At 48.1% G+C, this 115,343-nt stretch carries 88 protein-coding genes and 1 other RNA gene (2 of these 89 running past the window's edge); 40 read left to right on the top strand and 49 right to left on the bottom strand.

What is annotated here, in order from left to right:
- On the top strand, nt 1-1,251 hold the 3' portion of the coding sequence (locus AC1XTG_RS12155; RefSeq protein ID WP_484842186.1) for a cache domain-containing protein. It extends 2,709 nt beyond the left edge of the window; the window shows 1,251 of its 3,960 coding nt (coding positions 2,710-3,960); its start codon lies beyond the left edge, outside the window; it ends in the stop codon at nt 1,249-1,251.
- A 168-nt stretch (nt 1,252-1,419) separates the two neighbouring features.
- On the opposite strand, the gene AC1XTG_RS12150 is transcribed toward AC1XTG_RS12155, so the two are convergent.
- The 3 genes from AC1XTG_RS12150 to AC1XTG_RS12140 are packed head-to-tail and all read right to left on the bottom strand — an operon-like array spanning nt 1,420 to nt 8,407.
- Entirely contained in the window at nt 1,420-3,747 is a 2,328-nt protein-coding gene (locus AC1XTG_RS12150; RefSeq protein WP_484842185.1) for a glucuronyl esterase domain-containing protein, read from the bottom strand.
- A 25-nt stretch (nt 3,748-3,772) separates the two neighbouring features.
- Nucleotides 3,773-5,293 carry a RagB/SusD family nutrient uptake outer membrane protein gene (locus AC1XTG_RS12145; RefSeq protein WP_056282012.1) on the bottom strand — a complete coding sequence of 507 codons (1,521 nt, stop codon included), beginning with the start codon at nt 5,291-5,293 and terminating at the stop codon, nt 3,773-3,775.
- An 18-nt stretch (nt 5,294-5,311) separates the two neighbouring features.
- The gene (locus AC1XTG_RS12140) at nt 5,312-8,407 is read right to left on the bottom strand and encodes a SusC/RagA family TonB-linked outer membrane protein (protein WP_484842184.1); all 3,096 of its coding nucleotides are present in this window, start codon (nt 8,405-8,407) and stop codon (nt 5,312-5,314) included.
- A gap of 653 nt (nt 8,408-9,060) precedes the next feature.
- Between AC1XTG_RS12140 and AC1XTG_RS12135 the strand changes: the two genes are divergently transcribed.
- Nucleotides 9,061-9,513 carry a hypothetical protein gene (locus tag AC1XTG_RS12135; protein ID WP_484842183.1) on the top strand — a complete coding sequence of 151 codons (453 nt, stop codon included), beginning with the start codon at nt 9,061-9,063 and terminating at the stop codon, nt 9,511-9,513.
- A 153-nt stretch (nt 9,514-9,666) separates the two neighbouring features.
- Complete coding sequence (locus AC1XTG_RS12130; protein WP_484842182.1) at nt 9,667-12,087, top strand: TonB-dependent siderophore receptor; 2,421 nt, start codon at nt 9,667-9,669, stop codon at nt 12,085-12,087.
- 82 nt (nt 12,088-12,169) lie between these two features.
- On the opposite strand, the gene AC1XTG_RS12125 is transcribed toward AC1XTG_RS12130, so the two are convergent.
- On the bottom strand, nt 12,170-14,263 hold the full coding sequence (locus AC1XTG_RS12125; RefSeq protein ID WP_484842181.1) for a CehA/McbA family metallohydrolase domain-containing protein: 2,094 nt from the start codon (nt 14,261-14,263) through the stop codon (nt 12,170-12,172).
- Between the two features lie 203 nt (nt 14,264-14,466).
- Between AC1XTG_RS12125 and AC1XTG_RS12120 the strand changes: the two genes are divergently transcribed.
- From AC1XTG_RS12120 to AC1XTG_RS12100, 5 genes are all read left to right on the top strand, one after another.
- Nucleotides 14,467-14,805, top strand: a complete 339-nt coding sequence (locus tag AC1XTG_RS12120) for a PadR family transcriptional regulator (protein WP_484842180.1) — start codon at nt 14,467-14,469, stop codon at nt 14,803-14,805.
- On the top strand, nt 14,806-17,439 hold the full coding sequence (locus tag AC1XTG_RS12115) for an ABC transporter permease (RefSeq protein WP_484842179.1): 2,634 nt from the start codon (nt 14,806-14,808) through the stop codon (nt 17,437-17,439). It begins immediately after the preceding gene.
- A 94-nt stretch (nt 17,440-17,533) separates the two neighbouring features.
- On the top strand, nt 17,534-18,754 hold the full coding sequence (locus AC1XTG_RS12110; protein ID WP_484842178.1) for a PQQ-dependent sugar dehydrogenase: 1,221 nt from the start codon (nt 17,534-17,536) through the stop codon (nt 18,752-18,754).
- A complete protein-coding gene (locus AC1XTG_RS12105) occupies nt 18,640-18,996 on the top strand; it encodes a PQQ-dependent sugar dehydrogenase (RefSeq protein WP_484842325.1) in 357 nt (118 codons plus the stop codon). Before AC1XTG_RS12110 ends, AC1XTG_RS12105 begins: the two co-directional genes overlap by 115 nt.
- Before the next feature lie 101 nt (nt 18,997-19,097).
- A complete protein-coding gene (locus AC1XTG_RS12100) occupies nt 19,098-19,490 on the top strand; it encodes an energy transducer TonB family protein (RefSeq protein ID WP_056282029.1) in 393 nt (130 codons plus the stop codon).
- Between the two features lie 17 nt (nt 19,491-19,507).
- On the opposite strand, the gene AC1XTG_RS12095 is transcribed toward AC1XTG_RS12100, so the two are convergent.
- From AC1XTG_RS12095 to AC1XTG_RS12050, 10 genes are all read right to left on the bottom strand, one after another.
- The gene (locus AC1XTG_RS12095; protein ID WP_056282033.1) at nt 19,508-20,797 is read right to left on the bottom strand and encodes a YihY/virulence factor BrkB family protein; all 1,290 of its coding nucleotides are present in this window, start codon (nt 20,795-20,797) and stop codon (nt 19,508-19,510) included.
- A 203-nt stretch (nt 20,798-21,000) separates the two neighbouring features.
- A complete protein-coding gene (locus AC1XTG_RS12090; RefSeq protein ID WP_484842177.1) occupies nt 21,001-22,242 on the bottom strand; it encodes a hypothetical protein in 1,242 nt (413 codons plus the stop codon).
- Between the two features lie 210 nt (nt 22,243-22,452).
- A complete protein-coding gene (locus AC1XTG_RS12085) occupies nt 22,453-22,767 on the bottom strand; it encodes a hypothetical protein (RefSeq protein WP_056282039.1) in 315 nt (104 codons plus the stop codon).
- Between the two features lie 111 nt (nt 22,768-22,878).
- Nucleotides 22,879-23,556 carry a hypothetical protein gene (locus AC1XTG_RS12080; RefSeq protein WP_484842176.1) on the bottom strand — a complete coding sequence of 226 codons (678 nt, stop codon included), beginning with the start codon at nt 23,554-23,556 and terminating at the stop codon, nt 22,879-22,881.
- 90 nt (nt 23,557-23,646) lie between these two features.
- Nucleotides 23,647-24,486, bottom strand: coding sequence for an endonuclease/exonuclease/phosphatase family protein (locus AC1XTG_RS12075; RefSeq protein WP_484842175.1), 840 nt, complete (start codon nt 24,484-24,486; stop codon nt 23,647-23,649).
- 252 nt (nt 24,487-24,738) lie between these two features.
- Entirely contained in the window at nt 24,739-25,968 is a 1,230-nt protein-coding gene (locus tag AC1XTG_RS12070) for a purple acid phosphatase family protein (RefSeq protein WP_484842174.1), read from the bottom strand.
- A 36-nt stretch (nt 25,969-26,004) separates the two neighbouring features.
- A complete protein-coding gene (locus AC1XTG_RS12065; protein ID WP_484842173.1) occupies nt 26,005-27,741 on the bottom strand; it encodes a RagB/SusD family nutrient uptake outer membrane protein in 1,737 nt (578 codons plus the stop codon).
- Between the two features lie 28 nt (nt 27,742-27,769).
- Nucleotides 27,770-31,369 (bottom strand): TonB-dependent receptor, encoded by a 3,600-nt coding sequence (locus AC1XTG_RS12060; RefSeq protein ID WP_484842172.1) that lies wholly within the window; start codon nt 31,367-31,369, stop codon nt 27,770-27,772.
- A gap of 149 nt (nt 31,370-31,518) precedes the next feature.
- Nucleotides 31,519-32,535, bottom strand: coding sequence for a FecR family protein (locus AC1XTG_RS12055; RefSeq protein ID WP_484842171.1), 1,017 nt, complete (start codon nt 32,533-32,535; stop codon nt 31,519-31,521).
- A 72-nt stretch (nt 32,536-32,607) separates the two neighbouring features.
- Nucleotides 32,608-33,192, bottom strand: a complete 585-nt coding sequence (locus AC1XTG_RS12050) for a sigma-70 family RNA polymerase sigma factor (RefSeq protein WP_484842170.1) — start codon at nt 33,190-33,192, stop codon at nt 32,608-32,610.
- Nucleotides 33,193-33,408: 216 nt separating this feature from the next.
- Here AC1XTG_RS12050 and AC1XTG_RS12045 point away from each other — a divergent pair, with 216 nt between their 5' ends.
- The 4 genes from AC1XTG_RS12045 to AC1XTG_RS12030 all read left to right on the top strand — a co-directional run bounded on the left by AC1XTG_RS12045 (nt 33,409) and on the right by AC1XTG_RS12030 (nt 38,206).
- A complete protein-coding gene (locus tag AC1XTG_RS12045; protein WP_484842169.1) occupies nt 33,409-34,119 on the top strand; it encodes an NUDIX hydrolase in 711 nt (236 codons plus the stop codon).
- Between the two features lie 185 nt (nt 34,120-34,304).
- Entirely contained in the window at nt 34,305-35,972 is a 1,668-nt protein-coding gene (locus AC1XTG_RS12040) for a ribulokinase (protein WP_484842168.1), read from the top strand.
- A gap of 35 nt (nt 35,973-36,007) precedes the next feature.
- A complete protein-coding gene (gene araA, locus AC1XTG_RS12035; RefSeq protein ID WP_484842167.1) occupies nt 36,008-37,498 on the top strand; it encodes an L-arabinose isomerase in 1,491 nt (496 codons plus the stop codon).
- A gap of 6 nt (nt 37,499-37,504) precedes the next feature.
- Complete coding sequence (locus tag AC1XTG_RS12030; RefSeq protein WP_056282075.1) at nt 37,505-38,206, top strand: L-ribulose-5-phosphate 4-epimerase; 702 nt, start codon at nt 37,505-37,507, stop codon at nt 38,204-38,206.
- Here the strand turns inward: AC1XTG_RS12030 and AC1XTG_RS12025 are convergent, their stop codons facing one another.
- The 7 genes from AC1XTG_RS12025 to AC1XTG_RS11995 all read right to left on the bottom strand — a co-directional run bounded on the left by AC1XTG_RS12025 (nt 38,207) and on the right by AC1XTG_RS11995 (nt 45,659).
- Nucleotides 38,207-38,356: a hypothetical protein gene (locus AC1XTG_RS12025; RefSeq protein WP_200942727.1), complete on the bottom strand. Its 150-nt coding sequence runs from the start codon at nt 38,354-38,356 to the stop codon at nt 38,207-38,209.
- A gap of 146 nt (nt 38,357-38,502) precedes the next feature.
- Complete coding sequence (locus tag AC1XTG_RS12020; RefSeq protein WP_031529254.1) at nt 38,503-38,691, bottom strand: hypothetical protein; 189 nt, start codon at nt 38,689-38,691, stop codon at nt 38,503-38,505.
- Nucleotides 38,692-39,025: 334 nt separating this feature from the next.
- Entirely contained in the window at nt 39,026-39,415 is a 390-nt protein-coding gene (locus AC1XTG_RS12015; protein ID WP_056282078.1) for a response regulator, read from the bottom strand.
- Between the two features lie 9 nt (nt 39,416-39,424).
- The gene (locus AC1XTG_RS12010; protein WP_056282081.1) at nt 39,425-40,516 is read right to left on the bottom strand and encodes a sensor histidine kinase; all 1,092 of its coding nucleotides are present in this window, start codon (nt 40,514-40,516) and stop codon (nt 39,425-39,427) included.
- A complete protein-coding gene (locus tag AC1XTG_RS12005; protein ID WP_484842166.1) occupies nt 40,513-42,681 on the bottom strand; it encodes a sensor histidine kinase in 2,169 nt (722 codons plus the stop codon). The genes AC1XTG_RS12010 and AC1XTG_RS12005 overlap by 4 nt, the downstream gene beginning before the upstream one ends.
- Nucleotides 42,682-42,684: 3 nt before the next feature.
- Nucleotides 42,685-43,377: a hypothetical protein gene (locus AC1XTG_RS12000; RefSeq protein ID WP_056282086.1), complete on the bottom strand. Its 693-nt coding sequence runs from the start codon at nt 43,375-43,377 to the stop codon at nt 42,685-42,687.
- The gene (locus AC1XTG_RS11995) at nt 43,377-45,659 is read right to left on the bottom strand and encodes an Rv1355c family protein (protein ID WP_484842165.1); all 2,283 of its coding nucleotides are present in this window, start codon (nt 45,657-45,659) and stop codon (nt 43,377-43,379) included. Before AC1XTG_RS11995 ends, AC1XTG_RS12000 begins: the two co-directional genes overlap by 1 nt.
- 278 nt (nt 45,660-45,937) lie before the next feature.
- Here AC1XTG_RS11995 and AC1XTG_RS11990 point away from each other — a divergent pair, with 278 nt between their 5' ends.
- Entirely contained in the window at nt 45,938-46,405 is a 468-nt protein-coding gene (locus AC1XTG_RS11990) for a response regulator (protein ID WP_056282089.1), read from the top strand.
- Nucleotides 46,406-46,903: 498 nt separating this feature from the next.
- Nucleotides 46,904-48,034 (top strand): alpha/beta hydrolase, encoded by a 1,131-nt coding sequence (locus tag AC1XTG_RS11985; RefSeq protein WP_484842164.1) that lies wholly within the window; start codon nt 46,904-46,906, stop codon nt 48,032-48,034.
- Here the strand turns inward: AC1XTG_RS11985 and AC1XTG_RS11980 are convergent, their stop codons facing one another.
- Nucleotides 48,035-49,192 carry an acyltransferase family protein gene (locus AC1XTG_RS11980; RefSeq protein ID WP_484842163.1) on the bottom strand — a complete coding sequence of 386 codons (1,158 nt, stop codon included), beginning with the start codon at nt 49,190-49,192 and terminating at the stop codon, nt 48,035-48,037.
- Nucleotides 49,193-49,364: 172 nt separating this feature from the next.
- On the opposite strand from AC1XTG_RS11980, the gene AC1XTG_RS11975 reads away from it, so the two are divergent.
- The 3 genes from AC1XTG_RS11975 to AC1XTG_RS11965 are packed head-to-tail and all read left to right on the top strand — an operon-like array spanning nt 49,365 to nt 51,395.
- Complete coding sequence (locus tag AC1XTG_RS11975) at nt 49,365-49,793, top strand: SRPBCC family protein (RefSeq protein WP_484842162.1); 429 nt, start codon at nt 49,365-49,367, stop codon at nt 49,791-49,793.
- Nucleotides 49,794-49,835: 42 nt separating this feature from the next.
- Nucleotides 49,836-50,147 carry a MerR family transcriptional regulator gene (locus tag AC1XTG_RS11970; RefSeq protein ID WP_056282098.1) on the top strand — a complete coding sequence of 104 codons (312 nt, stop codon included), beginning with the start codon at nt 49,836-49,838 and terminating at the stop codon, nt 50,145-50,147.
- A gap of 27 nt (nt 50,148-50,174) precedes the next feature.
- A complete protein-coding gene (locus AC1XTG_RS11965) occupies nt 50,175-51,395 on the top strand; it encodes a M20/M25/M40 family metallo-hydrolase (protein WP_484842161.1) in 1,221 nt (406 codons plus the stop codon).
- Between the two features lie 3 nt (nt 51,396-51,398).
- Here the strand turns inward: AC1XTG_RS11965 and AC1XTG_RS11960 are convergent, their stop codons facing one another.
- Nucleotides 51,399-51,908, bottom strand: coding sequence for a metallophosphoesterase family protein (locus AC1XTG_RS11960; RefSeq protein WP_056282105.1), 510 nt, complete (start codon nt 51,906-51,908; stop codon nt 51,399-51,401).
- A 273-nt stretch (nt 51,909-52,181) separates the two neighbouring features.
- Here AC1XTG_RS11960 and AC1XTG_RS11955 point away from each other — a divergent pair, with 273 nt between their 5' ends.
- The 5 genes from AC1XTG_RS11955 (at nt 52,182) to AC1XTG_RS11935 (ending at nt 58,515) form a co-directional block, all read left to right on the top strand.
- Entirely contained in the window at nt 52,182-55,022 is a 2,841-nt protein-coding gene (locus AC1XTG_RS11955) for a TonB-dependent receptor domain-containing protein (protein WP_484842160.1), read from the top strand.
- Between the two features lie 21 nt (nt 55,023-55,043).
- Nucleotides 55,044-55,784: a GLPGLI family protein gene (locus tag AC1XTG_RS11950; RefSeq protein WP_056282111.1), complete on the top strand. Its 741-nt coding sequence runs from the start codon at nt 55,044-55,046 to the stop codon at nt 55,782-55,784.
- A 197-nt stretch (nt 55,785-55,981) separates the two neighbouring features.
- The gene (locus tag AC1XTG_RS11945; protein ID WP_056283446.1) at nt 55,982-56,869 is read left to right on the top strand and encodes an OmpA family protein; all 888 of its coding nucleotides are present in this window, start codon (nt 55,982-55,984) and stop codon (nt 56,867-56,869) included.
- Nucleotides 56,870-56,949: 80 nt separating this feature from the next.
- On the top strand, nt 56,950-57,903 hold the full coding sequence (locus AC1XTG_RS11940; RefSeq protein ID WP_484842159.1) for a threonine ammonia-lyase: 954 nt from the start codon (nt 56,950-56,952) through the stop codon (nt 57,901-57,903).
- Nucleotides 57,904-58,038: 135 nt separating this feature from the next.
- Nucleotides 58,039-58,515, top strand: a complete 477-nt coding sequence (locus AC1XTG_RS11935) for a hypothetical protein (protein WP_484842158.1) — start codon at nt 58,039-58,041, stop codon at nt 58,513-58,515.
- Between the two features lie 288 nt (nt 58,516-58,803).
- Here the strand turns inward: AC1XTG_RS11935 and AC1XTG_RS11930 are convergent, their stop codons facing one another.
- From AC1XTG_RS11930 to lpxK, 3 genes are read right to left on the bottom strand one after another with little or no spacing between them, the layout of a single operon-like run.
- A complete protein-coding gene (locus tag AC1XTG_RS11930; protein ID WP_484842157.1) occupies nt 58,804-61,710 on the bottom strand; it encodes a PD-(D/E)XK nuclease family protein in 2,907 nt (968 codons plus the stop codon).
- A gap of 58 nt (nt 61,711-61,768) precedes the next feature.
- Nucleotides 61,769-63,754, bottom strand: a complete 1,986-nt coding sequence (locus AC1XTG_RS11925; RefSeq protein WP_082489107.1) for a putative porin — start codon at nt 63,752-63,754, stop codon at nt 61,769-61,771.
- 8 nt (nt 63,755-63,762) lie between these two features.
- Nucleotides 63,763-64,821, bottom strand: a complete 1,059-nt coding sequence (gene lpxK, locus AC1XTG_RS11920; RefSeq protein ID WP_484842156.1) for a tetraacyldisaccharide 4'-kinase — start codon at nt 64,819-64,821, stop codon at nt 63,763-63,765.
- Nucleotides 64,822-64,889: 68 nt separating this feature from the next.
- Between lpxK and AC1XTG_RS11915 the strand changes: the two genes are divergently transcribed.
- A complete protein-coding gene (locus AC1XTG_RS11915; protein WP_484842155.1) occupies nt 64,890-65,984 on the top strand; it encodes an o-succinylbenzoate synthase in 1,095 nt (364 codons plus the stop codon).
- Here the strand turns inward: AC1XTG_RS11915 and hemF are convergent.
- A complete protein-coding gene (hemF, locus tag AC1XTG_RS11910) occupies nt 65,981-66,898 on the bottom strand; it encodes an oxygen-dependent coproporphyrinogen oxidase (protein ID WP_484842154.1) in 918 nt (305 codons plus the stop codon). The two genes, AC1XTG_RS11915 and hemF, sit on opposite strands and share 4 nt — an antisense overlap.
- Before the next feature lie 107 nt (nt 66,899-67,005).
- Here hemF and AC1XTG_RS11905 point away from each other — a divergent pair, with 107 nt between their 5' ends.
- Together AC1XTG_RS11905 and AC1XTG_RS11900 are read left to right on the top strand one after the other, a co-directional pair.
- Nucleotides 67,006-67,284 (top strand): type II toxin-antitoxin system RelE/ParE family toxin, encoded by a 279-nt coding sequence (locus tag AC1XTG_RS11905; protein ID WP_056282133.1) that lies wholly within the window; start codon nt 67,006-67,008, stop codon nt 67,282-67,284.
- 11 nt (nt 67,285-67,295) lie between these two features.
- Entirely contained in the window at nt 67,296-67,631 is a 336-nt protein-coding gene (locus tag AC1XTG_RS11900; protein ID WP_484842153.1) for a HigA family addiction module antitoxin, read from the top strand.
- Between the two features lie 85 nt (nt 67,632-67,716).
- Here AC1XTG_RS11900 and AC1XTG_RS11895 read toward each other — a convergent pair whose 3' ends face one another.
- The 3 genes from AC1XTG_RS11895 to AC1XTG_RS11885 form a co-directional block, all read right to left on the bottom strand.
- Nucleotides 67,717-68,154, bottom strand: coding sequence for a PepSY-like domain-containing protein (locus AC1XTG_RS11895; protein ID WP_484842152.1), 438 nt, complete (start codon nt 68,152-68,154; stop codon nt 67,717-67,719).
- 77 nt (nt 68,155-68,231) lie between these two features.
- On the bottom strand, nt 68,232-69,767 hold the full coding sequence (locus tag AC1XTG_RS11890; protein WP_484842151.1) for a M56 family metallopeptidase: 1,536 nt from the start codon (nt 69,765-69,767) through the stop codon (nt 68,232-68,234).
- A complete protein-coding gene (locus tag AC1XTG_RS11885) occupies nt 69,760-70,134 on the bottom strand; it encodes a BlaI/MecI/CopY family transcriptional regulator (RefSeq protein WP_056282138.1) in 375 nt (124 codons plus the stop codon). The genes AC1XTG_RS11890 and AC1XTG_RS11885 overlap by 8 nt, the downstream gene beginning before the upstream one ends.
- A 161-nt stretch (nt 70,135-70,295) precedes the next feature.
- Between AC1XTG_RS11885 and AC1XTG_RS11880 the strand changes: the two genes are divergently transcribed.
- Together AC1XTG_RS11880 and ssrA are read left to right on the top strand one after the other, a co-directional pair.
- Nucleotides 70,296-72,596, top strand: a complete 2,301-nt coding sequence (locus AC1XTG_RS11880) for a TonB-dependent receptor (protein WP_484842150.1) — start codon at nt 70,296-70,298, stop codon at nt 72,594-72,596.
- Between the two features lie 340 nt (nt 72,597-72,936).
- Nucleotides 72,937-73,308, top strand: a transfer-messenger RNA (tmRNA) gene (gene ssrA / locus AC1XTG_RS11875).
- Between the two features lie 154 nt (nt 73,309-73,462).
- Here the strand turns inward: ssrA and AC1XTG_RS11870 are convergent.
- Nucleotides 73,463-77,581: a hybrid sensor histidine kinase/response regulator transcription factor gene (locus AC1XTG_RS11870; RefSeq protein ID WP_484842149.1), complete on the bottom strand. Its 4,119-nt coding sequence runs from the start codon at nt 77,579-77,581 to the stop codon at nt 73,463-73,465.
- Between the two features lie 339 nt (nt 77,582-77,920).
- Here AC1XTG_RS11870 and AC1XTG_RS11865 point away from each other — a divergent pair, with 339 nt between their 5' ends.
- The 5 genes from AC1XTG_RS11865 to AC1XTG_RS11845 all read left to right on the top strand — a co-directional run bounded on the left by AC1XTG_RS11865 (nt 77,921) and on the right by AC1XTG_RS11845 (nt 89,013).
- Nucleotides 77,921-81,073, top strand: a complete 3,153-nt coding sequence (locus tag AC1XTG_RS11865) for a SusC/RagA family TonB-linked outer membrane protein (RefSeq protein ID WP_484842148.1) — start codon at nt 77,921-77,923, stop codon at nt 81,071-81,073.
- A gap of 11 nt (nt 81,074-81,084) precedes the next feature.
- Nucleotides 81,085-83,040, top strand: coding sequence for a RagB/SusD family nutrient uptake outer membrane protein (locus AC1XTG_RS11860; RefSeq protein WP_484842147.1), 1,956 nt, complete (start codon nt 81,085-81,087; stop codon nt 83,038-83,040).
- 231 nt (nt 83,041-83,271) lie between these two features.
- Nucleotides 83,272-85,215: a sialate O-acetylesterase gene (locus AC1XTG_RS11855; RefSeq protein ID WP_484842146.1), complete on the top strand. Its 1,944-nt coding sequence runs from the start codon at nt 83,272-83,274 to the stop codon at nt 85,213-85,215.
- 9 nt (nt 85,216-85,224) lie between these two features.
- Complete coding sequence (locus AC1XTG_RS11850) at nt 85,225-87,357, top strand: alpha-glucuronidase family glycosyl hydrolase (RefSeq protein WP_484842324.1); 2,133 nt, start codon at nt 85,225-85,227, stop codon at nt 87,355-87,357.
- 39 nt (nt 87,358-87,396) lie between these two features.
- Nucleotides 87,397-89,013, top strand: coding sequence for a sodium:solute symporter family transporter (locus AC1XTG_RS11845; protein ID WP_056282155.1), 1,617 nt, complete (start codon nt 87,397-87,399; stop codon nt 89,011-89,013).
- Between the two features lie 71 nt (nt 89,014-89,084).
- Here the strand turns inward: AC1XTG_RS11845 and AC1XTG_RS11840 are convergent, their stop codons facing one another.
- From AC1XTG_RS11840 to AC1XTG_RS11815, 6 genes are all read right to left on the bottom strand, one after another.
- Nucleotides 89,085-89,723: a hypothetical protein gene (locus AC1XTG_RS11840; protein ID WP_056282158.1), complete on the bottom strand. Its 639-nt coding sequence runs from the start codon at nt 89,721-89,723 to the stop codon at nt 89,085-89,087.
- Between the two features lie 57 nt (nt 89,724-89,780).
- Nucleotides 89,781-92,117 (bottom strand): TonB-dependent receptor, encoded by a 2,337-nt coding sequence (locus AC1XTG_RS11835; RefSeq protein ID WP_056282160.1) that lies wholly within the window; start codon nt 92,115-92,117, stop codon nt 89,781-89,783.
- Nucleotides 92,114-93,052: a DUF4249 domain-containing protein gene (locus AC1XTG_RS11830; RefSeq protein WP_484842145.1), complete on the bottom strand. Its 939-nt coding sequence runs from the start codon at nt 93,050-93,052 to the stop codon at nt 92,114-92,116. Before AC1XTG_RS11830 ends, AC1XTG_RS11835 begins: the two co-directional genes overlap by 4 nt.
- Before the next feature lie 123 nt (nt 93,053-93,175).
- On the bottom strand, nt 93,176-94,114 hold the full coding sequence (locus tag AC1XTG_RS11825) for a hypothetical protein (protein ID WP_056282165.1): 939 nt from the start codon (nt 94,112-94,114) through the stop codon (nt 93,176-93,178).
- 348 nt (nt 94,115-94,462) lie between these two features.
- Nucleotides 94,463-94,990, bottom strand: coding sequence for a glycosyl-4,4'-diaponeurosporenoate acyltransferase CrtO family protein (locus tag AC1XTG_RS11820; RefSeq protein WP_056282169.1), 528 nt, complete (start codon nt 94,988-94,990; stop codon nt 94,463-94,465).
- A 42-nt stretch (nt 94,991-95,032) separates the two neighbouring features.
- A complete protein-coding gene (locus tag AC1XTG_RS11815) occupies nt 95,033-95,335 on the bottom strand; it encodes an LPXTG cell wall anchor domain-containing protein (RefSeq protein WP_484842144.1) in 303 nt (100 codons plus the stop codon).
- 84 nt (nt 95,336-95,419) lie between these two features.
- On the opposite strand from AC1XTG_RS11815, the gene AC1XTG_RS11810 reads away from it, so the two are divergent.
- Nucleotides 95,420-96,097: a DUF421 domain-containing protein gene (locus tag AC1XTG_RS11810; protein ID WP_484842143.1), complete on the top strand. Its 678-nt coding sequence runs from the start codon at nt 95,420-95,422 to the stop codon at nt 96,095-96,097.
- 51 nt (nt 96,098-96,148) lie between these two features.
- On the opposite strand, the gene AC1XTG_RS11805 is transcribed toward AC1XTG_RS11810, so the two are convergent.
- The 7 genes from AC1XTG_RS11805 to AC1XTG_RS11775 all read right to left on the bottom strand — a co-directional run bounded on the left by AC1XTG_RS11805 (nt 96,149) and on the right by AC1XTG_RS11775 (nt 101,821).
- On the bottom strand, nt 96,149-96,985 hold the full coding sequence (locus tag AC1XTG_RS11805; protein ID WP_484842142.1) for a phytoene/squalene synthase family protein: 837 nt from the start codon (nt 96,983-96,985) through the stop codon (nt 96,149-96,151).
- Nucleotides 96,986-97,019: 34 nt separating this feature from the next.
- Nucleotides 97,020-97,733 (bottom strand): LSm family protein, encoded by a 714-nt coding sequence (locus AC1XTG_RS11800; protein WP_229238591.1) that lies wholly within the window; start codon nt 97,731-97,733, stop codon nt 97,020-97,022.
- Nucleotides 97,734-97,751: 18 nt separating this feature from the next.
- Nucleotides 97,752-98,516, bottom strand: a complete 765-nt coding sequence (locus tag AC1XTG_RS11795; protein ID WP_056282179.1) for a LytR/AlgR family response regulator transcription factor — start codon at nt 98,514-98,516, stop codon at nt 97,752-97,754.
- Between the two features lie 45 nt (nt 98,517-98,561).
- Nucleotides 98,562-99,605, bottom strand: coding sequence for a sensor histidine kinase (locus AC1XTG_RS11790; RefSeq protein ID WP_484842141.1), 1,044 nt, complete (start codon nt 99,603-99,605; stop codon nt 98,562-98,564).
- A gap of 81 nt (nt 99,606-99,686) precedes the next feature.
- Nucleotides 99,687-100,637 (bottom strand): fasciclin domain-containing protein, encoded by a 951-nt coding sequence (locus AC1XTG_RS11785; protein ID WP_056282185.1) that lies wholly within the window; start codon nt 100,635-100,637, stop codon nt 99,687-99,689.
- 214 nt (nt 100,638-100,851) lie between these two features.
- Entirely contained in the window at nt 100,852-101,376 is a 525-nt protein-coding gene (locus AC1XTG_RS11780; RefSeq protein WP_056282188.1) for a hypothetical protein, read from the bottom strand.
- 91 nt (nt 101,377-101,467) lie between these two features.
- Nucleotides 101,468-101,821: a cupin domain-containing protein gene (locus AC1XTG_RS11775; protein WP_157474602.1), complete on the bottom strand. Its 354-nt coding sequence runs from the start codon at nt 101,819-101,821 to the stop codon at nt 101,468-101,470.
- A 263-nt stretch (nt 101,822-102,084) separates the two neighbouring features.
- Between AC1XTG_RS11775 and AC1XTG_RS11770 the strand changes: the two genes are divergently transcribed.
- The 3 genes from AC1XTG_RS11770 to AC1XTG_RS11760 all read left to right on the top strand — a co-directional run bounded on the left by AC1XTG_RS11770 (nt 102,085) and on the right by AC1XTG_RS11760 (nt 107,141).
- Complete coding sequence (locus tag AC1XTG_RS11770; RefSeq protein ID WP_484842140.1) at nt 102,085-103,296, top strand: S41 family peptidase; 1,212 nt, start codon at nt 102,085-102,087, stop codon at nt 103,294-103,296.
- A gap of 59 nt (nt 103,297-103,355) precedes the next feature.
- On the top strand, nt 103,356-105,374 hold the full coding sequence (locus AC1XTG_RS11765; RefSeq protein ID WP_484842139.1) for a M13 family metallopeptidase: 2,019 nt from the start codon (nt 103,356-103,358) through the stop codon (nt 105,372-105,374).
- Between the two features lie 63 nt (nt 105,375-105,437).
- Entirely contained in the window at nt 105,438-107,141 is a 1,704-nt protein-coding gene (locus AC1XTG_RS11760) for a GH39 family glycosyl hydrolase (RefSeq protein WP_484842138.1), read from the top strand.
- 1 nt (nt 107,142) lies between these two features.
- Here the strand turns inward: AC1XTG_RS11760 and AC1XTG_RS11755 are convergent, their stop codons facing one another.
- The 4 genes from AC1XTG_RS11755 to AC1XTG_RS11740 all read right to left on the bottom strand — a co-directional run bounded on the left by AC1XTG_RS11755 (nt 107,143) and on the right by AC1XTG_RS11740 (nt 111,817).
- Nucleotides 107,143-107,847, bottom strand: coding sequence for a porin family protein (locus tag AC1XTG_RS11755; protein WP_484842137.1), 705 nt, complete (start codon nt 107,845-107,847; stop codon nt 107,143-107,145).
- 190 nt (nt 107,848-108,037) lie between these two features.
- Nucleotides 108,038-110,485: an ABC transporter permease gene (locus tag AC1XTG_RS11750; RefSeq protein ID WP_484842136.1), complete on the bottom strand. Its 2,448-nt coding sequence runs from the start codon at nt 110,483-110,485 to the stop codon at nt 108,038-108,040.
- A 194-nt stretch (nt 110,486-110,679) separates the two neighbouring features.
- Nucleotides 110,680-111,135 carry a hypothetical protein gene (locus AC1XTG_RS11745; protein WP_157474606.1) on the bottom strand — a complete coding sequence of 152 codons (456 nt, stop codon included), beginning with the start codon at nt 111,133-111,135 and terminating at the stop codon, nt 110,680-110,682.
- Between the two features lie 133 nt (nt 111,136-111,268).
- Nucleotides 111,269-111,817, bottom strand: a complete 549-nt coding sequence (locus tag AC1XTG_RS11740; protein WP_484842135.1) for a 2'-5' RNA ligase family protein — start codon at nt 111,815-111,817, stop codon at nt 111,269-111,271.
- Between the two features lie 33 nt (nt 111,818-111,850).
- Here AC1XTG_RS11740 and AC1XTG_RS11735 point away from each other — a divergent pair, with 33 nt between their 5' ends.
- The gene (locus AC1XTG_RS11735) at nt 111,851-112,303 is read left to right on the top strand and encodes a barstar family protein (RefSeq protein ID WP_484842134.1); all 453 of its coding nucleotides are present in this window, start codon (nt 111,851-111,853) and stop codon (nt 112,301-112,303) included.
- 23 nt (nt 112,304-112,326) lie between these two features.
- Here the strand turns inward: AC1XTG_RS11735 and AC1XTG_RS11730 are convergent, their stop codons facing one another.
- Entirely contained in the window at nt 112,327-112,452 is a 126-nt protein-coding gene (locus AC1XTG_RS11730) for a hypothetical protein (RefSeq protein WP_484842133.1), read from the bottom strand.
- Between AC1XTG_RS11730 and AC1XTG_RS11725 the strand changes: the two genes are divergently transcribed.
- The 3 genes from AC1XTG_RS11725 to AC1XTG_RS11715 all read left to right on the top strand — a co-directional run.
- Nucleotides 112,451-113,017 carry a hypothetical protein gene (locus tag AC1XTG_RS11725; RefSeq protein ID WP_484842132.1) on the top strand — a complete coding sequence of 189 codons (567 nt, stop codon included), beginning with the start codon at nt 112,451-112,453 and terminating at the stop codon, nt 113,015-113,017. The genes AC1XTG_RS11730 and AC1XTG_RS11725 overlap by 2 nt on opposite strands.
- Entirely contained in the window at nt 113,014-114,018 is a 1,005-nt protein-coding gene (locus AC1XTG_RS11720) for an alpha/beta fold hydrolase (RefSeq protein ID WP_484842131.1), read from the top strand. Before AC1XTG_RS11725 ends, AC1XTG_RS11720 begins: the two co-directional genes overlap by 4 nt.
- Before the next feature lie 189 nt (nt 114,019-114,207).
- A protein-coding gene (locus AC1XTG_RS11715) for a hypothetical protein (RefSeq protein ID WP_484842130.1) crosses the window boundary here: on the top strand, nt 114,208-115,343 show its 5' portion. 112 nt of this gene lie beyond the right edge of the window; only the first 1,136 of its 1,248 coding nucleotides appear in the window; it begins with the start codon at nt 114,208-114,210; the stop codon falls past the right edge of the window.

Raw genomic sequence — 115,343 nt, 5'->3', positions numbered from 1 at the left:
ATTTCTTACTGGCTCATTTTTGCAGGTGCGCTAATACTGTTTGTATTTCTTCTGCACCGCGTGATCAGAAAGCTGTTTGCACTCAATTTGCCAAAACAAACAGGCTGGGACGAGATTGATGAGCAGCTACTGGTGTACAATGATCAAAATGCGCATTTGTTCATGATCGGTCCTCCTGGCGCTTCTGTAATTGACCTCATTAGAAAAGAGGTTAAAAGTTTGAGGTATTTAGGGCTAGGGGGGCTCTTTCTAAAATTTGGGTTGCCGGGCAATGTTTACATCGCTGATATGTTGATGATACCCGATAATGAAAAAGAGGCTTCGACGAACAGGCCGTGGCTTAAAATCCAGAGAAATGCAGCCAATAAAAAGTACAAGCTTATCATTGTCAACCATTTTGAATATGACCTTCAAAATGCAAATACAAACCGTATCAAACTGAATTTTCTGGAAGAACTGACACAGCGGAGTAATTGCAAGATTATCATTGTTTCAACTGTTCACCCCATTAATTTTCTCGATTCTCTCAACCAACTGGAAAACAGAAAACCCGTTGGACAGAGGCAGCCTGCGCACGATCTCGAAAGATGGCATGTAGTCCTCTGTCATTTCAAGATTATTATCAGGGGGATTAAGGATATGAAACCGGGGAGCAGTTTCAGGAAGCCGGTCTGGGAAAGGGAGTTGAAAGCAGAGCTACAATCCGGACAATTTCTGAGCAGCATGCAAAATCCAACCCTTTTAGCTTTGAATCCACTTCCGCAAAGTACAAAGGCCAGCATACACAGCGATTCCCTCGCTTTCAAGATGGAAATCACATCGCACTATTACTATATGGGATTATGGCAGTCCCTGACCAAGGAAGAGAAGTTCATTCTGTACGACTTGGCCGAGGACGGACTTGTGAATCCATTTGACGATTATAACCTGACTTTGCTGATCCGTAAAGGCCTTATTTTGCAGACAGATGCGGGATTAAGTATTTTCAATGTCGGTTTCAGGCACTTTATTCTCACTTCCATCGGTACAACCGAAGTGATGAAAATACGCAGCCAGATCAGTGATAACGGTACCTGGAACAGTTTCCGCATTCCGCTCACTATCCTGATCGTAGCCGTTTTCGCATTCCTGTTTGCCTCACAGCAGGAAGCTTATGAAACGCTTTTGAAGTACCTGTCTGTACTCACCATCTCCGTTCCCACCGCATTGAAATTCTTCGCCATGTTTGAAAAAACACCGAAAAGCAGTTGAAGGAGCCACCAGTGGCTTTCGCTTCTCCCGTTATCCGGCGAGGGTGTACATTGAGGAATGTTTTGTGCGTTTGGAATGCACATTTTTTAATTCACAAACGTGAAAAACACATAGTCCTGTCATGAATAAAATCGGTTTTGAAGGGAGCTGCCATTAAAGGCAGCTCCTTCAAGGTTTCACTTTCGCAAAGAATTCAGCGATTTGTGCGGACATTTCAGGTGTGATCCTGTTAATCTCCTCGGGATAACTCACGATTAAATTAGCGCTTGCACTACCTGTAGCATACGAGGATTCCGCTTTTTTCATCGTTGTGCGAACTGCCGGAATGTTGCTGTACCTGTCAAGCGTAGGCGCAATAATCAGCAGTGGTTTGGGCGCAATGCACGAAATGATTTCGGCCATATCAACCGGAGTGTCGTGCGGCTTTTTGGCGAAGTATCCCAGCTTTGGCATCAGTCCGTGCCAGTCAGCGATACTCCGGATCGATTCGTAAGTACTGTCCGATTCGCGCCAGGGCGAGAATGCGGCGACTGTTGCCAGGCCCGCCACGCGGGTATCCTGCGCGGCAGTGAGGATTGCAGCCATTCCGCCTACGGTATTACCCAGCAGGAAAATTCTGGTGGAATCAATTTCAGGAAAGGTGCTCAATGCATCCATGCAGGCTTTCGTATCGCTCACGATCTTACCCATTTTAGACCATTCCGGGAAGCGCTCATAGAAGTAGCGGGCTTCCTCCATTCTTGTTCCAAAACCAAAAAGATCGAGTGCCAACACTGCAAATCCCTGGTCGGTAAATGCCTGGAACAACCTGCTGTTTCCCTGCCTCTCCGTACTGTACCCATGCGCATAACCGTGGGCATAAGCGTATTCGTGCAGATAAATCACGACCGGTATTTTGCCATTTGCAGGTACCTTTTTCTTGCCGGTCGCGTCAGCCGGATAGTAAACCGTAGCTGCCACATGGTCGCCCAAAGCGGTATATGGTCCTAAATGTTCGGCAACAGCACCTTTCACAACCGGCCTGCCGGTGATCCTGTCAATCCAGTCTATACGGGACGATTCTGTTACCGCAACCTTGTCCGGGCGTACTCCGGACGGTTCCTCGCCCAACAACCATTGAAGGTTTTTCAGGATAGCGGCTTTCTGGTTCCGGGCTTTGGCAGGATCTAAATGCACCGGCTTCAACTGTGCAGCTTCGGAAGCTTGCCCGGCGTGTGCTGCGGCCCATTTGTCGTATACAAAATCAAACTGCAGTTCGGTCTGCCAGGGGATGTTTTTTCTTCCAAATTGCTTGTCAAGGAAATCAATGCACCTGGCTACGTCACGCGCCGCCACGGCGTGTTCGCCCATGCGCGGGGCCAGCGCAATGTGATCGGGTACCCCCAGGAAATTGAACACTTTTCGTGCCGAATGGTAGCTCTGCTCGCTTGCCCAGGGATTCAGCTGCTGCTCTACCACGGAATATTGAAACACCACACTGCGGGGCGCAATGAGTGAAATCAGCAGGTTTTGGTCAATGGGAAGCTTGTCCTCCCGCCCGAAGAAAAACCGCAGCCGGGGATGAAACCAATGCGCTGCATTGGAAGCAATGTCGTCAAGCGTCTGGTTTACATACTGCGGATCACTCATGCGAAATGGCGTTATACCGCCGGTACCGCAACTGCTGGAAACCACTGCGGCAATGCGCTCGTCAAATGCGCCGGCCCAGAGCGCCTGCTTTCCATTACGGGAGTGACCGGCAATGGCGATTTTCTTCACGTCCACTTCCTTTCGCGTCACCAGGTAATCGATCACGCGGGATGCTCCCCAGGCACGTCGCATTAATGCCGTGAAATCGTATTCGGGGTAAAGTGCCTGGTAAGCCTGCGTATCGTCTTTTGTATCCGCGCCAGCATAAACGCAGCCAATGTAACCTCGCTTCACAGCCAGCTGCGCCCAGTTACGGTGCGTCCATGGCGTCATATACACGGGAAACGGTCCCTTACCCGCCGGTATCATCAGCTCGAAGGTCATTTTGGCTGCATTGTTTTTACCAAAGCTGACCTCAACCATTTCAATGCGGGTACCGCCGTCGGTTTTCTCTGAAAGTACTTTTACTTCAAATGTTTTCGGTGCGGGCGGGATCTTGCCGGAAACCCAGTGCTGATATTCTTTTTTAATCCATTCCCGCCGGGTTTCCCACTCTGCCCTGGTGCGGACAGGATAGGATTTTCCATTACTGACGGTAACCAGCGGCTCAGGCAAATACGGCGCAGAGGGCATTGCTGAAAAGTCGGGCGGCAGCTCGCCGGTGCGGTGCAGCCAACCAAGCCAGGTGCTGTCCTGTGCCGTTATCCGGCGACTGATCGCGTGCCGATGGTCCTTTGGCTCGTTGATTTTGAGGCTTTCCTGCAGATACTGCCTGCGTCTTTGCAGGTCGGGCTGGGCAGCTGCTTCGCTACCCAGCCACCCCGCAGCCAGCAGGCAAGCAATTATAGAAATCGCGCTAACCTTCATGGGACAGATTTAAGAGTTGACAGTCCTAAAACGAGTAATGCGGATTTTGTTCAAGGGATTTGTTCTTGTCCCAGGCTTCTCTCGGAATTGGAAACAGGATCGGAACCGTGGACAGCCAGGGTTTTTTGTCGATTTCCAGCGTTGCAAAATTAGGTCTGTTGGCTTTAATGAACGAGATAAACCGGCCGCGGCGGTTCAGGTCGGAGAATGCGCCCACCGGCTCCCAGATGAACTCCATCCGGCGCTCATAGAAAATAGCATCCAGTACCGCATCCTTTCCAAGCGTAGTAGCCTTGGGTTCGAGTCCTGCACGTGTGCGGATTTTGTTGACAAGCTGCATTGCTTCGGCCGATTTCCCTGTTTCATTCAAGGCTTCGGCATAGTTGAGCAACACTTCGGCAAAGCGCAAAATGGGCGTATTTACGCCGGAGTTGGTGGGTGCGGGAGCTTCCCAGTATTTGGTCACGATAAAGCCCGTGCGCGACCAGCCCGCCGGTACCTGCGCAGGCATCACGAAGTCTTTAATATCCTGGTGCGCCTCGCCCGGGCCGATAATTACATCCCAGTAACGCTTGTCCTTGATCTTGCCGGCAGCATCTTTTTCAAATGCATTTACCCAGTGTTGTTGCGGTACAAAATTACTCCACGCGGCGCTGCCGGTATATATAGAAGGCGCACCTCTCGGGGCAGTTCTTTTAACGAGGTTGTTACCTTCTGCATCCACCGACGTACGGAACTGCGTTGAAAACAGGATCTCCTTGTTGTTCTCATTGCTCTCACGGAATACATCCCTGAATTTTGGAAGCAGGTCGTGGGTATTACTTGCGATGATTTCTTCACTGTATTTCACCGCATCCGCCCATTTTTGCTGCCATAGCGAAGCTTTTACAAGGTAACCCAATGCGGCTGTGCTGGTAGCGCGTCCCACGTTTGCACCTGTCCAGGTTGCGGGTAATGTAGCAGCCGCTTCTTTCAGGTCAGATTCGATCAGTGCCCATACTTCTGCTGCTGACGCGCGCGGAATGTCCAGTTTGGAAGTCGCATTCAATTCTTCCGTAACCAATGGAACGCCGCCCCAGTAACTTACCAGACGGTAGTAAAACAAACTTCTCAGGAATTTGGCCTGAGCTACAATGCTGGCCTGTTTTGCCGGGTCGAGGTTAGTCATTGCAGACACGCGGCCGATCACGATATTAGCCCGGCCAATGCCCTGATAAGCGCCCTGGTACACGTCGCGCAAAATGGTATTGTTGGAAGGAAGGCTTAGTGAATGCAGCTCGATCCGGTTGGCGCTGCCGTCCATTTCGTACATATCACCCGCCATCGCCCATTCAATGTCAGCTGCGTCACGCACATTGCTGAATGTTTCCTCCCGCTGTAAGATGGCATAGATACCGGTCAGGGAAGCTTGTGCATCTGATTCTGTGATAAAGAAGTTGGCGTCGGTGAGTACATCCTTTGGGGTAAGTGTTAAAAACTGATCACCGCAGGAAGCCAGCGTAGTGGCAACCAGAAATGTGCCGATGTATTTGATATACTTATTCATGTTGTTCAGGATTAAAGATTAGAAACCAAAGCTCACGCCGACCATAAATGTTCTCGGCTGCGGATAAACGCCGTTGTCCACTCCCGACTGCAATGGGTCAATGCTGCCTATCTCGGGATCAAACCCGGAATATTTGGTGAATGTGAACAGGTTCTGCGCGCTCACATATATCCGCGCGCTCTGGAATGCGCGGGTTTTGGCAAGAAGGTCCTGAGGGATCCTGTATCCGAGTGTAACGTTCCTGATCCGCATGTAATCACCATCTTCGACATAGAATGAAGAACTGTTGGCGTAGTTTCCATTGGCATCCACGTAGGCAAGACGGGGGATTTCATTCTTTCCGCTGCCGGGTGTCCACCGGTCAAGTACTTCCCGTGATCCGTTAACCACACCCGAGCCGCCGAAATATTTAAGGGGATAAATCGCGAATTTGTTGGAATGAAAAACCTCGCTTCCCGCAATTCCCTGCAGCATGATATTCAGGTCAAAACCTTTGTAACCCAGGTCTACATTCATTCCGTACGTCAGGGTAGGCCAGGGGCTTCCCAGGTTCACGCGGTCCGCATCGGTAAGCTGGCTGTCGCCATTCACATCCCGGTATTTAAAATCTCCCGCTACTGCATTAGGCTGGAGCCTTTTATTTACTTCATCATTGGTCTGGTAAATACCTTCCACCACATACCCGCGGAAATAACCGATCGACTGACCTACCTGGGTGAACGACGGGCTGATGCTCGTAAATGGAAGGGTAGGGCCGGTAATCGGTTGTCCCACGCCAAGACTAAGCACTTCGTTTTTAAGCGTAGCCATATTGGCGCTCACATCATAGGTAAATGCACCTGCTTCTCCCCGGTAACCCAGCAAAAGCTCAACACCACTGTTGCGCACCTTTCCGCCGTTGACCGAAGGAGCTGCCTGAAAACCTGCTTCAATGGAAACAGGCAAGCTCACGAGCATGTCTTTGGTTGTTTTGATGTAATAATCCGCAGTCAGGTAAAGCCGCTCGTTCAGGAATGTAGCGTCGATACCAAAGTTGGTTTGCTCGCTGGTTTCCCATTTCAGGTCGGGGTTGCCGGGGCGGGACATGGATGCGCCGATTTCAAGCGCCTGGCCTGCACCGAGTACGTAGTTGTCATTCACGGTGCCAAGCCGAATGCTGCTCAGGTAACCGAATGAACCGATCGCGTCATTTCCAAGTCTTCCCCAGCTGGCGCGCAGTTTCAGCGAGCTTACCGGCGATACATTTTTCATGAATGCTTCTTCGGAGATATTCCAGCCCGCTGACACGGACGGGAAATTACCCCATTTGTGACTTGGCCCGAAGTTGGATGAACCGTCACGGCGAACGCTGGCGGATAGCAGGTACTTGTCTTTAAATGCATAGTTGACCCGCGCCAGGTACGAAGCCAATGTATATTCGGATCCGGTACCGCTTGCACGCCGCTCGGTATCCTTGCTGCCATTTACAACCTGTAATTGTTCATTTTGAAAATCGCGCGCAGTCACGCCGATCCAGTTGACAGTATTTTTCTGTGCTGTCTGACCGGCCACGGCAGAAATCTTGTGGCTGCCCAGGGAGACTGAGTAGGATAATGTATTTTCAAGGAGCCAGTTGAGGCCCTGAGAATAATTTTCGCCCAGAATGGCCTGCAAATTACGGTAATGCCCTCTTTCAGCTTTTGGCTCCCAGGTGCTTGTGCGGTTGTTATCCGTATCTAAACCTACATTGGTTTTCCAGCGGAGACCTGGCAGGATTTCGTATTCACCAAAAATATTACCGAACATCCGCATGTTTCTCAGTTGGTTATCAATCGATTTCGCTCTGAGCAGCGGGTTGTCGCCTTGCGTGGTGTAATAGGCAGAAGAGCCATTTACCACATCATTGGGGCCGAGTGTGGGATAGAATTGCTGCGCAAGGTTGAAGATCCCGATCCGCAGTTCCTGGTTCTGCTGACCTTTTGCGCGTGACAGTGCAAAGGCGAGTGAGCTTCCGAAACGCAGCTTGTCGTTCACTTTCAAATCGCCCGTAATGCGGCCTGTAAAGCGTTTGTACCAGGTTTCGATCAAAGTACCTTGCTGGTCGCGGTAGCCAAGCGACAATGCGCCCGAAATTTTCTTACTGCCGCCTGAGATCCTGAGATCGTAATTCTGGACCGGCGCGGTGCGGAACACCTGGTTGATCCAGTTGGTACCATTGCCGAAAGAGCCGGGATTGGCCCATTCAGGGTTAGGTGTCATGCCTGAATTGGTGTACAGTTCGTTGGCCAGTGTTGCAAATTCGGTTGCATTCAAAAAGTCGGGTTTGCGCCAGAGCTCCTGCATGCCGGTATATGCATCGAGGTTGATTCTGGTAGAACCGTCTTTACCTCGTTTGGTGGTAATCAATATAACTCCATTGGCAGCCCGCGCTCCATATATAGAAGCAGCAGCGGCATCTTTCAACACTTCAATGGACTCAATGTCATTGGGATTGACGATCGAAAGTCCGTCAATACGATCGGAGCTTCCGGAAACACCCATACCTCCGCCACCGAGCGGAAATCCGTCCACCACATACAAAGGCTGGTTACCTCCGGTAGTCCCGACCCCCCGTATACGTACCGAAGCTGCTCCGCCCGGCGCCCCGCTGGTCTGGTTGATATAAACACCCGGGATTTTACCTTGAAGCGAGCTCGTAAAGCTGCTGGTAGGTACCTTCTGGATCTCATCGGCTTTCACGGAAGTCACCGAGCCGGTGAGTTCACTGCGTTTTTGTGTTCCGTAACCAACCACCACCAGCTCGTCGAGCATGGTCTGACTGGCGGCGAGCACTACCTCAATCTCTGATCTTGCGCCGGTTACAATTTCTTTCTTTTCATAACCAATGAATGAAACGACAACGATCTCATCGCCTGCCAGCTGGATTTTCAGTCTGCCGTCGGCGTCAGTTGCGCCGCCGCGGGTAGTGCCTTTGATCGCAACGTTGACACCCGGCAGTGTAGTCTTGGAGGCACTGTCATACACCGTGATTTGAACATTTCGCATTTCCTGGGCGAAGGTCTGCCGCCCGGCGAACATGCAGATTGCTACTGTCAGCAGCACAACCGTGATCTTTGAATAAAGTTTTGGAAACATACATTAAGGGTTAAGGAACATTAAATAATTGGCACTGAATACAGAATTCCGGTAGCGTACCCGGAACTTAACACCACTACCTCTGATTTTTAGACTTAACAAAAGGCAAACAAAATTTTCAAGTATCGGGTACGTACCCGAAAAGTAGTAAAATTCTTTATCAGCGCAATGTCAAGTAGAATATTTTATTTAAGGAAGGCTTGGCCGTTTAAAAGAATGGTAAAAGAAGTCATTCGCCTATGATCCTTTTCCGATGGCCGATTCCCTATTGGGTTGAGGTTGTTGATAAATCGGTGTGAAGCCTAATTCGCTGGATGAACAAGAGGCAAAACAGTTGTGACAGTTAACGGAAGAACTAACGGGTACCACGTTTATGGACATTTGAGAACGTCAAAAAATTTACGTCGGCCAGCATTGATAAATTGCGGGTCAACATTTAGCTTAGTGTAACTACTAGCCGACAATTGATAATGAAAAATTTTCTACTTCTATGTGCTGTCCTGCTTACGACAATTTTAAGCTGCAAAAAAAGCAATGACCCTGTTGTTGACGCCGAAGCTCAGGAGGCGCGAAGATTAGTAAAGTTGCAAGAGCAATTTCATGGCAAATACAGGATCGTTAGCGCAATCGCCGATCAGGAACTGGACATAAACATGGATGGACTCACTTCAACTGATCTGCTGAAAGAGATCCCGGTATTTCAATTCGAAAACCATACGCACATTGTAGAGCTACGCATTTACGGGAAGTCAAATATGCTGGCCAACTCATCTTTTACCATATCTCAGTCGTGGCCTGAACAGTATATTTCCATCGGTGCAAAGCAATGGGATGGCGGTCCTGGCCTGGGTTACAATGCCGACCTGGCAATTAATTATGTGAATCAGGGTAGCGTGCGTAGGTTCAGGTTTTCTGATGATTTGAAAGAAATCATTGTTGAGCCCTCGGAAAATGAGCGCCCCTTTCGCTGGGTTGCACCCGAATCCGTGATGATCGACGAATCGGACAGATTACATTTTATAAATAGGCGGTACTTGTATACGAAAGATGGCGTGAAGCAGGTAAAGATCACTTCTGTTTACGAACGTTTTACAAAGGAGACTTAGTCTTTGTAAATTCTTGTCCGGTCCGAGGCCGACTTTTACAAGGAGATTGATGAAGTATACCATGGCCCAGGCTCTGATAATTATTACAAATAGCTTGGAAGTGCGCATTTGGCAAAATACATTTGTGATTTATATTTTGTCTAAATAAGATTAATGAAACTTCTTCTATCACTATCCATTTGCTTTTTCCTGTCATCTCCCTGTTTTGCCCAGTCCGGCAAGGTGAAAGGTACGGTGGCGGACATTTCGAAAAACGGGCTTCCCGGTGTTAACGTGGTTATCAAAAATACCAGTACCGGAACGCAGACGAATGAATCGGGTTATTTTGAAATAGCCAATATCAACGACGGCAGCTACGTGCTTTCCGTTTCTTCCGTAGGCTTTAAAACCAAGGAAATCAGCTTTACCATTGCTCAGAACGAGGTGGACCTTGAAACCGTGACATTGTATGCCGGCGACGAGATCCTCCGTGAAGTAGTCGTGGAAGGGGAGCGTGAAAACAAATTTTCAAGAAGCAAAACGGCTTACGTTTCCAAGTTACCGTTACGCGATTTTGAGAATACCCAGGTTTACAGCACCATTACCAACTACCTGCTGAAATCCCAGATCGTCACCAATTTTGATGACGCTTTGAAGAATGCAACTGGCGTCGAAAATCTGTGGACCTCTACCGGTCGCGGCGGTGACGGGGCGGGGTACTTTTCGTTGCGCGGGTTTTCTGTTCAGCCCAAGCTGGTGAACGGTCTGCCCGGACTTACGAACGGAACGATCAATCCGGCCAACATCGAGCGCATTGAAGTGCTGAAAGGACCTTCTGCCACTTTGTTTGGAAATGCAGTGAGCTCCTATGGCGGGCTGATCAATGTGGTTACCAAAAAACCATTCGTGGGAACAGGCGGTGAGCTGTCGTTTACAACTGGCTCTTACGGTCTCAACCAGATCACAGGCGATTTCAACACTGCATTGAGCAAAGAAAAAAACCTGTATTTCAGGCTGAATACCTCTTATGCGACCGAGCGCAGCTTTCAGGATGCAGGTTTCAGAAAATCATTTTTTGTAGCTCCCTCCCTTTCTTATAAAGTCAACAACAAGTTGTCATTCTCTTTCTACGGAGAGATTACGCAGGCTGAGCAAACAAACCCGATGTTCCTTTTCCTGAACAGAAGTGCGCCCACAGCAGCCAGAAACGTCAAAGAGCTTGGCTATAACAACAAGCTTTCATTCACAAGCAATGATCTGACACTACAAAATCCGACGCAGAATTACCGCGTTGAAATGGATTACAAACTGTCGGATCAATGGGAATCGCAAACGCTGATCTCGAAAAGTGCTACCTCAACAAAAGGCTACTATTCCTACCTTTTTGATTTCGGTGTGTTGGGAGATAATGTATATACCCGGTATTTGAATAAACAAAATGAGTACACCGGAACCTCGGATATCCAGCAGAACTTCATCGGGGATTTTCGTCTGGGCTCCATGCGGAACCGCGTTGTTGTCGGCCTGGACTATTTCTCAGCCATTTCCACAAGCAATGGAACAGGCTATGCATTCTACGGAAATGTAACTCCTGACGGCGGCACCAGCGGTGATAATCCGCTGACCGAAAAGGTGGAAACCACTGCTTATCCGCTTTCTACCGCTGCTGTGGATGCTGTATTGGCGACACAACCAGTAGCGAATGCAAAATCCCGTTACAACATTTACAGCGCCTATGCTTCGGATGTTTTGAACCTGACGAATACGCTTTCATTGATGTTAGGACTTCGTCTGGACCATTTTGATAATGTAGGAAGTGTATCAACCTCCGAGGACGATTACAATCAGACCACGCTTTCACCAAAGTTCGGTATCCTGTTCCAGCCGGTTGCGGATAAGGTTTCAGTTTTTGCCAATTATCAAAACGGCTTCACGAATGTGGCGCCATCCCTGGTTGGAAATCCCGAAGACGGACCGCAGACGATCAAAACTTTCAGACCGGAGCAGGCTAATCAGATTGAGTTTGGTATCAAAACCAACATCATCAAGAACAGGCTGAATGCGACGATCAGCTACTACGATATCCGCGTAACAGATATGGTTATCACAGATCCTGCATCGCCATTCAACAAAATCCAGGGTGGCGAGATTTACAGCAAAGGATTTGAAATTGAATTGAATGCAAATCCTGCGAACGGATTGAACATCAGGGCAGGTTACAGCAACAATGACAGCAAAACCACAAAATCGGATAATTCTGAAATCCTGAATAAAAGACCACTTGACGCGGGCTCGAAGCATACCTACAATGCGTGGGCGAACTACGAGGTACCGGGCGGAAAACTGGCGGGATTTGGTATCGGAGCGGGAATCAATGGCGCGAGTGAGCGATTTGCGATCAACTATGTTTCAACCGGCGACTTTATGCTCCCGGCATATACCGTAGCAAATGCGTCGCTCTTTTACCAGGCCGAGAACTACCGGATCGGATTGAAGCTGAACAATGCATTTAATAAGGAGTACTATAAAGGATGGTCTACCATCGCGCCGCAAACACCGCGCGCTTTGCTTGCAAACATCACTTACAACTTCTGATAGTTTGTTTTAGAAGAAAGTACCTGTGCAAAAGGCCGGAGGATTTGCTCTTCCGGCCTTTTTCTGTTTGTGTAAATCCAGGCTATTTGTTTGCCGGCGTCAGGTAAAAAGTTTGGCTGAAAGCGCCATTTACTGCGCTGTCCCAGGCTTCGACCCGCATCCACTTTCTTCCTTTAAGACTGGGCCGCAACTGGAATTGCTGTTCGCCGAAAGCTTTGGTCTTTGAAAGGTCTGTTTTCTCGCGGTATACATTTTCACCGTCACCCGAAATGATCTCCACGAAGTTCATCGGGAAAGTCCAGCTCAGCTTCAAGCTTACACTGGCAGTCCCGTCTGCATTCAGCGCGAGCGTTTCTCCGGACAGCTTTCCATTTACCTTTAATTCATGCATCAATACCTCGCCGGTCGAACTGAAAAATTTGCCGCCCCGCATTGCCTCTGTGACGGATTTCCAGCCTCCTTCGTATTTCGGCAGCTGGTCGAGCATGAGGTAGTTGACATTCATGTGCGCGTACATTTCGTTTTCCTGTGTGATGGTAAATAGGTCGGCCTCGGCGATGACCGTTTTTTTCTCACCCCAGTTGTTCATGTCATCCAGCAAGTCGAGCACGCGGTTTCCGAGGCGGGGCTGGGAGAGATCGGCGGGCATTGCTTTCCAGGCTGCGCCCATGAAGCGGTCGGATTTAAAGAATGCTTCGTGGTTGTAAATGTCGGGCGTGTTCACCGAGCCTTTGGTCCTGGCATGCGCGGTCCAGGCCAGTCCCTGTTCTTCCTGCAACAATCTCAGCATATCCTCTTTATCACCCACGTGGTACACCTTGCCAAAACCAGGTTTGTCTTCTACAAAAGCCTGGTCCTTCTTACGCGACATGATCCAGTAAACAGGTTTTGGGAAGAGCTGCATCCAGTGCCCGCCAAAGAATTCGTTGGGCTCTTCGCCCGGCATGAGCAGGAATTCATCGTCCGAGAGTCTTTTACATTGCGTAAAAAGCGCCTGCAATTCCTTCAACCTGACCGAATCGGGACCTTTTGGGTGAGCGGTATAATGGAACTCGCCGAGATGTACCATATCCACACCGAGGCTTTTGAATACTTCCACGAACTCGGGCTTTTCGGGCACAGGCTTGCCAGCCAGCACCACATTCATGATAAACTCATTGTGAAAATGACTTGACATGGTTTTGAAGCCGGGCAGTTTTACATATTGATCTGCATTGGTGAATTTCTTTACCGCCCCGATCGCTTCACTACCGCCCGCGTCACTGAGCAGGCAGAAGAAATTCAGTCGCTGCGCTGTTCCCGGCGGCGCATTGAACCAGGGAACAAAGCGGCGGTCGCCTTCCAGTTCCTGCCGGATCCCGATCCCATATCCGTCCGGCATGTTCCGGTAACCTTTCCCGTGCCAGATGAATTTGAGATTAAAAGCTTCATCCAGCGGATAAAAATACTGGTGCGGCGCGGGGAAGATAGCCAAAGCCCCGCCTTCGCCCTGCGCGGCGATCGTGCGGTATTTTACGGCAAGATTCCGGGCCGAATCACTGAACTGAACCGCTGCGGTTTCAATCTGATTGCCGGTATTAGTCCAAAAGAGCTTTTTCCATTTGTCCGTTCTGCTGATCAGTCCGGCATCGTAGACAATAGCCGAAGCTTTTGCGCTGGTGGACATGACAGCTGCGACATTGAAGAGCGGACTTCCATTGTAAAAAGTCACTTCCAAAACACCCGCAAACCGGTCGGCAGAAAGATTTCCGATGGTTACTACGGTGCGGCTACCTATACTTTTAACCGAGATACCTGACTTTTTAAGTACGACCGGAAAAGTTTGAAATGGCCGGGAGGGTACTTTGTCGAAAAAGATATTCCATCCGTTCTGCGACATCAGATCCCGCTTTCCGACAGTCAGCAGAAATGCGGCGTCAAGATCTTCCGATACTATTACTGGCGCAGCTTTGGTGCCCAGTGCAATGCGTTTGAAAAGCGGACGGCCAGCCGAAAGGTCGAACTGCACCGTTCCGTATTTTCCTTCGCCAGTCGGCCAGGTGATCTCAACCAGCTCTTTGTTGGAAGTAATTGTGGCTTCTCCTTTTTGGTCAAAATGCCGGGTATCGGGTTTAATCTGTGCCTGTACAATCCCCATGGATAAGTGCACAAGCAGAAGAATGGCTTTTAATTTCATAGTTGGTTTTGGCTGTTGCATTCATATCAGTATAGCCACACTTGAATATAATCTACCGACCATTTTGTTATTTTCGTTCGAAATCGAACACACTGCTACCTGGGATTTCGTTTTCATTAAGTTGTAAAACAGGTATTTATGGAAAATAGCTGCTCCGGTACAGTTATTTAACCGACATTATCGGAATAAATCAAATTGCGTTTATGAAGCGTGTGTTTCTGGGAGAATTTGAAGAGGTAGTGTTGCTGACCGTCGCCATACTGGGCGAGAATGCCTATGCAGTAACCGTGACTCAGGAGCTCGAACGTAAAACGGGCAGACTGGTCGGATTCAGTTCCGTCCACACAACCTTGCAGCGCATGGAGCAAAAGGGTTACCTGACTTCTGTCATGGGCGGGGCTACTGCTGAGCGGGGCGGACGCCGCAAGCGCTTTTTTGTAGTTACGGCACTTGGGCAAAAAGTACTGCAAGAAGTAAAGCAAGTTCGTGACGATCTGTGGAATGCATTGCCGCAATCCGGATTCCAATTATCAAAAGGGTAGATGAAAAAGATGAACCCGCCACATTGGGCCGCCAGGCTTCTGGCCCGCTTCGCTGACCCGAACACTTCCGAGGAAGTACAGGGCGATTTGCTCGAAATGTATGATCACTGGGTGCAAACCGTGGGTGTAGCACGTGCCAGGCGACACTACATTTTGAATGTATTTAAACTGCTGCGCCCTTTTGCAAGGGACAAGAAGTCGCGCGAATATTCCAAAACCTATTTAGCCAGTCCAGCCATGATCCGTAACTACTTCAAAGTCGCATTAAGAAACCTCACCAAAAACAAAGGATATTCTTTCATCAACATCGGCGGGCTCGCTGCCGGAATGGCTGTTGCCATGCTGATCGGGCTCTGGATCCATGATGAATTTTCATTCAATAAATACCATCAAAACTATGACAGGGTAGCCAAGGTCATGCAGACAGTAACGGCAGATGGTACCAAACACTACGGTGAATACATGCCTGCTCCACTGGGGAACGAACTTCGTACGCACTATGGCGCCGACTTCAGATACATTGTTATGTCGTCATTTTCCGGGGAGCATATCGTCGCGAATGGGGAAAAGAAATTCACCAGAAAAGGCACTTATATGAGCGAGGAAGCGCCTGAATTATTCTCACTGAAAATGCTCAGCGGAACGAGGTCGGGCCTGGATGAACCTTACTCGATCATGTTGTCGGAGAGTGTGGCAAAGGTTCTTTTCGGGAATGCAAATCCAGTGGGTAAAATCGTGAGACTTGATAATGCGATGAACCTGAAAGTGACGGGTGTTTATGAAGATCTTCCTTATAATACAGAATTTCGCGACCTGACTTTCATTGCACCCTGGGACTTGTATGTGGCAACGCAAAGCTGGGTTAAATCTGCGCTGGACAATGCGGAATGGGATAATAATTCGTGGCAGATACTGGCGCAGCTCAGCCCCAAGGCCGATATGGCTCAGGTATCTGAAAAGATCAGGCACATCAAGCTCAAACACTCGCCGCAGACGGCTTACCTCAAACCGGAGGTGTTCCTGCATCCGATGGAAAAGTGGCACCTGTATTCCGGCTGGGATTCATCGGGCAATATCAATGCACGCATTCAGTACGTATGGTTATTTGGTATAATCGGAACATTTGTACTGCTGCTGGCTTCCATTAATTTTATGAATCTGAGTACAGCCCGGTCCGAAAAGCGGGCGAAGGAAGTGGGTATCCGCAAAGCAATCGGTTCTCTGCGCGGCCAGCTTATCGGTCAGTTCCTAAGTGAGTCTTTGCTTGTGGTCGCCTGTGCATTCGTGCTTTCCATTGCACTGGTTGTGCTGCTGCTTCCCGCATTCAATGTACTGGCAGACAAGCAAATTGCCTTCCTGTGGACAAACCCATTGTTCTGGTTTGCCGGCATTGCGTTTTGTCTCATCACCGGTGTGATATCCGGGAGTTATCCCGCCCTTTACCTCTCGTCTTTTCAGCCCGTAAAAGTATTGAAGGGCACCTTCTCCCTGGGACGTTTTGCCGCTGTTCCCCGTAAGGTGCTGGTTGTCCTGCAATTCACTGTATCGGTTACCCTGATTATCGGTACGATCATCGTATACAGACAAATCCAGCATGCTAAAAACCGTCCGATCGGCTATGACCGTAACGGTCTGATCACGGTCAGTATCAATACCCCAGAACTTTACAATCAGTACAATGTATTAAGAGGGAGTTTGCTGGAAACAGGGGCCGCTGTGGAAATGTCCACATCATCCACGGCACCCACTCAAAACAGCTCCAATAATGGCGGATTTGAATGGGAAGGTAAAGACCCGAATTTCAAAGACAACTTTTGCACGGTAGGCGTGACGCACGATTTTGGTAAAACAGTCGGCTGGCAGTTTGTCGGGGGACGGGATTTTTCCAGATCATTTTCAACGGACTCAACAGGCATGGTCATGAATGAAGCCGCATTGAAATATATGGGCTACAAGCAACCTGCGGAGATGATCGGGAAGTATATGAAATGGAATGGAGTAACCTACACTGTCGTCGGTGTGATTAAAGATATGTTGATGGATTCTCCCTTTGAACCGGTGAGGCCCGCGCTTTTTATGGTTAACTATGGCTGGGCGAATGTGATCAACATCAAGCTTAATCCGGCTATGTCAGCGCGGGAGTCGCTGGACAAGATCGAAAGTGTTTTTCAGAAGCTTAGTCCGGGAAGTCCGTTCGATTTCAAGTTTGCAGACCAGCAATTCGCCACCAAGTTTTCCACAGAAGAACGCATTGCCAGACTTGCTTCCGTATTTGCTGCACTGGCCGTAATGATCAGTTGCCTGGGCTTATTTGGACTTGCCTCCTTTACTGCCGAGCAGCGTACCAAGGAGATCGGCATCCGGAAAGTATTAGGCGCTACGGTACCGAACCTGTGGGCTCTTTTATCAAAAGATTTTGTGTTGCTGGTGATTGTTTCCTGTGCGATCTCGATTCCGCTTGCCTGGTATTTTCTGAATAACTGGCTGCTTTCTTACCAGTACCGCACCGAAATCTCCTGGTGGATTTTTGCAGTGTCCACGTTGGGCGCATTGGTGATTACGCTGCTTACCGTCAGCTACCAGGCAATCCGCGCCGCATTGCTGGATCCGGTGAAGTCTTTAAAAACGGAGTAGGGGTTTACGAGCCAACTTTGGCATGATTTTACTTAGCTGACGCATCGTTCAAATCACTTTGTATCTGCTATCGATTATGTTGTTTTTAAGGAGTTTGCGATTAAATGTACTGGTATCCTGCTTTTTCATTCCGGTTGCGGCCTGCATTGCCCAGGAAGCGGGGCAGGAGCAGTTCGACAAAAAGATTATCGCCAAAGGCACTTCCGATCCGTGGGAAATCGTGTTCGGTCCCGACCAGCATCTTTGGATTACCGAATCAAAAGATTACAGGGTGCTCCGGATTGATCCTGCAAGCGGGAACAAGGAGGTACTGATCGACCTCAGCACCGCGAAGACTTTCCCCAACTACGATAAGCTGAATGATTCCATTGACGGCGGAAAACCGCTGCCGCAGGGGGGCTTAATGGGAATGGCGCTGCATCCGATGCTTTTGAAAGGCAAGCCGTTCGTTTACCTCGCGTTTGTTTATGATTTTGAGGGTAAAGACAGGCCCGGCGATGGCCACGACCCGAAAGACCACGGCTATCATTATAAAACAAAAATCGTCCGCTGCACTTACGATCCGCAAACCCAGAAGCTTCAAAATCCGGAGACCATTTGCGATGTGATCCCGGGTAGCAATGACCATAACGGAGGCAGGTTGCTGATTTCGGCTGTAAATGGAAAGAGCTACCTCTTTTATTCTGTCGGGGATATGGGCGCCGGACAGTTTAAGAATGCAGAACGGACCAATCACGCTCAGGATCCGGATGTTTATGAGGGTAAAATGCTGCGTTTCAACACAGAACCCGATCAGGATAGCAAAAAGGATGAAGCCTGGATCCCAAACGACAATCCGTTTAACCGCAAGAGCAGACAGAATGCAGTTTGGTCGATAGGGCACCGGAACCCGCAGGGCCTGGATATGATGGAAATCAATGGGCAGCCGGTAATTTATTCCTCCGAGCACGGGCCGTTTTCTGACGATGAGATCAATATCATCAAAGGCGGCAGAAATTACGGGCACCCGCTGGTGATTGGTTATGCCGATGGAAACTACAACGGACTTTCTGCGGGTGTTACCGATAAGGACAACCTGCCTGGCAAATGGAACACTACTTACCCGTACATCGAAAATGAGCAGGTGAATGCCGGAAAGCTCAAAAACTTCGAACCGCCTGTTAAAAGCTTTTTTGCAACTGAAAACAAGCAGCTGCTTGCATTTGCGGATACGATCCGGGCAGGCAAAAAGAGCCCCGACTGGCGTCGCTGGCACCCTCGGGAATTGCCGCCTACACTTCCGGCGCTATTCCGGGCTGGAAGAACTCGCTCCTGATTACCTCACTTAAAAAAGGCAAAATCGTGCGTTTGAAGCTGAATGCGGCAGGTACCGGAGTTGAAGAAGAAAGGGAGTATTTTATGAATAAAGTAAGATACCGCGACGTGGCGGTTTCAGCAGACGGAACGAAAATCTATGTAGTAACGGACAAGTCCGCGGTAACCTCGGGCCCGTCAGGAGAGAATCCCGAAGAATCGGCGGAGCAGGGAGCGATTATTGAATTTACCTATAAGCCGTAAACGCCGGAATTCGGTTTTGCACTATTTCGGATTGTTATTAAGTGGCTTGCTATTTGCCTGACGATGAGATAGCATTGCGCAGTCAACAATTTGATATCGTTATGAAGCACTTCATTTTTTTATTCCTGATCATTCTTTCGGGTTCGGTATACGCGCAGCAGGAATCTTTCCAACCGCCAAGGCGCGTTTTTACAGTTGCGGAACATCCAGCCCAATTCCCGGGCGGAGAGGAGGCGCTTCAAAAGTATTTCTCGGAAAATTTGATACAGCCCCAAACGCGCAAAGAACAAACCGTGGTGACTACTTTTATTGTCAACGAAACCGGTGTTATCCAGGATGTGCAGGTATTGAAACCCCGCAAGAAGGCATTTAATGACGAAGCTGTCCGGGTAATTAAAAATATGCCCGCCTGGACACCTGCATTGCAGAGTGGCCACGTGGTTGCATATAAAGTCGAGCTTCCTGTGGTATTCCATGCGCAGAAGCAGCAATAACCACAGGGAAGCTGCTCTCAGTTTTCCTTGCTGACCTTGAAAAGCAGTTTGCCGATCAGGTCGCGTATCTTGTTTTTTAATGCCAGATGCAGCACCAGCAGCAGGATCACAAATCCGAGCAATATCAGGTAGCCGAGATAATCGCTTTCCAGCCACCGGTTGAGTAACTGACCGGCTACGAGCAAAATGGTGATCATAATGCAGAGTCCGATAATCGCCGCCAGCAGGTAGTATACAGCGGGAGACGCCATTTTCGATACGCGTCCATACACTTCGGCGCGTATCGCATTGAGCTTATCATCAATAAAGTTTGTCACTGTGTCAAAAAGCTTGTTTTTGGCAGCAACGGGGTCAATATGAATGCCTGATTTCTCCTTTTGTGCGCCGGCGACTGGCTGGCCAGGTGCTTCCTGCTGGAATTCCTGCCTTACCAGGAGCACAGCATGTTCGTTCGGCCGGATTTCATGACCGTCAGATTTGGCAAAAACCTTGGTAAACTCAGCCCCGAAGTAGAGGATAATGGAAGAGTAGTAGATCCAGGAAAGTAAAATAACAATGGAAGCAGACGCTCCGTAGGTTGCGCCCAGGTCAGAGCTGCCGAGGTAAAAGCTGATCGCAAACTTACCAATTGCGAAAAGTATGGAGGTAAATCCCGCTCCGATGAGACATTCTTTCCAGCGTACGTGCCCGTCGGGCAACACTTTGAAGACTACGGCAAACAGCGCCGCTATGATCACGAGCACCAGTCCAACATTCAGGACTGAGAAAATAACGACGGAAACATCAGAAAAGTAGCGTTCAAGCCGGGCACTCAGCAGATCAACCGCAGTATTCACGCCGAGCGTAACAACCAGCAGGAAGCCCAGTGTTACAATGAGTGAAAATGACAACAGCCTGTTTTTTAGGTATTGCAGCCAGCCTTTCTTCGGCTTGGACTTGATCGCCCAGATGTAATTGATGGAATCCTGTATCTCCGCAAAAACCCCGGTGGCACCTATCAGCAGCGTCACGCCCCCGATTATTGCCGCGGTGGTCGACTTGTCGGTGATCGCCGCATTTTTGATCAGCTCCTGGATCTGAACGGCGGCTTCTTTCCCCAACAAACCCTGCAGTTGTCCATAAAGCTCACCCTCAAAAGCCTCCCGGCCAAAGAAGAAGCTCACAATGGAAATGATCAGCAGGAGCATTGGCGCCAGCGAAAAGACTGTATAGTATGATAATGCGGCGCTCAGTTTGAGTACATTATCGTTAGAAAACTCTGAAAAGGTTTCCTTCAACAGCGAGATGGTATACTTGATTTTTTTCATACGTAGCAATTTATATTCAACATACCTGACCGACGGGCAAGTGTATTCCGGGTTTCTACCGGTTACATAATCCCGAAACGCGTATGTTGTATACAAAGACCTTACCAGCGCTGAATGCGCGGCTGTACTTCCCGGAATTTCATCTGTGAGAGGCGAAATACGGGCAGAGCAGGAGAGAAGAATGTCAGGTATCCCGGTTTTTATCAGAAAGTAAACCCGACCGCCATTTTAGACCAGAGATATGGCCGGTTGCCGCCGTTAATGCGGTTGCCGCTCTGATAGGGTTTTACGTAGAATATGGAAGCATTGAAATACATCCGTTTGAATAGCCGCTGCTGGTAACCCAGCGCCAGTCCGGCGGTCGTCGCGCGTTGCGTAAACTTGTTCTGGGGCACAAATGGATAGTTGGTTGCAGCTTTGAAAATTTCGTATCCACCCTTCAAGGCAGTGTAAGGACCGGAAAGGTTATTGCCCGCCCTGCCTTTTCTCATCATCATTTTTTGCAGAAAATAATACCGGAATTCAGCGCTGGTGCTGACGGAGGAATAACGTTGCTCGTAGCTGTCGGAACCCCGCATATTAAACAGAGATCCATTCAGGCTGCCTTGTACCGAAAGGGGCGCATTACCAATTCTTCTCTCATAGGCAATGCCGCCACGGAGCGATTGCTGCAGCCAGCCTATGGATATATTCGGCATTTCGATCTTCCACTGGCTTTTCACCGACTCGTCACACAGGATCACGTCACAGGCAGGACCCGTTGAAGTTCTTTTCCAATCACCAAATGCAACCCCGATGTTAGCCTGCGTACCCAAAACGAAGTTTTTGACATCGAACCGATTTTGATACTCATAAAACCTGATGTGGGAATAGGGATTTTGGAAGAGTCCCAATGCAAAATCAATGTACCCATTATTGAGGAAGCGGCTCTGGAATCCGTATAACAAACCCATTCTGCTGACACTTTGCCGGTATGGGGCGGCTTTGTAAATGGATTGTTCGTAGCTGAAACCAATGTAAGTCCCGCTGAAATTGTTGGCATGAAGTCCGCTCGCAATCCGCTTGTTCATATTGTAAAACCACCGCGCTTTTACATTGCCGTAGATGTTTACAAAGTCGGTGTTGAAATGCACCAGCCTCTCGGCAAAGCTCGCATTGTCCTGGCTAAGCTGGGCATAAACAGAAGCTTCAAGCGACAAAGAGGGGAGGAGCTTGTATTCGTAGCCAATGTTAATTCCCGTTCCCTGAATATCCGAACTGGTAATCGCAGCTTTGAACAAGTGCCGGGTTGGTACTTTGGTCATGAAAACGTTTTCATACCGGTCTATAAAAAGCTGTTTTCGCAGAGTATCCGTTTCCTGGTAGATTTCTGTGCGGACATTATCCTGCCCGTTCACAGAGACGTTGGCAAACAAAAATGCCAGGAAGGCAAGTGACTTTCTCATTGTTGCGGATTGAAAGGTTGGTTGGTGTGGGCACACCAGGCGGATTGTTCATATACATTCCGAGTCAAAGAGGTGCCGAAGTATATGAAAGGTTGTACCTCCCTTTTCTTTGCTTGAAATTATTTTAAGCAAACAGCCACCAATAAAAACGGGCAGCTGGAATAACAGCAGCCCGCCCTTTTTTCAGATAACCCGGTAGCGTAAAGCATGTTAATTCGATTGGTTGTGGTCGAACTGCATTACCCACATGCAGTTACCGGGCCAGTAAGTGCCGATTGCTTCGTGGCTGACGAGCTCGTCGTCAACAACCTCGTAGCCGGTAATGCAGCCGCCTGAACTTTCGAGATCAGCTTTCGCGCGGTTATATAACTTGATCCAGGTATCGGGGGAAATGAGCTCCTGAGAGACGTGGAAAAGCTTACGCCAGGGCTCATCAGAGTTAGCACCATACCTTTGGATGAGATAATGTTTGAAGCTTTCATTACTCAATGTAATTACCGGCCGCCTTTCGCTTTCAAGTTTCATAGTATGATAGAATTAGTTGTACAAACAGAATGTATGTGACCGAGGTATTACTAAAAACATACCAGGGTAAAATCCTGTTAAAAGCGAGGGGATTTTAGCTGAATAGCCAATCTATCTGGCTCCTGAATATTCCTGCTTTTTGGCTCTCAGGAGCGCGTAGTTGCGGTGTGTGGAAAGGGAGTTGTCCAGTAGCTCGAAAAGGCCCAGGTTTTTGAGTGCATACCAATTGATTTTCAATAGATAAAGGCTCACATAGGAGTGTGGATTTCTGCGGATAAATGCAGCAGTTTCCGCAAGTAGTTCCTCTCTTTCTGTACGCTGTTTTTCAAGCCAGTACCGGGTACTGTCCTGTTGATTTTTCTTCCTGGCGCGGGCTTCTTCTACAACCCATTTATTGGCCCGTAAATCGGAGGGTTTTTGAATGCTGTCGTTGAAAAGCTGCCATTCCGAATTGCTGCGCGAGTTGGTAACAATTGATTTCGAAACATTTCCGGTATCCAGCCTGATCACCGTTCCCGATTCAAAGAAAAAAGTAAGTGAACCTTTCAATTGGGACACCTGCAACTGGTACAGGTCAGGCAAGAGATTTTTGTCCATTTTAAGGTGCGTTGTGTCAAAGCCAAGCTGAATGGAATGTACCACGGCCGCAAATCCTTTTTCACGCGTCAGCAAAATAGCGCGGCGGTCGTTCAGAACGCGCGGCGACACGATACTGATTTTTACATTCTGTGAAAAAGAAACAAGCTGGGCGGCCACAATGAAAAGAAGAGGCAGTAAGCTTTTGAGCATGGATCCGGGCTGACATTTGGCTTCAATGTAACGAAAAAAAGTTGGGCGCAGTTTGTCACCAAACCCAACTTTCACAAAGACTTCCATTCACTATTTAATATGCGCTTTGATCACGACAGGCTGGTGATCAGAAGGATAGCGTTGTTCCCTGGCGTCTGTAAGAACGCCGTATTTCAGAACATCCACATTTTTACTTACAAAAATATAGTCAATGCGCTTATCCATTTTCGCGTCGAATTTGAAGCTGTTGAAAGTACCCTCAGGTCCGTAAGGAGGCTGTTTGGTCACTTCATGCGCGTCGCTCAAAATCCCCTGTATAGCCCTGATCTGTTCTGTTTCAGGTGTTGAGTTGAAATCCCCTGTCAGGAATACGGTCGATTTGCCTGCGATTTCATTGATCTTTTTTACCATCAATTGTCCCGACTGTTTCCGCGCTTCCACGCCTTGGTGGTCAAAATGCACATTGAAAAAGAAGAACTCCTTTTTCGTGTCGCGGTCCTGGAACTTGGCCCAGGAGCAGATCCGGTTGCAGCAGGTTGCATCCCAGCCTTTGCCAGGTTTATCAGGCGTTTCGCTCAGCCAGAAATCGCCCGATTTCAACAGTTTGAAACGGTCTTTTTTGTAAAAGATAGCCGAGTGCTCGCCACCCTCTTTGCCATCGTCGCGCCCTTTTCCGTAGAATGCAAATTCCGGCAATTCAGCCACATCTTTCAGCTGACCGATCAATGCTTCCTGTACACCAAAAATGTCGAATTCATGGAAGCGGATCAACGCTTTTACATTCTCTTTCCGGTTTGGCCACGCATTAATGCCATCGTTGGAAGTATTGTACCGGAGATTGTAGCTCGCCACGTTAATGGTACCCTTTTGGGCAAAGACGGCGGTCGATAAAGCAAGGAGCAGAAGGAAAGGAAAGATTAATCGTTTCATGATGTGGATTTTATGATGACTATATACTAATTGTTTTGAGCGAATACCTTTGTTACCCTGAGCTCACTTTTGTCACCGTGAGCGGAGCTTTTTTGTCACCCTGAGCGGAGCTTTTTTGTCACCCTGAGCGGAGTCGAAGGGAGTAGCGTGGTCGCCCGCCCTTCGACTCCGCTCAGGGTGACAAAGGTACTTTCAGGGTGACAAAGCACTGTACTTTCACGGTGACAAAGCTTTGGCAAGGCGACAAAGGTGTTAACTTTTCCCTTTTCTCGCAATCAAAAACTTCCCTACAACCTCGCCGTCGTCTCGGATCATTTTCAAGTCTAACTGCTTTTTCGTGGCGTGCAACTTGATTAATGTGCGCTTGCCTTCCAATGGGCCGCCGCCTATGACGATCGGGAAATTGTGGTCGGCGTCTGGCTCGTGCGTCATGTAGCGGTGTGTGTGACCGGATATTTGTAAATCGATTTTGGCTTTGTTCAAAACCGGCCCAAAAACCTGGCGACAATGCAGCGTACCATGCCACTCCCCGGAATGGTAAGGTGAAATGTGGATCAGTACAACGCGGAAATCAGCCTTTTTAAATTCCGCAGATTCCACTTCTTTTTCCAGCCACTTCTTCTGCGTTTCGCGGTAGCGGTCAAATGCGATCAATCCGCCATAATCCACTGCATCGTCAGCCTTATCTTCCCCTGAATCGAGTACGACAAACCGCACCGGTCCGCGGGTGAATGCGTAATAGTATTTGTTTTCGGGATAAGCATAATAGTCAGGAATGTGACGCGAAAAACTGCCGCGGCATTCGTGGTTACCCTGTGTCAAAATAAAAGGCAGTTCGGTAGCAAAGATATCCACGCAGGGTTTGATCAGGTGATCTATCATTTGCTGCTCTTCGGAAACCCAGTCGAAGCAGTCGCCATTGAAAACCACAAAATCATAGTCACGCGTGTTGCCCGTGTAGCCGTGACGATAAAGCAGCTGAGGGATGATTTGGGGACGGTCGTGAATGTCGTTGAAAATAACCATCTTGAATTCTTCCTCATTCTCGGCCGGCGTTTTAAAGCTCAGCAGCGCACTCGAAATTGTCTCGCCAAATTCCACCTTTGAACCTTTGTAGCCCGTTATCTCCGTGGATACAATCTTGTACTTATGTTCGGTCCCGGGTTTGAGATTCCTGAGTGTAATCTTGTTGATGCGGTTGTTAGCTTCTATTAACCCATTGGTGTAGCCAAATTCGCGCATGCTGGTGTAGGTGCCCGCACCGTACTCCACCCAGCTGAAACAATTTTTGTGCGTGATCCACATGATCGTCAATTCGTCGGTGCCCATATTTTGCAGGTACGGGCCCGCAACAAAATGGTTCTTTTCTTCTGCCGCATTGTCGCCTGCCGCCATTGCTGCCTGTGAAGCACTGAGCGGAAGTAAGCTCAATGCGCCGATCCGGGACATTTTCTCAAGGAAGGATCTTCTGTCTGAAAGCATAAATGTTAAAAGTTTAGGAATAGTCGTTTTGGTATCTTACTCCCAGTTCGGGTTTTGCGTCAGGTTGGTATTCAGTAGCCGCTCCTGTTTCGGGATCGGGTAAAGATAGTCCCTGCTTTCATTAAACTTCTTGGTAATATGTCCGTTTACAACGATGTTACCACCCTTGTTCCCGTTTTCGAGCAGGATCTCGCTGCCTAGTTTCAGCAGCTGCGCCCCTGGAACTACGGGTTTTGTACCTTCATAAATCACGAGATCTACCTTTCCGTTTTTGTCAAGATCATAGTTGCCGGGACCAGGGAAGTACATTCCCTTGAATTGTTCGGTCAAAAGCTGACCTTCTTTCCAGCGGACAATATCGTCCCAGCGAAGGAAGTTCTCCATCACCAGTTCTACTCTTCTCTCCCGACGAATTTCCAGGAGCACACCCGCATTTTTACCGCTCAGATTGGTGTACATCTGTGCCTGGTAAGGGTCCGGTTTTGCATTTGCATTCACCATATTAATGTTCGGCATGCCCACGCGTTCCCGGGTAAGCCTGGTAGACATTTCAAGATCTTCCTGCGTCAGCGTACCTTTTTCCGCCTTTGCTTCGGCATAGTTCAACAGCACTTCGGCATACCTGAAAATCGGCATATCTGTAATATCCTTGTTGAATGTGTCCCATTTAGGTTCCGATACGAACTTGATCAGCTGGTAACCCGTGACAGTAGCGCCAAACTCGGGAACAAGCCTGGCAGTTTCACCAATGCGCGTGTAACCCGGCGTGCGGATCGTCTGCGACAGGCGCGGATCACGGTTTTGGGTTTCTTCAAAAAACTGCATGGTCTCGTAACCTTTGATGTCGGTAAATCGCGATCCGTCTTTCATCAGGTAGCTGTTGACCAGCTTTTTCTCCAAACCCGGCTTGCCGTAAGAAGCCGTCATTGTGTAGTAGTTCAGGTTGTGGTACACCTGCAATTCATCACTAAAATCACGGGCAAGGATTATTTCATCGGCAATCGCATTATCGGCTGAGAACAGTTTAAGGTAGGCAGTCTCGGGCGTGGCCTTGTAAATAGAATATCCGCTGTTGGTCATCAATTCCTGTGAAGCAGCAATGCTGGCGTCAAGGAATTTGTCCGAATCAGGCAGGTTGAACTCGGTGTGGTACTTTCTGAATGTGCCTTCATAAAGGCCAATGCGCGATTTCAATGCAAGTACCGTCCACTTGGTAATCGTATTCACCTGCCTGGTCGTAGTGCCGCCAAGGGCAAGGGTAGCATATTCGAGGTCGGCCATTACCGAGTCCATGACCAAGGTGCGCGGGTCACGTGCTTTGGTGAGCATTTCTTCGTCTTCCACCTCGATCGTGGCTGAATACCAGGGTACATCGCCAAACCTTTTTACCATATTGAAGTAAAAATAAGCACGGAAAAAACGGGCGATCCCATTGTATTTGGCTACCGCATTCTTGTCCTGACATTTACCGGAGTTGGCCAGGAAGTAGTTGATATTTCTCAAACTTCCCCAAGACCACCCGCCGCCGCTCGTAGGCACAATGCGCGTACCTTGTAACTCGTCGCGCAGGTTATTTTTCACCACGTTGTCTACATCCTCATTGTACACATCCTCTGCGCCGGGCAGCATATTGTAAAAGGAGTTGGTGTAAAGCAAAACGTCATTTTCGGTGTTAAAGAAAGTCTCGGGAGAAATGGCATCCATGGGAAGCCGGTTCAGGTCACAAGAAGCCAGCCCGATACTGAGGACTATAATGGCGATTAACTTTTTCATATCAGTATTTTGAATTTTTTGGACCGCGTTAGAAATTGATGCTCAAACCAGCAGAATACGTTTTTGCAAGCGGGTAAGTCCGCCCGTTGGTACTGTCGCCGTCAAATTGTTCCGGGTCGATGTACTTTGTTCTGAGTGGCGTGTAGGTCAGCAGGTTCTCACCGCTGATATAGATCCGGGCATTCGGAATGCGCACTTTCCTGGTAATGCTGGCAGGAATGGTGTAGCCGATCACCACGTTTTTCAACCTGAGGTAACCCACATTCTGCACGTACCGGTCATTTCTCGCATTCAGGTCGCCGCCGCCATTCAATGCAGTATAGCCGCGCAGGATAGGGAAGTAAGCATCCTGGTTTTCAGGTGTCCAGACATCCTTTTCAAATTCTCTTGGAATAAAAGAATAGTACGGGCGGGAGTAAGGTCCCCAGAACTTATCCGCATTCGCACCCGGGTACCAGTTTTTACGAATTATACCCTGCGCCAATGCAGAGAAGTCGAAACCGCCCCAGGATGCGCCTAAGTTGATTCCGTAACGGAATCTCGGACTTGTATTTCCAATGATTTTCAAATCACCGTGATCAGCCAATGTATTCGCTCCTTCTGAAATTTTGCCGTCGCCATTTACGTCGATGAATTTCAGATCGCCCGCTTGCAGCTTGCTCCATTCGCCCGGCGCGCTCAAACGCTGCTTGTTTACGAGAGTCTGATCGACGGTATAGGCTTGCGCTTCCTCATTTGTTTTGAAAAAACCATCAATCGAGTATCCCCACATTTCACCGATTGTCTGACCGACGTAGCGGTTTGACAGGATTTTATTCGGGTTATCAAATTTGGTAATCTTGGCTTTGTAGTCAGACAAAATAAAGGACGCATTATAAGAAAACGATTTCCCGGCCAGCTTAAACTGGTCGCGCCAGTTGATCGACAGTTCAAATCCCCGCGTTTCCAGGTCGCCTGCATTCTGGGTCGGAACCGTGGCTCCGTAAACCGCCGGAAGTACTTTTCCCGGGATCAGCATATCCGTCGTTTTCCTGATGTAAGCGTCAAATGACAGGTTCAGCTTGTTCTGCCAGAGATCGGCATCGATACCAATGTTAGACGTAGTTGCCTTTTCCCAGGTCAGGTTGGACGAGATCGGATTTGGATTGTTTACGTAGTTCAGTTTCTGTCCGTTTGTCATCCACGACGACAAAGAAGTGGGCATTGTAGAAATGTAGGGATAGTAGCTAGAAGAGTTATTGTTTGAAGGAAGCTGATTACCCAATGTTCCGTAAGAAGCCCTGATCTTTAAGTTCGTAACTACGTCCCGCACAGGCTCAAAGAACTTTTCTTCACTGATCCTCCAACCTGCTGAAAAAGAAGGAAAGAATCCGTAACGCCGTCCTTCTCCAAAACGCGAAGTGCCGTCATAGCGTCCATTCACTTCCAGAAGGTACTTGCCCATATAATCATAATTCACCCGGAAGAATGCACCGAATAGCGAGTATTGGTAAGATCCGCCTTCTGTCAGCTGCTCGCCGGTTCCGAGATCCAGGTCGTTGAGACTTTCTGAAAGCAGGTTTTTGCGCGCGCCAAACAACCGCTGGTGTTTCTTGTTTTCGTAGTTCATCCCCATTGTTCCCGCGAGGTAATGCTTGCCCAAAGTCTTGTTGTAGGAAGTATACAGGTTCGTTACATTCATCGGGTCAAACCAGAAAGTCTTCTTCATCTGGTCTGTGTTGTAATTCGGAACCGGGGTCAGAATGCCAGGCTGAATGGAATATTGCGCCACTGCAGAACGGTACCAATCGTCGGCGATATAGAAAGAGTAGGAGTGATTGGCAACGAGGTTCCAGTTTTTGGTAAAATCCATGGTTACCGTATTGATGGTCGTCAGCTCATGCACTTTCTTTTCGCCGCCCGCTGCGCCTTTCAGCAAATTTGCAAACAGCCCGTCACCAATAGAGTAGTTGTTTTTCAATGTATTATAAGTAGCAGTTCCGTCAGGATTTCGCGGTGCATAAGCAGGCATTGCATGCACAGTTATAGCCACAAAATTGGAATTTGCACCGCCTTCCAACCCCGGATATTTATATTTTGAGTCAAAATACTGGGTGTTGTTGCTCACTTTCAGCCAGGGAGTAAGCTGCGCATTCACCTTGGTCCGCAAAGTATAGGAATTGAAGCGGTCGGTATTGATCCGCATAATTCCATCCTTTTGAAAAGCCGAACCCGACAGGAAATAATTGACCTTCTCCGTTCCTCCCGATAGGTTAAGGTTGTGCTGCATTGAAGGCTCTCTCATGTCGAAAACCGTGTTCCACCAGTCGTAGTTACCATAGTAGTTGTAAATGTCTTTGCCATTTACATTCTTCACCACAGTCCACGGGCGCTCCGGGTTTTCGGTTTTATCATACCTTCTCTTTTCCAACTCGGCATAATCTTCTTCCGAGTAGCGCGTGTAAGTATTGCCGGTGGCACGTTTGAAAGCTTCGTCGTTGAGCATGGTATGCTCGTATCCGTTTGTCAGGAAGTCAGTACTTACCGTGGGTTTTCCCCACCCGAAGTTGTTGCTGTAAGAAACGCTCGTTTTGCCGCTTTTGGCTGTTTTGGTCGTAACCAGGATTACCCCGAATGCACCGCGCGCACCATAGATCGCCGAAGCTGCCGCATCTTTCAAAACAGAAACAGACTCCACGTCACCCGGGTTGATCCGGTTGATATCGCCCGGTATCCCGTCGATCAGTACAAGCGGTCCGCCGCCGTTAATGGAAGTTTCGCCACGCACATTGAGGTTACCGCCCGATCCGGGCTGGCCCGTGCTGAATGTAATGTTCAGGTTGGGCACCATTCCCTGCAGGATCTGCGACATATTATTAAGCGGCCTGTTTTCCAGATCTTTCGAAGTCACCTGGCTCACAGCGCCGGTCAGGTTCACGCGTTTTTGGGTACCATAACCCACCACCACCACTTCCGACAATGCTTTGTCATCCGATTTCATGGTTACATTTACCTCCGAGCGGTTTCCTACTACGACCTCCTGTGAGATGTAACCCACAAAGCTGAACACCAGCACAGATTCAGGATTGGGTACTGTGAGTGTAAATCTTCCGTCATTGTCGGTCGTTGTGCCTTGTGTACTACCTTTCAAAACCACGCTGACACCGGGCAATGTCCCCTGCGCGTCTGACGCAGTCACAGAACCCTTCACCGTAATGTCCAGTGGCCGTACGTATTGATCGAGTCTTTCTTCGAGTTCGATGATATGCGATTCCTCGCGGGTTGCTTTCGTTTTTGCCAAAACAATCTGCTCGTTGATCACCTTATACTCAATCCCGCGCGGGGTCAGCAGCTGGTCGAGTACCCGTGAGAGCTTTTGGTTCTTCACGTCGATCGTCACCTGTTCGCGCACAGAGACGCGGCTGCTGTAAACAAACTGGGTATTGGCCTTTTCCTGAATCCGGTTCAGGGCTTCTTTCAATGACACGTTTTTGAGGCTGAGTGTCACGTCTTTACTTAGCAGCGATTGAGCCGTAGTCTCTTTCGCGTAACTGCCACCGGCAAGAACGGTGACGATAATCCATTGAAGCAGTCCAATGCGCATGATCTTTCGCCAATTGAGCGGCTTGTTACGTACTGTTTTTTGCATAATTTTGATTGTCTGATGGTTAGGCACTGTTGGATAAAAAACATCCTTTTGATCGGTGGTACGAGAAGAAAGGATGGGATCTTGAACCGGAGGTGGTGGTACACCTTCGGTTTTTTTAATGTGGGCTAAGAGCGGGTCTTTTTTACAGGCTAGTCACATGGCATCGCATTAATGGTGATGTTTTCTCCGGAAAGTACATAGCTGGCATCCAGGGTGGTACAAAGCATTTCAAGGATACTGCTCAGCGGCTGCGACTCGAAGTTCGCAGTGACGCTGCATCGGGCAACTCCCGGGTTCGCGAGGCTGATATTCACCTTGAAGCGCTTTTCAAGCTGGTCTATCACCTGGTTTACCGGGGTTTCTTCAAAAACAATTGTAACTGGTTCGTAAATGGGTTTTCGCGACGGAATAGCGATTGGGCGCGCCGTCAGCTTGCCCGAAGCAAGCTCAAAGAGTGCCTGTTCCTGCGGTTTAAGAATGACCTGCTGAGAACTACCGCCCGTATTTTTAGCCAGTACCGACACACTTCCTGTGACGACATCCACCTGAAACACTTCCGTGGAAACGGGCGCCCTGACATTGAAACTCGTACCAAGCACACGGATCACCAGCTTGCCGCTTTCTATGTAGAATGGTTTGGAGGGATTTTTCTGAATGTCAAAAAAGCCTTCTCCCGAAAAGGTAACAGCCCGCCGCTTTGCTTCAAACTGCTGCGGATAGGTGATAACGGCGCCGGGATGCATGGATACCGAGCTATTGTCGGGCAGCCGGTGCATAACAATGCGTTTCTCGTTATTTTTAAAAGTAGTCAGTTGAAGCGACTGCTCGTGGAACTCGGCGGCGATCTCTGGTTCGCCTTCCTGTTGTTTGACAGGGTACTGGAAGTAAATGCCTATCGCCAGCAATATGGAAGCAGCAATTCCGATCAGCCAGCCCAGGTTCAGCCTGCGCGGCGCTTCTTCTTCCTCGGGTTGGAGGCGATTTTTGATTTCGTGCAAAGTGGTATCCTGCAAAGCCTGCTGATCTTCTTCCGGCAGCGTGTCAAGGTATTCGCCGCTACCACGCAGGGATTCGTACCAGGCTTCCACCTGCGCCTTTTCGGCTTCTGTACATTCGTCTGTCAGGTACTTCTGGAGTAGGGAAGGAGGGATACCGGCTGGCTTCATTTCTGGACTAATGGTTTATACCAGGAAGTCGCGCGCCGGAAACGCAACCCTTAGTCAGTCCTGAAAAATATTTTAAAAGATAATAGAGGCAATCAATGCCGAGATGATATGCTCTTTTAAATGTGACCTTAAAACCCGTAGTGCGCGGGTGATATGTGCCTCAACGGTCTTTTCAGAAATGGCGAGCCGCTCACCGATCTGCTTATTGGCAAAACCCTGGCGGCTGAGGACGAACACTTCCTGGCATTTGGCCGGAAGCAGGTGCAATCCCTCTTCATACCTGTTCTGAAGATCGGCTAACAACACCGGCTGGTCGGTCGTATCATCTACTTCGATCCGTTCTGCTTTCCATTGATCGTAGTGGCGAAGACGGGTGTACTCTTTCCGGTAAAAAGAAATAATCTGCCTTTTGGTAATGGTAAATAGAAGAGACCGGCAGCAGGTTGCATTCAGGTTCCTGCGCTGCTGCCACAAGTTTACAAACAGCTCCTGAATGATCTCCTGAGCGGCAAACTGATCGTTTACCTTGCTGTAAGCATAGTTGAACAGCGTTTTGAAATAACGGCTGTAAAGCGCTTCAAATGCAAGCTCGTCATCCTGCTCGCGGATGAGCGCAAGGATATTTTCATCGGAACAGCTCGTGTAAATGTGGTTCATAATGAAGATCGCCTGGGAAGTCTGACTATAACTCAGTTGGGAAGGTTTGCAAAATTCGGAAATAAATTTATTACGACCTGTTTGAGCAGATTAAGTAATCTCTTCCTTTTTTTTACTTTGTTAACTAAAAATTAACACGTGCAAGGCGAATACGATCCTTTTACGGTTAATATTTATGATTGTTAAGGAAAGAGCATTACCTCCATAATCCAGCCCATGAAAAATTACCCGCAGGCCGCGCGCATTCTCGTGGCCATTGACTGCATCATTTTCGGTTTCGACGGAAAAGACATCAAGCTGCTGCTTATTAAAAGAAATTTCGAACCGGAAAAAGGAAAATGGTCCCTGATGGGCGGGTTTGTCAATCACGACGAGGACTTATCGGAAGGTGCAGCGCGCATTCTCTACAACCTGACCGGACTTAAAAACATCTATGTGGAGCAGCTGGAAACTTTCGGGAAAGTAAGCCGCGACCCGGGTGAACGGACGGTTTCAGTTGTTTTTTTCGCATTGATCAAGATCGATGACCACGATTCGGAAGCAGTGAAAAACCACAATGCATCTTGGATTGTGCTGGAAAATCGCCCTAAGCTGATCTTTGACCACGAACAAATGGTCGTCCGCGCGATTGAACACCTCAAATACAAAGCGGCATTGCATCCGATCGGCTTCGAGCTCCTGCCTGAGCGTTTTACTATTCCTCAGCTGCAAAAGCTTTACGAAGCGATCTACAATATCCCCATTGACCGCCGGAATTTCAGTCGCAAGCTGCTGTCAACCGGCTTACTGATCGACACGGGCGACAAAAACAACAACAGCGCTACAAAAAAAGCAACCCTATACAAGCTCGACACGGACAAGTACAGAGCCAAATTCCATTCGTTCTGGAACTTCATGCCTGATTCGATGAAAGAGGTTGAGGTTTGAAGAATGAGTGAATGAGTGAATGAGTGAATGAGTAAAATACGATTCGATTATTCATTCATTCTATCATTCACTCATTCAAAATTGAATTGTGTCAATAGTACACCAGAAACAAATTTATTTATATTTGTTAGCTGATAAATTAAATAATACTGCCTTATTGCTCTGAATTATCCTAAACCGTTTATATGAAACAAGATTATGTAATTGGAATTGACTTTGGGACCGACTCGGTGCGCGCGCTGGTAGTGGATGCGCATTCGGGGAAGCAGGCGGGCACTGCAGTGCATGAATATGTCCGCTGGAAACAAGGTAAGTATTGCGATCCTTCGCGCTCGCAGTTCAGGCAGCACCCGCTGGACTACCTGGAAAGTATGGAAAGTGCCGTGCTAGCGGCACTGGACCAGGCGCCGGCTGAGGCCAGGGCGGCTGTTCGTGGTATTTCGATCGATACTACTGGCTCCACGCCGGTTGCGGTGGATCAAACGGGAACGCCGCTCGCTATGCTCCCGGGCATGGAAGATAATCCCAATGGGATGTTTATTCTCTGGAAAGACCATACTGCGAATGCAGAAGCAGATGAAATTAACAGGCTGGCGCGCAGCTGGACCGAGGATTATACCAGATATGTCGGCGGAATATATTCTTCCGAATGGTTCTGGGCCAAAATCCTGCATACGCTCAGGGCCGATCAGCAAGTGCGCGATAAAGCGTTTTCGTGGGTGGAACATTGTGACTGGATTTCTGCGGAACTCACAGGAATTACTGATCCGCTCCGCCTGAAAAGGTCCCGGTGCGCGGCCGGGCATAAAGCATTGTGGCACCAGGATTTCGACGGTTTGCCGCCCAATGCATTTCTCAGAGAACTTGATCCACTGCTCGACGGACTTCGCGACCGGCTGTTTGACTCTACTGAAACTTCGGAGAAACCGATGGGTACCATTTCGGAAAAATGGGCACAGCGTTTTGGTATTCCCACAGATACGATCATCGGCGTGGGTGCATTTGACGCACACATGGGTGCAGTGGGTGCATTGATCGAGCCTTATTCGCTGTGCAAAGTAATAGGTACCTCCACCTGCGATATGCTCATTGCGCCAAGCGAAGAAGCGGGGCATTTGCTTATCAAAGGCATTTGCGGGCAGGTCGACGGGTCCATTATCCCGGGTATGCTGGGAATGGAAGCAGGACAGTCTGCATTCGGCGACATTTATGCCTGGTTTGCAAAGCTGATCGTAGAACCCGTACGTGCATTGCTTGGAGAAGAATCTGCCCGGGAATTATTAAAAAATCTGATTCCGCACCTTTCAAAGCTGGCGTCGGAGTTACCTGTCACAGAAACGGACATTGTGGCGATCGACTGGCTCAACGGTCGGCGTACTCCTGATGCGAAACATACCCTGAAAGGGGGGATACTCGGCCTTAATCTTGCAAGCGACAGCGCGCGGGTTTTTAAGGCGCTGGTAGAAGCTACTGCATTTGGTTCCAAGAGCATTGTAGAGCGGTTCAGAAACGAGGGTGTTCCGATAAATCAGGTTATTGCAATCGGAGGAGTGGCTAAAAAGTCTGCATTTGTCATGCAAACACTCGCTGACGTACTTAATATGCCGATCAAAGTAGCCGCTTCTGAGCAGGCTTGTGCGTTGGGGGCAGCTATGTTCGCGGCGGTTGCATCGGGCATTTACCCCACATTACAGGAGGCGCAACAGGCCATGAACCCAGGCTTTGACGCAGTCTACCATCCGAGAGAAAATGAGTCGCAGGTGTACCAGGTACTTTACGAAAAATACCTCACAGCCGGCGCATTCATCGAAAACGATTTCCTGATACAAAAAGAACCTGCGATCGCGGGGTAATCAACTCACCTTACAGCCATTTTACCAGCCACTTGATGCTTGATTTAAAACAATTCGAAATCTGGTTTGTCACGGGAAGCCAGCATTTGTATGGAGAAGATACGCTCCGGCAGGTCGACGACCATTCCCGTATCCTGGCCAAATCTTTTGACGAAGCCGCTGCGATCCCCGTGAGAGTAGTTTTCAAACCGGTAGTGAAGTCTCCAGAGGAGATTTACCAGATTATGCAGGAAGCAAACAGCACAGCAGCCTGCATTGGGCTGGTGGCCTGGATGCACACTTTTTCACCTGCCAAAATGTGGATAAGGGGATTACAGATCCTTCAAAAACCGCTGCTGCATTTACATACACAGTACAACCAGGACATACCCTGGGCGAGTATCGACATGGATTTCATGAACCTCAACCAATCGGCCCATGGTGACCGCGAGTTCGGTTTTATGATGACGCGTATGCGGCTGAACAGGAAAGTGGTCGTTGGTCACTGGCAGCAGCCGGAGGTTTTGGACAACATCGGCGACTGGGCGCGCGTAGCTGCTGCGTGGCACGATATGCAAGGGGCCAGGTTTGTCCGCTTCGGAGATAATATGCGCCAGGTTGCCGTAACAGACGGTGATAAGGTAGCTGCGGAAATGAAATTCGGATTTTCTGTCAATACGTATGCAGTAGGCGACCTGGTACAGGTGATCAACGGGGTCGAAGACCAGGAAGTGAGCAGGCTTGTTGCTGAATACGAGGATACTTACGAGCTGGCCGATGCATTAAAATTGAATGCGGGCCGCCACGGTTCGCTGCGCGATGCAGCCCGCATTGAGCTTGGGTTACATTACTTTTTGAAAGATGGAAATTTCAAGGGATACACCAATACTTTCGAAGATCTGCATGGCATGAAGCAGCTGCCGGGGATCGGCTCGCAGCGGATGATGGCGGCGGGTTTTGGTTACGCAGGCGAGGGTGACTGGAAAACGGCAGCAATGGTGCGCGCGCTGAAAGTAATGGCAAGTGGGCTCAGCGGTGGTAACTCCTTTATGGAAGATTATACTTACCACTTTGATCCGGCCAATCAGCTGGTATTAGGCTCTCACATGCTCGAAATATGCCCCAGCATTGCAGCAGGTAAGGTATCCTGTGAAATTCATGCATTGGGGATAGGAGGGAAGGAGGATCCTGTCCGGCTCGTTTTCAATGCGCCTGCCGGGCCGGCGCTCAACGTGTCACTAATCGATCTGGGTAACCGGTTCCGGATCCTGGTCAATGAAGTAGAGGCGGTGGAAGTCAGCGAAGCGCTGCCCAGGTTGCCTGTGGCGCGGGCATTGTGGAAGCCGCAGCCTGATATGCAAACGGGCTGTGCCGCGTGGATTTATGCTGGCGGCGCACACCACACGGTTTACAGCCAGAACCTGACTGTCAGCCACATTGAAACCTTCGCGGAAATGGCTGGCGTTGAGCTGGTGGTCATTGATCAAAACACAAACCTGCGGCAGCTCAAAAACGAGTTGCGGTGGAGTGAAGCCAGCTATAAATAATTAATTATGTCAAAATACACCTATCTCAAAGAGCAGGTTTACGAGGCCAATATGGAGATCCCCAAAGAGGAACTGGCGATTGTGACCTTCGGAAATGTAAGTGGTATCGACAGGGCGGAAGGCGTCGTGGCGATCAAGCCCAGCGGGGTACCTTATCATCGGCTGAAAGTGGAGGATATCGTAATTGTAGACCTGGATAACGTAGTGATCGAAGGTAGTATGCGTCCCTCTTCGGATACCAGGACTCATACTTTGCTGTACAAAAGTTTTCCGGAAATAGGCGGGGTTTGTCACACGCATTCCACTTACGCGGTTGCGTGGGCGCAGGCTATGAAGCCCATTCCCAACCTGGGTACCACCCACGCCGATCACCTGACCGCCGCAGTTCCGGTTACAGAAGTAATGTCCGACGAGATGATCCAGGGGAATTACGAACTGGAAACGGGCAACCAGATACTTGATCTTTTTGCCCGGAACGGGCTCAGTTATGAAGAGGTGGAAATGGTTCTGGTTGCTTGCCACGGGCCATTTACGTGGGGTAAGGACCCTGCCAAGGCAGTATACAATTCAGTAGTACTGGAAGAAATTGCGCGAATGGCATACCTTACTTTGCAGATCAACCCGCTGGCGGGTACAATCAAGCAGAGCCTCATTGACAAGCATTATTTCAGAAAGCACGGAAAAAATGCCTATTACGGGCAGGAGTAGTTAGTTTTTCTTCTCTATTTTCTTGCTGGCGATCTTGCGCATTTGTTGTAACGCTTCCTGCCGGGACATTCCCTTCTGGTTGGATTTTGCTTCTTCAATGGCTTCTTTTGAAAACCGGCCTTTGAGAATATTATAGAGTGCTAAAAACATTTGGAGTCTTGCTAACGAGCTTAATAAGTGATAACCAAACTTACCAAAGAATAAGCTATAAAAAAACTGCCGGATCGTTTTTGGATCCGGCAGCCTAATATCTTGCGGTTCAAGACTTTATTCTAAACGTTGAGTGTAATTTCTTCTTAGCCAGCAACTTCCTTACGCAACTTGCTTCCTGGATTGAATTCATCCTTGATCCAGCGAACAAAATTGTGGGAGTTGGTTTTGTAAATTTCCATTGACAATGGTTTGATGCCGCTGAACTCAACCTCTTTTACGTATTCAGCGTGCAACTTCAAAATCTCAGACAGGGTCTTGCTATCGGTTTTCATTGAAAATGTTTGGATGTTAAGGTTTACAATAAACACTGAGATCCATTGCTACAAACGTGTTCCCGAACATTGTTTATTTCTTAATATATTTAAATAATTATATCGTAGATCATATAAATACCATACAAATAGTGTTACCGGTCGATAGCAGAATTTAAAGGTAAATGCGCAAATGAGGGGATTGTTACATTTTAGGACAATTTGAGTAAATGCGGGAATCAGAAAATTCCGCGGGAGACGCAACCTGATGTATGGTATTGAGTGCGTCTGCTTGTCCTGAAAATGATGGAAGAATAGCAAAGAGCTTGCCAGGATACCCGGCCACCTTACTAAATCAGATTGCCAGCTTTTTTCTGAGGAAGGTTACTTCAAGCGGCTTGGGAAGAAGATCAATGATGTACGGGCTGGCTTTTACTTTTTCAATGTCGCGGGTATCTATCGTAGACGAAAGCATGAAGATCCGGATCTTGGAACGGAGGTGGTCAGGCAGGTTTTCAAATTCGTCGATGAATTCAAACCCATTCATATCAGGCATTTGCAGATCGAGCAGGATAATCGTGTCGGGAATTGTGCTGCCCTCGTGCAGGAGAAATTTGAGCGCTTCGCGAGCTGAATTGAACGTTTTGACCGAATCGGTGATACCGCTTTTGATCAGCAGCTTTTCGTAAATGAAAAGATCAAAGGCGCTGTCGTCTATTAAGAAGAAGTTGAGAAGTGACTTCATACCGCCTGGTTATTTTTTGATGGAGGGAATGTTGATTTCAAAAACGCTGCCCTGACCAATCTGCGAGCTCACGCTGATGCTGCCCCCCAGTTTCGATATTGCTTCGTGAACGATGTACAAACCGATGCCTGAACCACTGTTGGTAGCCCCGGCCCGATAGAACATTTTAAAGATTTTATCCTGATCCGACTCCCTGATCCCCGAACCATTATCGGCCACGATGATCGTTGCGTGGGTAGGAGTGGAGCGTACAGTCAGATGTACATAAGGATCCGGCTTCGACTTATCCTGAAACTTGATTGCATTATTGATCAGGTTATTGAAAATGATCCGCAGCTTCATTACATCGGACTGGAAAATGCCCGTCTGCTCAATGTCTGTTGTCATTTTCAGGTTACCATATTCAGGCAGGTACTGAATAGTCGCCTGCACTTCGGTCACCAGTTCTTCAAAACTGATATCGGTTACAACAGGTACCCCTCTCGCATTCTTGTAGTAGTCAATGATATTGATAATGAATGTATCGAGCTTCTTCACCGACTGGCGGATCAGTTCCAGGTATTCGTTTTGTGACTTCACATCTTCTTCCAGCAGGGCCAGGTTCACAATGCCGAGCACGGACATCAATGGGGCGCGGAGATCGTGGGAGGCGCTGTATACAAACTTGTCAAGCTCCTCATTGGCTTTCTGCAACTCGCTGTTACGCTGTTTTAGGTCTTCCCGCGTCTTGTAAATATCGTAAGCGCTCGCAATAGCAGTATCTACATACTGGTAATCCCAGGGTTTGTCGATAAAGCGGAACACTTCTCCCTTGTTGATTGCATCAATCGCCGCGCCGATATCCGTGTGACCGGTGATGAGGATGCGTATCGGTTTCGGGAATTTGGTCCTGATCTTTTCGAAGAACTGCACACCCGTCATAATAGGCATGCGCTGATCGGCCAGGATAATGCAAAAATCCCTGTTCTCTAATATTTCCTCCGCCTCTATGACAGACGAGGTTATTGTAATATCGTATTGTTTGCGGAAAGACGCCTTGAACGAATGCAGGTTATGCTCCTCATCGTCGATGTATAGAATGGTAATTGGTTTCTCATTCATTGAAAATCTGGGATAGGGCGTATTTTTCTTTTTACAGGAAGTGTGATCAAAAACTCTGTTCCTTCACCTACTTCCGTATTAACATGAATTGTACCGCTGTGAACTTCTATAATTTTAAATACAATCGAAAGTCCGAGTCCTGTTCCGTCCCCTACCTGTTTGGTTGTGAAAAATGGCTCAAAAATCTTGGCCCGTACTTCCGGCGGCATTCCCGGTCCATTGTCGCGCATTGAAATGGAAATATGGTCAGGGTCGCTCAGCCAGGTCTTAACCCAGATCGTCGGTACCTTTCCTTCTTGTTTGTCTTTGAGCAATGCATAGATCGAATTGGTCAGGATATTCATGAAAACCTGGTTCAGCTTGCCTGCGTAGCATTCAATACTCGGAATGTTACCCAGCTCTTTCACCAGCTTGATGGCGTTCCCCATCTGGTAGTTGAGAATGATCAGTGTGGATTCAATACCTTCATTCACATTGACCAGGTTCAGGTCGAGCTCATCCACGCGGGAGAAGATCTTTAAACCCTTTACAATTTCCACCGTTCTGTGTGCGCCATCTTCCATACCTTTTAAAAGCGTATCCAGCTCCGTTTTAATGTAGTCAAGATCCAGTTCTGCTTTCAACTCCTCAATTTCGTTTATTTTAGTATGTAAATGCTCAATGGAGTCAATGTTCTGAATATTTTTATAAGAATCCAATATTTCAAGTACATCATCGATATCTCTCCGCAGCGGCTTGATATTGGAACTCACAAAATTGATCGGATTATTGATCTCGTGGGCGATGCCCGCAGTAAGCTGACCGAGCGACGCCATTTTTTCGGCATCAATAAGCTGTGTCTGCGCATCTTTAAGGCGGGTTAATGCGAGGTTAAGCTCCTGGTTGGCAGTTTGTAATTCCGCAGTCCGCTCATCAACGCTCCTTTCCAGCAATGCATTTTGCTCTGTAATGATCTTTTCATTTTCGAGCGAAACACGCAGCGCCTCTGCCTGGGATTCTTCCCGTTCTCTCTTGAATATATTGATTTTATCCGCCAATGCAATAGAAAGCAACACTACTTCCGCAATGGAACCGAACTGCATGGTATAGGTTGTAAAAATGTTATACGGCAGTATGTTCAGGTTGCGGAGGATCAGAAGGAAAAGCCCTAGTAAAAAGATAGACCAGCCGATAAGGAAAAGCTTGGCCGGGCGGTAATTTTCTCTCGAAAGCTTAATACCGATCACCAGGCAGCTAAGTGTACCGACCGCACCTGAAATATCCACCAGCCTGAAACTGAGAAGTTCAAAGCCGGCTACATTGAGCAGAATGGAGGACGAATACAGCGCAACAATAATGTAAACAATAAAGATTGCGCGCGGCCATTTCTCTTTGAGCTGCAGGAAGTTTTTAACAAAGAAAATAGCAGATATACCCGCTATTCCCGAAAAGTAAATAGTTGCTACCGAATTAAAACCGGGTGCATTCGGCCAGAGGTACTTGAATGCATAACCTGAAAGTGAGGTTTGTGCCAGCCCGATCGAAAGCACGTAAAGTACGTAGAAAAGGTAGCTTCGGTCTCTCGTTGAAAAGTAGATGAATATGTTGTAAAGCACCATGACAACGATGATCCCGCAAAAAATCCCGTTGATTGTTTCACCCAGCTGTGCCGTTTCAAAGAAGTTGCCCTGATCGCGCAGGATCAGCGGCAGGATCACCTGGTTGGACCCTTTGACTTTCAGATAGTAGGAGTGTTCCTGATTGGGCCCGAGCGCCAGGTCGAAAACAAGGTTTTGGTGCTTGACACGCCGTTTGTTGAAATGGTCTGCGTCGTTGTAAATTTCTGTGCGGATCTTATCCCCGATGATCTCATACATTTCGCAGGAATGGATCCCCGGATGCGCGAGTTCAAGGTAAAGCATATTCCTCGCCGAAGTATTGCGGATAGAAAACCTGATCCAGAAGCTGGATTTGCTCAGCCCGATGTTGGGAACTTCATCTTTGCTTTTTACAAAGCCATTGCTATTGCGTACTTCGTGTAAGCTGAGTGTGCCTGCGGTATCTTCATAAATTTCAAGGTACTTTCCCAGAATCAGGGAGCCGTTTTTGTAGTCTACCGTCTCAGCGGAGAGCTTTCCGGCAGTAAATGTCAGTAAAAATAAAACCAGGATTCTGAGCACCTTCATACCTCAAAACTTCATGTCCAATTCGTAATGTAAAGCTATTTCACCTTTCGGGCCCTGCTCAATTGCAAATTGAACGGGATCATTTCTCAGGCGCCTGATGTGTTTAAGTTCTTCTTCATGGGCTAGAGGCAGCTGTTCGAGGTCAGTCACGACGATCGCCGTCGCGATCAATCCTTCTTTGGGATAGTAAAAAGTACCATTGTTCCCCAACGTTCTGATCACCTCAAAACCCAGCCGCAGGCACTGGCGCAAGGTTGGCGGGGAGCATAATGCAAGCAGCTTTTTGATCCCGAGCTCCGTGGTAACAGCGATGCCCACCCGGCCCATAAAAATACTTCCAATACCGAAACCTGCAACTTCCTTACTATTGAAAGCGCCGCAGAACTCCGCTATTTTTTCGTGTTTCAGACCGTCAACGTACCCGTAAATGCGGTCATCTTTTTTCGCGATCGCATCTTCCATTGGCAACTTGCGCGTTTCCTGCCGAACCTGGATCCTGGCGCCTCCATAAATCTTCCCTCCATCTTCGGATTCAACGATAATGACATACGTATTCTCATCATTCAGCCAGTCGTGGTTTGCCGAGGTTACCTGTTTTACACCATAAGCTTCGAGCACTTTCCGGTGTTCGTCAATGTACCTGAGACAAGTCTCCACGTCGGTTGTGGATCTGAATGCTCTGATTTTAGCGACCATCAAATTTCGTCATTAACTATAAACAATACTTCATCTAATGGCAGGCGTTTTGTTTTAGTAGCTATCGTTGAAGACTTATGAATTCTTAAAAGAGCCACGGGACTATACCCGGCAGGTAAGCGTACAATGCGCTCAAACCTGGCTTTCAAAACGTTGAGTTTAACAATCTCATTTTCATTTAATCCTTCACCGGAGCGAAGGCGGCTGAACAGCGAAACCGGCGTAAGGAGCGGCTGCGCAGACAAACCCAGCTGCACGGCGCGGAGCCACATCTCCTGCGCGATCATACCCGAATAGAAATGCGGGTGCCCCTCTTCCGGCATTGAAATGATCGCAATTCCCGAGGAAGCACTTACCGCAGCAGCAATGCGTTCGGCTACAATGTTCCCTCCGTCAATGGTTTTCAAAATGTCAGCAATCTTTCTGTCGCCAAGCATTGCAAGGGCGGCACCGTGATGCGGATCCACAGCCAGCTGCAACGGATGAATGCCGGTATCTTCTGCACTTTTGCCGGAACCGGAGCGGGTGTTCCGTTCAAAAACATCCTTGTAACCCTCTTCATGCAGGATATTGATCAGCTCGCAGGCACCGGCAATTTGTGCGAGCTCGCTAATATGTGATGAATTTTGAATAAAGTCAATGTGGGCATTTACTGTTTCTGCTCCTGATTCAGTCAGGTATCGAACATCTTCTGTGCTCAGCTCGTGAGGTAAGCCCGCGCTCCGGCTGGTCGACCGCTGCGGGATCATCTCTGCAAGAATGCCGGTAGCTGAGGTACTTTCGGGCTGGGCGCTCTGCGAAGTGAAATCAATCGCGGCGACGAGCTCAGGGATTTCCGCTACCGGAAAAAACAGCGGAGCGATACCGTAGCCCAGCGCATTGCTTTTAAGCCTGATATTGGTAAAAGCTGCGCCTAATGCAAGGTAGGCAGCTGTATTTTTATAGTTTACAAATGCATGCGACCGGTGTGGATCGTGGAACAAATGCAGTCTTCCATTGCGGTAAAGCCACTTCCAGGGCTGGTCATTTCCCCAGGAAGGCGCCTGAGTGCCGGCTTCAACAATCTGCTTGATTTCTTCCCGGTCCGGCGGCGTCAATGCTTCCAGTCGGGGCAATGCAGCTGCGGCTTCCAATGCATATGCGAGGTTGAATTTTGCGTTCGGATTAGTATAAACGGATTCAGCCGGCAATGCAGCCTGGTTGGAGATGATCTGTTCCAGGTCGACGTAAAATCTGCCTGACTCTGTAAACTGGCCGAGCAAAATCCGCCTTGTCACATCTGTTACCACGCCGCCTCCGAGTGTGACCGCGCTGGCAAGCTGCGGCCAGGTACTGATAGACTGTCCCATTTCCAACAGGGAAGCGCGCCCGCGCCGTGAGGTGTTTTTTACATCGATAATGCGCATAACAAAACCCAGACGGTCGGCCGGTGGGATATTTTCTAATCTTTCCGGCGGGATATCGCTGAGCATTCCGTGTAGAATAAGCCGCCCGGGTTCAAGGTCAAACCGTTCCACATCGAGCATTCCGCGGTCGCTGGTTTCCATTATCACCGGAATCTGGAGTGCTCTGGCAGCCTGGCGGCACTTGATTTTCACTTCCAGATCATCGCATTCATCGATCAGCAGATCAAGGTTTCCGTCCTTTGTTAAAAAATGATGAAGATTTTCGGAGGTAATTCCTTCGGTATAGCATTCCACGTCCAGAAAAGGATCTATTTCCGCTATTTCACGAGCCGTGATAATGCTTTTATTTAAACCTATATTATGGATACCTGTTCTGATTCTGTTCAGGTTACTGAGTTCAAGTGTGTCAAAGTCAGCCAATTTGAGTTTTCCGAAGAGGCGCTCGGTAGCGAGTGTCAGCGCCACTGCGTGGCCGACCGATAGCCCGATTATGCCTATTTTTCGTTGGGATAAGGAAGCTTGTTCCTGCGCGGTGATCTTGTGCTGGTTGCGGGTGGTGCGGAGCGCTATGAAATCGGCTTCATCAACAATGTGCAGGAGCCGGTTAGACCAGGGATAGTAGAGCCAGCAACCTTCCAGGTCCGGATTGCTACCCGCTGTGCGCTCACTGTATCTTTCGTCGAGTTGTTCACCTGTGAGTCGCGATCTTGGATTTTGAACTTTGATAAGTTCCTTCGCCTGAGATGCATAGAGATCGAGTACAACCGCATTTTTGTACTCATTTCTGAACGAACGGTAACTTAGTTCATCAGTGTATTGCTCTTTCGGGATAAACAGCGGTTTATGGTTTGTGTTTGTTGTAGACTCAGAGTGCATGTCGGGTAAGTTGGAAGGGCTGCGTTTATTGCCTAAACACCTACAAATTGCTGAATTTATTTTTGTAAAACTATCATCGGATCATTGGCCCTCAAAATATTTGGGTCAAAACAGTGGAAAGGTTACCCATAAATAAGATGTCGTAACAATGCAGGCATCAACTCTTGGGACCTCGTCATCACTTTTCGCAATATAGAATTATCTTTACATTGTGAGAAAAGTAGGTTCGATATTTGACTACTGAATTATACCACCTCTAAGTCTGTTTTTTTAAAGTAATGGAAACCAAAGGGAAAATTAGTGTGCTGTATGTGGATGATGAGATCAATAACCTCAATTCATTTAAAGCTGCCTTCAGAAGAGATTTCAATATCCTGATTGCAACCTCGGGAAGGGAAGGACTGGAGTTATTGAAACACAATGTAGTACACGTGATCATCACCGATCAGCGGATGCCGGAAATGACAGGGGTGGATTTTCTGATTGAAGTATTGAAGGATTACTCAGATCCCGTGCGGATTTTATTAACAGGATATACGGACATTACTGCCGTGATCGACGCCGTTAACAAAGGGCATATTTACTACTATCTCAACAAGCCCTGGGACGAGCAACAGTTGCGTATCATTATAAAAAATGCCTACGAAATTTATCACCTCCGGGAAGAAAACAAGGAATTGATAGAGAAGTTACTGGACGTAAATGGCCAGTTAGAATTTCTTTTGAGACAAAATCTTCTTTCCTAGCTGTAAAAAACCGGAACGATTGTCTGCTCTGGTGAGCATCAGTGATCTTAAATTACTCAATGCAGGCACAAAGCCGCGCAGAAGGTATGACAGCATCGAAAATGCGAAAGTTACCAGTACTGCCAGGAATAGTATCGCAGTAAAGAGCAGATTTCCTATTGCTTTTAAAAATATGATTGCGTCCATGGTTTCAGTTTGTTAGCGTGTTTAAGAGGCTAAGAACTAAAATCGTACCAGAGGTTGTCTTGTCAACTAAAATGTGCGGCGAAATAGTGCTTCCTGTTCCAGGTGCTGGTATTGTTTTTATGGATAGAAGAAAGGGCTCAGATGAGTTCGTTTTATCTTAAATCACTTACTTTTATGAAAAAGATCCTGGCAATTGGCATTATATCCGGAGTTGTCCTGTTCGTGTTTGCCGGTTCACTCGCAAGCAAAATAGACAATCGCCTTCTGGCTCAGAAAAACGTGTAAAATTGCCGTAAAAGATACGCAGAGCGCATGCTGAAAAAATTGTACGTTTTATGTGCTTTACTGGTTTTGATCAGGCTCTGTACCAATTGCGGCCATCCGTCCATTGTTCGCCCGCTCCCCGAGCCGGGCGGCAGTGACACAACCGGGATAGATACCATCAGCACCCGCCCGGATCCCGGCGCGCTTGACACGCTCCGCATTATCAACTCTGACAGCTTACTGGCATTTTCAAAGCGTTTCGGGTCCGTTTATTCTTTTGATGAGGCGGATCTTGAACAGAAAACAGGTACTTTCTACAAGGCAAATGATTTCATCGGCCGGCCTGTTACATTGGATTACAAGTTTGTAGCGCCTGCAAGTGACACCATGAAGCACCGCCCATTTGTATTGATGGTCCATGAAGGTGCATTCCTTTTCGGGTCACTGGATAATGAAATGGGAAAGGCGCGGCTGTTGGCGCGTAAAGGCTACGCCGCTGCTTCTATCAATTACCGGCTTGGCTTCAATGGCGGAAGCGAGCAGAATGCATGTGGCGGAAACAACCGGGAAATAATTCAGGCTGTTTACCGTGCGGTGCAGGATACCTATGTTGCACTCCATTATTTTGCGGGAAAAGCGGACGAACTGGGTATTGATCCGGGGCAAATGATGCTCGCGGGCAGCAGCGCCGGCGCGATTACGATCACTGCATTACTTTACATGACGGAGGCTGATTTTGAGGCGTTACTGCCAGGTATCACCGCCACGCTAGGCAGGCTGGACCCGCAGCCTTTCGGAACTCCGTTCAGGGTGCGCGCGCTGCTTTCAACGATGGGATACAGTATTTTCAAATCCAGCTACATTACCGCAGCGAATGCAAAGCCCACCGTATTCTTCCAGCGTACCGGCGACGATATTTTACCTTACCAGCAGGGTACCTTTCTCTCCTGTCCATTTTACCTGACAGTAGAAGGTGCCAAGCCGGCATCAGAACGTTTACGTAAATGGAAGGTGCCTTTTGAGCTCAATTACCAGCCTGAAAAGGGCCACCATCTCAGCTACACGGAAGAGTATATTACCAATCGTTACGCTCAGTTTATGAAGCGGCTCTGGGCAAATAACCCGCATCAGATCGTTAATGAAAATTTCAAAACGATTGAAGACGTATTGATCAAATGATCAGACTTCGGCGGCTGTGTGCTTCTTTGGTTGACCGAGCTCCATCATCGGGAAGCAGGACTTAAGATAGCTGGAAAGTTTCAGTTCCAGGAAGTGGTAGGAGAGCTGTGACAAAATGAGCGTAAGAGAAACCGCAAGAAAGAGCATTGCAGTACCAGAACTAAATACCGGAAAGCCCAGTCTGTTGAAAATAATTGGGATAAACACAAGTACCGGCAGGTGGATCAGGTAAATGGAAAATGACATATCTCCGGTCCTGATCAGCCAGGCAGGGAAGCGGGTTTTTGCACCGGCTTCGTGGAATATCACTGCAAAAAACAGCATCGCCGCACCAAAGCCCCATTGAAACGGTCCGAACCCGCCGTAAAAGCCGGACAGATATTGCCAGATCACCAGCAATACGACCGCAGAAGTAACCCCGGGTTTTGAGAAAATACCCGATAAGAATGCATTAGCCTTGGGATTAATGTAAATAAGCCCGATCAATACGCCCAGTACAAAATTCCAGATGATCGGGTTTGTGATCATGTTGAGGTATCCGATGCCGTAATCGGCGGACTGGTCGGGCTTCCATGTGAAATAACCTGCGTACAATGGAATTCCCACCAAAGTAATCCCGATCAGCGCGAAGAATACAAACCAGCGGTAGCGTGCAAAAAGCAGGGAAATGGCAATCAAGAGATAAAAGTAAATCTCATAATTGAGGCTCCATCCCACAGACAGCATTGCGCCGCCGTAGAATGGCGCGTCCGTGTGGCTGAGCGGAATAAAGAGCAGACTCTTGATCAATGCTTTGATGAAGACAGGATTGATCTGGAAGCCGAGATGAATGAGGTAAAACCAAATACTCATAATCGCGTAGGTAGGCCAGATCCGGATAAACCGCTTAACCATAAACCGGTAGATCTCCCGGAGCGTACCCGGCATTTTTCGGGTAATATATACCATAATAAAGCCACTGATGACGAAGAACAGCGGAACGCCGGCCGGGCCGGAATTGAAGAAAAAACCGACTTCTTCCTTCAAAGGATCATCTTTTCCAACTACGTCCTTGGAATGGTAAACTGTCACGATCAAAGCCGCTATTCCCCTCAGAATCTGTATGCTGTCGATCTTTGACTCTGGCTTGCTGCGGATCAGTCCAGGCGCTTCAAACATATTATCATTTGTAATTTGCGTATTGCTACGACAATACGTAGCTCATATTCTCTCTCAAAAATGAAGTTTTTTATCATTATACAACGCGATTAGCTATTAAAGATTTTTGTAGATTATTAATCGGCATAGTTTTTAGATGACCATATTTTATCTGGCGTTAAATCCGATTTACATGACCGAGTCACTGATTACGAAGAAGCAGATTCAAATAGATGCGCCTGTCGCAAAAGTCTGGGAAGTCTTGATAGCACCGAAGTACATCCGTCAATGGGACGATCTCCCCCAGGATTTCGGTGATTATTACCTGGAACTTGGCCGAACCATTGAATGGTCGGGATTTTCAAGATTGACAGTTACCACCTGCGACCCGCTGGAAAAGCTCGTGTTGAAGCTATACACATTTAAATGGGAGCTTCCGGCAGCCGATTATGACATTGCCTATACCTATCTGCTTACAGAGGCAGAAGATGGTGCCCGGCTTGCATTGGAGATTGGCGACTTTGGTGTGCTGGAAGATGGCGAAAGCTACTACCAGGCTTCGGAGGAATTTGCCGAACAAGCTTTGGAGAAAATCAAAAGTTTGGCTGAGAACAGGGTTTAACAAGTGCGGCAATTATATTTGTAGTATACGTGTCAGCACATCATGGAGCCCAAAGCAAAACTATATTACGACATCAACGAGGTGGCCGAAAACCTCGGAATTGAAGCTTCCACATTGCGTTTTTGGGAGAAGAAATTTCCGCAGCTCGACCCGAAAAGGGATGCCCGCAACCGGCGGCGCTATACCGAGCGGGATATTGAGATCATCAAGAAGATCATGCACCAGCGAGACAAGCAGGGACGTACCATTAAAGGAACCCGCGAGCAGCTGCGTCGAAAGGAGGAATCTGAACTGATGATCCAGCGGTTGACGCGCGTCCGCAAGTTTCTCGTCGAGCTGAAAGATAACCTGTAGTACCTGCCCATTTAATCTTTGCCCTGCATGAAGAACATACTGCTGTTTTTACTCTCATTCATTGCGTCAGATACTGCATTCGCGCAGCATTTCCAAACTGCTTCCATTCGAAAGCACATTGCGTTTCTGGCCTCCGATGATCTTGAAGGCCGCGGTACTGCCAGTCTGGGCGAGGTAAGAGCAGCTAATTACATTGCCGATTACTTCAAAACGCTCGGGTTGCAATCCGCCGGAACGAGCGGCTACTTTCAGCCTTTTGAAGTAACCTTCGCAATCGATGGAAAAGCACATGCAATGACCGGCAGAAATGTAGTTGCATTCCTTGATAATGCGGCGGCAAAGACGATCGTGATCGGCGCGCATTATGATCATTTGGGAAAAGGGTTTCAGGGCAGCTCGCTTTCTCCGGACAGCAAAAACCAGATCCACAATGGGGCTGACGATAATGCGTCGGGAACAACGGGCGTAATGGAGCTGGCGAAGTATCTGACCGAAAACAATGTTACGGAAAAGCACAATTATCTTTTTATTGCTTTCTCCGGCGAAGAACTCGGTCTGATCGGTTCGAAGCATTTCACGGAAAAACCGACACTTCCGCTTACTTCCGTTTCAAGCATGATCAATATGGATATGATCGGGCGGCTAACTGATGAAAAGGGCATTATCGTGTCCGGCTGGGGTACCAGTCCGGTCTGGGGCAAGCTGATCCCGCCACTGGCCAGGAAGCAGAACCTAAAATATACAGTTGACTCGTCGGGCGTGGGTGCCTCTGACCATACTTCCTTTTACCTCAAAAACATACCCGTTGTACAGTTCTTCACCGGCGGCCACGGCGATTATCATAAAATATCCGACGATGCCGACAAGATCAATTATGAGGGAGAAGTAAGGATACTGAACCTCATCGCCGATCTGCTGATGAACCTGGACAAAGAGCCTGAGCCCGAGTTTGCCACGGCCGCAAACCCGCATTCGGGTGCTACCACAAGCAACTTCAAGGTTACCCTCGGCGTAATGCCAGATTACAGCTACACAGGAAAAGGATTGAAAATCGATGGTGTGTCAAAGGCCAGGCCGGCTGAAAAGGCGGGTATCGTCGCAGGTGACATTATTACCAGATTAGGAGGGGAGGAAATCGGTACGATTTACGACTATATGGAAATTCTGGGCAAACACGAAAAAGGGCAGGTAGTAGAAGCCGAATTCTTGCGCGGGAGTGAAGTGAAGAAAGTAAAAGTGACTTTTTGATCATCAAACCATCGCGCCCCGCTTGCCGAGCTCAATCGCTTCCATCTGACTGATGAGACCTTCGTGCATATTGAAGCGCAAAATTGTGCGGAACTTGTGAAAACCTTCCCGGCCAGCCGCTCCCGGATTGAAATAAAGCATATTATTCAGCTTCTCGTCGCGGATCACACGCAGGATATGTGAATGCCCGCACACGAAAATGTCGGGCGCGCTGTTCTTTAACTCAGGCATTACCATCGGATTGTACCTTGGAGGCGCGCCGCCAATGTGGGTGATCCAGACACGAAATCCTTCCAGCTCGAAATGCAGGTTTTCCGCGGTCCGTACCCTTACTTCACTGCTATCGATATTCCCGAATACGATCCTGGTAGGCTTAAATGCTTCAAGCTTGCTGATGATTTCCACTGAACCAATGTCACCTGCGTGCCACACTTCGTCACAAGTGGAAAAATGGTCAAAAATCCTCTCGTCCAGATAACCATGTGTGTCAGACAGCAAGCCTATTCGCTTCATTTTTCGATTTCAGGTATTATAAAAAAGCAAAGATGCGAGAATGAGCACAACCGTAATATAAAAAGCTTGAAAATTTATGTAGTTAAAGTAACTTATATATCTACTTCTTTCTGATATTGCGCAGGAAAACTTAATAAAAGTTAAAAGTTTCCAGTATCAATATAAAATTCCTGTAAAACTAAATTTTTAGTTGTAAAGTTATTGCGCTTTGTATATTATTGCATTATTGTCGTTCATCAGTTACAAACTCTCACTTAACCTTGCCACCTAGCCTTGAAAAAAACCTTACTTCTGTCCTTTTTGTGCCTGATGATTTCGGTCGCACACGCGCAGACCTCGGGACGTTTTACATTGAAGGGAGTTACGGTTGATACCTCCGGTGTCCCGCTTCCCGAATCCACTGTTATGCTGCTTGCGCCCAAGGATTCGACGCTCGTCAACTTCGCAAGAACCGCCAAAGACGGTACATTCGAATTTAAGAATGTGAAGAGAATGCCTTACCTGATCAAGATCACGTACGTGGGCTACTTGCCTTACCAGCAGGAGATTAAGCCGAAGGATGATGATGTAACGGATCTCGGCAAGATCAAGATGACCTTTATGGATCAGGTACTTTACGATGTGGTCATCAAAGCATTCCGCGCGCCGCTCAGTATCCGGGGCGATACGATCGAATATGATCCCAAGGCATTTAAAGTACAGCCGGGCGCTTCCGTGGAAGATCTGATCAGGCGGCTTCCGGGGTTACAGGTAGACCAGGATGGTACGATCAAGGCGCAGGGTGAAACCGTCAAACGTGTAACGGTAGACGGTAAGCGGTTTTTTGGCGATGATACCAAGGCGGCAACCAAGAATTTACCCGCAGAAGCTATTTCCAAAGTCCAGGTTTTTAATGAAAAAACGGAGCAATCGCGCATTACGGGCGTGGATGACGGAAAACACGAGAAAACACTCAACCTGCAATTGAAAGACAGCCACAAGAAAGGTGGATTTGGTAAGGCCACGCTCGCAGCGGGTACCGACAAGCGGCTCGAAGGGAAGGTTAACTACAACAGATTCAATGAGAAGAACCAGTTTTCAATCATTGGTCTCGGCAATAACACCAACCAGGGCGGTATGTCGTGGGACGATTACCAGGATTTCAAAGGAAGTCAGTCTTTCAACTGGGGCGACGATGGCGACTTTGGCTTCGGCGGCGGCGTGCGTTATATTTCTTTCGGCGGCGACGATGAAGAAAGTCTGACGATACAAGCGGGCAGGGGCGCTCAAAACCGTGGTTTTAACAAGAACTGGGCCGGCGGGGCGAACTACAATTTCGATACAAAAAAGACCAAGTTCAATACCAGCTACTATTATAACCAGACAACACAGGACCTGGATGCAACTTCAAGGCAGACCAACTTCCTGACCAACTCTGCATTCACGAAGCTAGATACCAACAACAGGTTGAACTTCAATGAAAACCACCGGGGTAGTCTTCGCTACGAAAAGACCATTGACTCCCTGAACACGCTAATTGTACTTTCCAATATGCGGATCGGAAGCGGAACTGCGGATTATTTGAGTCACCAGGAGTTTTACCGCGGAGTGCAGGATACCACGCAGCTTTCCAACACCAGCGACCAGCGCAACTATTCGGATTTTAACTCATTTGCATTGGGTAACACGGCCATTTTCCGGCATAAGTTCAAGAAAAAGGGCAGGAACTTTGCGGTTAGTCTGGCTTACAATGTGAATAATTCAAATGGAACTATCAACCAGCGCTCGACCAACCGTTTTTTCAGAACATCCCAGGCCGAGCCGGACAGTATCCTCAATATCAACCAGGAAAATTTTACCAAGAGCTTGCGTAACCAGTTCAAAGGCAGCTTGCTGTTCATTGAGCCGATTTCAAAGAAGTTTGTACTTGAATCTTTCTACAATTACAGTTTGAAGAGCGATGATGTGGATCGCGATGTTTACGACGTCAGAGAAGGTGGGCGGACGATGAACAATAACCTGAGCCGCTATTATAACAACCGTTCTACATTCAACAGGGTAGGGACTTCGCTGCGGTACTCACATAATGGACTTAACATCTCGGCAGGCGCAGGTGCACAGCAAATTCACCTTGACGGGAAATTCGCAGTTGACCAGAATGATCCTACCAGAACGAGAATCGACCGGAAGTTCTTCAACTTTGTACCCAGCGTTTCCCTCAATTTCGATCTTAAAAGGAACAGGTACTTGTATGGAGGGTATAGCGTGGGAGTGAGCGAGCCTAATATCCGCGATTTGCAGCCGATCGTTGATAACAGCAATCCGCTGTACATCAGGGTAGGTAACCCGAACCTGGTTCCTACTGTGAACCACTCGGTGAACCTTGGCTATAACTACTTCAATCCCGGCAGTTTTGTCCAGATGTTCTTCGGCGCTTATTATAATTACTATGATAACCAGGTAATTTACAGCCAGTTTGTTGATGAAAATCTGGTGACTACCACAATGGCGACTAACATCAGCGGTGGAAATAACCTGAGCGCGTACGCCAACTATGGTTTCCCGATTGTTAAAACGAAGAGCAACTTCAATATCAATGCATCTTACAACCTGGGCCGTAACCTGACCAACATCAACGGCGAACTGAACGAGACAAAGAGCAATGGATACAACTGGGGTGCAAGGCTGGATTACACTCCCGGCGATAACTTCACGATTTACACCAATGCGAACTGGAACATTACGGACACGAAGTATTCGATCAGTTCAGGACAAAATCAGAAGATTATCAACTCCAATTACGGCGCTGAGATGAATTTCAAAATGCCGAAGGATATTTACTTCAACAGCCGCTTTTCATACAGCAGTTATGTAAATGATCGTTTTGGGTTTAACCAGAAAATGCCGATCCTGAATGTGTCCGTTTATAAAACAATGCTGAAAAGCAAAAAGGGAGAAATCAGACTTTCGGCCTTTGACTTATTCAACAAAAATCGCGGTATTTCGCAGTCGGCTTACCAGAACTTCGTGTCGCAGGAGCAAGTGCGTACATTGGCGCGGTACTTCATGCTGAGCTTTACCTATAACATGCGCGGAGTAGGTCACACGGTTAAAAGAAAAGGTTACGGATACTAATCACAATTCAATTCAGAAGCTATGAAAAAATTACTTGCCTGCTTCCTTCTCCTGGGCTGCTTACCTGTTTTCGCCCAGACTGACGGATTGGCGGTGACCTATGAACGGACATTCTACTGGTCGAGACTGTACGATAAGCTGACCTTCCTGTCGGAAGAGGAGCGGAGCAGAATGAAAACTTCGTGGGGTGCAAATGACGATGGCGATAAGAGTAAAGGACAGCTTTTTATCACCAACAGCCAGAGCAAGTATGTTGATCTGGAACCGGAGGTAGACGGAGGATACAGGTGGCGGCAGAGTGAATACATGATTTTCCGGGACTTTGACAAGGGTACCAAAATGGAGCTTGAAGAATTTTCCGGCAAAAACTACATTATCGAAGATTCGCTGCCTGCACCCAAATGGAAGGTGATGAACAAGATCAAGGAGATAAGTGGCTATATGTGCATGATGGCGGTTTCAGAGGACACGATCAAGGGACAGAAGATCACTGCCTGGTTTGCAAACGATCTTGCCTACAACGGAGGTCCGGAACGTTACTACGGCTTACCCGGCCTGATCCTGGAAGTAGATGTGAACGACGGCGAGCTGATCCTGGCTGCGGTGAAGGTGGAGAAAAAGCCGGTAGCGGAAAATCTGGTGCTCTCGAAAAAGATGAAAGGCAAGAAGCTAACGAATGCAGAATACGAGAAATTGATCACGACCCATATACGTGACAGTATCAAATCGAGGCGAAATCCATACTGGTCATTCCGATATTAGAAGATTATTAGAATTGCCGTTATTTGCTTAGTACATATTAAAAAGGGGAAATTGTCAAGGACAATTTCCCCTTTTTTTATAATTTTGCACTTTGAAAACCGCGTCCCCGGTCTACTGGCTCGATATTTTTACTATCAGTGCAGTTGTATCATGTTTAACTTAACAGTGTTTAATTAATTTAATAACCCTTGATGATTATGAAAAATACGCTTTTAGCCGTTGCAATGCTTTTTGTACTCGGTTCCTGCGCTAGCAAAAAGAAGTTGCTTACTGCCCAGAAGCAAGCAAATGAAATCCAGATTCAACTGGATAAAGCAAGAGCTGACTTGAATGATTGTGACAGCAGAACTGCTGGTTTGAATAATGATTTAAAGGCTAAGAATGACGAGCTTACCAGCAAAAATGCTAAAATGAAAGAGCTGGAAGAGCAGGTAGAATTCTTGAAAAAGAACAACAACAACTTGCTGGACCGTATGTCTGATCTTTCTGTGATCAGCAAGGAAGGTTCTGAGAGCATTAAGAAGTCACTTGCTATGATGGACGCACAAGGCGCACAGATCCGTGACCTGAATTCAAGCATCCAGAAAAAGGATTCTTTGAATATGGCGCTCGTGCTTAACCTGAAACGTTCATTAGCTGACGTGAGCGATGAAGATGTTCAGATTGAAGTGAAGAAAGGCGTAGTATACGTTTCTCTGTCTGACAAAATGCTTTTCCGCTCAGGAAGTTCGGTTATCAACTCACAGGCTGAGAGCGTGTTGAGCAAGGTCGCTAAGATCCTGAACGACTACAAAGAAATCGAAATCCTGATTGAAGGTCACACGGATAATGTACCTATCGCGACTGACAAAGTTGCAGATAACTGGGATCTGAGCGTTTTGCGTGCTACTGCTGTTGCACGTACGTTACAGAAGAAATACGGAGTTGAGCCAGTTCGTATGATCGCTGGTGGTCGTGGCGAATATTTACCCAAAGTGGCAAATGATTCTGCTCCAAACCGCAGCTTGAACCGCCGGACTGAAATTATCATCACTCCGAAACTGGATCAGTTCTTCAACCTTTACACACCTAATGCAGGTAAATAAGGTCTGATTAATTTTTTAGAGGCCCGCAGGATTGATCCTGCGGGCTTTTTTTATTTATATTGGTCCAAACAAAATGAACGATGTCCCAGGCTGTACCCGGTAAAGAAACGATAGAAGCAGCGCACCAGCTGATAGCGCCTTATATTCATCACACGCCCGTGCTAACCTCGCAGTTTCTCGATGAGCAGAGCGGCGCGCAGCTGTTTTTTAAATGCGAAAACCTGCAAAAGATTGGTGCATTCAAGGCGAGGGGAGGATTGAATGCGATGCTCTCGCTACCTCCTGAACAACTGACCAATGGTGTTACAACGCATTCGTCGGGAAACCACGCGCAGGCGATTGCATTCGCCGCGGCGAAAGTTGGTGCGAAGGCTTACATTGTTATGCCTGAAAATTCGCCCCGGGTAAAGATCAGCGCGGTTGAAAGTTATGGTGCCGAGATCACATTTTGTGTGAACACGCCGGAAGCCAGGCAGGCAGCAGTGGATGAAATTATCACCCGGACCGGCTCCGCATTCATTCACCCTTTCAACAACTACGAGGTAATCGCCGGACAGGCTACCGCGGCAAAGGAACTGATGGAGCAGGCTGGTGAGCCGCTCGACTTGCTTATCGCACCGGTAGGTGGGGGAGGGTTACTGAGCGGAACTGCATTGGCCGCCCATTATTTCTCACCGGAAACGAAAGTATACGCAGGAGAGCCGGAAGGCGCAGCCGACGCCGTACTTTCTTTCCGAAGCGACAAAATAGAAAAAGCGCCATATGTGAAGACAATCGCCGACGGATTGCTTACATACCTTGGAGATAAGACATTCCCGATTATCAAACAGCATGTCAGCGACATCTGGCTGGTCTCTGATGAGGAAATTGTCGCTGCAATGCGGTATTTGTGGGAGCGGATGAAGCTGGTCGTGGAGCCTTCCGGCGCGGTAGCCCTGGCGGCCGTGTTGAAAAACAGGGAACTGGTGAAAGGGAGGCGCGTTGGCATTATTTTGACTGGTGGAAATGTGGACCTGGGCAAACTGCCTTTTTAACCGGCAGTAGAATTACAGAAAAAGGGAATTTTCATAAAGAACAATATGCGCTTCGGAGAAAAAGACCGTTATAGAGGAAATATTTATATTTTAGAATTTTCAAAACCGGTAATTATTTACACCTAACATTAAGTTATGAAAAAGCTGATTTTTTGCTGTCTCGTTGTGTTAATGGGCGCTTGCAAGGATGATAAGGAAGTGGTAGAACCAGAAACTGACTTTGCTCCTGATTTTAATGGTACGTACGTGACAACAACGGTAACATCATCGCAGGTAAGCAATATGGAATGGGTGGTAACCAATAATGCCAAGAACCAGCTGGCAATTGTATTCAAGAGGGATACCGAGATTTCAGCCGCCGGAACAACAGTATCGCTTTTACAAACCTACAAGCTGATCAATGTAAAAACTACCGGTAAAGACGCGATCGAGCTGAGTGAAAGTGTTGATGTGGAACAAAGCAATGGAAAACCTCTGAAACAAAAAGTGGAAGGGACCGGCACCAGGATCGTAAATGGAAACGGCAAGCAGCAGATTAACATTACGCTGAAACTAACAGACTCGGCTACCGGCGCTGCAACTGAGGAATATCTGGAATTCAAGAAGCAGTAATACAGCATTAAACAAAAACAGCGGCTGTCACATTTTGTGACAGCCGCTGTTGCGTAAAAGCATCTTGTTAGCAATAATAAGGTGCTTTTATATGACTGAGCGTATCCTTTCATTTAAAATGATAAAGGGAAAAGTTACACTGAGCACAGCGCATGTAAGCACAAAAGCAATCAGCCAAAGCAGCGCGAGGGTTAATTTTACAACTACGATCATTTCCGTCTTATTTTATTGAATAGATCGTTTTCAGGCTGTTTTGGTTGCAATTGCCGGCTGCTTTTCAGCTACTTTTTATCTTCCGCAAATCCCGTTGAAATCGCAATAAACACAAGTATTCAGATCGTCCGTTTTGCGGAATGGAATATCGGGATCGAGCATTACATTCAGGATATCTGTAAGGATCACTTCTGATTTTTCGATGAATGCACCGGGCGCCAGTTCGTCGGTTAGTTCGAGCGGGTTCGAGATCTGGTTTTTAGGATCGCGGAAAGAATAAAAGCCGGATTTGACTGCATATTCGCCGAAGTTGAAGGTATTGTCTTTGAGCTTCAAACCCTTTTCGTCCAGCATTTTCCGGTACATCAGGTACTCGTACATCCACAGCTGGCGCACGTATCCCATTTTCCTGTCCGGGTCAGTCCGGATCACTTCTTCCCTGCGCACCGGGTCTACAAGCTTTTGCTTGCCTGTGAGTTCCACGCTGCCCGTCTTATAGTCCATTACATACAGCGTTCTTTCCGCTTCGTCCAGCTCAATGCGGTCGATCTTGCCGCCAAGTCGCACAGGTGTGTACGATCCTTGCAGGATCAGGTCAATTCTGGTGTTCAATGGTTGCTCAGCCGCGAGTATCCTTCGGCGGGGCTTTTGCTGCATCTGGTTTTGCAGGAAAACGAGGATTTGCTGCTCTCCAATCTGATAGTATATCCTGTTTAAACCTAAATCAGTCACATAACCCTTGAAAAGCCGATCGAATTCTTCGCGCAGCACAGTCCTGATCTCTGCTTCGGAAGGATCTCTGGATTCCAGAAAAAATTCCAGGTCCATTCGTTCCAGCGACGCGTGCAGCCAGGTACCGATCTTGTCCATTCCCAACTCTTCTTCCACCTCCTCTTTCTCCTTCACGCCGACAATGTGTTTGAGATAAAACTGCATCGGGCAACGTATGAATTCGTTGAGGTGCGTGGGATAAATGCCTTTATTGGCCAGATAGCTGCGGATTGTGGCGAGCATTACTTCGTCCTTCTGAACCGCTTCTTCCAAATCGTGCTGCTGTTTTCCTTCAAAAACAACCGATTTGTGCGTAATGTGAATGCGGGGGTTAAATTGAGCCAGTTCAAATTCCAGCTGCTGGATAAACCGGCTTTTTTCCCCGCCACCCGGCGCATCGTTGGTGCTGGTATAAAGCAGGTGTACCTCCGAAGCACGTTGCAGCAGCCGGTAGAAGTGGTATGACATCACCGCTTCCTGGTGCAAATGCGTTGGTAATCCCACTGCCTGCGCAGCGTCGAAAGGAATAAGTGAATTCTGTCGTTTGGCTTGCGGTAAAATACCTTCATTCAGCGAAAGAATGATGATCCTTTCGAAGTCGAGCGCCCGCGTTTCAAGCATTCCCATGATCTGCAAGTTACTTACAGGCTCGCCGCTAAATGGAATGCGCGTTTGTCTGATCAGCTCGAACATGAACGAGCGCATTGTTCTCAGCGTGATCAGCTCTGCTTTCTCTTCGATCGTTTGTTCAAATTGTTTGAGCAGCGTATAAAAAAGATACAGGTACTCGGTTTCAAGCGCGTTTTTATAGTCTTTATAAACCTCCCGGAGCAACTCGATCAGCTGGTAAAAAGTATCCAGAACCTGCTTGGGATTGTTCTTCTGCCAATGCGTGAACAATGCACGGAATAACGGGTGGTTTTCTCCCAAAGCAAGCAGTTCTTCCGAGCTGAGAAAAACCTGGTTGTTGGAAGTAATTTCAAATAAAGTACGCTGAATGATCGTCTGCCCGTCGCTGAGTGGCTGCAAAGCAACGTATTCATAATGCCGGATAAACGGGTGGTTCAGTACCTTATCGATTGATTTGTGTCCGAACTTGGGATAGCGGACAGTCCGGCCTGCTTTATTTCTGAATTCGACCACATTCTGCTGCAAGTCAAAAATGCTGTCGACCAATGTATATAAAAGAGAGTTCCGCATGGAAAGTCCCATTGTGACATTGAGATCGTGGACTTCCTCATCCAGCGAATAGAGCATCGGAAGCAGCAGGTTTTCATCTGCCAGCACAATGGCCGTCGGAATGCGGGCTGCATCCGTTTCTGCCTTCATGGTTTCGTAAAGCTGTCCCGCGACTTTGGTCTGCAGTGCCCCATTGGGTACGCCGTAAACGGTGATCTGCTTGGCGGTCGACAACAGATCGTTGCTTGTCCAGTTCCATTCACCAAATGCGCCGCTTTGCTGGTAATCCCGCAGGCTCTTTCCTGCTTCCACCGCCTTGTTCTCCGACATATAGTAGCGGTCGCTATCCCAGAAAACCTCGGCTTTCTGCGCCTTGATCAGGGTAGTAACGATCACCCGCTCCGACTCGGTGAATGCATTAAATCCGGCGAAATAGATCTTATCGTAATCCGTGCGCTGCTCTACCAGATCCGAAACAGACTCGGCCAGTTGCCTGTACGCCATTCCCCGGTAAGCTTTCCCCTTTTGTTCCAGCTTGCTCCGGAAGAGCTCATACAACGTTTTTATGTTTTCAAACAATGAAAAATATTGCTTCTGCCCGCCTTCTGTGTGAAGTGTTTTACCTGCGGGAAGATTTTCCTGCCACCGGCTGATGGCGTGCGCTTCCGAGAGGTAATCGAACAGGAAATCTGTTTTGACAAGGTACTGGTCAATTTTATCAAGATCATTCAGCAATACAGCAGCCCAGCCCATAAATCGCTCGAACTGCACATTGGGATCTATCTCCCGGAAAGTTTCATATAGATCAAAAAGCAGGTGTACTGGATCTTCGATTTCCAGCGTGCACATACTTTCCACGAAATCGTCAACCGCAATCACCGACGGGCTCATGATCGGTAATGTCGTCTCAATGGCAAGCTCCTGCATCAGGAAAAAAGCAGCCCTCCGCGTAGGTACCACGATCTGAATCCTTTCAAGGGAAGGGTGATTATCGAGAATTCGCTTTGCAACGAGGTTCAGAAAGGATTGCATAGTATTTGGTGATGAAGAGAATCAAACAATGCGATCTCCGTTTCGATTCAGGGTGATTTTAATCAAACAACGGCCAGTTGACCCCGAATGAGAATGCGCGGGCCAGCCCCAGGTAAGTAGGGGTAACGAAATAGCCTTCCGGGAACAAGCCCAGCGACCCGCCCTGGTTCAGGTAGGCCATTTTGAAAAACAGCCTGACCCGCTTGATACGTACATTGGCAAATGCATCAACTACGGAATTCTGGTTCAGCCGGTCTCCGTTTTGCAAATGGAATTGCTGTGTTACGGGCATATAAGCATCAGCCAGGTAAGCCGACCGGTAGCGTGCCGCAAGTCCAAGCTGAATGAACAATACTTTTGCATAAGTGAAGTCAAATGTGACCTCGCCGCTTGCAAAAACCGACGGAACGCGGAGTACGTCCGTATTATCATTTAAAGTCAGGAAACTCATCGCCGCGAAGTTCCAGCGACCCAGGTGAATGCCCGAGTTGAAGCCAAGCCGCAGCAGGCGGAAGCCCGAGTTGAGCTGCCGGGGCATTGCAAGGGTATCGTAGTAAATGTAATCGTTGATCTGGTGGATCTGGATTTCAGGGACAAACTCAATCTTTTTGGTTTTGAGGGGCAGCGAGGCGTAAATAGTCTGCACTTTGGTCGGATCAAAGTTATTTCTCCATTCAAAATGGTTGCTGATGTACCTCTCAGTCAGCAGGTCAGGAGCTGTTTGAATACTTTGAAATCCGGCTTTGCCCCATTTGGTATTCAGCTCGCCTTTTAACCTGTACTCCACGTTTTTGGCCAGGTTAAGGTCAGCTTCTGCGGTCAGGTAATTGCTTGAATCTTTGAGGTAATAGCCCAGCCACGCGCCAATGATGTTGTCAAACCGTAATCCGGTACGGTAACTGGTTGAAGCGTCGCCCACGTCATTGGCGAGCTGACTAACCGCCCGCATTCCGTAAAAACGCTGCCTGATATAAGCACGGTAATTGAAACCAGAATAGAAACCTTTGATGCCGACTTTGTTGTCGAACAATTTGTAATAAATATCCTGTCTCGTTTTTAGAGAGTCAAATCTGAAATCCGGGTAAATGTTCCGTTCAAGTCCGCGCTGAATCGACAGGTCGGTGTACCGGTTGATCGTACTTTGAAAATCCGCCTGCTGAAACAGCTGGAATCCATTGGCGAGCCTGTATTGCTGGTAAATGTGAAATACGTGCCGGCGCTCCCAGGAGTTGGCGTCGTCGCTGATCTTGGCGGCCCCGTCGTAGGAATACTTTTGTTCCACGTTGTCGATCAGATTGGGGATAATGCCGCCCTGCTCGCGCACTTTCTGGTTCATGTGGCGGTAATGCGCCAGGATGAGGTATTTTTTGTTTTTGGAAAAATAGCTGGTGTGCAGAAGCAGCGTCCAGTTTTGTCCGAGTAAAGCCTGCGAGTTGACAGTTTGCGCAAATCCGTATTGTTTGTTGGATGTAAAACGCTGCCCCCGGATACCAAAGTTGAAGCGCGGGTTCACATTCTGTGTGTAAGCGAATGTTCCCATGGAGGTTTTCCGCCCGCCGGAAAGAAAGTCCAGCTCCGTGTGTTGCGACCTCGTATCGACATATTGAACTTCATCCTGCTTGATCGCATAGGCATCGTAGGCGCGAAGCCCGAGCTGAGCGCCGATATCCTCCCGCGGCTGGAAAAACAGGTTTCGGGTAGCAGTAACTGCATTGCCCAGGTCTACCAGCTTGCCCCAGGCTTTGTCCATTGGGAGCCAGCGGTGGAAATTGGTAAGGTTGGTATCAACGCGATAGCGCACCGAATCGCGGTTATTCAGGATATCATTTTCGTAAAAATGCAGGGTTGTATGCGGACCGTAGACGTTTTTGGTACTGTCATCGAGAATCTGCGTACCTCCCTGGCCTCCGCCGCCGCCTCTGCTGCCCCCGCCTGTACCGCCGGGCATTTGCATGCCGCCGGGCAGTCTTACCTGCGCGCTGGCTTTCGGAATGACAATAAAACCTATCAAAAACCACAGTGTGGAATAAAAAACAATTCTCATAGAGGAAACTATCGTGCTGTGCTGGTTTGCAGGGCTTCGACGCGGGTGGTGAACCATTGAACAAAGCGGGTGCTGTCAGTCCCGAAATTGACAGTAACAGGAATATAGGCAAATCGCTCAGCACATCCCAACTGCCTGACCAGCGGCTTCAATTTGACCATATCTTTTTCGGTTGTCAATACAAAAGTATCGTTTTTTAGGTACTTAATCAGACCTTCCACCTCAGCCAGCGTGTAATTATGATGATCCGGAAAGCTAACCGTGTCTAGAACGGTAAAATGGCTGTCTATATATCGGATGAATGGGGTTGGATCAGCTATTCCGGCGACGATTTTAACATTCTTTAACTGCACAGTGGCTCCATTGAAGTCTGTGGGCGCAGCGTAATCCGTGAAGGAGAAGAACACCGGCTTCTCTTTCCCCGCATAATGCGCAATTTCCCTGCTGATCTGCTCTTTGGCGAAGTTGTCCAGCTCGACCGGGCATTTTGTTACGATGACTACGTCTGCGCGTTTGACCCCGTCCCGGTTTTCACGCAGCCTTCCCGCGGGGAATGGGTGATCTTTGTAAAACGGCCGGTTGAAATCGTTCAGGAGTATATTGATATCCCGCCGTATTGCGCGGTGCTGAAAAGCGTCGTCGAGGAGTATAAGTCGCGTTTCAGGGTAGAGCTCGGCTAGTCTGGCGGCGCCTGCTGTGCGGTTTTCGCTTACGGCGACCACAACCCCTTTATTACTAAACTTTTGAAAAAACTGCAGCGGTTCATCGCCAATGTCAGCGGCTGTGGACTGGTGGCTGGCAAGGACAAAGCCGCGCGTTTGTCTTCCATAGCCGCGGCTCAGAATAGCGGGTGGGGAAGAGGTGGCGAGTACATGGGCCAGGTATTCAGTGACAGGTGTTTTTCCCGTGCCGCCCACCGTCAGGTTACCGATTGATATGATGATCTGAGATGCTTTGTTTGACCGGAACCAGCCGAGATCGTACAGCAGGTTACGTACACGGGTGACCAAACCGTACACCCACGAAAAGGGGATTAGCGCCGCTTTTAACCACTGGTGATCTTTCATACAAGCTGCATAATTACATATTTTTTGCCTAATATTGTTGCCCTTTTGATACCTGACACCACGTTCCCATGCCCTTAAAAATTGTGTACAGACCCTGTACGCTTCATTTTCGTAAAGAAGCTGGCACCTCGCGTGGGGTTCTTACACAAAAGACTTCCTGGATTTTGCAGGTAACAGATTCTGAACAGCCGGGGCTTGCCGGCTACGGAGAATGCGGCCCGCTCCCGGGATTATCCGTCGACGATCTTCCCGACTTTGAAACTCAGCTCCGCGCCGTTTGCGACCTGTTCAATGAACTTGATCTTGACGTCTTTCCATTCAACCTCGGCATTATCCTCGACCAGGTTGTTCCGCAACACCTGCCTTCCATTCGTTTCGGGGTTGAAAGTGCGTTGCTGGACATCATGAAAGGCGGCAACCGCAAACCATTCAGGAATACTTTTTCGGAAGGAAAAACAGGCGTGCTGATGAACGGGCTGATCTGGATGGGCTCTTATGAAAATATGCTCGAACAAGTGGAAGAAAAGCTCGCGCAAGGCTTTACTACACTGAAAGTGAAAGTCGGCGCCATTGATTTTGATAAAGAATGCCGCATTCTTGAAACAGTGCGGAGCAAGTACAACAAGGAGCACATCACATTGCGTGTAGATGCAAACGGTGCTTTTTCACCCGCCGATGTGCATCAGAAACTGAATACGCTCGCCGCATTTGACCTGCACTCGATAGAACAACCCGTCAAAGCCGGGCAGCATGAATTGATGGCTGCATTGTGCCAGTCTTCGCCTGTGCCAGTTGCACTCGACGAGGAGCTGATAGGAGTGTTTGATTACCGCGATAAATTCGCGCTGCTCAAAAAGCTCGCTCCTCCATTTATCATATTAAAACCGACACTGCTGGGTGGTTTCCGGCATACAAGCGAATGGATAGAAATTGCGAACCGGCTTCAAATCGGCTGGTGGATCACTTCGGCACTGGAATCGAATATCGGATTAAATGCAATCGCGCAGTATACGGCTGCATTTGATAACCCGCTTCCGCAGGGATTGGGTACCGGGCAGCTTTTTGTTAACAATTTCGATTCGCCGCTGGAAGTCAGGAATGGGTACCTGCATTATAATGCGGAAAAAAGCTGGTCGCTGCCCGATTTCGCAAACGCCGGTTAATTAACCCAGTTCACGCCTTTTCTTAGCAATTTCAAAGTCTCAGCTTCCCGTGAGCCGGCTTCGGGGGTAAAGTTGTACTCCCAATTTGCCTGTGGGGGTAAGCTCATTAGTATTGATTCGGTGCGTCCATTTGTTTCCAGACCGAACTTGGTACCTCTGTCCCACACCAGGTTAAACTCCACATAGCGGCCACGCCGCAGATACTGCCACTGTTTTTCATGTTCCGTAAATGGATCATTCCTGTGCTTTTCCATTAAAGCGGTATAAACAGGCGCAAAGTTTTCGCCAACTTCTTTGACGAATGCAAAAAGCGCTTCTTTCGATAATCCTTGCCCTTTACCTTCTTCATCCGGTTTCAGGTAGTCGAAGAAAATGCCGCCGACGCCCCGGGTCTCTGATCTGTGCGGGATATAAAAGTAATCGTCAGCCCAGGTGCTGAACTCGGGATAAAAAGCCTCGTGGTGTTTGTCACAGGCTGCTTTTAAAGTTTGATGGAAAAAACGCGCATCTTCTTGCACCACATAGTGCGGGGTAAGGTCGATGCCGCCGCCAAACCAGCAGGTACCATTGCTGAGCTCGAAATAGCGGACGTTCATGTGTATAATAGGAACGTGCGGGTTGTGGGGATGCATGACAATGGAAACGCCCGTGGCAGTAAAATGGAAATCGTCGCCGGGGTTCAGGTTCATTTGCTGGTGCAACCTCGGATGTACCTCGCCTTTGACACTCGAAAAATTAACCCCGCCTTTTTCAATCACATTCCCATTCTGGATCAGCCGCGTTCTTCCGCCACCGCCTGAGTGATGCTCCCACAGATCTTCCTGAAACCGGGCAACACCATCGGTACCTTCCAGCGCGCTGCAAATGCGATCCTGTAAATCCTTAAAAAACGCTTCTATTTCTTCAACTCTCATAATTTTCACTTGATATCCAGCCGGCAAAAGTACGATAAAAGTGAAAGGGAAGATAGTTAATAAAGCAGAGAGGTTGACACGCGTTACGTAACGTGTTACATTTGTAAATGATCAGAAGCATCGTCAGCAAACCCCTCAGATTGTTTTATCAAAAAGGTGACAGCTCTAAATTACCGGCTTCACAATTAGGTAAGATCAGCCTTGTATTAACATTGCTTGATGCTGCAAGTATTCCGGAAGAAATGGATTTTCCAGGTTCAGGATTACACAAGCTATCAGGTGAACTAAAAGATTTCTGGGCTGTTAAGATCAATGCGAATTATCGAATTATTTTCAGGTTTGAGGGAAAAGATGTGACAGATGTGGATTATCTGGACTATCATTAAATAAAGCTTATATGGAAGAGCATAGTGTAAAAGGCCCGATGAAGAATCCGGTACATCCAGGTACGGTACTTAGAGACCTGTATCTTGGACCATTGGAGTTGACGATTACCGATGCTGCAAAAGGGTTGGGCGTAACGCGTAAGACACTTTCACAACTTATAAACGGACATCAGGCAGTTACGCCTGACATGGCGCTCAGACTTGCGGAAGCATTTAACACAACTCCGCAGCTCTGGCTTAACATGCAGCAAAATTATGACCTCAGGGAAGCGGAGAAAAAGGTAAAAACGCATACAGTAACACACTTCTGGGCTCCTGCACAATCCCGTAATGCGAAGGTTGTCTGATCATTCTGTAATTACAGTTCCTTTACAAACAGAAAAGCGGAGCACCAGCTCTGCTTTTCTGTTTACTAATAACATCCTTTAAACCTCAATCATCAATTCGCAGGAATGTGCCGCTCAGGTTAAATACCAGCTCTTTGCGGTTGGATAATTTGACTTCCTGCGTTGTTTTGCTCTTTTCCCACTCCGTAACGAAGTGATCAGCGTAGTTGGTTTGTACGTATTCGAGCACTTTCAAAGGGATAACGCTGTCGGGGATCTTCGTGTCGTTGGTACCATCCACACTATAACATTCCCCCTTATTATCAAACTCCAGCGCGACCTGATTATCCAAAATCACATCATAGCTCGTCAGCAGATCGTCGCGGTCACGTACGACGCGGGAAATGCGGGCGTCGGGAAAATGGGCCTCGATAAATTCATTGGCCTGAGGTGGCAAGCTGGTTTCGTCCACTACTTTTTCGTTATCGCAGCCAGTAATTGCCGCCAGGATCAGCATCAGGTAAATTGAAAGCGTCTTCATCATTCTTTTCCGTTAGTTAAACATTGCTTTTGATGATGACAGGTGACTCCCTCGATCCCCCTATGCTGTTACCTATATTTTTAAAATTTCTTTGGTCTTTCTCCCAGCCAGCCGATCCTGCTGATAAATACGCGGTCATTCACTCTTCGCTGGTAGTTTTTATCGAAATAGTCGTTGGTGGTGAGGTTCAGCTGGTATTTGTATGACCTTCCTTTTAATGCAGCTCCATACAATTTACTAAGATCGTACTCCGCGATGTCGGAAGGTTTGTATTTGTTGAGTTCCGAGTTCGGTACATGCTTTTCATTGATCCATACTCCGAAAACAGAAGCCTTTTTCCAGTTTTCAAACATCTCTGCATCCGGCGCTTTCTTCACAGGTATACCCATCTGGAACACTGTAATGCCGGAATCTGCGGCCATTTCAAGTTGTTCCCTGTTCATTTTTGTAAAAAGCACATGCATTCTGTCTTCTAGCTTTGGCGCCATTCTGACCATCGGGTCAATACGGCCGTTTCTCTTGTTGGTGACGTAAGTGGTATGTTTTTCAATGGTATTATAAAATTCTGCCTGCTCTGCTTCGCTGATCCCCGGTCCTGGTTTTGAAATAAGTCTGCTATGCCTGAAATCGGCCCCAGGTTTTTGTTGTTTGTCCGAATTCTGATCGAATTTAATCGTAACCACATCTACAGACGGCAAAGCTTTTGCTACCAGCTTCCCGCCTTTTTCGACCTGTGCGTAGATCTTGTCCGCAAACGTAAAAGTGAGCGCGAATGCAAGCAGCGCAATCGCAAATTGTTTGGCCAGTTGCCTGTTCAGATTTTTGATTTTCGTCATCATAGCTAATCGTTTTTTGGTGATAGAATAGTTGAAGCTGCTTGTCAGGCTTGCATGCTGCTTTTGAAGAACGGTATCCAGAAGCAACAGCTGGTAGCTTTTTACATCTGAAAACGCCTTTAAAACAGCCTCATCGGCCAGAAACTCGTGGTTAAGTCTGATTGCTTTTTTGTAAAAGAAAAGGAATGGATTGAACCACATCAGTGCGTGGACCAGCTCGATAAGAAGAATGTCAATTGAATGCATTTCCCGCGCATGGGCCAGTTCGTGGGTGAGGATTTCACGCCTTATCTGCTCGTTTTCGTAGGATTTTTCAGGAATAAAGATGTTGTCCAGGAAAGTGTAAGTAACAATGTCCTGCGGTACCAAAACCAGCGTTGCCTCGCGCAGCTTGATAATATTACATCTGGCCCGCAATCTTAAAATCGCCTGTACATTCCTGCCGAACCTGAGCAGTAGGAGCAAGGCAGGCAGCCAGAATGCAATTTGCAAATACATCGTAAAATCGAATGGAGCAGACTGCACAGTGGCGGCTGGCAGCGGGGTACTTTCGGCTGGACTGATTGCTGTCATCATGCCGGGCAATGCGGTTGCTATCGGCCTGATCACGCTGTCAGGAGCTAATTCAATGGATATCAGCGGTACCGACAAGGAGAATGCCAGTGAAAGCAGCAAATAGGCGCGGTTGAAATGCAGCATCTTTTCCCTTTCGAGAAAAAGATGGTAGACCGCGATCAGGATACCCGAGCACAGGATCGATTTTACGAGATAGTCAGTCATTTTTCTTGCGGTTTATTTCTTCATTGATGACCTCCCTGAGTTGTTCCAGTTCTTCTGTCGATAGATTAGTATCCCTCGCAAAGAAGGAGCCGAATTGTGCTGCAGAATTATTGAAGAAGTTGCGGATCAATCCATTCACGTGGTTAGAAAAGTAATCGCTTTTGGAAACGAGCGGATAATACTGCCGCGAATTGCCGAACATATTATAAGCCACAAAGCCTTTGTCCTGCATTCGTTTCAACAAGGTGATCACAGTAGTCTGCGCGGGTTTAGGCTCCGGCAGCGCCTCTATCAATTCCTTCAGGAATAGTTTCTCATGTTTCCACAACGGTTCCATTATCTGTTCTTCTGCTTTCGTCAGGCTCATTGCTCTACAATAAAATTATTTACTCTACAAATGTAGATTAATGTTTTTAAATCGCAAATATTTATGGAAAAAAGACAAAAATAGTTTCGCAAACCGGGACAGCAGGATAGTTAGTAACCACTTAGCAACTACTTTTACAGTCCAAATTGACAACCTTACAAATGCTCAGACTGCTACCGTTCTTCCTTCTGTTTTTTACAGCCAGCTTTGCCCAAACCCATACTTCAACCATCCGCGGAACGGTACGCGACGCGGATAGCGGTCAGCCGCTGGTCGGTGCGACCGTGCAGCTCGCGCAGGGACAGAGTGGCACGATTACTGCCCCGGATGGTACTTTTCGATTTGATCAGCTGCAAGTCGGACGCTACCAGCTTACAGTTACTTATGTGGGTTACGAGACAATTGTGGTTTCCGAAATTTTACTTGAATCAGGGAAGGAGAATATCGTACAGGTAAGGCTGAGCCCGGCAGGCAGGGACTTGCAGGAGGCGACGGTTTCAGCTTCGCGCCCGGTTGCATTCAATAGCGTGCAGCCGATTACCATTGAGCAGACTTTCCGCTACGCAGCCACCTACATGGATCCTGCGCGTGTGGCCACTTCCTTTCCGGGTGTTGCGGCGGCGAATGACCAGGCGAATGGACTGGTGGTGCGCGGTAACTCGCCGAATAGTATGCAGTGGCGCCTGGAAGGTGTCGAGATTGTCAATCCAAACCACCTCTCCAATGCAGGTACATTCAGCGATCGTCCTACTTCCACCGGCGGCGGCGTGAATATCCTGAGCACGCAGTTGCTGGGGACTTCCAATTTCCTGGCTGGTCCGTTTCCTGCGCAATACGGCAATGTAACCGGCGCGATCCTGGACATGAACCTGCGGAAAGGAAATGATGAACAAACCGAGTTTACTGGTCAGGCAAGTTTGCTGGGACTTGATTTTGCAGTCGAAGGTCCGTTTTCAAAAAAGTCGAAGGCTTCTTATCTGGTCAACTACCGCTATTCTTTCACCGGTTTGCTCGGCGCAATGGGCGTGAGTTTCGGTGGGGAAGATATCCGCTTTCAGGATTTGTCATTTAACATCAATATCCCTGCGAAAAACGGCGGCACATTTACACTTTTCGGAATGGGAGGAGTGAGCAGCAACGACTTCAAGGCTGAGCCGGACAGCACTTTGTGGGAGAAACAAAAGGACGGATATAATATTTTATACAAAAACAAAATGGGCGCAACCGGGGCCACTTACCTTTTGCCTTTCGGTAAAAAAGCCTCGATCAGAACGGTAGCGGCATTTTCCGGACTTTATACTTCCCGGAATTCAAATGCTTTATACAAGTCGCCTCTTACTCCTACACCACTGGAAGGTAACGATGTGCAGGCGAGGAATATGATCTCACTAAGTTCTGTCCTCACTGTTCGTCCCAATGCAAAAAACCGGTTTAAAGTAGGAGCGTACCTCAATTACCGCTACGATAAGCTGGGCGGTTTGTATGAATTCGGGGGTTTTGACACCAAAATTGTACAGACTTTCGGGAGCTGGAATTACCAGCTGGCACCTTCTGTGACAACAGAACTGGGTCTGCACCTCGTTTCAAGTCAGATTACAGCACGGGAAACATTCTCCAACAGCTCCATAGAGCCCCGTGCTTCGGTTAAATGGCAGGTGTCGAACAAGTCACAACTGAGTTTTTCGTACGGTTTGCATAGTCAGCTGCAAATCCCGCAACTGTATGCAGCCACATATTCGACCACGAATGTTGCGGGTAACCTGGATCTCGGGCCCACGAGGTCGAACCATTTCGTGCTGGGTTATCAGCAGGATTTTGGGAAAAACAGCAGTCTGAAAGTGGAAGGTTACCTGCAAGATCAGTTTCAGGTACCAGTTAACATTTACTCGCAATTTTCGGCTGTTAACCAGCTGGAAAACGGCGTTTATTCGTCACTGGAAAACGATGGGACTGCACGTAATTACGGCATCGAAGCTACTTTCCAGAAGCTGCTCACCGACGATTATTATATGCTGATATCCGGCTCACTCTACAATGCCACTTATGTTGTTGACGGTATCAGGCGTGAAAGCAGGTTCAATGGGCGTCATACTTTCAGTTTTACGGGTGGGAAAGAAATCCGGTCGGGCAATAATACCTGGGGGCTTAATGCAAAAATCCTCTGGTTGGGCGGATTTCGCAACGTGGCGATTAACGAATCCCAATCACGTGAATACAATGCAACGGTTTACGAAAACCCCAATGTATTTGCAGTAAGAATGAACGACTACTTTCGTCCGGACCTTCGCATTTACTGGAAAAAAAGCCACGCCCGCTACAACCGCACCCTGGCACTAGACCTCCAAAATGTATCCGGCACCAAAAACGACGCTTATAGCTATTACGACAGCGTAGAAAAAAGAGTTGTACGCCAGAAGCAACTGGGATTGATCCCCGTAGTGAGTTACCGGTGGGAGTTTTGAGGTGGAGTTCATGAGTTTAAAGTTTATGAGTTTATACAACCTTGTCACGGTGAGCAAAGTCGAACCGGAGGAATTTGTCACACTGAGCGCAGTCGAAGTGGGGGGGAGCAGGGCTCATTTGTCACACTGAGCGCAGTCGAAGTGGGGGAGGGACACCATTTTACATTCAGAAATTTTTAATATTTAATGAACTAATAACCAGCAGATTTCAAGTTATTCGGCTAATTCAATTACAAACAAAGAACTTTCTTAGCCATAAATGTGTAAATAGCAATGCAATCGAACTTTGTGCTAATAGCTAAAAGCCAAAAGCCAAAAGCCGACGGCCGATTGCCAAAATGGGGGTGACTGGAATTGACAGCGGGTTGGAAGTCTGTGTGTAAGCATGTCGGGAGTTGAGATTACCTCCCGTAAATAATGGTCTCAAACAATAACTGGCGAATCTACTTACGCCATGGCTGCTTAATCCGGAGGATTAACCAAATGCCATCATCTCTCCACCCCACGTGCTGCCGGGTGGATCCAGAGGTGTCGAACCGCAGCGCTGGTTGGTATATTGATGCGTAAAACCAACGAGACCCTAGTATCTAAGGCTTAGACGCGGGTCCGCCGCGAACCTTGTCTGGCCCGACAATCTAATCGAGGATAAGCATGTAGAAGGCGCAGGGTTTCCCTGTTCTGGACGAGGGTTCGACTCCCTCCATCTCCACTGAAAGCCGTTTCCATTTAGGAGGCGGCTTTTTTGCATGTAGAGGGCGCAGGGTTCGGCTTGCTTTTTGGTGAAGTTGGCTGGTATAGGGCCACTGTTAGAAGGGCTCTGGCAATGTTTGTAATATATGCTTGTACAGTACAAACCCTCAAATGCATCAAATTGTGGCAGCTTGAATTACCCGGCTCAACTTATTTCTCCCAGCACGATACTCAGTCGGAAGCATGTTAAACTTGGTTTTAAATGACTTCGCAAAATAATTTGGTGCCGTGAACCCCGTCATATAGGAGATCTGGGAAATGCTGAGATCACTGTTTTCCAGCAGAACCGCTGCTTTTTCGAGCTTGATTGACCGGATAAATTCGATGGGCGTTTGTCCGCTCATTTCTAATACTTTGCTGTATAAACTTCCCCGGCTCATGCCCACGTGTTTGCTGAGGTTTTCCACGCTGAGCTGGGAATTATGCAGATTATTTTCAATGTAGACAAGCATGTCTTTCAGAAGCTTTTCCTGCGCTGATTGGATCTGCGGATCCTGGCCAGAGATTTTGATATGCCGTGAATACACACCTTTCAGCAGCCGGTTGAGCAGCACCAGGTTGTTGATCTTGGCATTGAGTATCTCGAAGTTAAAGGGTTTGGTCAGGTAATCATTCGCGCCCGAGTTGAGGCCTTCCAGTTGCTGCTGCTCGCCAGTCGATGCGGTCAGTAGAATGATCGGAATGTGTTTGGTCCGTTTGTCGGTTTTGATTTTCTGGCTCAATGCGATCCCGTCCATTTCCGGCATCGCAATGTCGCTCACGATCAGTTCAGGGTGGTGGCTGAGCGTTTTTTGCCAGCCTTCCTTTCCGTTGCTGGCCTCTATCACCTGGTAATAAGGAGCCAGGTTTTCTCGCAGATATTGCCTGAATTCGTCATTGTCCTCAATGATCAGCACGGTTGACGGTTCTTCCACACTAGCCTTTTCTAACTTGCTCGCTAAGGCCGGTGCGGAAATTGCCGGCTCAGGCGCTTTGGTCGGATCGTCATTCGCCGCCACCGACTCAAAATCCGCATTCACCGGCAGCCTCACTGTAAAAGTACTGCCCAGTCCCGGTTGGCTCTGGACGGAAACCGAACCCTGGTGCAGCTGAACAAATTCACGCACGATCGACAACCCGATACCGCTACCCTGGTTCAGCACCGACTGACCCGCATCATTCTGGAAAAAGCGCTCGAAAATCTTTTCATGTTTGTCTTCGGGTATACCAATGCCGGTGTCAGAAATAGCAATATCCAGCCACTGCTTGCCTTCGACGTCTTCGTGCTGCCCGATGCGCAATTTCACCTGCCCGCCTTTTTGAGTAAACTTTGATGCATTCGAAAGCAGGTTAAAAAGTATCCTTTCCAGCTTGTTGGCATCGAAATCCATGAAAAAATGCGCCGCCGAACTTTCTATCCTGAACTCAATGCCCCTACGGCCGAACAAATCGGTAAACTGGCCGCAGGTGTCTTCGATAAAGTTCACGACGTCTTTTCTGCTCAATTCAAGGCTCAGTTCCTGTTGCTGCATATTTTTCAGGTCCAGCAAATGGTCGACCAGATTCAGCAGCCTTTTTGCATTCCTTTTAATCGCCAGAACCGGCGCGTGCAGCTCAGTATCCCTGGTTTTGCCGAGCACATTATCCACCGGCGCCAGAATGAGAGCGATCGGAGTCCGGAACTCGTGACTCAGATTGGTAAGAAATTTGATTTTCATTTGATCCAGTTCGCGCGCTCGCTCTGCTTCGGCCTGTTCCTGCTGTTGCTGGAATTCACGTTTCAGCTTTCGGATCCCGCGTCGCCGCATGATAAATACAATCACAAACGGCGTAAGAATGTAAAATATGTAGGCGTAAATGGTCAGATAAAACGGCGGCTCCACTACCACAATCAGCGACCTGGTCTGGCCAGTCCACTCTATGCCGTCAGGGCTGGCCTGGACTTCGAAAACATAATTACCAGGACTCAGATTGGTATAGCTCGCCACATTGTTCGTCCCCGTCTGGTTCCACTCTGACTGCATTCCCGAGAGCCTGTGCCGGTAATGGATCTGCTTGGGATTTGTATAGTTGAGCGCGGTAAAGCCGACGGAGAAATTCTGTTTATAGCCGAGCCGGATGGTTTTGGCAACTGAAATATCCGCGTCCACCAGATTGGAATCTGCGGAAGTAATGCTCCTGTTCCCTATTCGAAGGTCTTTCAGGATAATAGGCGCAACGTTTTTTCCTGACGGAAGGCTGCGCGTATCAATGTAATTAAAACCTGCAATGCCACCGAAAAATAGCGTATTGTCCGCCGTCCTGATCCCCGAGCCAAGCACGAATGTTTTGTTTTGGATGCCGTTGTAAGTGGTGTAGTTTGTAAACTTTTTACTATGCCGATCAAAGAAGCTGATCCCCTGATTGGTACTTACCCAAATGCGCCCCTGCACATCTTCCAACACTTTGTTCACAATGCTGCTGGGCAGTCCTTCCCTTTCGGAGTAGGTCGTGAATTTCTTTGATTTTTGATCATAAAGCCCCAATCCCTCACCCGATGTGCCGACCCAGATGTTCCCGTCCCGGTCTTCGAGAATGGATGAAACAATGTTGCTGGGTAGCCCGCTGGTTTGTTTGTTCAGCAGTTGGGAAGTGCGTAGGACCGGATCATAAACCGCGATACCTGTGCCGTGTGAGCCGATCCAGAGCTTACCGTGCCGGTCCTGCATAATGTCCCTGATGTACCCATTCAGCGGAATGGGTCGGCTGGCCATTGCAATGCCGGGATTGTAAAATCTTGTGAATTTTTCCGTAAGCGGGTCAAACTGGTGCAGGCCGCCACCATTCGTACCGATCCATATCTTGCCCAAGCGGTCCCTTTTGATGGCAAAAATGTCATTATTACTGAGCGAAGTCGAATCCTTGCCGCGTGTAAACTGGGTATAAGCGCCCGTCTGGGGATTGATCCTGATCAGCCCGTCCTGAAATGTTCCTATAAACAGCTCACTCTCCGAAGCTAATTCCATGGACAGAATCGCCAATCCCGATGAGGCATTCTTGTTTTTTGGATTAATGGTAAATTTTTTAAAAAGATTGGTTTTGCGGTCATACAAATTCAATCCCCCTCCGTCGGTACCGACAAACAGCTGCCCGGTTTTACTCTCTGCGAAGGAGGTGACAAAAGGTGCGCTCAGCCCGTAAGGATCGTTGCTCTCGGATCTTTTCAAACCGAAGATTGCCAGGTTTTTATCGTACTTGTTAATGCCGCCCTTGTAAGTCCCCAGCCAGCAAATACCTTCATTATCAATCAGTATGCTGCGAACGGACTTGTTACTTAGACTGAACTGGGTCCGCGCATCTGGCTCGTAGCGGGTAAATGTGCCTGTCGGAATGTCGAGAATATTTAAACCAGCATCTGTACAGATCCACAGGTTACGATCATTTTCCCGCGCCAGCGCAAAAACCATATTACTGCTCAGCGAGTTTTTGTTTCCGGGGTCGTAGCGGAAACTGCTCAAAATCCGCCCGTTCAAATCCAGTTTGTACAAGCCGCTGAACGTCCCGACCCATATATTACCGTTCCGATCTTCCACAATCGACTTTACCGACCGTGCACCCGCGTCCTCGGACAATTGCTGCAGGTAATTGACAGGCTCCCGCGGGTTATCAGCAGGATCCATACTGAACAATCCTTTATCCGTCCCGATCCAGACAACTTGCCTGCTATCAATCGCCACGCTCAGTATCAGCCCTTTCGATATCTGGTCCGGAATGTCGGCTTTGGATAAAAAGGTGGTGGTTTGGCGTGTTTCCGGGTTCACGGTTACTAATCCTCCCGTCGTTCCTACCCAAAGCTTGCCAGTTGCATCACTGGCGATGCTCGTAACACTGTGCGGCGAGGATATGCGGATAAATGCGTCCTTATTCCTGTTGTATAAATGTAAGCCTCCCTCATTCGTCCCTACCCACATGCGCCCTTTGCGGTCTTGATGCAAACTGGTAATGTCACTCGATTTGAGAGAAGCAGAATCGCCTTTCCGGTGCCGGTACACGAGCACGTCGGTGCCGTCGAACCGGTTCAGACCGTCATCGGTCGCAAACCACATTAATCCGTAACGATCTTTCAAAATAGCTGTTACTGTATTTGACGACAGTCCGTCCATCGACGTAAGCGAAGTGAACTTCGGCTCTGGTGCCTGTGCTAGGACACTAAAATTCCCTCCCGCCAGAATCGACAGATATAAGTATAAGAAGACGATGGAAAACCGGAATCGCATTGTGTTCAATCAAATAAGGTAGATGCTCCTGTGATAAGACGAGCGTATCAGGAAATGCACGGGTAAAAATGCAAATTTCTCCCAGAATCGGGCATTTTATTGATCGATTTGAACAATCGTAGCCTACAAATGCACAAATCTGCTCACAGCAGACACTGTCACCACGTTAATTTTGTCAAAAATAAATCAAATAATATCTGGAAAAAATCATGAAGTGTTTGGTGCTGTCAGGGGCCAGCGCTCCAAGAAATATGCCTGTATTTATTATTGTCAAATTGACACTCAAACAAACAACTACCAACTCCTTATCTCTTTCAAACATCAAATCATACCTCAATTATGCATGACTGTTTATTAAAACGTACCGCGCTGGCGCGGATGGCAGGCATCTTCGGGCTGCCTGTTTTACTGCTGGCGGGAGTGTCTGATGACGCCGTCGCTGAGCGCGCCGCCATGGCCAATTACAGCAGCAGACACCGTGCTGCTCAGGTTGCAGATGTGGAAATTACCGGTCGCGTCACTGGTGAGGACGGCGAGGGGCTGCCTGGCGCGAGTGTGCTTGTCAAATCCACTACTGCCGGAACCATTACCGACGCTGACGGCAGTTTCAAGCTCCGTGTCGCAGACGGCGGCAATGCCGTGCTGGTCATTTCCCTGGTTGGTTATATTTCTCAGGAAATCCCGGTAGGAAATCAGACAGCCATTAATGTCGTCCTCAAAAACGACAGTAAGGTGCTGGAAGAAGTCGTGGTGGTCGGCTACGGCGTGCAGCGGCAGGAAGCGGTGACCGGTTCTGTAGTTTCGGTTTCAGGGGATATCGTGCGCGAAGTGCCCTCTTCAAACCTTTCGCAGGCCTTGCAGGGCAGGGTAGTGGGCGTTGAAATTTCACAAACTTCTTCCAAGCCAGGTTCTGCGATGCAGATCCTGATCAGGGGACAGCGTTCTTTAAGAGCTGACAACAATCCATTGATCGTACTCGACGGAATTCCTTTTGCGGGCTCGCTGACGGACATTAACCCCAACAATATCAAGAGCCTGGACATTCTTAAAGATGCGTCGGCGACGGCGATCTACGGTTCCAGGGGTGCTAACGGGGTAATTCTCATCACGACCAACACCGGCAAGCGCGGCCAGAAGGCGATGTTCAGCTACAATGGTTTTCACGGAGTTACATCGGTTTTTGCCAAATATCCGATGATGAACGGACCTGAATTTGCAGCCCTCCGAGCGGCAAGTATTCAGAAGTTTCAGAACACGCTCGACGAATCGAATAATGTCAACACAGACTGGCAGGATATGATTTACCGTAAGGGAATGATGACGAGCCACGACGTAAGTGTATCGGCAGGTACAGATAAGGGTAGCTACTCTTTCGGGCTGGGTTATTACAAAGAGAATGCAGTGGTTCCATTGCAGGATTTTACCCGCTATTCGCTGCAAGGTTCTATTGATCAGGATATTAACAAGTATTTTAAAGTAGGATTGTCGACTAACTCCAACTTTACAATCAACAATGGAAATAACATCCCGGCAGTAGGAATGTCGCTGGGAAGAACACCGATCACGAATCCCTATAATGCAGACGGTAGCATGAAAACCATTGTGCAGGAGCAAACTTCCGGTCCGCAATGGGTGCCTTCACGCGAGCGGTTCAACAGCCTGGGCGATGCTTACATTGATCAGACTAAATCTTACGGTTCTTATAATACGGTCTTTGCAGAAGTACGCGTTCCAGGCATTACGGGATTGAAATACCGTGCAAATCTAGGTCTCAACTTCCGCCAAAGCAGTAACGGAAACTATACCGGGCAGGGTGTGTTCGCCGGCAATGTGCAAAATGTGTCAACCGCAGGTATCAGCAATACGCTGACGACCAACTGGGCCATTGAAAACATATTGAGCTACGACAAGAACTTCGGCAAACACATGATCAATGCGGTGGGGCTTTACTCAGCGCAACAAAACACGACCAATAACTCGTCTGTCGGGGCGCGTGATATTCCTTCGGATGCATTCCAGTTCTATAACCTGGGACGCGCGGACGGTATCATTACGGTAAATCCTGCCAATCAGGGTTACAATCAATGGGGGCTTCTCTCGTATATGGGCCGCGTGATGTATTCCTACGACGACCGCTATATGCTCAGCGTCACCTATCGCGGTGACGGATCTTCACGTCTCGCATCTGGCTATCAATGGAATGCCTATCCCGCCGTATCTATAGGCTGGAACATCTCGAAAGAGAATTTCATGAGCTCGGTGACACAGGTTAATCTTCTGAAACTAAGAGCGGGCTACGGACAAACTTCCAACCAGGCGGTGAACCCGTACGAAACGCTCGGCTTGCTGGCCACGCGGCCTTATAACTTTGGCGACGACGTGTATTCAACCGGATTCTACGTTTCCAATGCGCCTAACCCGCGTCTGGGCTGGGAATTTTCGAATACACTGAACTTAGGTGTCGATTTCAAAATGTTCAACAATCGCCTGTCAGGTACTTTTGAGTATTATGAGCAGCAAACCAAAAACGTACTGCTGGGCGTAGGACTTCCGCCCACCTCAGGGGTAGGGGGCTACACTGCCAATATTGGTCAGACGCAGAACAAAGGGATCGAGCTGAATCTGAATGGTACGATCCTCGAAAATTTAAATGGCTGGACCTGGGACATTGGTTTCAACATATACGCAAACAGAAACAAGCTGGTTTCACTCGCATCGGGACAGCAGCGCGACGAAGGAAACTGGTGGTTTGTAGGGCATCCGATCAACTCGATTTATGATTACGAAAAAGTGGGGCTATGGCAGGCTGACGACCAGTACCGTGATATTCTGGAACCGGGTGGCAATGCGGGAATGATTAAGGTAAAATACACCGGCGACTATAACAGCGACGGAACACCTACACGACCTATCAATGGCAACGACCGGCAGATCATCAGCATGCAGCCAGATTTCCAGGGCGGATTTAACACGCACGTGGCTTACAAAGGATTTGATCTCGGTATCGTAGGTGCATTCAAAAGCGGCGGGTTGCTCAATAGCATGATATACAGTTCAAATGGATACCTCAATAACCTGAATGCACGGGCCGGCAATAACGTGCGGGTCGATTACTGGACTCCGGAAAATACGGATGCGAAATATCCGGCTCCGGGCGGCATTGGCGGTGACAATCCAAAATATGGAACTACGCTGGGCTACTTTGATGCTTCGTATCTGAAAATCAGGACGATGACATTGGGTTATAACCTTAACGCAAAGCAACTTGAACGGCTGGGTATAACCAGGCTGCGCGTTTACTTTACCGCTCAAAATCCTTTCGTCATGTTCTCGCCTTATAACAGGGAGTCGGGCATGGACCCCGAAACGAACTCTTTCGGAAACGAAAATGCGGCGGTTCCACTGTCGGGTGCACTCAGACGTATACTTACGATCGGTACCAATACACCCTCTACCCGCAACTATCTGGTGGGCGTTAATCTGACATTTTAAACAGTTTGAACATGAAACTCATTCAATCTACAAGTCTGCGCGGCCTCATGCTGCTGGTGCTGTTCTCGGTGGGGTGTACCGATATCCTGGAAGAAAAGCCAAGGGCGATCTATACGCCTGAATATTTCAAAACAGAAAAGGGCGTTTACGGTGGTTTGACCGGAATGTACGCGCACCTCAGATGGATTTTCGGAAACGCTTACTATTACAATTCCTGCGTAACCGGAACCGATGAAGCGACCTGGGGCGCGAGTGGCGGCGGAAGTAATTTCCAGATCCACGACCTTTCGGGCGGCGGATTGATTATGGCCAACAACAGCGACGCGAGCAATGTGTGGTTCAATGCATTCCCCAATATCAACACCGCGAATGGCGTGATCGAAAATGCAACAGCCGTGGGCATTTCGCCGGCGCTCATCGCGGAGGCGCGTTTTTTCCGCGCATTCGATTACTTTTTGCTGGTACAGGCTTTCGGCGGCGTGCCGCTGGATCTCGGCTCGGGAGAACTGGCATTCAACATTTCGACACTCAGAACTTCGACCCGCAATACCGTACCGGAAGTTTACACAAAAGCTATCTTTCCGGATTTGGTGGCAGCAGTGAACGATCTGCCTGAAACCGGACGTGTAAAAGGCGGAGTGACTAAAACTTTGGCCCGTTTGTATCTTTCAAAAGCCTATCTGACCTACGGCTGGTGGCTGGAAAATCCCAAAAACATCCCAACCTATCCTGAAACGTCACGTACCGATCCGGATGGACACAATGCACAATGGTATTTCCAGAAGGCTTACGACATTGCGACAGAAGCGATTGCCAATCCGGGTCCTTTCAAATTGCAGGATACCTATTATGATGTGAATCTGGGTTCAAATGACCGCAACAGCGAATTGTTGCTTTACGCAGATCATACCGAAACGAGCGAGTTGTACAACGGATCTAGCCTTACCTATGCAGGCGGCGGCGATGCGGATAACTTTGCGGTATGGATGCTGACATGGAACTACACCGCCATTACCAGCTCGAAAACCAACTGGACAGCCCCGCAAACCGTCAATTCCGTGCAGCGCGAAGCCGACCAGTCACTGGGTCGCCCGTGGGTGAGAATGGCGCCGCCGCATGAAGTATTCAAAAATACATTTGCCGACAAAACCAACGATTCGCGCTACGACGGCACATTCACCACCGCCTATCGCGGCAACTGGCCAAAGGCAGGCGTAACCAATGAGTTTTTGTACAATGCAAACAATTTGCAGGTACACCCGGGCGAAGCGATCCTGACATTCCTGAACGAAGATCCGGCGCAGACGATTGACTACTCCAACACCGTTTACAAGAGCGGAATGGGGCTTGGCGTGCTGCCTGGCAGAGCCGATTACGTAATGGCTCCAAGCGCAATCAGCAGATTGGTATATCCCGGCTTGTGGAAAATGGGCACGTACCGTACCGACAATGGAACTGGCCTCGGTCAGCCGAATGCAGCCAACACGCGTCCGTTTAATATTGCCAAGTTCTCGGAGCTGTATTTCATTGCTGCCGAAGCAGCTGTCAAAGGTGCTGCTCCACAGTCAGGAAAAACCGCCCGCGACCTGATCAATGTGATCCGCGCCCGCGCAGGCAAATGGCGCTGGAACAACCAGGGTAACGTGGCGAAAGTCGCAGATAACAGCGCTGCCATGGTCGCCGCTACCCCTGCCACGATCACGATCAACTACCTCCTGGCAGAACGTTCCCGTGAATATTACGGTGAAGGTTACCGCTGGTACGACCTCGTGCGCACCCAAACCTGGAAAGAACTCGCCGCCAGCTATACCATCTGCGGGCCCGGTGTAGGCGATCACACGCCGGTGACGTACAAAAGGACGATAGAGAATTATCACTATCTGAGACCAATCCCACAGGGGCAGCTGGATAACCTGGATATCAGTGCAGCGGAAAAGGCGGCTTATCAGAACCCGGGGTATATGTAATTAGAAAAGGTGGATCAGCCACCTTTGTCATGCTGAGCGCAAAGCCTGTCCAAGCGCAAGGTCTGTGTTACCTTTGTCACCCTGAGCGCACCGGGCCGCCGGGCGGTCGAAGGGCACCTCCGGAGGCGTGCTTCGACTGCGCTCAGCATGACAAAAAAGGCATAACAAAAATGGACTAGTATTAACAATCCAACCCTAACTACTTTTAAAAGAAAAAGTTGCCCCTAATAAATGAACATCTTTCGAATTGCCATCCTTATTTTTCTGCCTCATTTGCTGCAAGCCCAAGTCCGCCTGCCCCACCTGGTCTCGGACAATATGGTTCTGCAACGCGATGAGCCGATAACAATATGGGGATGGGCGGCGCCGAAGGAGAAGGTGACTGTGACTTTGAAGAATAAAACGTATCGTGCCATTGCCAATGCAGACAGCAGCTGGAAAATGCAGCTGCCCGCGCAGCCTGCCGGGACAGGGTTTGATATGGTGGTTAAAGGTAAAAATCAGATTCGCATTCGAAATATTGCATTTGGCGATGTGTGGCTGTGCAGCGGCCAGAGCAATATGGTGATCAACATGGAGCGCGTCAAGGAGCGGTTTCCCGAGGACATTGCTTCTGCCAATTATCCCGACATCCGTAACTTTTTTATCCCTACTAAAACAGACCTGAATGGTCCGAAGCAGGATTTGCCGACATCTCAATGGAAAGCAGCCACCGCGGCCGACATTCTCAGTTTTGGTGCGGTTTCCTATTTTTTCGCGCGGGATTTGTACGAGCAATATCATGTCCCGATCGGCATTATCAACAGCTCGGTAGGAGGGACACCGATCGAAGCCTGGATCAGCGAGCAGGGTTATCAAAATTTTGGTGACATTCAAAAGGTAATCCGCCAGAATAAGGATACGAGCTATGTGAATGCGCATACATTCAGACCACCGACTTCGAAATCTCCCAAACCGGAAAACAAGGATGCCGGACTGGCGGAACACTGGGAGCGGGAGGATTACAGACCAAAAGGCTGGCGGAATTTTAACATTCCCGGGTATTGGGAAGATCAGGGATTGAGGGAGTTGGACGGCGTGGTTTGGTTCAGAAGGGAATTTGAGGTGCCTGCCAGCTGGGCCGCAAAGCCGGTGAAGCTTTTTATGGGGCGCATTGTGGATGCAGATGAAATGTATGTGAATGGTAAAAGAATCGGCGGGACGACTTATCAGTATCCGCCGCGCAGATACCAGATTCCGGAAGGACTTTTGAAAGCAGGTAAAAACACTTTCGTGATCCGGGTTACTAATCAGGCAGGCAAAGGCGGTTTTGTGCCTGACAAACCTTATTTCATGGCATTGGGCGAAGAGCAGATTGATCTCAAAGGAACCTGGCAGTACAAGGTTGGCAGGGTGGATGAGCCAATGAAAATCTCGGAAGGAAACAAACCGCTGGTGGCTCAAAACCAACCCACTGCCTTGTATAATGCTATGATTGCGCCTGCATTGCCGATGAAATTGAAAGGGTTTGTGTGGTATCAGGGAGAATCGAATGTGGGCAATGCAAAGGATTATTACCGTTTAATGCCTGCATTGATCAACAATTGGCGCGGACTTTGGAAAAATGAAAACCTGCCGTTTCTGGTGGTGCAGCTGCCCAATTTTCAGGATATTAGCTACCGACCTGTCGAAAGTGACCTGGCCGTGCTCAGGGAAGCACAAAACAAGGCGCTCACATTAAAAAACACGGCTGTGACTGTCACATTGGACCTTGGCGAGTGGAACGACATTCACCCGCTCAATAAAAAAGACATTGGAAAAAGACTGGCGCTTTCGGCCAGAAATCTGGCGTACAATGAAAAAAATGTAGTGCACAGCGGTCCGCGTTTTACCTCGCAAAGCATTAACGGCGACAAAATTATACTTACATTCAGTGACGTAGCGGACGGAATCAAGTCGGCCGACGACGAGGATTTGCGCTGGTTTGCGATCGCGGGCGAGGACAAACATTTCGTGTGGGCAAAAGCCAGGATTATAGGTAAAGACCAGATTGAACTGTCCAGCGAGGCGGTGAAAAATCCGAAATATGTACGCTATGCCTGGCAGGATAATCCGGAGGGGATCAATTTTTACAATTCCGCCGGTCTGCCTGCCTCACCTTTCCGGACGGACGGAGAAATTTTGAATGATAATTAATCTTGAATGATGTTTAGAATATTACTATCAATCCTTTTCAGCTTCCTGCTCACCTGCGCAGCCACACTCGCGAGCAGCCCCATTGCGTCGGATGGCGACGATGGTTACCGGCTGTGGCTTAAATACGAACCGGTGACGAGCGCCGCCGCAAAAGCGGAGTATCTGAGATACGCCTCATTTATAGCAAATACGGAAAAAGGCGAAATCACAGGCAGTGCATTGAAAGAGCTGCAAAAAGGCTTGAAGCAGCTTATTGGTAAGAATGTTCCGGCAGTTACTATGGCTGGGAGCCGAACCGGCGGGATAGTATTTTCGCTGAAACCTGCCACCGGCGATGGTCCTACGCAGGAGGGTTATCAGATTCAGTTGGCTTCCGGAAATATTGTGATCAGCGCGCAGTCGGAGCGCGGCATTTTGTACGGCACTTTTGCGCTGCTCCGGCATTTGCAAATGCAGCAGCCGATGAAAAATCTCACCGTTTCCAGCGCACCGAAAATCCGTTATCGGATGCTCAACCATTGGGATAATACCGACGGAACCATCGAGCGTGGATATGCAGGCGGTTCGCTTTGGAAATGGTATGAACTACCCGAGCGCGTGGATCCCCGCTATGAGGATTATGCCCGCGCCAATGCTTCGCTGGGAATTAATGGGACTGTCCTGAACAATGTGAATGCCAGCGCACGGTTTATGTCGCAGGAATACATCGGCAAGGTCGCGGCGATTGCTAATGTCCTACGGAAATATGGGATTAAAACGTATCTATCTGTCTACTTTGCTGCGCCCAAAACGCTCGGCGGACTGACTACCTCTGATCCGCTGGACCTGAAAGTGCGTGCCTGGTGGGCGGATAAGGTTGCGGAGATTTATAAAACAATTCCTGATTTTGGCGGATTTTTGGTCAAAGCGAACTCGGAGGGGGAGCCGGGACCGCAGGATTACGGTCGCACGCACGCAGATGGTGCCAATATGCTGGCCGAAGCTTTCAAACCGTACGAGGGCATTGTGGTATGGCGTGCATTTGTATACAAAGCCGATCCGAATGCAGACCGTTTCAAAGCTGCTTATGAAGAATTTGTGCCGCTCGACGGCCAGTTTGGTCCCAAAGTGATTGTACAGGTAAAGAATGGTCCGATTGATTTCCAGCCGCGCGAGCCATTTTCGCCTTTGTTCGGCAATATGCCCAAAACGCCGCTGGGAATGGAATTTCAGATCACGCAGGAATACCTCGGTTTTGCCACGCATGCGGTGTACGAGGCTCCGATTTTCAAAGAATGTCTGGATGCGGATACTTGGGTCAATGGGCAGGGATCGACGGTTGCGAAGGTCATCGACGGGAGTTTGCACAACTATGAACGCACCTTAATGGCTGGCGTAGCCAATACCGGCAGCGATAGAAACTGGACCGGTCACCCGCTGGCGCAGGCCAACTGGTATGCATTCGGCCGCCTCGCGTGGGATCACCAGCTTAGTTCTGAACAGATTGCCTCTGAATGGACGCAACTTACATTAACGCGCAATCCGAAATCAAGGGAACACATTGTGAAGATGATGCTTCGTTCCCGCGAAATTTATGTTGATTATAACACGCCCCTCGGCTTGTCGCGCCCCTGGATGGGCGTGCATTTTGCCCCCGAACCCTGGCAGAGCCGTGGCGCCCGCCCGGACTGGACCGCCACTTACTACCACCGCGCCGACTCTGCCGGGTTAGGCTTCGACCGCACAGCATCCGGGAGCAATGCACTAGCCCAATACAGGCCGCAAGTGCAGGCACAGTGGAATGATCCAGACAAAACTGCGCTACCTTATCTATTATGGTTTCACCACATAGGCTGGAACAAAAAGCTCAGCAGCGGCCGCACGCTCTGGGACGAGCTCTGTCATCGTTTGTACTCAGGTGCAGACTCGGTATCGTGGATGCAGCAGCAATGGGACCTGGCGAAAAAAGACCTTAATCCAATGGTGTACGCCGACGTAGCCGGGCGGTTGCAAGTGCAGCGCCGGGAGGCGATCTGGTGGCGCGATGCGTGGCTTTTGTATCTCCAAACCTTCTCCCGGCAGCCCGTTCCCAAAGGTCTGACGCCGCCTGGGCGGACTTTGGAACAGGTGAAGAAATCGGTGAGTATCTACCTGATGCGGTAGGAGTGTAATCCCCTTTTTATTTTTACAAACAACTTATCGATGAAACAGTTACAGTCGCTGGATTACATTATTTTCTTTATCTATTTCATCATTGTGGCCGTGTACGGTTACTGGATTTACAACCGGAAGAAAAGCGCAGCCGCCTCTACCAAAGACTTTTTCCTGGCCGAAGGGTCGCTGACGTGGTGGGCTATCGGGGCGTCGCTGATCGCATCCAATATCTCTGCCGAGCAGTTTATCGGAATGTCGGGAAATGGATTTTCGATGGGCCTTGCGATTTCCAGTTATGAATGGATGGCGGCGGCGACGCTGGTGATCGTCGCTCTGTTTTTCATGCCGATCTATTTGAAAAACAACATTTTCACGATGCCACAATTCCTCAGTCAGCGGTACAATCCCACGGTGAGTCTGATCATGGCGATTTTTTGGCTGGGATTATATATACTGGTCAATCTGACGTCGATCCTGTATCTCGGCGCGCTCGCGGTATCGGGTATCTCAGGGCTTGATTTCGATCTGTGTATGTGGGGGCTGGCCATTTTCTCCATTGTTATCACGGTCGGAGGCATGAAGGTAATCGGTTTTACAGACGTGATTCAAGTCTTTTTCCTGATCATCGGCGGACTTGCCACGAGCTACATTGCCATTAACCTGGTCTCTGACAATTTCGATACAACCGGTCTGATGAATGGACTGAAAATGATGCGCGAGAATCATGGCGACCACTTTAAAATGATCCTCGGCAAAGACAACCCGCATTACATGGAGCTGCCCGGACTCACGGTTTTGCTCGGCGGGATGTGGATCGTGAACCTGAATTATTGGGGCTGCAACCAGTATATTACCCAGCGCGCACTCGGCGCAGACTTGAAAACCGCCCGGAACGGACTGCTTTTTGCGGCTTTTCTCAAACTGCTGATGCCGGTGATCGTAGTGCTGCCGGGAATCGCTGCCTACACATTGTATAACCAGGGACTTTTCCAGCAGGAAATGACCGAAAATGGCGTGATCGTTGCCGATAAAGCTTATCCGGTGCTACTGAATCTGTTACCCGCGGGGCTGAAAGGACTTTCCTTCGCCGCATTAACCGCCGCGATCGTGGCTTCTTTGGCAGGAAAAGCGAACAGTATTTCGACCATTTTTACGCTGGATATTTTCAAAATATACATTGGGAAAAACAAGTCGGAAGCGCAGCTCGTCGGCATTGGCCGGATCGTGATCGTAGTTTCGATGATCCTCGCGATTGTGGTTTCGCCTTATATGGGGATTGATAAAGCGGGAGGTTTTCAGTTTATACAGCAAATGACAGGCTTGCTTTCACCGGGTATTTTCGCCTCGTTTATCATGGGCTTTTTCTGGAAACGCAGCAACTCAGCGGGTGCCTTGTTCGCAATCGTAGGAGGTTTCCTGATTGCGCTGGGTATGCACAACAACTGGCTTCCGTTTGTGGACTGGACGCAAGTGCCGTTCCTGGACAGAATGGGTTGGGTTTTCGTGATCTGCGTGGTCGGAATGTTTATCCTGAGCTATGTTTTGCCTGACGAGAAAAAGGGATTGGAAGTGGATGCTTCCATGTTCAGGGCGCATAAAGGCTTTGTACTAGGCGCCGCGGTGATTCTGGTGCTGCTGGTTTTGTTGTATAGCTATTTCTGGTAGAAGTTGTTGCACGAAGTTAAGGTTTTGTGAAAGAGTAGTGACTGCATTCAGGGACGAGACGGGCGGAAAACTCAATGAAGAGAAACAGATACGCCCAGCCTGTATGTAAGACCCTCATTCGCGTCAATAATTTGGGATTTGTTGTCGAAACGGGTATTGTAAAGGGCCTCTAAGCCAATACGTCTGCTAAGCCGTAAGTTCAGCCCAAACGCACCTGATAACGTTGGGTTCTGGGAACTGACAGTGTTATGAACACCATCAGTGAACTCTTTGCCCCATTGGAGATTATAACCGGAAGCAAGCTGCACAAATGGCTTTAACCTGAACCTCGCAATATAATAGCGCAAATAGATTTCCGGTAAAGCAGAATGTAATTGATATTCGGGGATCACAATAGTAACCGACTTTCCGGACTTAACCTTCTGGTAACGTTTTCCCATCGAAAATTGTAACCCGACAACAAGGCGATCGGCTATCAGATATCCTATTTGAGGCGTAATTGACCAGGTTCTGGTTAAAGACTGAAAATCGTTAGCCGCCGAAGCCGAGCCATTTAACGTTGCAATGAAGCTGCCCTTTTCCAACATCTCAGAGGACTCGTCTGAAACTTCGGTAGGTTCGGTGTTTACTGAATTTCCTTGTGCATATGTACGGTTAATCGGTGCAAGGAACAAAAAGCAAATAATGAGGGTGTAGTGTAGTTGTTTCATTGAATGTTGATTTAGATAAATAGCGGGCAAGTCCGTTCATTTTGTAATACAATACAGCTAAAATTTCAGTGTGTAACCTATATAAGGCAGGATTGGCAAAAAAGAAACCTGCTTAATGGAAATTGCAGTCGGCTTGAAATCACTATTACTACGCTGAACTTTCAAATCAAGGTATAAAGGATTGTTTCTGTTGTAGACATTGTAAACCCCAATGCTCAGCTCGGCATTTCGTTTTCGGGAAGTGATTAAGGATTTGACAGCGCCAATATCCAATCTATGAAAGCTAGGCATTCGTCCGTTATTCCGATTGTCGTATATGAACTTGGGATCGGAATTATTTTCAGTAAGTGTCGCGGCGACGGGTAGTGTGACTGCGTGCCCTGTTTGATATACAAATGTGCTGTTGAGCTTCCATTTTTTGCCAATCCCATATCCTGCTGTAATGGACAGATTGTGTCTTCTGTCGTATTTCATCGGAAACCAGGTGTTGTCGTTTATTCCTGTAAATCTTCTTTCAGATTTAGACAGGGTGTACGATAGCGATCCCGTTAATTTACCAGTGTTTCGGGCTGCCATAAATTCCACCCCCTTCCCCCTTCCGATCCCGTTTTTGACAACAATTGCATCCCAGGAATCGGCCAGCAAGCCGGTAAAATTGGTTCCGTCAGGATAGTCAATCAGGTTTTTCATTCTTTTGGTGTATGCTTCGACCGATAATTCCCAGCCTGAGTTGAAGGTTTTGTATAACCCTAATGACAATTGATTTGCCCTTGAAGGCGCCACCTTATCCGTAGAAGGAACCCAGGCATCATAGCCAAATCCAAAGCCGTTGTTGGTTAATTGATGAAGGTATTGGTTCATCACTGAGTAGCCGGCTTTCATTGTCCAGTTGTTCAAAACGGACCAGCTTAGCCCAAGTCGTGGTTCCGGATTGTGGAATGTGCGGCCGCTCACTTTGTAAATACTATAACGTAAACCGGTATTGAACCGGATCCCCGGTGTTACAGCAATATCCCCGTCAACATACAAGTCTGTCTGATATGCCGGAATTCGTCCTTCTCTGGTATTATCGAACAAACCATTATAATTACTCTTTGTAACAAAAGGGCTAAATGAGTGCCTTGTTGCATCGATGCCGAATTTAACGGCTAATTGATTTGCAGGAAAATAGTCAAATTGTATTTTGCCGCCCCAATCGCTTACGCCGGCATTGGTGTTCCGGTAAAAATTCACAGGTTGCTCATCTATATTCTTATCCTCGAAATTATTCGTGAATTCACTGACATATTTTGAATAGAGTAAGGCAAATCTGGCGAAGAGTTTTTGAGAAACAACTTTGCTGTATCTGAGTGTCGCTGTGGTGTTGCCCCAATTATTCCCCACAGCTGTTTCTGTCTCTTTGTCATTACCGCTGGCACTCCATTCGGTGTACTTAAACCGGTCAAAGCCATTGTAAACACTTACATATATCTGATCCGTTTTATTGATCTGATAGTTGAATTTTGCATTCAGGTCATAAAAACGATAAACACGATCCTCTCCTGTCCCGGAGCTGGGTTTCTTTCGTAAACTGAGCAAGGAAGTAAGACCTAATGTGGAGACCCGTCCGGATATGATAAACGAAGCTTTATTTTTAATGATTGGCCCCTCCACTGTAAGTTTCTGGTTGAGCAGGCCTATTCCCAGCTCTCCACCAAATTTTTTATTATTCCCGTCTTTCATCGTAAGGTCGATTACGGACGCAAGCCTGCCACCGTACCGTGCGGGGAATGCCCCTTTGTAGAGATCCACGGATTTCAAAGAAGCTAGATTGAAAACTGAAAAAAAACCACCCAAATGCATGACGTTGTAAACAGGTACTTCATCCAACAAAATCAGGTTTTGATCTGGCGTCCCACCACGAATATACAGACCTGCACTTCCCTCAGTACCCGTGGAAACGCCGGGTGTGTAGCTCAACGCTTTTAAAACATCAACTTCACCGAGTAATGCAGGCAGTGCTCTGATTTTATCCATAGGAATTGACAATTTCCCGATAGGAGCACTGGGAATATTATTTTCCCTGATACTTATTTCGTTGAGAAGAGTACCCTGAGTCAATTTTATTTCAACAGGGAAACTAATCCTGGAAATGTTTTTAATATATACCGGCAGATAACCAACATAGCTTACTTTAAGATGGTGATCCGACGAGGGAATTTCAAAGCTGAAAAAGCCATATGAATTGGTTTGCACGCCCATCCCTGAAATGCTATCGCTTACAGAAGCGCCAATGAGCAGTTCGCCACTGGCAGCATCACGAACCGTCCCGCTTACGGTGAATTTCTGAGAAAAAGCGTCGTGCTTAATTAAAATAAACGACAGGATGAATAGAAATACAAATGGCTTGGTCATGGTAATTCTATGGTCTTTTCGTTCGACGCAAAAATAAGTCCATAGCCATTTTTGACATTGGTCAATGCCTTCTGCGGGGGAAGTACCAGATGATCAACACCCTCTGGTTGCTTGTTTTCTATTTTCGCATATTCAAAGAAATCTCGTGAAACAACCCCGACACGTACTATTACTTTCAAGGCGCGGATGGTAGCGTTCAGATCAGTTCCGTTTTCCACATAAAATTTGACCGGAACGGCAGGGGCAGGTAAGCACTGATTGGACATCAGGAAAACACGGCTTTGAGGATAAACAATAGCCTTTAAATTGTCATTGTATTTAGGCTTCTCTACTTCTATGCCCCAGGTATGGCAATCTTCTTCATTGGCGGGTATATTATCTGCCGAAGCATAGGGATAGCTGGAAAGTGTGTCGTTTTCATAGTAATTAGTTAGTTTGATACTGAAGTACTTGTCGAGCAAGGCATCTTCTTTTGTAAAATATAAGCTTATCAGATCTTGGGGGGTTTGATGATTAATTTGCGGAACAACATTTTTTGTTCGTATTGCAGTCATCCCCGATAACTCGACCGGGACGGTCACAACAGCCGATTCAGCCGTAGGTAACGAAGGAGCTGAAACTTGTACAAAATAGCTGGCACCCGCCTGAATCAAGCTGTCGGATGTATAAAACCCAGGCTCTTTCCCGGTATGCGAAAGAGTCAGGTACGCTTTTCCATTTTTATATAATACGACGGTGGCATTATTCACTGTGACATCTTTTGGAATATCTCCGACCGGGTTGAATGTTTTTGTGACTTGTAATTTGAATGTAGCATTTGCCTGAAGTTTGCCCCACAAAACGAGTTTGTCGCCGGAGTATGGCACATTCATATTAAGGTCTTGTTCTCTGCAGCCTACAAAGAGTATCAGTGTGAGAAAAAGGAAGCGTTTCATATTCATAGTAAGATCAATATGCTCAAAACCAAACCATATACATAAAGCATGTATATGGTTTGGTTTTTAATACTCGGATTTACATACTGTATAGCCTGGGTATGTAAATCAACTGAACTATACTTACTCGGGATAGAAATTGACATTATATAATTTGGAAGACGTCACTTGGCAATACATGTTGGCTCGTGTACCGACAAGCCAGGACAGACCGGCAGGTCCGTAGACTTCGCTAACGAACAGACTAATTTCTTCCACATTGTTTTCGCTTACTGATCCGGAAAAAGGAAATCTGGAAATAAAGCCTGCCTCGTTTTTCTCATAAGTACCTGAGGTCGTAAAACTAAGATGATTTGCTGCTGTACCACTCCATCCAATTACGTTTTTCTTTTTGTAGCTTACTTTAACAACGAGCGAGCTGTAGAATGGAGCTACGTGACGCTTGAATTCACCAATAATCCGACGATTTCCGTCAGTATTTTGATAATCCTGTACACGGGCATTTTCTAGTTGTTCATTGATAATTTTAGTATACTTTACCCCTGGCATGTTATGATTTGCCAGGAATTCTTTTAATACACCGCTATCCCGGCCAACTTTGATTGCACTTGCCTTATCGATTCCAAGGTGATAAGCTGTGTCAGAGATCATTATGTATCCTTTATCATTCAAAACTGCTGCTAACCTTGGATCATCAACTATCTTCTCCAATATCTGGTTTTCTCCGCTTCCTCTGAATACCAGAAGGTCAGAAAGTTCACCAAACTCCCCAGTTTCAGCGATTTTGTCATATTGTGCTGTGGTGATGACACTTTGCCTTTTCAATAATGATGTGAAACCAGGTTTGGTATACCAGTTAGTCATATCCTTTTGATCGGCAATGTCTTTAACTACATTACTTAGATGAGCTCTGGAAGAGAATTTCAGTACTCCGTCGACAAGTTCGACATCACTGACTGAGGACGTCTGCCCGGCGTCAGTAGACGGATTGATCCTGCCTTCTTTGCTGTCACAGGACAGGAAAAAAACACCTCCGCATAATAATAGCAACAATTTCTTCATACTTTTACTACGGTTTAAATTGTGAAAAATGGTTTGAACTGCGTTTCAACTCACCCTCCGACCGCAAAATCTGGGGTGAGTTTTTTTATTAAAACTGGTGGGAAAAGCTCGAGACGTAAAGCCGAACGATTGGCAACAAACACTTATATTAATAGGAACGAGTAAATGTAATCGTGGCGACTGGTTCATATTTAGTTATACTTACCTGGGACAGTTGTCACCATTACGACAGGTCAAGTTTACTTTAACTGCTCTGAATGAAATAAAAAATTCGTCAAGTGCAATTAGTTCTTCGACGAACCATGGCAAATCATAGACAAGTGCCTCAGCTCATTCCGCAGGGCATCATCAAATACGCTCCACTTGACCCAGCAATTTCTGTATTCTGAGGCGGTTGTATTGCTGTAAGAGAATGGGATACACATTGTAGATGATGTTCCAAAAAGTAATGAGCAATGCCATTTGGAGTTTTCCTGCCGGTATGGCGCTGACCGCGCTGAGGGTGAAGAAGACGAAACAACTATAATGGTATCTTTCCTGGATGGCGATTTTGCCCAGGTACGAACGGGCGCTCTGCCGGCTGCTGATTACCTTGTGTTTTTTGCCCAGCTTTTGCTGTATCCGGTTAACAAGCATCCCGTCCTGAACCAGCCAGCGCATTGCTCTGATGCCCGCCAGTTCATAAGTGCGGGTTTTTGTACTCAGGTTTAAGTTCGATATCCATTTTGCAGGAATATTGAATGAGAATACGCTGATAACCAAGATAATATACAGCATCCAAAGAGATTGTTTCTCCGAAAAGAATTCACCCCAATACCACCCGACTAAGCTGAATGAGACAATCGTCCAGAATACATTGATCAGTTGATTGAGCATCGAATAGTAAAGGGTAAATCGTTTCCTCAAACACCGTAAAAGCTACTTCATATTCCGGCTCTGCGCTACCAGGTAAGAGACCACAACAACCATATTGACCGGAATAAAACAGGCGACGATGATGATAATGGTTTCGTCCGGAAGATTAGCAACAACGTAGCCAAATACGACAAAGCAGATTCCGATCAGAACCAGATAGCTGCCACCCAGCCGGGCCGCTTTATCCTTATCTATAAGGCGCGCTCCTTTGGGCACATTATTTAAAAGATTTACCCGCTTGAAGCGCCATATATAGCCTCCAAATCCAATAATTATCAGGCCGATTAAGGTTAAAGTCCAGTCCATTGCGCCATTATTTACTGATAATCAACATGATTGGTATGATTCTTTGCTATCCCCCAAATCTACGAAACTTTAACGCTCTGAAATTTGGACTGGCAAGCATTGTTTATCAACGATCTGGATTGGGAATTTGCAATCGAAATTGTAATCCGGACCCTCATCATGTTTGCCGCGATTTTGATCTTTCTCCGGACCTCAGGAAAGAAAGGGGTCAAGCAGCTTTCTATATTCGAGGTCGCCATTATCATAGGTTTAGGTTCGGCAGCAGGTGATCCCATGTTGAACAAACAAAATGCCATTATTCCCGCGCTGATTGTTTTCATCACCATACTGGCGTTCTACCGACTGATTACCTGGTTTGCCATGAAGAACGAGAAATTTGAGAAAGTACTGGAAGGTACCCCCGTTTACCTCATTGAAGATGGCATTTTCAATTTAGAATCGGGGGATGAAACCTACGCTAAAGACGAGTTTTTTTCCGAGATGCGCCAGCAAAGCATTGAACATTTAGGACAGGTCCGTACGGCGATCTTGGAACCCAATGGAAATATCAGTTTCCTGTTTTATGAAGATGAGGAAGTGAAGCCCGGACTGCCTGTTATGCCGAAGCTTTATAGTCAGAAAACCAAGAATGTAACACAGGTGGGCAGGTACGCCTGCTATGTTTGCGGCAACATTGAGCACATTGACAATGGACATAAAAAGTGTAAAAGGTGCGGAACGGACGACTGGGTGAAGGCCATTCACACCAAACGCCTCTCCTGATCTCATCAATTGACCTGCGCCGCTTCTTACAAGCGGGAATCCGCTCTCAGCTCACATGATATTGAACTGATGCCTGATCAGTGAGTGCATCATCAGCCAGACCTTTTCGTGATTGGGAATCCTGATCCTGGCATCCATTACTTTCTCGGCCGGTGTCTCTCTGATCCGCATGAAAAGCTTCTGGTAGTAATAGTAGGCGAGGTATACGCCGCGTCTGGACGAGCCGGGCAGTTTTTTGATACCTATCAGAGCCTGCTCAAAATCATCCTGGATCTGACGCTGAATGAGTTCTTTGTTTTCGGTTGAAAAGCGGGTAAAGTTGACATCGGGAAAATAACTCCGGCCCAGGTCTTCGTAATCTGCTTTGAGATCACGTAGAAAATTAACTTTCTGAAATGCAGCCCCGAGCTTCATCGCATAATAACGCAGGTCGTTGTACTGGGCGGTGTTTCCTTCGGTGAATACGCGCAGGCACATTAAGCCCACCACCTCCGCCGAGCCGAGCACATAATCCTGGAAGCTGTCCTGGTTATACTGCTTTTGGCCCAGGTCCATTTCCATGCTTTTCAGGAACGTATCGATCAGCGACCATTCAATGGCATATTGATTCACAACATGCTGAAAGCTGTTCAGGATCGGATTGATGCTGATACCCGTCGTAATCGCATCCGCAGTATCCTGTCTGATTTTGGCCATTAATGCGTGCTTGTCGTATCCGTGAAAGCTGTCCACGATCTCGTCGGCCAAGCGGACAAAACCGTAGATACTGTAAATCGGATCGTGGAATTTGGGTTGCAGAAAGTGGATCCCCAGTGAGAAAGAAGTGCTGTACAGCTGCGTGGTTTTTTTGCTGCAAGAGACCGACAGTTGGTCATATAAGGCCTTCATGACAAATCAGTTTTAAATAGCCTGTAATATTTGGTCAAAAAGAAAAACCTGCCCGTAAGGTAAGCCGGTTAAAATCTTCCAGCTTTTCTACCCCGGTCTGGGTAACGGACGATCGCTGAAAACGGTACCCAGCGCCAATCACGAAGCCGGTATTCCCATTGAAAAGCAGCTTCAATCCCAGGCCCGCCGAAAGAGTGGCGCCTCCGCCGAAACGCACACTGTCCACATCGTTGGAAGTTGCATTGAAACCATATCCGCCTTCGAGAAAGTAAAAGGGGATCTTGGATCCTTTGCTGGTCATATCGCCGCGTAAGCTGAGCACCACGGGAACGAAAGTCTGCACTGCATACAAGTCTGCGCCTACGCCCAAACCTGTGTAAATCCATTGATTGAATTTATAACCATTCGTAGTCTGGAAAGAGAATGCGGATGTGGTTACACCATTGGAAGCCCGGTTGCTCATCGCGAGGGGGCCGAGTTCTGTGTAATGCACAAATCCTTTTTTCTTATATAGTATGTTCGGGTTAATGCTTTTCTCGGTCATAAGCGTATCTACTTCTTCCTTCTGAAAAAGCCACACGCTCTTGTCGTAGGTTTCCAGCCGGTAAGCAGGCTCTGCTTCGAGCAACGTGCCGCGGATCACAGAACCGTTTTTCAGGTGTACGCTTACTTGTTTTGATTTTTGTGCAAATGCCTGCGGGGAACCGGTCGCAAGGAGGATAAAGGATAGGAAAATAATAAATCTCATAAAGTGAAGGATCGTTTTCTAATTGTCAAGCCAGTTTTTGAAATCCTGACTTCTGTATTTGCTTATAAAAATCTCCTGTTCGAAAGGAGGCTTTAAAAACACCTGCAAACGGTAGCTGAGCAGGGTTTTTACTTTTTGAATGGAGTCGATCCGGGCGATCACTTTACGGTTCATCCTGAAAAACTGCGCCGGGTCCAGCACTTCTTCAAGGCTTTCCAGCTTGCTATCCATCAGGTATTTCCTGCCGTCCGTGCTTACCATAAAAACTACTTTGTCGTCAGCATAGAAATAAGCGACTTCATCTACATTCTTGAAATGAATGGTATCCGCATACCTGACCAGAAAACGGGTTTTGTATTTTTTGGTCAGCTGCTGTATGGTCGACCGCAGCTTGTCAATGTCCGAAACCGTAATGTTCCTGTGCTGGCGGTTCAGGCTGTGGTATTTGTCCAGTGCCCGATTTAAATCCGTTTGGTCCAGCGGTTTGAGCAGGTAGTCAATGCTGTTGATTTTAAATGCCTGCAAGGTATACTGGTCGTAAGCAGTTGTGAAAATGACCGGGCTCTGCACGGTAACATGCTCAAAAAGGTCAAAGCACAGTCCGTCGGCCAGGTGGATATCGAGCAGCAGCAGGTCGGGTTCCGGGTTTTGGGTAAACCAGCTGGTTGCTTCTTCCACCGAATCGAGGATATCCAGCACCTGGATTTCCGGATCATATTCGGTCAAAAGCTGGGAAGCTCTTTTCGCCGAAAGCGCCTCGTCTTCTAAAATAAGTACATTCATAATTGGTGGGTAAGGGTCGTCGGTCTGCGTATTGCGCTATCTTGTTTATGAATTTTGTGAGTCTGGTTTAAGGTGTATCAATGGGATTGTTACACTGAATGAATGCGCGTCCGTTTCCACGCTGATTCCCTGATGTCCCAGAAAATCGTATCGCCTCGCAATGTTGGTCAGACCGAGGTGGGTAGACTGGTCTTCGCTTACCTTCTTCTTTTGCAGATTATTCCTGACCGTAATAGAATCATTATCCAGGCACAGAATCTCAATGTGCAGCGGCTTGCTTTTGGAAACAATGTTGTGCTTTACTGCATTTTCTACAAGCATTTGCAATGACACCGGGAGAATGTAGGCCGAAAGGCAACCTTCGGAAATGTTGATATCAATGCTTAAACCGGAATCGAAACGCGTTTTGAGCAGATACAGATAGGAATTGATAAAGCCGATCTCGTCGCGCAAATGCGTCAGCTCGCTTTCATCACTTTTCAGAATGTATCGGTAAACGTTGGAAAACTGCTTAACAAATTCAATCGAAGCATTGGTATCCTGCCCGATCAGCGCCGTGAGTACACTCAGGTTATTGAATAAAAAATGTGGGTTGACCTGATTTCTTAAAGATTGAAGCTGGGCCTGGCTACTGATCCGCTTGTAGGTTTCCAGCTGCTGGTGACTGGATTCCAGCTGCTGCATATAGAGAAAAATGACGTGTATCGTGTTCAGGAACAAATTGATCCGGAAACAGAACATTAGCAGCAGCTTCATAGGCAGCACCCATTCCTGCCAGTTTGGTGACAAAGCATAATAGGCGGTAGGAATGCCGGTTACCAATGCCGCAACTGCTGTGATAACCAGACTTCCCGCAAAGTTATACACAATCCGCACCCAGAACGGTTTGATCTCCTGCCTGGAAACCCAATTGTCCCACAGCCGGTTACCATCCCAAATGGCGGCAGTAACAACCAGAAATAGCAGGAAAATCACCCATTTGTCAGCCCCGACATGGTAATAATCAAAAGTTTCGATCAGCAGCGTATTCAGAAACGAATACCCGCCAAGCAGAAACATGAAAACGTACCGGTACCTGAGCTGGAACATAATCCTGGGGATGATCAATAAAAAACGAAGATTGGCAAGTTAGCGGAGTACGCCAGTTTGCCAATCTTTCGTAAGACTTTATTAAGGCATTAACACCTTGTCAATTACATGTATCACGCCGTTTGTCGCGAGAATATTGGCAGCCGTGATGTTGGATGCGCCACTTGTTTTTCCTACCACTTTTGCTCCGCCTGAGAGGTCAAAGGTTAGCGTACCGGTTGTATTTGCCGTTTGTACCGGCGCTGTTACGTTAGGCAGGTCGGTAGAAAACACGCGGTTTGGAATCACGTGGTAAAGCAGTACGCTGGTCAGCAGCGCGCGGTTGGCAGGTGCCAGCAGGGTTGCTTTCGGAGCGGTTTTGTACAGCTCACGGAAAGCCGCGTTGGTAGGTGCAAACACAGTTAACCCGCTCGCAGCCGACGAAAGTGCCGTCGCAACCGCCGGGTCTGCTGCCAGTACCAATGAAACCAGCTCAGTGAAGTTCGTATCTGCCTGAGCGATTTCCACCAAGGATCTGGTAGGAGGCACGATCACATTGTCGATCACGTGGATCACCCCGTTTGAAGCGGGCACGTCGGTAGCAATGACCTTGATGTTACCATTGATAAAAACACCGTCTGCATTCTTGGACAGATAGATGTCATTGTTTGTATTGACCGTTTCCACAGTGCCGCTTTTCACATCAGCAGCCTTCACTGATCCGTTGATCACATGGGAAGTGAGGATAGGAGTGAGGGCGTCTTTGGTCAATGTGGTAAGGCTGCTGATACCGGCTTTTGTAAATGCATTGTTATTGGGCGCAAATACCGTGAACGGACCTGCTCCCTGCAGGGTGCTCACCAGTTCCGCTTTTGTAAGTGCGGCTACAAGCGTTGAAAACTGAGGGTCGGCCGAGGCCACTGCGGGAATATTCCCTGTCGCCGGGTTCACTGGCTGATCATCGTCGTCGTCATTGCAGGACGCGAGCGAAAAAGCCATTAAAGCCGCCACCATACACGTTTTCAGGGTTTGGTTTCTAAGCATTGTTTTCATGTTTTTAAATGTTGAAAGTTGTGAAAGATGAATAAACATTCACCTAAGCAACCTAAGAACAAACTGAATCTGTTCCGTCCCAGGAGCCAACAGTCAACCTCAGAGCGTGAAGTGGTAAATAATGGAAGTGAATGGGAGATTTTTCTTCCTCAAAACCACAAAAAAAACCCCGGTCGTTTCGGGCCGGGGTTTGAGTACTTGCTTTGCTTTCTGACTAGTTCTGATCGGAAGTGCCTTTTTTGTCTTTGCGCTTCTTTTTAGAACGGTCATCGGACATGTCCGACTTGCCCGTTGTTCCGTTACCAGAGCTTTCGTTCAGGTTACTTTTTGTTGAATCCATTTCGCTGGTCGTAGTTGAGCTGCCGTTGAACGGACTTCCGTTTCGCTGTCCTGTAGGATTGATCGCGTTGTTGGTTGTGCTGTTATTCCGCGTTGCCGGATTCGAGTTATCCTGCATGTTGCTGTTGTTCTGCGTTGCGGGAATGCTACTCTCATTCGTATTACGCTGTCCGGTAGGATTGATCGCGTTGTTCGTCGTGCTGTTGTTCTGCGTTCCGAAAGCGGATGATCCCTGCTGGGTAGTAGTGTTCGTGCCTTGCTGGGTTGTAGTGCTGGTTCCCTGCTGGGTTGTTGTGCTTGTTCCCTGTTTTGGGGTAGTTTGGTTGGTCGTGCTTTGAGCGTAAAGCGTTCCGCCTGCTAACAGCATAAGAGCGGCGATCCCGGTTGTTAATTTTTTCATGATAATAACTTATTGTTGATGAATACGGGATGCTTATCAATTTCCGTTCCAGCAACCAAGCCGCATTGAAATAGAGCTTGCTTTTCAAATCTCACTTTTGATCTGATGAAACTATCACCGTTTCCATATCGCGGTGCTCCACGGTAATATTCACGGAGCGTTCGCCTTTTGGGCGGGTGCGATGGATCGTGTTCCTGGGAATTGTCAGCAGCTGGCCTGGTAGTAATTCAATCGTTTCCGCTTCGAGATCGACCAGCAAAATACCTTCGATGGTCATGAAAGTCTCGTCAGAATTTGGGTGGTAATGCCAGTCATAAGTCCCGGTCATCACGCTAAGCCTTACCACGTGGTCATTTACTTCGGACACCGTGAAATTGGCGTAGCTTTCTTCCACCGAACCGGCCAGGATCCCGAGGTTAATTTTTGCGATGGCAGGTACTTTCATTACTTCTGGTCAGATCAAATGTGAGCTAAAAACGGTACTGCCATATTCGCAATTCCTGGCTAATAATGCAATCTTTTTGCTTTCGGGCAGAAGTAAAGCGGCGGTCGGGGTAACTTATGAGCTGGAATTAAAATATTAAACAAATCGTGTTCTTCAGGTTTACCGGCAAGTCAAGCTTGCTCTTTTGTCTTTTTTTAGTCCTTCTTTACGGTTGCGGATCCGAATTACAGGATAGTTTATATCAAAAGCTCTGGACTGGAACCGTGAGTGCGCCCGGCCAAAGTATTACACTGCATTTCGCATTTGAAAAACCATTGATCGGGAGTTTGAAATGTCACATTTCCATTCCCGGGCAGCAGATGTTTGAACTACCCGCATCGGATTGCCAGATTAATGGTGACAGCCTGTTTCTGGAATTTTCCGAAGGAATGAATGCGAAGTTTCGGGGCAAAATGGGCGCGGGGCAAATCTCCGGCAAATGGATGCAGGCCAACCACACTTTCCCACTCGCATTGGGCAAATCAGACAGGAACTTATACCAGCTTTATGCAGCCAATGCACTCGATATCGCCGAAAAGAACGCGCTCAACAGCAGAAATATAGATTGGAAAATGCTCAGGGACAGTGTTTCAATCACTGCCGGCAAAGCGAGGAACATACAAGAATTGATTCCTGCATTACAGACAATCCTCCGCAGCTTGCAGGATAAACACGGTTTTGTTTATTTCAACAACAAGAGCGCAGGTTATAAAAATGATGATCCTGATCGTGTAAGTCCCGCATTGAGAAAGGCGGCTTACGGGAATGACAAGGATATAGTCTCCATTGCGGTCAACGATTCCATCGCCTACCTGCGGATACCAACAAGCCCGGATTTCCAGTCGGGAAAAGAGGAAGCATACAATCAACAGATCCAGAAACAGGTGTGCGACCTTCTTGACAAAAACATCAGACACTGGATCATTGATCTGAGACTGAATTACGGTGGCAGTATGTTTGCCATGCTGGGCGGATTAAACAAGCTGCTCGGCGATGGTACTATCGGCTCTTTTGTAAGCCGGGACGGTAAAGAACCGCGAAACTGGATTATGAAAGGCGGCAATTTCTATGATCAGCAGGAACAGAGAACATCCTCGGGCATGCGCTGCAAGTCGCACACCATGCCCGGGAAAATCGCAGTGCTCACGGGACCCATCACCGCCAGCAGCGGAGAAGCAGTCGCAGTTGCATTCAGAAGCCTGGATAACAGCAGAATTTTCGGGGAACCAACGAAAGGTTTCACAACAGCGTTAAGCGGATTTAACATCGGAAAGGAGCTTATGTTCTTCATTTCAACAGGTTACTACTCGGATGCAAAAGGCCGCGTGTACAAACAAGGCGTTGTGCCCGACACGCAAATCAAAGGCGGCGACAATTTCACAGAGATCCTGAAAGATGAAAAGGTAAAGGCTGCTGTCGGCTGGATAGGGAGGTAAGAACCAGTTATTACCGCGGGAACGATGGGTAAAAGAAGTTTTTTACTACTTTCCAGATTATGAAACAGATATACCTGCTCGCGTTTATCCTCCTGGCCGCCGGCGCCTGCCGCCAGAAGTCCGAATCCGGCGAAAGCCGTGTTGTGATCTCCGGAATTGATTCTACCAAGAAGCCGGGAGATGATTTCTTTATGTACGCGAACGGTATCTGGTACGATACGATCCGCATTCCCGACAGCCAGACCGGCGTAGGTTCTTATTCATTTCTCAACTATCCCCAGCGCACGCGCCTGCAGGGTATCCTGGACAGTATTTCGGCAGCTAGTAATGTAGCAGGCAGTGTGGAGCAGAAAGTAGGCGACTTTTATGCCTCGGGCATGGATACCGCAACAATCAACAAGCGTGGGCACCAGCCTCTCCAACCGCTTCTTTCCCGCATTGATGCGATCAGTGATGTACCGTCGCTTTTGAAGCTGGTCGCTGAGGAGCAAAAGGCCGGGAATGGTTCGATAGTTGGATTTTACGTGGGGCCTGATGATAAACAGAGTACCGTTAACATTGCACAGTTTTACCAGACGGGCATTGGTTTGCCGGAACGCGATTATTATTTCAAAAGCGATTCAACTACAACCGGGATCCAGAAAGCATATCTGGCATATCTGACGCGGCTTTTTGAACTGTCGGGCACAGCAGCCGAAGTTGCGCGGAAGAATGCGGCGCTTACCTATGAGATTGAAAAGCAATTCGCTTCTGCGCACAGGACCAACGTTGCGCTCAGGGATGTGAAGGCCAACTATAATAAGCTCGCAGTAGCTGCGCTTTTAAAGAAACATCCGAACCTGAACTGGGCGGGATTATTAAATGTGCTGGGTGCCAAAGTCGATTCCGTCAACGTAGGGCAGCCGGGTTATTACGACAAGCTGAATACGATGTTGAAGTCGGTGCCACTGGCCGACTGGAAGATTTACCTGAAAGCGCATGCATTGAGTAATTATGCCGATTTCCTGAGCCAGCCTTTTGTCGATGCATCTTTTGATTATACCAAAATCCTGACCGGACAGGCGGTAAAACAAACGCGGGCGGAGGAAATGACGCAGGCGATCGATCAGTCGCTCGGTGATGCGCTGGCGCAGTTATATGTCAAAAAGTATTTCCCCGAATCGGCCAAGAAGCGGATGGCAGTATTAGTTGAAAATCTCAAAAAGGCATTTGAAGCCCGCATTGACCGGCTTGACTGGATGAGCGATTCCACCAAGGCAAAAGCGAAAGACAAGCTGCACGCATTCTCGCAAAAAATCGGGTACCCGGATAAATGGAGAGATTACACGCAGGTAACCGTGAAGCGCGGGACATATTTTGAAAATCGCCTTTCGGCTGACAAAAACGAGTATCTGTATAACCTGAACAAGCTCGGCAAGCCTGTGGACCGCACCGAGTGGCACACTACGCCGCCGACTGTAACTGCCTACAACAATCCGCCCCTGAATGAGATCGTGTTCCCGGCAGGTATTTTACAGCCGCCTTATTTTGACGTCAATGCAGACGACGCGCTGAACTACGGCGGGATCGGCATGGTGATCGGTCACGAGATCACGCATTCGTTCGACGACCAGGGTGCGCAGTACGACAAAGCCGGTAACGTTACTGACTGGTGGACCAAAGCCGATTATGCCAAGTTCAAAGCCAGAACGCAGCAGGTAATTGACCAGTACAATGCATTCACCGTGCTGGACTCCATGCACATCAAAGGCGCATTGACAGTTGGTGAAAACACAGCTGATATTGCGGGCGTTGCGATTGCCTACGATGCATTCAAGCTGACCGAGCAGGGAAAGGATACCACCAGGCTGGACGGTTTTACACCCGATCAGCGATTCTTTATCTCCATTGCACGCATCTGGCGCGTGAAAACGAGGGATGCATATATGTCGATGTACGTCAACACCAACCCGCATTCGCCGGCCAAATGGCGGGTTAACGGGCCTTTGATGAACTTTACGCCATTTTATAAAGCTTTCAATTTGCAGCCAGGTGACAAGATGTACAAACCAGAAAAAGGCCGGATCACAGTCTGGTAACAGGTATTGTATCCACGTCGCTGAACTCCATTGATGAAAAACTTAGCTGCTAAACCGTTTCAAATGCTTTCAGGTAAAATATTCAGGATTGCGCTGTTTAATGCGGCATTATGGTCGGCGTTCGCCCTTCCTGCATTTAGTCAGGAAACGCCAAAGCCAGTCAGGATAGAAGTTGATCTGTCCAGGGTTAAAGCACCTATTCAGCCTATCTGGGCATTTTTCGGCTACGATGAGCCGAACTATACCTATATGAAGGATGGTAAAAAGCTGCTGACTGAAATTTCACAATTGAGCAAAGTGCCGGTGTATGTCCGCGCCCACAGCTTGCTGGTAACCGGCGACGGGGAGGCAGGACTCAAATGGGGCTCCACCAATGCTTACACGGAAGATGCGCAGGGTAACCCGGTTTACGACTGGAAAATTGTTGACAAGATCTTTGATACCTACATTGAAAGGGGCATGAAGCCCATCGCGCAAATCGGGTTTATGCCGCAGGCGCTTTCCACGAAACCTGAGCCTTACCGCCACCACTGGAAGCCGGGGGACGATTATAACGACATTTACCTGGGCTGGGCCTATCCGCCGAAAGATTATAAAAAATGGGCGGAGCTGGTGTACCAATGGGTGAAACACTCGGTCGCACGATATGGCCAAAAGGAGGTGGAAAGCTGGTACTGGGAGCTTTGGAACGAGCCAAATATCAGCTACTGGAAAGGTACCGTTGATGAATACATCAAATTATACGATTACACAGCAGATGCTGTAAAGCGCGCATTACCCACTGCGAAAATCGGTGGCCCGGAGGTAACCGGACCAGGTTGGGACAAATCAGAGAAGTTTATGCGGACTTTCCTCGACCACGTGACCAAAGGCAAGAACTACGCAACTGGCAAAACGGGCACACCGATCGACTTCATTACCTATCACGCAAAAGGTGCGCCGAAAATCGTGGACGGACATGTACAGATGAACATGGGTACGCAGCTGCGCGACCTGGATAAGGGTTTTGAAATAGTAGCCTCTTACCCCACCTTGAAAAAGCTTCCCATTATCATCGGTGAGTCAGATCCCGAAGGTTGCGCGGCCTGCTCGGAAGATGTAAGTCCGCAAAATGCTTACCGGAATGGTACCATGTATTCGAGCTACACGGCGGCTTCATTTGCGAGAAAATATGAACTGGCAGAGGCAAGAGGAGTGAACCTGCTGGGCGCGGTAAGCTGGTCTTTCGAGTTTGAAGACCAGGCCTGGTTCCGCGGCTTTCGTGACCTGGCTACCAACGGGGTAGACAAGCCCGTGCTCAATGTATTCCGTATGTTTGGTTTGATGGAAGGAAACCGTGTCGAAGTAAAACAGAACCTCGCCTATAATTTTCTGAAAGTAAGGGACGAGAGTGTCCGCGGTGAGGCTGATATCAATGGTATCGCCTCCAAGGCATCGAATGCAGCCGCTGTTATGGTTTGGAATTACCATGATGATAATGTGCCGGCGGCGGATGCGAATATCCAGGTGGCTGTAAGCGGCCTGCCAGCGCGGGAGGTGCTGATGTACCATTACCGGATTGATAAGGAGAACAGCAATTCGTATGAAGCATGGAAAGCAATGGGATCGCCGAAGCAGCCCACAGCCGAGCAGATCAGGTTACTTGAAAAAGCCGGCCAGCTTTCCCTGCTTACTTCTCCGGAATGGATCAGGCCGAAAGCTGGCCAGGCTATGATAGAAATGCAGCTGCCACGCCAGGGCGTTTCGCTGCTGCATTTCAAATGGTAAATTATTTGCCTACCTGGAAGAGCACACCAATGTGAGCTGACGCGCCGCGGTTATAGAGTTTGGCATCGTCACCGTCTACAGAAGTGGCCAGGTTGCGCAACCCGAGGTGGTAGCGTCCTTCTGCGAAGATTCGAAGTGCCCCCATAGGGTAGGAGAGTCCGGCGCCGCCGACCATTCCAAAGTCGAACTTGCGGCTGTCTTCTCCGAAGCTGTATGTTTCATCCTGGCTCTCGCTGGCTACCAGTTCACCGTCAACATAAGCTTTTGACGTGGATTTTGCCTTTAAATTACCCGCCAGCAAACGTACTTCGGGTCCAATGGAAAAAAGACCTTCCAATTTTCCCAGCTTGGGCCTGTATTGAAAAAGAACAGGTAATTCAATGTGGTTGACTGACAAAGTTCCTTTTACATCAATCTTGAGTTGCTGGCCGTTAATTAGATCCTCGGATTTCATCCTGACCCGCGTGCCGCGTTGTGAAAACCCCGGTTCAAGCTGAATGCTGGTCGAAGGGCCAATCGGGAAGTTGAACAGCACCGCGAAATTCAGTCCTGGTTTAGGTTTGAACGGATAGTTCTCATCATCCTGCACGACAAAATTGGCAAAGTTAGCGCCGGCCCGTAGCCCGACACTCATTTGCGCCCAGGACGCAGACCCGGCGAAAGAACAAAGTACTAATAGCAGGAAAGGACATAGGGATTTTTTCATTTTCACTAGTCATTTAGATTGTTGAGAGAAGTACTTGAAATAATCTTTTAAAGAAAGTAAAGTATGTTAAGATATCTTGTAGAAGATTGTCAAATAAAATTTGTAAAAGCAGGAGGCTCCGCAGGAGCCAGTAAGAATCTGGTAAGAGACATTTGGCTATAAACAGGAAGCTCCTCTGGAGCTTACGCTACTACTCATTGCGGAGTGTCTGCACAGGGTTCATTAATGCGGCTTTCAGGCTCTGGAAACCTACTGTGAGTACGGCAATGAGAATAACCAGCCCGCCTGCCCCGGCAAACATCCACCACGCTATATCGGTCTGATACGCGAAATCCTGCAGCCATTTTTTCATCAGGTAACCTGCAACTGGACAGGCAATCACGATCGAAATAACAACCAGTCGCAGAAAGTCTTTGGAGACCAGCGCCAGGATCCCGGCAATGCTGGCGCCGAGTACTTTTCTTACACCAATTTCCTTCGTACGCTGCTCTGTCATATAGCTGGCAAGACCAAACAAGCCCAGGCAGGCAATGAAAATAGCGAGCATGGAGGCCAATGCAAATACCTGGCTGTACTGCTTTTCCGTCTGGTACTGCTCGTTGTATTTCTGGTCGACAAAATAATATTCGAACGGATTACCTGGAAATGCAGCTTTGTAGAGGCTTTCCAGTTCTTTAAGCTGCTTTTGCATGTTGGCAGTTGAAACCTGCAATACAAGTCTGCCGCCTGATTTTCGGGGCATGAAAATGATCGGGTCAATTGCATTTTGCAGTCCCTGGTGATTGTAATCCTTCACTACGCCCACGATCTCGAAAGGTTGTCCCCAGCTTACAATTCCTCCCACCGCCTTTTGCGGAGACGCAAACCCGAGCTGCCGTGCTGCTGCTTCATTGACCATGAGCTTGCCGCTCTTTTCCCAGGCCAGCTCCGCTTCACGGGAAGTAAAATTGCGACCGGCTACAACGGGTATCTGAAAAACGGTCAGGTAGTGATCATCGATAATGCCCATTGAGTAGCTTTTCTTGGACTCATCCCATTTGTCGCCCTGCCGGGTAATACCCGATGCATTGAAAGAATAGTAGCTTCCCGGAACAATGCCCGTGTGGCTGTAATTTTTGACGTAAGGCAATGCGGCGATCTGATCATCGAGCAGCGCGGAGCTGGTACCAATGCTTTTGTCGTCGCCGATCTGCGGTCCGTTGATCACCAGTCGCTGCTCGGGCCTGAAACCCAGGTCTTTGTTTTGCATGTACTGCAGCTGGTTGTACAAAACGAGCGTTGCGATGATCAGAATAACGGAAACGCTGAACTGGGCAACTACGAGCACTTTCCGGAGCCAGTTGTCTTTACCTGCATTCAATTTCAACCCCGCCGCGCCTTTCAGTATCTGAACAGGCTGCAGGGAAGTCACCGAAAAGGCCACATAGCTTCCCGAAAGAAACGCGCCCGAAACCAGCAGCAAAGCTGCAAGTAGCCAGGATGGATCGTTGAGCAAGGCAGTCAGCGAAAAATCCTTTTGCGTAAATTCATTAAAATGCGGCTGGACAAAGGATACGAGCAATATGCCGAGGGCAAAACCGAGCAGGTTAAGCAGAAAGGATTCGCCTAAAAACTGATTGATCAGCTGGAACCTGCCTGCACCGACTACTTTCCTGACACCAACTTCTTTCGCGCGTTTCAGGGATGCAGCCGTGGAAAGGTTAATGTAATTGAACCAGGCAATGACAAGGATCAGAACGGCGATGCCGCTGAGCAGGTACACAAAAGAGAGGCTCCCACTGGTAGGGTAAGCATCGTCCATGGAGGAGCCGAGATGGATATCAGCAAGCGGTTGCAGAACAAATTTGCTTTTATCCTCGGGGTTCAGCTTTTGTTTGAATGCATTTACTTTCTTCTCAAATGCGACCGGATCAGCTTTTTCATGAAGCTGGAAAAAGTTGGTCACAAAGGATCCGTCAAATCTGTCCAGCCGCGCCCATTCATTTCCGTTCAGGTTGGCCGGGTTGGCAAGTGTTTGCAGGGAAAGAACGGCATCGAACCGGATATCTGAATTTTCGGGCATATCCTCGTACACCGCAGTAACCGTGTACAAGGTCCTTCCGAACTGGTTATTCATGATCAATGTCTTTCCGACAGCCTTTTCAGTGCCAAAATACTTGCTGGCGCGCGAAGCAGCCAATGCAACCGTGTTCGTTTCCGAAAGGGCAGACTGCGCATTTCCTTGAAGTAATGGAAATGTAAAAAGTGTAAAAAAGCTCGCGTCAGCATAAGCGAGGGCATTTTCGCGGAAGCTTTGTATGGTTCCTTTCATGCCCTGGCCTTCGATGGAAATCACCCCGTTTGCCGAACCTTCCGCGACCCTGCAATAGGTTTTTACCTCGCTGAACTCCTTTCTGATCAAAGGCGCGATCGCCGGCTTCATTTGCACAAAAACGTCGCCTGTTGGCTGACTATCAAGCATCCGGTAGATCGAAGGCAGATTTTTGTGAAACTGGTTGACGGTTTTCTCAAAAGCCACATATTCGAATATGAGGACGAAAGCGGCGATGCCCAGACCTAGTCCGGCTACATTGATGATGGAAAACAGCCTGTTCTTGCGCAGACTGCGAATCGCGATTTTAAGGTAGGACTGGAACATGAGTTTGGAACGACAGCTAGGTTTTTGATTGAATCAGCGAAGATTATGCCACTGTTCAAAACCTGTCTGAATCGTTCCAATCGGCTGTTTGTCAATAAGTGCTGTACGATTCCGAACATTTGAAATCTGGTATGTTCGGTGTTTTGGAACGCGCACTATTTATCGAAGAACCTGCCATTAACTGTTTTCAGGAATCATTTGCAATCCGTCTTTTCCAGCTTCACACCCGCATAACGGACATTGGCTTTGTCGGCAAAAACGAATTTTCCATCCTTGAAAATCCTGTCGCCGATTCCTTCTACCAGCAAAGTGTCGTTTCTCAGAAAGGTAACTTCATTGACGAATTCTGAATCCGCAGACATGAAAGTGTAAGTTCCCCAGAGCGTATCGCCGGCCATTTTGCCGAGGAATAGTCCATTGTTCTGGTCCTTTTCATAAAGCTTGTAGCCCAGACTGCCCTTTATACTATCCCCATACATCAATGCATTAAACAGTACGGTATCCTTTTGCACGAATGAGGAATAGCACAGATTGAATGTACTGTCCGATTCAGATTTTTTGGTGTTAAGCGCCGAGTTCTCAGTTGGTCCGGAATTGCAGGCAGTCAGGAACATAGCGCCCAGGAAAAGCAGTGTAATGCAATTTTTCATTTTGAAGATTTCAGTTTTAAATCGTACGAAGTTCACCTTAAATGCCCGCAAAGCTATCTTTTCCCGGAGCGCCAAAATGTGACGGTAGTAGGCTCAGATTATGAGAATGGTCATGATTTATAAGGCAGTCTGCTCAGTAGCCGGGATACTTCCCTGAAAAAGGGATGGTGGTCAGAAACTCCCAAGGTCCGCCTTTGTAGCGCCACAAACGGATCCCGCTGACTGCGAAACTGAATTGTTCGAAGCTGTCCGACAGCTCGGCCAGCAGTTTTTTGGCAGCGGCCGGCTCCACCTTGTTTTGAACGGTAATATGAAAATTCCTCTTTTGCCGGTCCTGATTGGTCAGGTATTGCGACCAGCGTTTTTGCAGCGTCTGATGCAATGCAGGCAGCTCCGGTGCCCCGATCTTGAAAGCGGTACCAAAGCCAAGTGAAACAACCTGCAAGGCAGTAACCGTAAAAGGCGGCTGATCCTGCGCGAGCTTAATAATATCTTCCATAATCCACGGCTCGTCCGGTAATGCGTGAAAAAGGGTCAGATGGGCATTAAGGTAGTTACGCTCAGGCGGGAAATGCATTTGACGGAGCCGATCAAAATAATCCTGGGCAGCAGGCGTGATCAGCAGCGTGGCCACCAGCGGGTCCCGTGCAGGTTCGTCCTGCGAAAAGTGCGTTTGTTCCATCTGATCTTGTTGGTTGACTTACCAGACCATGCAATGATCGTACCTTTGCCGTATTTCGCAACCGTTACCAACTCCCGCACAGCATTGAGCAACAGCAAGCAGATCGTGATCGACGGCAACGCAATCCACGATATACCATCCTTTTATGAAGAGATCAACCGCGTATTTATGAAGGATGAAAACTGGATTTTGGGCGCAAGTCTCGACGCATTCAGTGACTTGCTGTTCGGAGCATTTGGTGAAATAAAAGGAGACGAACCTGTCGAGCTGGTCTGGATCAATCAGCACAGGAGCCGCGAGGTATTAGGTTTTGAAACAACCCTCGCTTACTACACCGAAAAGCTTGCCCCTAATTCTCCATTTAACAAAACCCTTTTTGCAGAAAAAAGAAGGGCACTGGAATGCGGAGAAGGACAAACGTATTTTGAAATCATCCTGGAAATCATTGCTGAACATCCCAATATCACATTAAAAGAAGCATTGTAGTCGCTCTGGCCTGTGCGTTGAAACTACAATTCAGCTTCATTTTGCGCGGGTCCGGCCTGGTAAATATGCATTTCAAAAAGTCCCGGGTTGAACGTCGCGGTACCCGCCAGATACCTTTGTTCCGAATCAAACACAACTCGGAACCACATGATAAAACGTGGTATTTTGTACCTGGGACTGCTTATTACAGTTCCGCATTTACTCCCCGGACAGTCGCTCAGAGTCGGTTATTTCGGCGAGACTGTCACGCATTATGGGTTGCGTGCCGCCTACGATCATTCCATTTACGGCAAAGTTTCAAAACGCAACTCGGCGCGCAGGATCCTGTATTGTTCCGCCGGCCTGGCAGCTTACCGTCACCCGCAAAATCACATTGGCCTCATTGTTTCTCCAGAACTTGGCTACCGCCGGATTGGTAGCCGCGGCAGCCTTTTTGAACTCGGGATTGCGCCTGCCTATTTCAGGTATTTCCTGGAAGGCAGCACGTTTGAAGTGACGCGCGAGGGCGATTTCCGCCGCGTGAGAATGGCTGGGGGAAACGCGTTTTTGCCCATGATATCGGTGAGCCTGGGGCATGATTTGTCTGTTCGCAGGCAGCTGCCGCTCGCCTGGTATGTCCGCCTGAATGTCATGCAGCAACGGCCTTACAATACATCTCATTTAACCCGCTTCGGAATTGAAGCCGGGACACTTTTATCCCTCAAAAAGCAATGAAAGTTTTTGCCAGACTACTCTTATTCAACTGTCTGTTTACGCTGTTTTCCTGCAAGGAAAATGATTCGGGACCACGGGAAGACGCCACGCTTTACCTGCGTCATAAGGGTGCAAACATGCCCGTTTGGGTAAAAGGAAATAAGCAGCCTGGTAAAATTGTGCTTTTCGTCCACGGCGGTCCGGGTGATTGCGCAATGTGCTACCGTTACTACCTGAAAGAACTGGAAAATGATGTAATGATGGCGTACTGGGACCAGCGTGTCGCAGGCGCTTCCTCGGGTAAAGTGGATCCTGCTACATTGCGTTACGCACAGTTCGGAGAAGATATGGAGCTGGTGATCAAGCTACTGAAAAACCGGTATCCGGATGCAAAAGTATATCTGCTGGCGCACAGCTTCGGCGTGGAGCTGGCGTGGCAGTTTTTGACAACCGGGGACAACCAGCAACAGGTATCGGGCGCTATGATGGTCAACGGTATGTTTTCATATTATCGCTGGCTTTATCAGGTTCGTGAATGGGCGCTCAAACGCGCTCAGGAGAAGGGGAATGTGGAAGCAGAAAATTTCCTGAAAGCTAATCCGGTTACTCCGCAAAATACAGGTACGGTTGACTGGGAAGGCATTTATCGCTGGATGCATAAGCTTGACGGAAACCCGGTGTCACTCTACTCGGATATGAAATATGTAGTCAACTATGCATTCAATTCACCGAATACGGCGCTGGCGCAGTTTACACATAGCAAAGCTTACGGTTATTATGGAGAAGTAGAGAGCAGGAAGTTTGAAAAAGGTAGCCTGCTTTCGAATGTGCGCGTTCCAATCGGGCTGTTTTGGGGTGCCAAAGATGGAATTGTGCCGCTGGAAGTAGGCGATGAAACCCAGACTTTGCTGAGCAATACACAGGTAAGCCGCGCCACATTCAGCCAATCCTGGCACGAGCCCTTTATCACCGAAACCGGCGGGTTCGCCCAGGCTGTACGTACTTTTGTAAACAAGCATTAAAAGTGGATTGGAATGAACAGAACAGTATAGCGCAGCCTCTAACCATCCAGGATAATTTTGTGTCGGGACAATACAACGATCCCGCACTTTACAGGCCTCTTTAAGCAAGATAAGCAACCCTTTCATAGACCGGAATTGCCGGTAGATCACTGTGGTTCATTCCTTTCATCCTGTTTAAGCCTGCCTGTTATGAGACTTTTCTTCCTTGCTTTTTTGATAATGGCGTCTGCTGCCGGATTCGCTCAGGATACCACCAGCGTTTCCTTTGCCGAGGAGCAGGATACATTGGTCCGGCAGCGGTTTGTCGATCGGTACGAAAACGTTTTCATGACCAAAGTTCCGTCGCGTCACATGTTCAAGGTTGGACTGACGTTCCTGCCAAACTATTTGATAAGTGTTGAAAACAGCAGCAATGATGGAACGCAGCTGGATCTCGGATATGAATACAAGGTGCTGCCTTCATGGTCGGTAGGCGCAGACGCCGGTGTGAGCGGGAACTGGGGCTCGAATGTCGGTTTTGGAGGGATGTTATCAGCCAAAGTGTATACCCGCTGGTACTATGATATGCGCCGCAGGATCAGGGAAGGATCAAGTGTCAACAATTTCACGGGTAACTTCCTCGCATTGGTCGGCGAGAGGCACTGGGGCAAAGGTGCTGCAAACAACCAGCTTCAAAGACTGGGCATAGAGTTCGGCCTGCAGCGACGGTTTTTCAATCTCGGTCGGATCGAACTGGGTGTCGGTTTGTACTATCAGGATTTTAAACAGAGAGAATCTCCGTTTTTGCTTGCTTATCACCTGAACAAATCGTCGCAATTTGCAATTACCTCGCGCACCAGCATGGGGATCGGGTTCGGGGATTGGAAACGACAAAAGAACCTGCCGATCTGTGAGGTTTTGTTTTGTGAAGATGATGTGCAGCAACAATGGAAATTGTTGTGGCCCAAACTGTACCTTTCTCCCAATTTCGTAAATGGGACAGTCGGCGCGGGTTACGAAAGAAAGATTGCCAAAAGTCCTTTTTCGCTAAATACCCAGGTTACTGCATTTTATATGCGCATTGCTTCAAAGGGATTGTCTTATCCATTAAATCGTGTTTCAGTCAGCAACGATTTTCAGGTCCATTCTTCCATTCAAATGCGGTATTATTTACACCAGCGTCAAAACATCAGGCTTGGGAAGGGCGGCAACAACTTATCCGGACCTTACATAGGTCCGTACGCCGACCATTTATTTTATCACAGCGAGACCATATTTGGCGTTGGTAAAAGTAAAAAGCACGTGGGTTTGGGAGTGGGATTTGGCCAGCAGCAAACCATCTTCAA

Source organism: Dyadobacter sp. HNCC25DJ183 (assembly GCF_056895175.1).
The sequence above is the reverse complement of the archived record's forward strand: the minus strand, read 5'-3'. Positions and strand labels throughout refer to the sequence as shown.

What these genes read in the sequence shown, in the direction of transcription:
- AC1XTG_RS12150 (WP_484842185.1), bottom strand. Translation starts at nt 3,747, where the DNA reads ATGAAGGTTAGCGCGATTTCTATAATTGCTTGCCTGCTGGCTGCGGGG.
- AC1XTG_RS12145 (WP_056282012.1), bottom strand. Translation starts at nt 5,293, where the DNA reads ATGAATAAGTATATCAAATACATCGGCACATTTCTGGTTGCCACTACG.
- AC1XTG_RS12140 (WP_484842184.1), bottom strand. Translation starts at nt 8,407, where the DNA reads ATGTTTCCAAAACTTTATTCAAAGATCACGGTTGTGCTGCTGACAGTA.
- AC1XTG_RS12135 (WP_484842183.1), top strand. Translation starts at nt 9,061, where the DNA reads ATGGATGGACTCACTTCAACTGATCTGCTGAAAGAGATCCCGGTATTT.
- AC1XTG_RS12130 (WP_484842182.1), top strand. Translation starts at nt 9,667, where the DNA reads ATGAAACTTCTTCTATCACTATCCATTTGCTTTTTCCTGTCATCTCCC.
- AC1XTG_RS12125 (WP_484842181.1), bottom strand. Translation starts at nt 14,263, where the DNA reads ATGAAATTAAAAGCCATTCTTCTGCTTGTGCACTTATCCATGGGGATT.
- AC1XTG_RS12120 (WP_484842180.1), top strand. Translation starts at nt 14,467, where the DNA reads ATGAAGCGTGTGTTTCTGGGAGAATTTGAAGAGGTAGTGTTGCTGACC.
- AC1XTG_RS12115 (WP_484842179.1), top strand. Translation starts at nt 14,806, where the DNA reads ATGAAAAAGATGAACCCGCCACATTGGGCCGCCAGGCTTCTGGCCCGC.
- AC1XTG_RS12100 (WP_056282029.1), top strand. Translation starts at nt 19,098, where the DNA reads ATGAAGCACTTCATTTTTTTATTCCTGATCATTCTTTCGGGTTCGGTA.
- AC1XTG_RS12095 (WP_056282033.1), bottom strand. Translation starts at nt 20,797, where the DNA reads ATGAAAAAAATCAAGTATACCATCTCGCTGTTGAAGGAAACCTTTTCA.
- AC1XTG_RS12090 (WP_484842177.1), bottom strand. Translation starts at nt 22,242, where the DNA reads ATGAGAAAGTCACTTGCCTTCCTGGCATTTTTGTTTGCCAACGTCTCT.
- AC1XTG_RS12085 (WP_056282039.1), bottom strand. Translation starts at nt 22,767, where the DNA reads ATGAAACTTGAAAGCGAAAGGCGGCCGGTAATTACATTGAGTAATGAA.
- AC1XTG_RS12080 (WP_484842176.1), bottom strand. Translation starts at nt 23,556, where the DNA reads ATGCTCAAAAGCTTACTGCCTCTTCTTTTCATTGTGGCCGCCCAGCTT.
- AC1XTG_RS12075 (WP_484842175.1), bottom strand. Translation starts at nt 24,486, where the DNA reads ATGAAACGATTAATCTTTCCTTTCCTTCTGCTCCTTGCTTTATCGACC.
- AC1XTG_RS12070 (WP_484842174.1), bottom strand. Translation starts at nt 25,968, where the DNA reads ATGCTTTCAGACAGAAGATCCTTCCTTGAGAAAATGTCCCGGATCGGC.
- AC1XTG_RS12065 (WP_484842173.1), bottom strand. Translation starts at nt 27,741, where the DNA reads ATGAAAAAGTTAATCGCCATTATAGTCCTCAGTATCGGGCTGGCTTCT.
- AC1XTG_RS12060 (WP_484842172.1), bottom strand. Translation starts at nt 31,369, where the DNA reads ATGCAAAAAACAGTACGTAACAAGCCGCTCAATTGGCGAAAGATCATG.
- AC1XTG_RS12055 (WP_484842171.1), bottom strand. Translation starts at nt 32,535, where the DNA reads ATGAAGCCAGCCGGTATCCCTCCTTCCCTACTCCAGAAGTACCTGACA.
- AC1XTG_RS12050 (WP_484842170.1), bottom strand. Translation starts at nt 33,192, where the DNA reads ATGAACCACATTTACACGAGCTGTTCCGATGAAAATATCCTTGCGCTC.
- AC1XTG_RS12045 (WP_484842169.1), top strand. Translation starts at nt 33,409, where the DNA reads ATGAAAAATTACCCGCAGGCCGCGCGCATTCTCGTGGCCATTGACTGC.
- AC1XTG_RS12040 (WP_484842168.1), top strand. Translation starts at nt 34,305, where the DNA reads ATGAAACAAGATTATGTAATTGGAATTGACTTTGGGACCGACTCGGTG.
- araA (WP_484842167.1), top strand. Translation starts at nt 36,008, where the DNA reads ATGCTTGATTTAAAACAATTCGAAATCTGGTTTGTCACGGGAAGCCAG.
- AC1XTG_RS12030 (WP_056282075.1), top strand. Translation starts at nt 37,505, where the DNA reads ATGTCAAAATACACCTATCTCAAAGAGCAGGTTTACGAGGCCAATATG.
- AC1XTG_RS12025 (WP_200942727.1), bottom strand. Translation starts at nt 38,356, where the DNA reads ATGTTTTTAGCACTCTATAATATTCTCAAAGGCCGGTTTTCAAAAGAA.
- AC1XTG_RS12020 (WP_031529254.1), bottom strand. Translation starts at nt 38,691, where the DNA reads ATGAAAACCGATAGCAAGACCCTGTCTGAGATTTTGAAGTTGCACGCT.
- AC1XTG_RS12015 (WP_056282078.1), bottom strand. Translation starts at nt 39,415, where the DNA reads ATGAAGTCACTTCTCAACTTCTTCTTAATAGACGACAGCGCCTTTGAT.
- AC1XTG_RS12010 (WP_056282081.1), bottom strand. Translation starts at nt 40,516, where the DNA reads ATGAATGAGAAACCAATTACCATTCTATACATCGACGATGAGGAGCAT.
- AC1XTG_RS12005 (WP_484842166.1), bottom strand. Translation starts at nt 42,681, where the DNA reads ATGAAGGTGCTCAGAATCCTGGTTTTATTTTTACTGACATTTACTGCC.
- AC1XTG_RS12000 (WP_056282086.1), bottom strand. Translation starts at nt 43,377, where the DNA reads ATGGTCGCTAAAATCAGAGCATTCAGATCCACAACCGACGTGGAGACT.
- AC1XTG_RS11995 (WP_484842165.1), bottom strand. Translation starts at nt 45,659, where the DNA reads ATGCACTCTGAGTCTACAACAAACACAAACCATAAACCGCTGTTTATC.
- AC1XTG_RS11990 (WP_056282089.1), top strand. Translation starts at nt 45,938, where the DNA reads ATGGAAACCAAAGGGAAAATTAGTGTGCTGTATGTGGATGATGAGATC.
- AC1XTG_RS11985 (WP_484842164.1), top strand. Translation starts at nt 46,904, where the DNA reads ATGCTGAAAAAATTGTACGTTTTATGTGCTTTACTGGTTTTGATCAGG.
- AC1XTG_RS11980 (WP_484842163.1), bottom strand. Translation starts at nt 49,192, where the DNA reads ATGTTTGAAGCGCCTGGACTGATCCGCAGCAAGCCAGAGTCAAAGATC.
- AC1XTG_RS11975 (WP_484842162.1), top strand. Translation starts at nt 49,365, where the DNA reads ATGACCGAGTCACTGATTACGAAGAAGCAGATTCAAATAGATGCGCCT.
- AC1XTG_RS11970 (WP_056282098.1), top strand. Translation starts at nt 49,836, where the DNA reads ATGGAGCCCAAAGCAAAACTATATTACGACATCAACGAGGTGGCCGAA.
- AC1XTG_RS11965 (WP_484842161.1), top strand. Translation starts at nt 50,175, where the DNA reads ATGAAGAACATACTGCTGTTTTTACTCTCATTCATTGCGTCAGATACT.
- AC1XTG_RS11960 (WP_056282105.1), bottom strand. Translation starts at nt 51,908, where the DNA reads ATGAAGCGAATAGGCTTGCTGTCTGACACACATGGTTATCTGGACGAG.
- AC1XTG_RS11950 (WP_056282111.1), top strand. Translation starts at nt 55,044, where the DNA reads ATGAAAAAATTACTTGCCTGCTTCCTTCTCCTGGGCTGCTTACCTGTT.
- AC1XTG_RS11945 (WP_056283446.1), top strand. Translation starts at nt 55,982, where the DNA reads ATGAAAAATACGCTTTTAGCCGTTGCAATGCTTTTTGTACTCGGTTCC.
- AC1XTG_RS11940 (WP_484842159.1), top strand. Translation starts at nt 56,950, where the DNA reads ATGTCCCAGGCTGTACCCGGTAAAGAAACGATAGAAGCAGCGCACCAG.
- AC1XTG_RS11935 (WP_484842158.1), top strand. Translation starts at nt 58,039, where the DNA reads ATGAAAAAGCTGATTTTTTGCTGTCTCGTTGTGTTAATGGGCGCTTGC.
- AC1XTG_RS11930 (WP_484842157.1), bottom strand. Translation starts at nt 61,710, where the DNA reads ATGCAATCCTTTCTGAACCTCGTTGCAAAGCGAATTCTCGATAATCAC.
- AC1XTG_RS11925 (WP_082489107.1), bottom strand. Translation starts at nt 63,754, where the DNA reads ATGAGAATTGTTTTTTATTCCACACTGTGGTTTTTGATAGGTTTTATT.
- lpxK (WP_484842156.1), bottom strand. Translation starts at nt 64,821, where the DNA reads ATGAAAGATCACCAGTGGTTAAAAGCGGCGCTAATCCCCTTTTCGTGG.
- AC1XTG_RS11915 (WP_484842155.1), top strand. Translation starts at nt 64,890, where the DNA reads ATGCCCTTAAAAATTGTGTACAGACCCTGTACGCTTCATTTTCGTAAA.
- hemF (WP_484842154.1), bottom strand. Translation starts at nt 66,898, where the DNA reads ATGAGAGTTGAAGAAATAGAAGCGTTTTTTAAGGATTTACAGGATCGC.
- AC1XTG_RS11905 (WP_056282133.1), top strand. Translation starts at nt 67,006, where the DNA reads ATGATCAGAAGCATCGTCAGCAAACCCCTCAGATTGTTTTATCAAAAA.
- AC1XTG_RS11900 (WP_484842153.1), top strand. Translation starts at nt 67,296, where the DNA reads ATGGAAGAGCATAGTGTAAAAGGCCCGATGAAGAATCCGGTACATCCA.
- AC1XTG_RS11895 (WP_484842152.1), bottom strand. Translation starts at nt 68,154, where the DNA reads ATGATGAAGACGCTTTCAATTTACCTGATGCTGATCCTGGCGGCAATT.
- AC1XTG_RS11890 (WP_484842151.1), bottom strand. Translation starts at nt 69,767, where the DNA reads ATGACTGACTATCTCGTAAAATCGATCCTGTGCTCGGGTATCCTGATC.
- AC1XTG_RS11885 (WP_056282138.1), bottom strand. Translation starts at nt 70,134, where the DNA reads ATGAGCCTGACGAAAGCAGAAGAACAGATAATGGAACCGTTGTGGAAA.
- AC1XTG_RS11880 (WP_484842150.1), top strand. Translation starts at nt 70,296, where the DNA reads ATGCTCAGACTGCTACCGTTCTTCCTTCTGTTTTTTACAGCCAGCTTT.
- AC1XTG_RS11870 (WP_484842149.1), bottom strand. Translation starts at nt 77,581, where the DNA reads ATGCGATTCCGGTTTTCCATCGTCTTCTTATACTTATATCTGTCGATT.
- AC1XTG_RS11865 (WP_484842148.1), top strand. Translation starts at nt 77,921, where the DNA reads ATGCATGACTGTTTATTAAAACGTACCGCGCTGGCGCGGATGGCAGGC.
- AC1XTG_RS11860 (WP_484842147.1), top strand. Translation starts at nt 81,085, where the DNA reads ATGAAACTCATTCAATCTACAAGTCTGCGCGGCCTCATGCTGCTGGTG.
- AC1XTG_RS11855 (WP_484842146.1), top strand. Translation starts at nt 83,272, where the DNA reads ATGAACATCTTTCGAATTGCCATCCTTATTTTTCTGCCTCATTTGCTG.
- AC1XTG_RS11850 (WP_484842324.1), top strand. Translation starts at nt 85,225, where the DNA reads ATGTTTAGAATATTACTATCAATCCTTTTCAGCTTCCTGCTCACCTGC.
- AC1XTG_RS11845 (WP_056282155.1), top strand. Translation starts at nt 87,397, where the DNA reads ATGAAACAGTTACAGTCGCTGGATTACATTATTTTCTTTATCTATTTC.
- AC1XTG_RS11840 (WP_056282158.1), bottom strand. Translation starts at nt 89,723, where the DNA reads ATGAAACAACTACACTACACCCTCATTATTTGCTTTTTGTTCCTTGCA.
- AC1XTG_RS11835 (WP_056282160.1), bottom strand. Translation starts at nt 92,117, where the DNA reads ATGACCAAGCCATTTGTATTTCTATTCATCCTGTCGTTTATTTTAATT.
- AC1XTG_RS11830 (WP_484842145.1), bottom strand. Translation starts at nt 93,052, where the DNA reads ATGAAACGCTTCCTTTTTCTCACACTGATACTCTTTGTAGGCTGCAGA.
- AC1XTG_RS11825 (WP_056282165.1), bottom strand. Translation starts at nt 94,114, where the DNA reads ATGAAGAAATTGTTGCTATTATTATGCGGAGGTGTTTTTTTCCTGTCC.
- AC1XTG_RS11820 (WP_056282169.1), bottom strand. Translation starts at nt 94,990, where the DNA reads ATGCTCAATCAACTGATCAATGTATTCTGGACGATTGTCTCATTCAGC.
- AC1XTG_RS11815 (WP_484842144.1), bottom strand. Translation starts at nt 95,335, where the DNA reads ATGGACTGGACTTTAACCTTAATCGGCCTGATAATTATTGGATTTGGA.
- AC1XTG_RS11805 (WP_484842142.1), bottom strand. Translation starts at nt 96,985, where the DNA reads ATGAAGGCCTTATATGACCAACTGTCGGTCTCTTGCAGCAAAAAAACC.
- AC1XTG_RS11800 (WP_229238591.1), bottom strand. Translation starts at nt 97,733, where the DNA reads ATGAGATTTATTATTTTCCTATCCTTTATCCTCCTTGCGACCGGTTCC.
- AC1XTG_RS11795 (WP_056282179.1), bottom strand. Translation starts at nt 98,516, where the DNA reads ATGAATGTACTTATTTTAGAAGACGAGGCGCTTTCGGCGAAAAGAGCT.
- AC1XTG_RS11790 (WP_484842141.1), bottom strand. Translation starts at nt 99,605, where the DNA reads ATGTTCCAGCTCAGGTACCGGTACGTTTTCATGTTTCTGCTTGGCGGG.
- AC1XTG_RS11785 (WP_056282185.1), bottom strand. Translation starts at nt 100,637, where the DNA reads ATGAAAACAATGCTTAGAAACCAAACCCTGAAAACGTGTATGGTGGCG.
- AC1XTG_RS11780 (WP_056282188.1), bottom strand. Translation starts at nt 101,376, where the DNA reads ATGAAAAAATTAACAACCGGGATCGCCGCTCTTATGCTGTTAGCAGGC.
- AC1XTG_RS11775 (WP_157474602.1), bottom strand. Translation starts at nt 101,821, where the DNA reads ATGAAAGTACCTGCCATCGCAAAAATTAACCTCGGGATCCTGGCCGGT.
- AC1XTG_RS11765 (WP_484842139.1), top strand. Translation starts at nt 103,356, where the DNA reads ATGAAACAGATATACCTGCTCGCGTTTATCCTCCTGGCCGCCGGCGCC.
- AC1XTG_RS11760 (WP_484842138.1), top strand. Translation starts at nt 105,438, where the DNA reads ATGCTTTCAGGTAAAATATTCAGGATTGCGCTGTTTAATGCGGCATTA.
- AC1XTG_RS11755 (WP_484842137.1), bottom strand. Translation starts at nt 107,847, where the DNA reads ATGAAAAAATCCCTATGTCCTTTCCTGCTATTAGTACTTTGTTCTTTC.
- AC1XTG_RS11750 (WP_484842136.1), bottom strand. Translation starts at nt 110,485, where the DNA reads ATGTTCCAGTCCTACCTTAAAATCGCGATTCGCAGTCTGCGCAAGAAC.
- AC1XTG_RS11745 (WP_157474606.1), bottom strand. Translation starts at nt 111,135, where the DNA reads ATGAAAAATTGCATTACACTGCTTTTCCTGGGCGCTATGTTCCTGACT.
- AC1XTG_RS11740 (WP_484842135.1), bottom strand. Translation starts at nt 111,817, where the DNA reads ATGGAACAAACGCACTTTTCGCAGGACGAACCTGCACGGGACCCGCTG.
- AC1XTG_RS11735 (WP_484842134.1), top strand. Translation starts at nt 111,851, where the DNA reads ATGATCGTACCTTTGCCGTATTTCGCAACCGTTACCAACTCCCGCACA.
- AC1XTG_RS11725 (WP_484842132.1), top strand. Translation starts at nt 112,451, where the DNA reads ATGATAAAACGTGGTATTTTGTACCTGGGACTGCTTATTACAGTTCCG.
- AC1XTG_RS11730 (WP_484842133.1), bottom strand. Translation starts at nt 112,452, where the DNA reads ATGTGGTTCCGAGTTGTGTTTGATTCGGAACAAAGGTATCTGGCGGGT.
- AC1XTG_RS11720 (WP_484842131.1), top strand. Translation starts at nt 113,014, where the DNA reads ATGAAAGTTTTTGCCAGACTACTCTTATTCAACTGTCTGTTTACGCTG.